The organism is Pseudomonas sp. GV047 (genome assembly GCF_003058245.1).
Classification (GTDB): Bacteria; Pseudomonadota; Gammaproteobacteria; order Pseudomonadales; family Pseudomonadaceae; genus Aquipseudomonas; species Aquipseudomonas marginalis.
The window spans coordinates 448,794-564,136 of the sequence record NZ_QCWA01000002.1 but is presented as its reverse complement, the minus strand read 5'-3'; the positions used below and the strand labels follow the sequence as shown (position 1 = coordinate 564,136).

Sequence of the window (115,343 nt, the reverse complement as noted above, 5' to 3'; positions counted from 1 at the left end):
ACCGTGCTGGCGGCCATGGCGTCACTGGATAGCAAAACACCGGCTGTGGCTGCTGTGCCGAGCAGTAGGCTGCACGTCATACCGTGGTAGGAAAGTCGCTGGCGGAGCTTGGTGCGAAGGCGCATAGGTGGGTAAGCCCTGAAGGTGGCGTCGTGATTACCTTTAGGGCCGTGCCAGGTAAAAAAAAGATAACCCCTTGTGAGGATATTTTTTCCGATCAAGCGATTCGCTTCACCGAAACCCAATAGCGAGTGAAGTATTTCACCTGAATGGGCAAGGTTGCCTGCAGATTCGCCAGCACCGCATCGGTGGAGTCGAGGCGGAAAGTCCCGGAAACACGCAGGCGTGCACTAGCCAAGTCGCATTTCAGGACGCCCGGACGGTAGCGGGCAAGGTCTTCGATCACATCCCCGAGGCGAGCATCCAATACGATCAGCTGGCCATCGACCCAGGCAGCCTGGGACCCGCTATACGTGTGGCCAAGCCCTACGTTTTGACGATCAAAGTCAGCGCTTTCACCGGCACCGAGCAGTCGAGCATGGTTGGGCCGGTCACCAGGGGCCACACTTACGCGATCCTCCAGAACACCGACACGCGTGGAATCTGGCAACTGGCGCACTGTAAACCGAGTACCCAATGCCTGGACTCGGCCCTGGCGGGTTTCGACATAAAAGGGCGTGTGCCCGCCCAACTTGCCGGTGTGGATAAGTACTTCACCTTCACGCAGCCGGATCAAACGTTGGCGCCCGTCGAAGATTACGTCAATCGCCGTGCTGGTATTCAGATCAATCCGTGTGCCGTCAGCCAATGCGATACGCCGGCGTTCCCCCACAGAGGTCCGGTAGTCGGCCCAAACATTGCCCAGGGAGGTGTGTTGCTGGACATTCCAGCCCAGGCACCCGGTACCGCCCATTACCAGCATCCACTTCAATACCTGGCGACGTTGTTGCGTGGTCGACAATGCCCGGCGGGTGAAATCCTGGGGCAGGGCGCCGAGACTGCGCTGCAATTGCTCCATCTGGTTCCACGCCGCCTGATGGGACGGATCGCCGTTGAGCCATTGTTGCCAGGCAAGGCGTTCAGCAGCCGTAGGCGTTTGGGATTGAAACTGTACATACCAGTGAGCAGCGGCCTCGAAGGTCTTGCGATCGGGGGCGGCCATTACAGGCTGGCCATGATCAGCGAGCATTCAGTCAATGCACGGATCATGTGCTTCTTCACCGTGGTCAGCGACACCTGCAGTTGATCGGCGATCTGTTGATAAGTCAGCCCCTCGATCTGCGACAACAGGAAGATCCGTCGCGTTCGCTCGCCGAGTCCGGACAGGGCTTTATCCACAGCCACCAGCGTCTCGATGATGATGGCTTTGTCTTCCTCACTGATGGCCGTGGCTTCAGGCCGTTCGGCCAAGGTCTGCTTGTAGGCCTGCTCGATGGCATGCCGGCGATAACGATCAATCACCAGGCCCCTGGCGATGGTTGCCAGGTAGTCACGCGGTTCAACGATCTGCGCCGCATGCCGCCCAACCAGAATGCGCACGAACGTATCGTGCGCCACATCGGCTGCATCGCAGGCGTTATGCAACTTACCTTTGAGCCACCCGTGCAACCAGGAGTGGTGCTGCTCGTAGATGTTCTGAACCGCAGCCGTGTGTGAAGAAGGGGACATAGGGCATGACAAGCTAGGTTAATGATAATCGCTATTATTAACTGCCTGGCTGTTTTCTCACAATAGATCTCTTTTTGACGTGCTCACCCCCGAATAGAAAGATTCGGTTGGCGTCGTCGTGGGCGAAATTCACACGATTGCACGGATTTCTGTGGATTAAGCCCTGTGAATAACCGCCCCTGTGCCCAGTTGATAACAGGGCTCGAAACCTGAGTAAAAACCCCTCTGTGGATAACCACCTGTTTAATCCACAGGCTTAAAGCACTTATCCAAGGGCCTCATTGGCACATGACCACAGACTTTTGAATCGCTGTACACATTGTAAATAAAGGCCTGTAGAGATCTATCCACAGAAAAGGTGCCCAGTAGAAATAAACATAAAAACAAAGATTTAATAAATTTCTCTCTTTTAATTTCTATTGTCTGTGATTCATCCACAGCTGGTTAAATTTTGTGCAAAGGGTTCTTTAGGAAGGGCGAAGTCCCTATACTTGCCGCCAAAGCTCCAAAACCCTTTCAACAAACAATTCCTGATTACCTACATAAGCAGGCACGAGGTGCGTGGTGGATTTCCCTTCCCGTTTTGAAGTGATCGTCATCGGCGGCGGTCATGCCGGTACCGAGGCAGCACTGGCATCAGCACGCATGGGCGTAAAAACCCTGTTGCTGACGCATAACGTGGAAACCCTCGGCGCCATGAGTTGCAACCCTGCCATTGGTGGGATCGGCAAAAGCCATCTGGTCAAGGAAATCGACGCCCTTGGTGGCGTGATGGCCGAGGCTACCGACAAGGGTGGTATTCAATTTCGCGTGCTCAACAGCCGCAAAGGCCCGGCCGTGCGTGCCACTCGGGCCCAGGCAGACCGCATCCTGTACAAAGCCGCGGTCCGCGAAACCCTGGAAAACCAGCCCAACCTGTGGATATTTCAACAAGCCGCCGATGACTTGATCGTCGAACAGGACGTGGTTCGCGGTGTTGTCACCCAAATGGGCCTGCGTTTCTTCGCAGAATCCGTGGTGTTGACCACCGGTACGTTCCTCGGCGGACTTATCCACATCGGCATGCAGAACTATTCGGGTGGCCGCGCCGGTGATCCGCCGTCGATTGCCCTGGCAAAACGCCTGCGCGAATTGCCGCTGCGCGTCGGTCGCCTGAAAACCGGGACCCCACCGCGTATCGACGGGCGTTCCGTGGATTTCTCGGTGATGACCGAACAAGCGGGCGATACTCCGATTCCGGTAATGTCGTTCATGGGTTCCAAGGAGCAACACCCCAAACAGGTGAGCTGCTGGATTACCCATACCAATGCGCGCACTCACGAAATCATTGCCGCGAACCTCGACCGTTCGCCGATGTACTCCGGGGTGATCGAAGGTATTGGCCCGCGTTACTGCCCGTCGATCGAAGACAAGATCCACCGCTTTGCCGACAAGGAAAGCCATCAGGTCTTCATCGAGCCGGAAGGCCTGACTACCCATGAGCTGTACCCGAACGGGATTTCCACTTCCCTGCCGTTCGATGTGCAAATCCAGATCGTGCAATCGATTCGCGGCATGGAAAACGCACACATCGTGCGTCCGGGCTACGCCATCGAATACGACTACTTCGACCCGCGTGACCTGAAGTACAGCCTGGAAACCAAGGTTATCGGCGGTCTGTTCTTCGCCGGGCAAATCAACGGCACCACCGGCTACGAAGAAGCCGGCGCCCAGGGTTTGCTGGCCGGTACCAACGCCGCGTTGCGTGCACAGGGCAAAGACAGCTGGTGCCCGCGTCGCGATGAAGCGTATATCGGCGTGTTGGTCGACGACCTGATTACCCTGGGAACCCAGGAACCGTATCGGATGTTCACTTCCCGGGCGGAATACCGCCTGATTCTGCGGGAAGACAACGCCGACCTGCGCCTGACCGAAAAAGGTCGTGAACTGGGGCTGGTCGACGATGCGCGCTGGGCGGCCTTCTGCAAAAAACGCGAAAGCATCGAGCTTGAAGAGCAGCGCCTGAAAAGTACCTGGGTTCGCCCCGGGACCGAGCAGGGCGACGCGATTGCGGAAAAATTCGGCACGCCGCTGACTCATGAATACAACCTGCTGAACCTGCTGTCCCGTCCGGAAATCGACTACGCCGGTCTGGTCGAAGTGACCGGCGGCGGCGCCGATGATCCACAGGTTGCCGAGCAGGTCGAAATCAAGACCAAGTACGCCGGTTACATTGACCGCCAGCAGGACGAGATCGCTCGTCTGCGCGCCAGTGAAGACACCAAGCTGCCTGTGGATATCGACTACACCGGTATTTCCGGATTGTCGAAAGAAATCCAAAGCAAGCTGGGGATAACTCGCCCCGAGACCCTCGGGCAGGCTTCACGTATCCCGGGCGTCACCCCTGCAGCTATTTCGCTGTTGATGATTCATTTGAAAAAACGCGGCGCGGGCCGTCAGTTGGAGCAAAGCGCTTGAGTTCGTTGGTCACCTCGCAACACGCCGAAGAGTTATCCACAGGTGCGCGCCAATTGGGCGTGGACTTGACCGAAGCCCAGCACGATTTGCTGCTGGGTTACCTGGCCCTGTTGATCAAATGGAACAAGGCTTACAACCTGACGGCTGTGCGTGATCCCGACGAAATGGTTTCCCGTCACTTGCTCGACAGTCTGAGCGTGATGCCGTTTATCGAAAACGGTCGTTGGCTCGATGTCGGCAGTGGTGGCGGTATGCCTGGCATCCCGCTGGCTATCCTGTTTCCCGAGTCGCAAGTGACCTGCCTGGACAGCAACGGCAAGAAAACCCGCTTCCTGACCCAGGTCAAACTCGAACTCAAGCTGGATAACCTGCACGTTATCCACAGTCGCGTCGAAGCCTTCACGCCTGAGTTGCCCTTCAACGGAATTGTTTCCCGGGCGTTCAGCAGCATGGAGAACTTCAGCAACTGGACTCGTCACCTGGGCGACCGCGACACCCGCTGGCTGGCAATGAAGGGCGTCCATCCAAGCGATGAGCTGTTAGCATTGCCGGCAGACTTCCACCTCGATAGCGAACACGCCTTGGCCGTACCCGGTTGCCAAGGCCAACGCCATCTGCTGATACTGCGCCGCACGGCATGATTGGGAACACAAGCAAGAATGGCTAAGGTATTCGCGATAGCGAACCAGAAAGGTGGCGTGGGCAAAACCACCACCTGCATCAACCTCGCAGCATCCCTGGTCGCCACTAAGCGCCGGGTGCTGTTGATCGATCTCGATCCACAGGGCAACGCCACCATGGGTAGCGGTGTGGATAAACACGGCCTGGAAAACTCGGTCTATGACTTGCTGATTGGCGAGTGCGACCTGGCCCAGGCCATGCACTACTCCGAGCATGGCGGTTATCAACTGCTGCCGGCCAACCGCGATTTGACCGCGGCGGAAGTGGTGCTGCTGGAAATGCAGATGAAGGAAAGCCGTCTGCGCAGTGCGTTGGCACCGATCCGCGAGAACTACGACTACATTTTGATCGACTGCCCACCGTCGCTGTCGATGCTCACGCTTAACGCATTGGTGGCTGCCGATGGGGTGATTATCCCCATGCAGTGCGAGTACTACGCGCTGGAAGGGTTGAGCGACCTTGTGGATAACATCAAGCGTATCGCCGAGCTGCTCAACCCGAACCTGCAGATCGAAGGCCTGCTGCGAACCATGTTCGATCCGCGCCTGAGCCTGATGAACGATGTGTCGGCTCAGCTCAAGGAACACTTTGGCGACCAGCTGTACGACACCGTGATTCCACGCAACATCCGCCTGGCCGAAGCGCCAAGCTATGGCATGCCCGCGCTGGCGTACGACAAATCATCCCGTGGCGCCATTGCCTACCTGGCATTGGCCGGCGAGATGGTTCGTCGTCAACGCCGCAACTCACGCACCGCTGCAGCCCAGCCAACTTAAGGAATCCCCATGGCCGTCAAGAAACGAGGTCTCGGACGTGGACTGGATGCACTGCTGAGTGGTCCGACCGTCACATCGCTTGAAGAACAAGCGGTGCAGGCTGACGAACGCGAGCTGCAGCACCTGCCCCTGGACCTGATCCAGCGCGGCAAATACCAGCCACGCCGGGACATGGACCCCCAGGCGCTGGAGGAACTGGCCAATTCGATCAAGGCCCAGGGCGTGATGCAGCCGATTGTGGTGCGCCCGATTGGCGGTGGCCGCTTTGAAATCATCGCCGGTGAACGCCGCTGGCGCGCCAGCCAGCAGGCAGGCAAGGACACCATCCCGGCGATGGTGCGCGATGTACCGGATGAAACCGCCATCGCCATGGCGTTGATCGAGAATATCCAGCGTGAAGACCTCAATCCGATCGAGGAAGCGATCGCCTTGCAGCGTTTGCAGCAGGAATTCCAGCTGACCCAGCAACAGGTCGCCGAGGCCGTGGGTAAATCCCGTGTCACCGTGTCCAACTTGCTGCGCCTGATCGCGCTGCCGGAAGTCATCAAGACCATGTTGTCCCATGGCGACCTCGAGATGGGCCACGCCCGTGCTTTGCTCGGTCTGCCGGAAAATCAACAGGTTGAAGGGGCGCGACACGTTGTCGCACGAGGGCTCACCGTTCGTCAGACCGAGGCCCTGGTTCGCCAGTGGCTCAGCGGCAAACCTGCACCGGTCGAAACAGCCAAACCTGATCCGGATATTGCGCGTCTCGAGCAGCGCCTGGCCGAGCGCCTGGGCTCTGCGGTACAAATTCGCCACGGTAAGAAAGGCAAAGGGCAATTGGTCATCGGATATAACTCCCTTGATGAGCTTCAGGGCGTCCTTGCCCACATCCGCTGAAACATTTGCTTATGTAGCGCGTGATCGGAAATCACTACCCGGCAGTTGAATAGGGGCAGAACCGCCCCTATACTCTGCGCGCATTTTGTCGGCACAAATTATGCCAAGTTATTGATTTCCGGCAGCCGACTATTGAGGAGCAAGAGTGATGGAAACCCGCACGCCAAACACGTTGCCCTTCCATCGCTTGGCTGTTTTTCCGGTTTTATTGGCTCAATTTGTCATCTTGCTGATCGCCGCATTGGCGCTTTGGTACTGGCATGGAGTCGTAGCCGGATATTCAGGACTCTGCGGAGGCCTGATAGCCTTGCTGCCCAATATGTATTTTGCTCACAGGGCCTTTCGGTTTTCCGGCGCCCGAGCAGCCCAGGCTATCGTCCGGTCTTTTTATGCCGGCGAGGCGGGGAAACTGATTTTGACGGCAGTGCTGTTTGCACTGACCTTTGCAGGTGTGAAGCCATTGGCGCCGCTGGCTGTATTCGGCGTCTTCGTGTTGACCCAACTGGTCAGCTGGTTCGCTCCCCTGCTGATGAAAACAAGACTTTCGAAACCTTAGGGCGTTTGAGGCAACCATGGCAGAAACAACCGCTTCGGGCTATATCCAGCACCACTTGCAGAACCTGACCTTCGGTCAGCTTCCCAACGGCGGCTGGGGCTTTGCCCACTCCGCAGCAGAAGCCAAAGAAATGGGCTTCTGGGCTTTCCACCTGGATACTCTGGGCTGGTCGGTCGCTTTGGGTCTGATCTTCGTCCTGATTTTCCGCATGGCGGCAAAGAAGGCGACTTCCGGTCAGCCAGGTGCTTTGCAGAACTTCGTTGAAGTACTGGTCGAATTCGTCGATGGCAGCGTGAAAGACAGCTTCCATGGCCGTAGCCCGGTGATTGCACCGTTGGCACTGACCATCTTCGTCTGGGTGTTCCTGATGAACGCCGTCGACCTGATCCCGGTTGACTGGATCCCTCAGTTGGCCATGGCGATTTCCGGCGACCCGCACATTCCATTCCGTGCCGTATCGACCACTGACCCGAACGCTACCCTGGGCATGGCCCTGTCGGTATTTGCGTTGATCATTTTCTACAGCATCAAGATCAAGGGCATCGGCGGCTTCATCGGCGAACTGACCCTGCACCCGTTCGGCAGCAAGAACATCTTCGTTCAAGCCCTGCTGATCCCGGTGAACTTCCTGCTGGAATTCGTCACCCTGATCGCCAAGCCGATCTCCCTGGCCCTGCGACTGTTCGGCAACATGTATGCCGGCGAGCTGGTGTTCATTCTGATCGCTGTGATGTTCGGCAGCGGCCTGCTCTGGCTTAGCGGCCTGGGCATTGTTCTGCAGTGGGCGTGGGCTGTGTTCCACATCCTGATCATCACCCTGCAGGCCTTCATCTTCATGATGCTGACCATCGTCTACCTGTCGATGGCGCACGAAGAGAACCATTAAGGCCAGTCTCGACTAGCCTGATGTCCTTCCCGGTGAAACGGGAAGGTGGCCCACCAGGGCTATGAAACGATTTGTTTTACCGCTTTAAAATCTAAAAAACCTAAACCATACGACGTAAAAGTCGGGAGGAAAGATGGAAACTGTAGTTGGTCTAACCGCTATCGCTGTTGCACTGTTGATCGGCCTGGGCGCCCTGGGTACTGCCATTGGTTTCGGCCTGCTGGGCGGCAAGTTCCTGGAAGGCGCAGCGCGTCAGCCAGAAATGGTTCCAATGCTGCAAGTTAAAATGTTCATCGTTGCCGGCCTGCTCGACGCCGTGACCATGATCGGCGTTGGTATCGCTCTGTTCTTCACCTTCGCGAACCCCTTCGTTGGTCAACTCGCCGGTTAATCACTCGTTTTTCGAGTGATTGGTGTGTTGTGCAACGAATGAGCGAGGTATTGGCGTGAACATTAATGCAACCATTATTGGTCAGTCCTTAGCGTTCTTGATTTTTGTCGTTTTCTGCATGAAGTTCGTATGGCCTCCGGTCATCGCGGCTTTGCACGAACGTCAAAAGAAGATCGCGGATGGACTGGACGCTGCCGCACGAGCAGCTCGCGACCTGGAGTTGGCCCAAGATAAAGCGGGTCAGCAACTGCGCGAAGCGAAAGCTCAAGCAGCCGAAATCATTGAGCAAGCCAAGAAACGCGGTAACCAGATTGTTGAAGAGGCTGTTGAAAAAGCCCGTATCGACGCTGACCGTGTGAAGGTTCAGGCTCAAGCCGAGATCGAGCAGGAACTGAACGGTGTCAAAGATGCGCTGCGTGCCCAACTGGGTGCTCTGGCCGTCGGCGGTGCTGAGAAGATCCTGGGTGCCACAATTGATCAAAACGCGCACGCGGAGCTGGTTAACAAACTGGCTGCTGAAATTTAAGCGAGGGCGATCATGGCAGAATTGACCACGTTGGCCCGACCTTACGCTAAGGCAGCCTTCGAGCACGCCCAGGCCCACCAGCAGCTGGCCTCTTGGTCAGCCATGCTCGGCCTGGCTGCAGCAGTGTCGCAAGACGGCACCATGCAGCGCGTGCTCAAGGCCCCGCGACTGACGAGCGCAGACAAGGCCGCCACTTTTATTGAAGTGTGCGGCGACAAGTTTGATGTGAAAGTGCAGAACTTCATCAATGTCATCGCCGAAAACGACCGTCTCCTGCTTTTGCCGGAGATTGCCGCTCTGTTCGACCTGTACAAGGCCGAGCAAGAGAAATCGGTAGACGTTGAAGTGACCAGTGCTTTTGCATTGAACCAAGAACAGCAAGACAAACTCGCCAAGGTTCTCAGTGCACGACTCGACCGGGAAGTGCGCCTGCAAGTTGCGGAAGACCCATCCCTTATTGGGGGTGTTGTCATTCGCGCCGGCGACCTGGTTATCGATGGCTCGATTCGCGGCAAACTCGCGAATCTTGCCGAAGCATTGAAATCTTGAGTTTGAAGGGGCAGCAGAGCAATGCAGCAACTCAATCCTTCCGAAATAAGTGAAATTATCAAGGGCCGCATCGACAAGCTCGATGTGACCTCCCAAGCCCGTAACGAAGGCACTGTCGTCAGCGTATCTGACGGCATCGTGCGGATTCACGGTCTGGCCGACGTTATGTACGGCGAGATGATCGAGTTTCCGGGCGGCGTCTACGGTATGGCCCTCAACCTGGAGCAAGACTCCGTAGGTGCCGTGGTATTGGGCGCGTACACCAGTCTGGCTGAAGGCATGAGCGCCAAGTGCACTGGCCGCATCCTGGAGGTTCCGGTTGGTAAGGAATTGCTGGGTCGCGTAGTCGACGCACTGGGTAACCCTGTTGACGGTAAAGGTCCACTGGGCAACACCGAGACCGACGCGGTCGAGAAAGTTGCTCCAGGCGTGATCTGGCGTAAGTCGGTAGACCAGCCTGTACAGACTGGCTACAAGGCTGTCGATGCCATGATCCCAGTCGGCCGTGGCCAGCGTGAGCTGATCATCGGTGACCGTCAGATCGGTAAAACCGCTCTGGCGATCGACGCGATCATCAACCAGAAGAACAGCGGCATTTTCTGCGTCTACGTAGCGATCGGTCAGAAGCAATCGACCATCGCCAACGTGGTTCGCAAGCTGGAAGAAAACGGCGCCCTGGCCAACACGATCATCGTGGCTGCCAGTGCTTCGGAATCTCCTGCGCTGCAATTCCTGGCACCGTACTCCGGTTGCACCATGGGTGAATTCTTCCGCGACCGCGGTGAAGACGCGCTGATCGTTTATGACGATCTGTCCAAGCAAGCAGTGGCTTACCGCCAGATTTCCCTGCTGCTGCGCCGTCCACCAGGCCGTGAAGCCTACCCAGGCGACGTGTTCTATCTCCACTCCCGTCTGCTGGAGCGCGCATCCCGCGTTTCGGAAGAGTACGTAGAGAAGTTCACCAACGGCGCAGTGACCGGCAAAACCGGTTCCCTGACCGCACTGCCGATCATCGAAACCCAGGCTGGCGACGTTTCCGCGTTCGTTCCGACCAACGTGATTTCCATCACCGACGGTCAGATCTTCCTGGAATCGGCCATGTTCAACTCGGGCATCCGCCCTGCAGTGAACGCCGGTGTTTCGGTATCCCGTGTGGGTGGTGCCGCTCAGACCAAGATCATCAAGAAGCTCTCCGGTGGTATCCGTACCGCTCTGGCTCAGTACCGTGAACTGGCCGCATTCGCCCAGTTCGCTTCTGACCTGGACGAAGCGACCCGTAAGCAACTTGAGCATGGTCAGCGCGTTACCGAGCTGATGAAGCAGAAGCAATACGCCCCAATGTCGATCGCTGACATGGCGTTGTCGCTGTATGCCGCTGAGCGTGGGTTCCTGACCGACGTTGAAATCGCCAAGGTCGGCAGCTTTGAACAAGCGCTGATTGCTTACTTCAACCGCGATCACGCCGAATTGATGGCGAAGATCAACGTGAAGGGTGACTTCAATGACGATATCGACGCTGGCATGAAAGCCGGTATCGAGAAGTTCAAGGCCACCCAAACCTGGTAAGCCGCAGCGGGAGCCGCAAGGCTCCCGCTTGCTAACCTGATAGGTGTTACATGGCAGGCGCAAAAGAGATTCGCAGTAAGATTGCGAGCATCAAAAGCACGCAAAAAATTACCAGCGCCATGGAAAAAGTGGCGGTCAGCAAAATGCGCAAGGCACAAATGCGCATGGCTGCTAGCCGTCCTTATGCGGAGCGTATCCGCCAGGTAATTGGGCATCTGGCCAACGCCAACCCGGAATACCGCCACCCGTTCATGATCGAGCGCGCCGTCAAGCGTGTGGGTTATGTGGTAGTGAGCAGTGACCGTGGTTTGTGCGGTGGTTTGAATACCAACCTGTTCAAGGCCCTGGTCAAGGACATGGCGGTAAACCGCGAAAACGGCGTCGAGATCGATCTGTGTGTTGTTGGTAGCAAGGGTGCGGCCTTTTTCCGCAACTTCGGCGGTAACGTCGTTGCAGCTATCAGCCACCTGGGTGAAGAGCCGTCGATCAATGATTTGATCGGCAGTGTGAAGGTGATGCTGGATGCTTACCTGGAAGGCCGGATCGACCGCCTCTCCGTGGTATCCAACAAGTTCATCAACACCATGACCCAGCAGCCAACCGTGGAGCAATTGATTCCACTGGTGGCGACTCCGGATCAGGAACTCAAGCACCACTGGGACTACCTCTACGAACCAGACGCCAAAGAGCTGCTTGACGGCTTGATGGTGCGCTACGTGGAGTCGCAGGTGTACCAGGCGGTGGTCGAGAACAACGCAGCTGAACAAGCGGCGCGGATGATCGCGATGAAAAACGCTACCGATAACGCCGGTGATCTGATCAGCGATTTGCAGCTGATCTACAACAAGGCGCGTCAGGCTGCGATCACCCAAGAGATCTCGGAAATCGTCGGCGGCGCTGCCGCGGTTTAACGGTTCAAATATTCAGAGGATCCAGCTATGAGTAGCGGACGTATCGTTCAAATCATCGGCGCCGTTATCGACGTGGAATTTCCACGCGACAGCGTACCGAGCATCTACAACGCGCTGAAAGTACAAGGCGCGGAAACTACTCTGGAAGTTCAGCAGCAGCTGGGCGACGGCGTAGTTCGTACCATTGCGATGGGTTCCACCGAAGGCTTGAAGCGCGGTCTGGACGTTATCGACTCTGGCGCTGCCATCTCCGTACCGGTCGGTAAAGCGACCCTGGGCCGGATCATGGACGTACTGGGCAACCCGATTGACGAAGCTGGCCCGATCGACACCGAAGAGCGCTGGGGCATTCACCGTCCAGCACCTTCGTTCGCGGAACAGGCTGGCGGCAACGACCTGCTGGAAACCGGCATCAAGGTTATCGACCTGGTTTGCCCGTTCGCCAAGGGCGGTAAAGTCGGTCTGTTCGGTGGTGCCGGTGTAGGCAAGACCGTAAACATGATGGAACTGATCCGTAACATCGCCATCGAGCACAGCGGTTATTCCGTGTTCGCCGGTGTGGGTGAGCGTACTCGTGAGGGTAACGACTTCTACCACGAGATGAAGGACTCCAACGTTCTGGACAAAGTGGCACTGGTCTACGGTCAGATGAACGAGCCGCCGGGAAACCGTCTGCGCGTAGCACTGACTGGCCTGACCATGGCCGAGAAGTTCCGTGACGAAGGTAACGACGTTCTGCTGTTCGTCGACAACATCTACCGTTACACCCTGGCCGGTACTGAAGTATCCGCACTGCTGGGCCGTATGCCTTCCGCAGTAGGTTACCAGCCGACCCTGGCTGAAGAGATGGGCGTTCTGCAGGAACGTATCACTTCGACCAAGGAAGGTTCGATCACTTCGATCCAAGCGGTATACGTACCTGCGGATGACTTGACCGACCCATCGCCTGCGACCACCTTCGCCCACTTGGACGCCACCGTCGTTCTGTCCCGTGACATCGCTTCCCTGGGTATCTACCCAGCGGTCGATCCACTCGACTCGACTTCGCGCCAGCTGGACCCGAACGTGATCGGCCAGGAGCACTACGACACCGCTCGCGGCGTTCAGTACGTGCTGCAGCGTTACAAAGAACTGAAGGACATCATTGCGATCCTGGGTATGGACGAGCTGTCGGAAGCCGACAAGCAGTTGGTAAACCGTGCTCGTAAGATCCAGCGCTTCTTGTCGCAGCCGTTCTTCGTGGCTGAAGTCTTCACCGGTGCTTCGGGTAAATACGTTTCCCTGAAAGACACCATTGCTGGCTTCAAAGGCATCCTCAACGGTGACTACGACCACCTGCCAGAACAAGCGTTCTACATGGTCGGCGGCATCGAAGAAGCGATCGAGAAAGCCAAGAAACTGTAATCCAGGCGCCCGGAAACGGGCGCTCATCAGGTTGAGGCAATCAGATGGCTATGACAGTCCATTGCGATATCGTCAGCGCGGAAGGGGAAATCTTCTCCGGTCTGGTAGAAATGGTGATTGCACACGGCGAACTCGGTGACCTGGGTATTGCCATGGGCCACGCGCCATTGATCACCAGCTTGAAGCCAGGTCCGATCACTCTGACCAAGCAAGGCGGGGAAAAGGAGGTGTTTTACATCTCCGGTGGTTTCCTTGAGGTTCAGCCGAACATGGTCAAGGTACTTGCCGACACCGTGCAACGTGCTGGCGACCTGGATGAAGCCTCCGCTCAGGAAGCCGTCAAGGCTGCCGAGAAGGCCCTGAACGAAAAGGGTGCGGACTTCGACTACAGCGCTGCTGCTGTACGTCTGGCCGAGGCTGCAGCTCAGCTGCGCACGCTCCAGCAGATCCGCAAGAAGTAAGCGGCGACGCCGTGATGCTTATGCGCGATTGATTAAAAAGGGTAGCCTCGGCTACCCTTTTTCTTTTTTAGCAAAACACATCTTTGGTCTGAAGCCGGACCGCCCAGGATTGGTAGCCATTCATGTCTCTTGAAATCGTCATTCTCGCCGCAGGCCAGGGCACCCGCATGCGTTCGGCCCTGCCCAAGGTGCTGCACCCGGTCGCGGGCAATTCCATGCTTGGGCATGTTATCCACAGCGCTCGTCAACTGGACCCGCAACGTATCCACGTGGTGATCGGCCACGGTGCTGATGTGGTGCGCGAGCGCCTGGCGGCGGATGACCTGAATTTCGTATTACAGGACAAACAACTGGGCACCGGCCACGCCACCGCGCAAGCTGTGCCGTTCATTACCGCCGACACCGTGCTGATCCTCTACGGTGACGTGCCGCTGATCGAAGTGGAAACCCTGCAACGCCTGCTCAAGCATGTGGTGCCCGGCCAGATGGGCCTGCTCACCGTTGAGCTGGATGACCCCACCGGTTACGGGCGCATCGTGCGCGGTGCCGACGGCAAGGTCGCGGCGATCGTCGAGCACAAGGACGCCAGTGAAGCCCAGCGGGCTATCACCGAAGGCAACACCGGCATCCTTGCGGTGCCTGCCAATAAGCTCGCCGACTGGATGAGCCGCCTGTCCAACAACAACGCCCAGGGCGAGTACTACCTCACCGACGTGATCGAGATGGCCGTGAGTGATGGCCTGCTGGTCGCCACCGAGCAGCCCCACGACCCGATGGAAGTACAGGGCGCCAATGATCGCAAGCAGCTTGCAGAGCTCGAGCGTCACTACCAACTGCGTGAAGGCCGCCGCCTGATGGCCCAGGGCGTGACCCTGCGCGACCCTGCGCGTTTTGACGTACGCGGTGAGGTCACCGTCGGCCGCGATGTGCTGATCGACATCAACGTGATCCTCGAAGGCCGCGTGATCATCGAAGACAACGTGGTCATCGGCCCGAACTGCGTGATCAAGGACAGCACCCTGCGCAAGGGCGTGGTGGTCAAGGCCAACAGCCATATCGACGGCGCCGTAATGGGCGAGGGCAGCGATGCCGGGCCTTTTGCGCGGTTGCGTCCGGGCACTGTGATGGGCGCCAGGGCGCACGTCGGCAATTTCGTCGAACTGAAAAACGCACGCATGGGCGATGATGCAAAGGCCGGCCACCTGGCTTACCTGGGGGATGCGGTGATCGGTGCGCGCAGCAACATCGGCGCAGGCGCGATCACCTGCAACTACGACGGTGCCAATAAGTACCAGACCACTATTGGTGAGGACGTCTTCATCGGCTCGAATAACTCGCTGATTGCACCTGTGACGATAGGTGATGGTTCGAACACTGCTGCGGGCTCAACCATCAACCAGGATGTGGATAAGTCCCAACTGGCCGTGGCCCGTGCACGCCAACGTAACATCGACGGCTGGAAACGCCCGGTCAAAATCAAGAAGACCTGAGTTATCCACAGCCTTATCAGCAGCGTTATCCAGATGTGGGAGGGGGCTTGCCCCCGATGGCGGATTTTCAGTCAATGTTTCAGTCGACTGATCTACTGCAATCGGGGGCAAGCCTCCTCCCACATTTGTGTGTGTTGCTTGAAAAATCTGGTTCCGACGCTTGACGATATCTTCTCAATAGGTTTTGATTGCCTTCGTTATCTTTCGAAACGAAACTTATAATTACCATGTCGAAACGAAATACACCCCAACGACGCCACAACATCCTGACCTTGCTCAACGAACAGGGCGAAGTCAGCGTGGACGAACTGGCCAAGCGTTTCGAAACCTCGGAAGTCACTATCCGCAAGGACTTGGCCGCGCTCGAAAGTAACGGCCTGTTGCTGCGTCGCTACGGTGGCGCGATCACCATGCCTCAGGAACTGGTGGGCGACCCCGCCCAACCGGTCTCGGCCTACAAACGTGCGATCGCCCGTGCTGCGGTGATGCGTTTGCGTGAACACGCCCGCATCATCATCGACAGCGGCAGCACTACCGCCGCCATGATCCCGGAACTGGGCCACCAGCCCGGCCTGGTGGTCATGACCAACTCCCTGCACGTGGCCAGCGCCTTGAGCGAACTGGAGCACGAACCGGTGCTGTTGATGACCGGCGGCACCTGGGACCCGCATTCGGACTCGTTCCAGGGCCAGGTCGCCGAGCAGGTGTTGCGTTCCTACGACTTTGATCAACTGTTCATCGGCGCCGACGGCATCGATCTGCAACGTGGCACCACCACCTTCAACGAATTACTGGGCTTGAGCCGTGTGATGGCCGAGGTCGCCCGTGAAGTGGTGGTGATGGTCGAATCCGACAAGATCGGCCGCAAGATTCCCAACCTGGAACTGCCCTGGAGCAGCGTCCATACCCTTATTACCGATGATCGCCTGCCGCTTGAGGCCCGCGACCAGATCCAAGCCCGCGGCATTACGCTGATATGCGCGGCAATCATCTAGGAGAAGCACCATGTGTGGAATTGTTGGCGCAGTCGCCGAACGTAACGTTACTGCCATCCTGCTCGAAGGTCTCAAGCGCCTGGAATACCGGGGCTACGACAGCGCGGGTGTGGCCGTCTTCACCAACGCCGGCAAGCTTGAGCGCATGCGCCGCCCAGGCAAGGTCAGCGAGTTGGAGCAGGCGTTGGCCGGCGAGCCGCTGGTGGGTCGCCTGGGGATTGCCCACACCCGCTGGGCCACCCACGGCGCACCGTGCGAGCGCAACGCCCACCCGCACTTCTCCGGTGACTTGGCCGTGGTGCACAACGGCATCATCGAAAACCACGAAGTGCTGCGCGAACAGCTCAAGAGCATGGGCTACGTGTTCACCTCGGATACCGACACCGAAGTCATCGCCCACCTGCTCAACCACAAGCTCAAGGACCACAGTGACCTGACCGCCGCCCTCAAGGCCACGGTCAAGGAGCTGCACGGCGCCTATGGTCTGGCCGTGGTCAGCGCCAGCCAACCTGACCGCGTGGTCGCCGCCCGCAGTGGCAGCCCGCTGGTGATCGGCCTGGGCCTGGGCGAGAACTTCCTCGCCTCCGACCAACTGGCCCTGCGCCAGGTGACCGACCGCTTCATGTACCTGGAGGAGGGCGATATTGCTGACATTCGCCGTGAAAGCGTGGCGATCTGGGACGTGAACGGTAATTCCGTCGAACGCGAAGCCGTGCAATACCGCGACGGTGCCGAGGCTGCCGACAAAGGCGAGTTCCGCCACTTCATGCTCAAGGAAATCCACGAACAACCGGCCGTGGTGCAGCGCACCCTGGAAGGCCGCCTTGGTGACAAGCAAGTGCTGGTCAACGCCTTCGGCCCGCAAGCCGCCGAGCTGTTCGCCAAAGTGCGCAATGTGCAGATCGTGGCCTGTGGCACCAGCTACCACGCCGGTATGGTTGCTCGTTACTGGCTGGAAGAACTGGCCGGCATCCCGTGCCAGGTCGAAGTCGCCAGTGAGTTCCGCTACCGCAAGGTGGTGGTGCAGCCCGACACGCTGTTCGTGACCATTTCCCAGTCCGGCGAAACCGCCGACACCCTGGCCGCGCTGCGCAATGCCAAAGAGCTGGGCTTCCTCGCCAGCCTGGCGATCTGCAACGTCAGCATCAGCTCCCTGGTGCGTGAGTCCGACCTGACCCTGCTGACCCAGGCCGGTCGCGAAATCGGCGTGGCCTCCACCAAAGCCTTCACCACCCAGTTGGTCGGCCTGTTGCTGCTGACCCTGTCCCTGGGCCAGGTTCGCGGCACCTTGGCTGCCGGCGTCGAAGCCACTCTGGTGGAAGAACTGCGCCGCCTGCCGACCCGCCTGGGCGAAGCCTTGGCCATGGACAGCACCGTGGAAAAAGTCGCCGAGCTGTTCGCCGACAAGAACCACACCCTGTTCCTCGGCCGTGGCGCGCAGTACCCGGTGGCGATGGAAGGATCCCTGAAGCTCAAGGAAATTTCGTACATCCACGCCGAAGCCTACCCGGCCGGTGAGCTCAAGCACGGCCCGTTGGCCCTGGTGGACGACGACATGCCGGTGGTCACCGTCGCGCCGAACAACGAACTGCTGGAGAAGCTCAAGTCCAACCTGCAGGAAGTCCGCGCCCGTGGCGGCCAACTGATCGTGTTCGCCGACGAAAAAGCCGGCATGACCAACGGCGAAGGCACCCACGTCATCAACATGCCGCACATCCACGACACCCTGTCGCCGATCCTCTACACCATCCCGCTGCAACTGCTGTCGTACTACGTCGCCGTGCTCAAAGGCACCGACGTCGACCAGCCGCGCAACCTGGCGAAGTCGGTGACGGTGGAGTAACCCGCTCCACCCTGGAGGCCCGCCTGGTTTTGAACAATATAGATTGACACTAATCAATATAATTTGACACGCGGAAACATAGATTGACACAAGGCTTAAACCCCCGTATCCACGGGGGTTTCTTCTTTCCAGGCTTTCCTTTGGTCTGGATTCATCGCTTCAGTTTTCAGCGGGTGTAGTCTAGAAATGCTTTAAATACGGTCGCTACGGTGGTCATGTTCTTCTACGACTTTTTCTCGGCAAGAGGTGAAGCGGTCCACATCGACTGAGGAGGCGTGGGTTGCGAGGTCGTAAGTTTGCATCACAGCAGGACATTGATCGGCACATTGCAAATGGATTTGGCGGAGGCGCCGGGGCGAGCTACGTGCCTTGGCTGCGGGTACAGGACGTTCCTTCGATCGGTCGTTCGCACAAGATTCAAGGCGTCAAGATCGACAGGATCCATCACTTGCTGTCAGATCTCGAGCGTTCTTACTTCCTTGTGTGTGAATTTTCAGAAGACGTCGTGGATATTCGTGAACAATACCCATTGCTCCCCTCAGAGCGGGCGCAAGCAATAGCAACGTCTATAGATGTACGCTTCCCCCGGTACCCTAGAACAACGCTGCCTTATGTGATGACGACCGACTTTCTACTAACTGTTAAGGACCAGAATGGAAATTTCAAGTCGGTAGCTAGAACTGTGAAGTATCGTTCTGATTTAGTAGGCAAAGGAAGTAAACGCACGCTTGAAAAACTTGAGATTGAAAAGCGCTTTTGGCAGAGTCAAGGTGTCGATTGGAAAATTGTCACAGACGAGTTTTTCACACGAGATCTGATTAAAAACCTTGGGCTAATCAGAAAATACTCAAAACTCCCTCGTGATTTAATGAAAGTATCGCTGCATTATAATTTTATTGATTGCTTGGCAAACAGCCGGGAATATCCGTGGACTTTGGCCACCTGTTTAAGAAAAATTGCATCCCTTCTGTCCATCTCCTATATCGACGCCCAAGCAATATTCTTCCATCTGGTTTGGAATAAGGTACTGAAAATCGACTTGGTTAGCTCTCCTCTACATCTTACTGGGCTAGTTCCTGACTTCGAAGTTATCCAGAACTCTATCGATATTTCGTTGAAGGAGAAAAGGACTTGATCGTTCTACAGCCTCACTTCACTATATGTTCTTGTAAGGTGCGTTCGCCGCATATGGATAGGGTTTAAAGGGATTTTGTATGAGACTGCCCCTCACCCCCCCCCTACAGATGTAGGGTTATCTCAATACTTGCGCAACGTTATTGTAAAATTTACAATTATGTTAAGATACCGCCAATAGGGAAATGAAGATGCGTAAATTGACGCCTGATGAAATTGAAAAAGTTGCAGGAGCTGTTGGGCCATGGGGGGCTGCCGCAGGTGCAGTTGCAGGAGGGATGGCATACGTAGGGACCCAAGCTGGCGCTGGGCAGTCTGCGACGTTGAGCGGTGCTGCTGCTGCAATGACCACAGGTGCAGTTGCAGGGTTTTATACGCCGACTACAACTGCCCAGTCGGTAGGAATTGCTATAGGCAGTTTGTACGCAGGATTAGCCGGTGGGCTTGTCACTAGAGGCACAAGCCCAAGCAGCGCAGCCTGACATTGGGATTGGGGCTGCCCGTTCGCGATAAGCCCCATACTAGCGAGACATTCATTGGTTGGGATTTTCAACTCTACTTTAGGATCTACGATGGGAAGTTTTTCGGCTGGAGAGTTCTTAAATATTCTTTGTTGGGGCCTTATTGTTGTAGGAGTATCATGGGTGCTGATAATTGGGTTTGAGAAAATTAAACAAAGTAAGATTCCCGATGCATTAAAGGCGGCCATTCTGATTCCTGTCGCGTTGTCTATCGCATTTTCATGCGCCGCTAACTTTCCAATCCCGATTTAAGCTTGGCTCCTGATAAATTCGACATCCATGTGTGTTTCCGATGTTTAATATTTAAAATATCCAGAATAATAATTATCTACGAGAGAAGATGATTCGCAGGCTCATAAGCTACATAAGTAGATTGTGTATTGTACTTTCTGTTTTTCTTTCATGTCAGCGCCAACTTGAGCATGCCAATGACCGCGGTGATATGCGCCTTGAATACAATTGTCTAAGCGAACGGCTCTTAGGCCTCTTGACACAGAGCCGTGCGTGATTGCCTCCCGCCAAACAAATATTGATCACAGATCCGATGCACGTAATCAATACAATTCTCGCGCGCCAATGCGTCAAGCTGTCACGCGAGAACGGAGGCGTTACAGCGTCTGCACAATGACTTGACTTTTCAGGTCATTGACCATGCCATCAATCGCCGGCTGCATGGCCACGAAATCCTCAGGGGTGCAGAGGATGTCTGGCTTGGTAAACATGTAGTGACGGGTGATCAGCACCGTGTTGCCCTTCTTCACATAGGTCGACTGGTAGTCGAAGCCCGCTTGTTTCAACGATACCGACTTGGGTATCGCGAGGATCTTCACCTTGCCGGGAAACTCTAGGTGCGCCACCTCGGAGATTTCACCCGAGAGACAAGTGAAGGTCTGGGTACGTTCCTTTTCAGCGATCAAGGAAAATACACTCTGGGCGATGCCGCCGGCTAGGCTGGAGAGAGTGGGTGTACCGGTCGGGCCGGGCAGATTCACCAAATTGTTAGTGCGACCATTGATGGTGGACTTGAAGGTATCGCTAGTGCCTTCGAGTGAGTCGGTTTCGATCACGCCACTGCCCGATTGCCCGTACATACTCAGAATTTTCTGTACCAATTGGTTACGGTCGGCCGGCTGCATGGCCTTGAATATGAAGCGATTGATTTCCGCGCCCCAGCCTTGGGCGATGGAGTCATGGGTAAAGTCGGCAGCGCCTTTGGCGTTGACTTTGAACGTCAGCGTTGTGCCAATCTTGCCCTGTTGGCTGAACGGAGTGTGTGCTCGCTCCCCTGCCTGGGTCAGCAGTACCGGTTTGCCTAGTTCGGGGATGGGCAGGTAGCCTGCAGCGATGGGGGTGGCAGTGGAGTCTAGGTACAGATCGAGGCTTGGTACATAAGTGATCACATGATTGAGCAGACCTAGGGTCGGCACTTTGGGCAGTACGTAGGCATTGCCGGAATTGATCAGCGCGGGCGAGCTTTCAATGGCGACGGCCTTGAGGAGCGCTTCCAGCAGGGCGACATGATCCTTGCAGTCGCCATAGCGGTTATCCAGCACGGTCTGTGCCGAATGCGGCACCACGCCGCCAGCGCCGATATACACGGCCACATAGCGAATGTTCTTACGTACCCAATCACTCAGCACCAGGGCCTTGCTACGTGGGGTGTCGAGGTTGGCGGTGAGTTCCTTGGCCAGCTTGGTCATGGCCGGGGTAACGTCTACCTGAGCCCTGGCGGCGTATGCCTGGGCAAATTGTTTATAGTCGCTGAACGTCGATACCGCTAGGAACTGCCCGTAATCGGTGTAGGCGACGGAGCCATCTTCCACACGATTTTTCTCAGTTTTTTCCAAGTCCCAACGGTATACCGTTCGCCCATTGGCGGTGGTCGGCGTGGACGCGTTGAAACCCCGAGAGTCGGCGTGCAACTGCATATTGGCGGGCATATCGTAGATGAGGCGCACCTGCTCGTTCTGGTAGAAATCCGGTGAGGAAAGGTCTTCGAATTGCCCAGGGAGCAGGGGCGTGTTGCGATGGCGTTGATAGCGCATGACCATCCGGTCACCCACTTGCAGTTCCGGGAATATCACCACCTTGACCCGCGAGTCCTGGAACATTGGTGCTTCTGCCGAAACCTGCTCCTGCTGTTCCTTGATCTGGTCGGCCGATACGACGACTTTGCGGCCATCGGGTTTCAAGGTATAGGCCTCGACAATATCCAGGGTTTCCAGGGTGCGGTTATAGCTTACCGAGCGCTGGGCATTAGGCTTGAGCGCACGCTCCTCATTGATCCGCATAACTCGTTCGACATCCAGTACGAAGCTGCCATCGGCATTCACCACGTAGGATTGGATATCTCTTTCGTGAGTCAGAGAAAGGTCGGTGTAATCGGCACGGGCTTTCGCCGCAAACAGCACGCAGTTCATGATTGTCAGCACACCGAACAGGCGTAAAGCTGAAAATGTGAGGCCTTGCATAGAGATCCTTCTGGGCTAGGGATGCCGTTTAACGAGGCATATGTTTATTTTTTAATCTGATGGATGAGAAGGACGTATGTTTCATTAGATGACCACATACTAATCCACAGAGAGTCGAAATGAGCCAATGACATATCTAGATCATATTGAACATCTAACGACTTTCCGAACAGAGTAATCTGAGTTTCTACGTACCCAGGAAATTCTAGTGGTGTCATGTTCTCTAAAATATTGTTTGAGCGCGTCTAACGCGTATGCTGCACCTCTGAACGGAAAGCAGCAATCTATAATCCAGGTTGCCGCCCCCTCATCCCACTCAGACTCATGCAAAAGGAAATTAGTATCGTTGAGTAAGCGCTGCTCGCTGTCAGGAGCTAGATTTGCCCACGTTATATAACCAACGGGATCGCCACAACCATCATAAAAGAATAGTATTTGTTTGTGGTTAATTGCGGGCATGAGCCATGCCCTAATATCTATTAGCCTAAGTGAAAAATAAAGCTGACACTCCATTGCTATTGAACATGCAGTTCCTATCATACCAGCTCTTTTTAGGAAGCTATCATTTCGACAATGAGTAATGAAGTTGAGCTTTTTGTTACTCATGGAAAACTCCAATAATTTTTTGATAAAAACAGCACACGGTTTCTACACCTAAAATTTTATCTCTCACTTCAGAGAACTTGCCTGAGATATTTACATTGCGTTTTTTGTCTTCAGCCATAAACAGGCCAGTTAATGCATCAAACTGTATGACGGTCGACTCATCATCCCAAACATGCTGGATAAATCCTTCATTATATTCAAAGGCCAGAGTAGTAGCGAGATTTGATCTTTTAAATAATAGGTCATAGCTTGCTTTATCCTCCTCCCACCCTCGATTATTCCGAATAACATCAGTGATCTCATCATATAGATCAACTAGTACTGAATTGCATCTGTTTAGTCTAGTTAAGTTTATTGCAATACAAGTAGCGATATTTTTACGACTGACGCCTATAGCGCTCGCCTCTGAAACGACCAAGTCGAAGAAATTTCCATAGCTCGTGATCATCTGACTTAAGAGGGTGTCATCGCCAGAGAACCACGACAAATCTATAACTTCGTTATCATTCTTTCCTTTGAAAAGTTCCAAATATAGTCGAGAGATCCAGTGCTCGTACCCTATCCAGGAACCAGCGCTAATGGGAGTGATTATATATTTATCTTTAGTTAAAATTTTCTTTAATTTTTCTGAAAAGTCTAAGAAACAAGCGTTATCGGCAAGGTGCCTTACCATGAACAAAGGAAACCCAGCCTGTACCGCATTACATTCGGATGAGTTTTTTTCAAACTCAATATTGAATGCGTGAAGAGATTTTTCAAATATCTCGCTAGAGGCCTCTAGCGAGATAACGCCGTACTTGTTTAAATAAAAGCACATGTCGTTTATGCTATTGATTGCAGGTGCATATTCCGCTTTAAACTTATCGATGTTGAATCCATTCCACCATAGTCGCTCTGAAAATACTGCTGAGCCTGCCAAGTCCATCCAGGCGCCATCAGTTGTTATATTCGAAGCGCTGACATTTGCATGGTAAATTCGTTTAGATCTAGCCGCAGAAAATTGCTTAGCATAACGAGTTGCTAATTCAACCATACCCAAGCTTAAAGATTCGGGTAGTGCATTTGCATCTTGATTAGTACTATTTTGTGGAAGAAACGAAACGAGTCTTTGTATTGCTAAAGCCACACGCTTGGCATCTTCACTTAAAGCGCCATGTTTTTTTTCTTTAAAATATAATGCTCTTATAAAGTGGGCCGGTCGCACAGCGGGTAGCCTAATTAAAAGAGCTCGTGCATGATGCGTATTTGATTCCTCAAATTCGACATCCAAATCTATAATCGCAACTGTTCTTACCGCACCATACGGTAGTGCACGCTGAACAACCTCCGCCCAAATTGACTCATGGATAGCAATACTTAGAGATAGGAATCCATTTGCATGAGTATATCCCTGGGGATTTGGAGGTCTAACGCTGACTAGCTTATTGGCACCTATCCCTTTTAGTTGAAAAGAACCGTCAAAACCACATCGAGCGCCGCCTCCATTTGTTAAGATTCCATCCCCGCCATAGCGTTCAGCAAAGAATTTTTTTTTATCATAGGGACGTTTCGCACAAATTTCCTGATATACGATAGTATAGCTGTATCTGGATAGTAACTCTGCCTCCCCCAAGCCTCTATCGAGAAGTGAATTACAATATACAATTTTTCCTTTGTTAGCCTTTACTGTTTCAAATGGTACGAAGACTTCTGGTAAATCATTCAGTGTTAGTTGTGCCACGCCCGACTTCCTCATTTTGAGAAATCACTGAGTATTTTATATATGCCTATCTCGCCAGAATACTGTGACAGCGCACTATCAAATGATATCAATCGGTCAGCTGTTGCTTTCCATTCAGCGATATTATGATACGCGTTAATAAACCAACTCAAATTTTCGCACAAATTCCCAAATGCTGAGTTTATCTGCATGACTTCACCAAACATAATGGAACCAGAAAAAAATCGCGGAACTGCCAACAAGCTGCTAAGCATCAAGGAAAATTGGCCATAACTTTCCGTAAACAGTGATAGCCGCACCTTTACGCGAATAGTTCGTCGCATATTGGCGAGGCTTAACTCAAGCTTATCGCCGATATGGCTCCTGTCACAACTTCGCGTAATTTTAGAAGGTCCCAACTTTTTTTGATCGCGAAATTTTACCAGTGAATACCTGAGGTCAGCCTCTGACTTTTGCTGGTTATTATTCAATGATACAAGCTTAAATCCAATTTTTTGACTAATATACATACCCATAAACGTATATAAAATCGCGCTCCAAAACATATAAGCTGGAACTGTTATCCCCCACAACGATGCATTACCTGAGATAGCGATCAGGACCACACTGAACGAGACCACACTCGCTAATGTATAAATGAGCCCGCAGGCCAAATAAAGCGTAGAAAAAGTAAATTTATTGATATCTTCAGCGATGCGTTGATCAGGATTGTCGACGCGACGTCCGACTTGTTCAGGCCGAGGGTATCGAATTATCCAAACTGAAAGATAATGTTCAGTTAACCATCGGCGCCACTTTAGCGCTAAAATATCCACTAAATAGGTAGTGAGCACCGAACGCCCTACGGAAAAACATACAATTCCAAAGAATATCAATACGAGCGTATAAAACTTATGCGCATTGAGCTCTTGAATGGAATTGTAAAAGTGCTTGTACCACTCGTTAAGCGATAATGCAGTTACTACCCCAAGAAGAGAGAGCATCACCAGCGCAATCAGTGCGCACCATGCAAAACTCTTCTCGCTCGACTTCCAATATAATGAAATCAATAAATATGTATTATGCGCAAAGCTATTTTCGTTAAACTTTTCCGTGCCTGTACGCGCTTCGTCGACATCCATCATGGCTTCTCGGTTTGTTTTAAACATATATTTTAAGTTTACGGGCCGACTATCAAACATGATTGCCTATAAGGCCCAGAACCCTAAGCGGCCCAAACTTGCCGCTAATTTTAAACGCGCCATTTGCCAGCTATTTAGTGCATTGATGTGTTGCTGCTCTGCAGTAGCGTACGCGTTCAATGCGTTAAGTAATTCAATCATGCTGCCAACACCGGATCGGTAACGGCCTTGTACCACGTCGAGAGCCTGGTTGGATTGATCAACCCACTCGGCCGTTCTTTCCAGTGACCGAGTTTCAGTTATTAATGCTTGATAATTACCCCACAAGTCTATTGAGATACGCTGCTCAACATCTGTAACCTCGGCTTCCCGCGCTTCAAGTTGCGCCTGAGCGCCTCGTACCTGATACGTGCGTTCGAATCCTTCAAACAACGGAATATTCAACTGCAGCCCGATACTGTTCTCACGTGCCCGGCTATCGCCATTGAACGCCATTGATTGGTTCAGCTGCATATCTGAGGCGCTGGCGATAAATGACAGCGTAGGGCGGCCTTCTGCCTTACTCTCTTCGATTGCAGCTTTCGCTGCATCCAGCCTAGCCTTGGCTGCGACGAGTGAGGGGTGATCCTGTTTGGCTTGCTCAAGCAACTCATCAATGCTTGTGACAAATCTAGTATCGGGACGCCGAGTCAAGCTTCCCACTAACTCCAACGGTGTTTGCGGCGCCAGCCCCATCCGCAGGGCAATAAGGCCCTTTGCATTGACTAAGGTCCCATTGCTGCGGACTTCATTGAGCGCTGCTTGCGAATACGCCGCTTGGGCTTGAAGGCGGTCCGACAGCGCGGCTGCGCCAGCGTCATATTTGGCACTGGCAGCCTTGAGATTTTCGGCCGCCAACACTGCCACTTGAGCGGCGGCAACCTGACTGTTTTGTGCGGCCAGTGTGTCGTAGTACAGCTGTGCGGCCAGTAGAAAGGTTTGCTGTAGTTGCTCATCTTGATTAGCGTTTGTCGCAATCAACAACTGGCGAGCATTGCTCAACGCTGCGTCGCGCCGTCCAAAATCAAACAACACCCAGCTCAACGCCAATCGATGATCGACTTGGCTTTTATGACCGTGGCTGGAGTATTCCTCTCGCTGATCATAATTCGTATCATTGCGCCCCGTGTTGATACCCGAACTGGCATTGAGTTTCGGAAGGTACGCCGACTGTCGTAATCCGACATTAGCTGCCAAGGCCTTGGCATTTGCCCAGTTCAAGCGTGCTTGAGGATCGTGACAGAGCACCCGCTCTATCATGTCCTCAAGCGTTAAGCGCGCGGATATCGGGCTGGCCTTACATGCGCCGGGAACGCTGTCGATATGTTGGGTTGCTGTGCTCGAGGCCAAGCGTTCGGTCGCGAAGATATCCAGACCTGCTGCCAGCGCGCACTGAGAATGAGCACAAAGACAAGCGATTAGCGTTGCGACGCACGCGGCCCTCGTCACGAGCTGACCGTGCCAATGCCATAAATGCATGGAGCCTGAGCAAACGGGGCCGGCACAATCCTCCCATGCTCCAGCATCACCACACGATCTGCTGACGCAATTGTCTCAGCACGATGAGCGATGATAATCCGGGTCACATCAAGTGCTCGTACCGACTCATTGACCTGTTGCTCGCAGGCCATATCCAGATGACTGGTAGCTTCGTCGAGAATCAGTATGTCGGGTTTTTTGTAAAGCGCCCTAGCTAACAGCACTCGCTGTTTCTGGCCACCCGACAACACCGTCCCCATATCACCCACCAGCGTGTTGTAACCCATCGGCATAGCCAGAATGTCGGTATGAATGGAGGCCATGCGTGCGCACTCCATCGCCCAATTCAAGTCAGGGTTTGATTCAAAAAATACGATGTTGTCTGACAGTGAACCGGCGAACAGGCAGTCATCCTGCAAGACTGTCCCGATCTTGCTGCGGTACGTCTCGGCCCCCAGTTGCTGTAGATCACTTCCGGCAATGTAGATCCGGCCTTCAGTGGGTTGAAATATACCCAAAAGCAAACTGACAAGGGTGCTCTTACCACTGCCAGAGACGCCCGTGATAGCAACCGACTCACCTTGCGCGATATAAAGATCGAGTCCATCAAGCACAAACGGTTCTTGATCTGAATATCGATACTTCACGCCCTTGAGCTCAATGTCCATCGAGCATGAAGGCCAAGCCGTGCCCGTTGGTGTGCCACGGCTATCTTCCGGTGGGTGCATAACAATGTCAGCTAGTCGCTCACCTTGAAGGCGTAACATGTATAGCTCAAACAAATGATCAATTAGGTTTGCAACACGACTTACAAACTGACCTTTGTACGCCATAAACGCAATTAAAACGCCGATAGTAAACTGGTTATTCATTACCATCGATGCACCAAGCCAGATGGTAAGTAGGTTTTCCAACCCGAATATCAAACCGTTCAGTTGCGTATAGATCAGCTGCAACTTCTGTGTTCTCAAACCAGCGTTGATCTGTTCTACCAACAAGCCAAGCCAGGCAAGCCGCCTTTCATTCTGGCGTTGGAATAGCTTGATTGGCCGCATGCCGCGAACAGTTTCCAGGAAGTGACTTTCCTGCCGCGCGGCATGAACAATCTGTTCTTCACTGGCCCGACGCAAGGGGTAGTACCACGCCCATCGAACCACCACGTAGAAGACCATCGCCGTCGCGGCAATGGCTGCCAGCAACGGGCTGTAGATAAACATGAGTATGAAGGTAGCGACGGTAGTCAAACCATCCAGGACAGCAGAAAAGAACGCGGCAGTCAGTGTCCCCTGTATCACGTCGACAGCACCGAATCGTGAGACAACATCCCCCAGATGTCGCTTTTCAAAATAGTGGACCGGTAGGCGTAGCAAATGACTAAAGACATTGGCTCGCCACTGCACGCTCAAGAGCGTGCTCATATGCATCATGACCCAGGCCCGTATTGCACTCACTACTTGCTGCATCAGCAACAGCAAACCAAAACCAATAATTAAGGTTGTCAGCAAGTCGCGATCTTGGGTGACCAGCACGTTGTCGAGCGTCCACTGCAGTAAAAATGGACTGACCAGCGAGAACACCTCCAGCGCTAGTGCCAAGATCAGCACCTGCCCAAGGGAGCGGTAGAGACCGCTCACTCTTCCCAACATACTCATCAATTTGACCTGAGGCTTGGGCTCCTGTTTTTCAAATTCGCCGCTCGGCCAGACCTCGAGTGCTACACCCGTAAAAGATTTACTGGCCTCGGTCATGCTCAGATGACGGATGCCACAAGCAGGGTCATGCACAACAAGACGATGGTTCTCTAAGGCCTTGAGGACAACAAAGTGGTTAAAGTTCCAATGCAAAACACAAGGCAACTTGAGCTTGCTCAGATCCTCAAGTTCCAACCTGACAGCCCTAGTACCGAGATTCAGTTGATCGGCGGTCTGGATCAGTTGCTTGAGCGTGCTTCCTTTGAGCGAGACATTGAATTGACGGCGCAGGTCCATTAGCGATGCATGACGGCCATGGAACCCCGTTATCATCGCCAGGCAGGCCAGGCCACACTCCGTCGCTTCGGTTTGCAGGATTAGGGGTAGACGTCGGCCCACTCGTAGGGAGATTGCATCGAGATAGTTCATGCAGTCTCTCCTAAAATTTGCCGGTCAGGCTGTAAAGCGGTTCAAGCACCCACTCATAGAGATGGCGGGTTTCCTGCAGAATGTCTGCCTCAACCAACATGCCGGTTTGCAGCGGCCGCGCTTTGCCGTAAGCCATGACGGATTGCGATTCGACATCAACGCGAATGCGGTAGATCTGCTCACCCTCCAATCCCAGCCCTGGCACACTGCCCGTCATCGTTGCCAGCTCATTAGCCGACAATGTTGCCTTGGAGATAGAGATAACACTGCCACCGTGTTGGCCGAACTTTTGGTACGGATACGCCTGGTAACGCACTTTTACCGGGTCGCCGGCATGAATGAAGCCGATGGATTTACTCGGCGCATACAACTCGGCTTGCAGGTGAGAGTTTGCGGGTACGATACTCATCAAGACGCGCGAGCTATCAACCGTCTGGCCCGGCTCAACGAGAATCGCAGTGGCCACGCCGTCCTGGGGAGCCGTTATGACCAAAGCACGCTTGGCTTCGCTTTCAATCAATTCCTGCTGTATGCCAGACAGTGAGCGCTCAATGCTGGCGAGCTGGTTTTGATGCAGTGCCGAAAGCCCTGCAAACTCATGTTGAGTTTCCACCAACTGCTGGTTAAGCACTGTAGTTTCGCGAACCAGTCCCTGAAGGGTCTGATGCTGGCCTAACAATTCGGACTGTCGCTGTTGAAGCTGATCCATTGAGATGTAGCCCTTATCCATCAATCCTTGATAACGATCAGCAGCATTGGTCGCCAGCTTTACAAGCTTCTCCTGACTCTCCGTCTGCTGTGCCAGGGTCCGCAACTGCCGTCTTAAGCTTTCCAGCTTGCTTTGTAAGCTTTGCCGCTCTTCAGTTTGAAGTTGCCGTGTCTTCGCCAACTCGTCGCCTAAGGAGCGTTGCCGTATGGTCAATTGATCGTTTACGTCTGCTTGAACGGGTTGCGAATCTCCTGCGTAGCGCTCGCTGGAAATTCGGAACAATGGTGCTCCCAGCTTGACCGGCTGGCCTTCATCGACAAATCTTTCGAGTACTAAGCCGTACTGAGGTGCGTGTATTTTCAGTTGCCCTGAGAAGGGCACCAATTGACCTGGGACTGTAATCCGCTTTGTGTAACTTCCCCAGAGAAAAAAAGTCACTACCATGGCCGCGAAACCCCCGGCAATTAGCGTCAGCACCGCGAATGAAAACGGCCTGACGAGCACGACTTCCCCCAGCCAGTTACTTTGCCTAGAAGTCAAAGCTTCAAGCCGGAACAACGGAGTTTCTGGTGCCACAACTCATCCTTGGTAGTTTTTTCAGGTTCAACCCGGAGAAATACGCTTCCTCTCAGACGGCCGTAGGCCCGACTGAACAGTGATTGGCGTCACGCCGAAAAAATTAGTTACCGGGGTAAATTTCCTGCCGCCTCATTCGTAAGCTATCCGTAGACGCATAGCGCCTAGACAGCTATCGAAGATTGCTTTCTGCGCTGTGCAAATCACCGATGACTAAGCGCAGGGAGAAGCGTATTGAAAATTACCAATCGAGAGTCCGCGGTATTGGATTTTCTAGTTCAGGGGTTATCGAACAAGGAAATTGGTCGGGAATTAAGCATCAGCAATCACACTGTGAGGGACCACATATCATCAATCATGAGAAAGACCAATACGACCAATCGCGTGGAGTTAGCGATTTTAACCAGTACAATGAATAAAGCCAGATAGCACTAGCCTCAAAACTATTTGGCCTTCTACTATCTCAATCTTAAAAGATTTAGTCACCCCCTACAGCCGTAGGGTGCGCACAGATTTAGACATCGCACTGAGCTTGTGCTGAAGACAGCAGCTTATGGGCTCTCCCTTCATGACTGCTTACTTCTAGCTCTTCGTGTCAAACTATGTTGTGAGCAATCGGTCCCTGTATTTCAAGCGCAGCCCATCTGGGTCAATCTATGTTGCTGTTGTCTTTAGCCCGAATCATCCTACAGACCCCGATTTATGCGAGGGGGTGTGTCAAACTATGTTGTTGGTACCCACCGCCCGGGTCTCCAGGTCCCCGCGAAAGGACGCGCCTTCGATGAACACCCCCTCGCAAATCCACGAGCGTTTGCACAACCGCCGATTCACCGTCGCCAATAACACCCACGGGCTATCCGGCGCGGGAACGGTGTTTCATTACCTTGTTGAGGGAGATGCCATTTCCAGTACCTACCAAGGCGGTCGCATCCGCCTGGGTACGCAGGTCGGCCGCGTCACAGGCCCAGACGCTATCGAGCTGCTGTATCAGTGCCTGACACTGGAAGGTGAGCTGCTGGCCGGCTGGTCGCGGGGCATCATCGGTGTCGATGCTGCCGGGCGTACCACGCTGAGTTTCGTGTGGGGTTGGTTGTCGGGGGCGACGGGAGGCGGGGAGTCGAACTACGTGGAGCTGGTTGTATAGGCCAAAAAGAATCAGAAAAAAAATCAGAAAAATGTTTAGCAGATAGTTGTATAAAATCTTGGATTTATCCCGTTATTATTGGACCTTAAAGGAAAACAGATTCGAAAAAAAATCGGAAAATGGTGAGAAAAATGACGCAGAAGTTCATGTCCGGTAATCACTGGTTGGAACCTGTCTGGCCATCGCCAGGTTTTCCTGCGTCGATTTTACGTACGGCAGAGACGCTATCGTTTCGTGCCGGAAAACTCACGGGTTTGCTCCCCGAAAACACCGCTATTCGCATCGGCGGCCTGATGCGGATCACCAATAGTTACTACAGCAACCTGATTGAAGGCCAATTCACCGAGCCTGCTACGTTATCTACACGAGTACCCAGGCGCGACTCCAAAGAACTGCGTGAGCTGGCCGAAAGTCACATCGGCGTTCAGGCGTTACTGGAGCGAACAGTACGTCGGCCGAAATCAATTGACGCGCCTTGGAGCGTGTTCTTTGCCCCTGAATTCATTTCTGTCATTCATCGCCGCCTTTTTACAGGTGCCAGCGACGACGACTTGCGGCTGAGTGATGGGCGCTTAATGGTGCCGGGTCAATTGCGTGATAGTGCACAACGCAATGTCTTGGTGGGTGATCATGCAGCGCCTGCCTGGGAATCCGTCGCCCCCATGCTCACCCGCCTTCAACAGGTATATGGGGGGCAACCTGATCTGACGTCGCGAATTCTCAGCGCTCTTGCTTATCACCATCGTCTTGCGTTTATTCACCCATTTGAAGATGGCAATGGCCGAGTCGTGCGCATGATTACGCACTTGCAGTTGATGCGCCTTGGGCTAGCGTCCCCGCTTTGGTCACTTTCTCGGGGGCTGGCACGAAAACAGGATGAGTACTATGGACGCTTGCGTGCAGCGGACCAGCCGCGTCGCGGTGATCTCGACGGTCGTGGTCAGCTGACTCAAAGTGGGTTGTTCGAATTTGTAGAGTTCATGCTGCAAGTCTGCATTGATCAGATGGAGTATGTAGAACAAGCGATGGGCCTGGTAAGTCTGCGTCAACGGCTTGAGAGAGTGATTGGGCTTGAGGAGCGATTCATTGGGGCTGGAGTGAAGCCGGAAATGGCCAAGGCCATCCATATCCTGCTAACTCAAGGTGAGATTGCCCGAGCGGACTTCAAAATCTTTTCTGGGCTGCATGATCGCGTAGCAAGTGATCAGCTTAAAAAGTTAATTGATTTGGGCGTAGTTGAAGCGCCGTCTGCCAAGTCACGCTCGATTTTTCCCGGCCTACCCGTATGGTTCGCGCAGATGATATTCCCTGATCTTCATCGGCGCTTTTACTGAGCCAGGGGTCAGAGGCGGCTTATCACGGCACAAACTCCACCCTCAACCCCCGACTCGCACTGCGCCCCTGATCATCACTGACCCGCAGCCGATACTCCCCCGACTTAACCGGCCGCCAGTTCAATGTGGCTTGCGGCGGGCCCTGGCCGATCAAGGTTTGATCAGCAAACCAGTACAGCGTCGCCGCATCGCTGGCCGCATTCGCGTTCAGCGGGATGCTTTCCTGGGGTTGGGACAGGCGCAACTGATAACTCACTTGAGTCAGCGGCGAGCGAATCTGCGGGGCTTCGCTCTGGTCGCTGATGCGGTTGGGCTGGCAGTTTTTCATCACGTTGGGTGGCGTGCGGCGGGGCAGGCCGGCGGCGCGGTACAGGCGTTGTATGTCGCTGGGCCAGAATTCGAAGACTTCCTCGCGGGTGTATTGCGCCTCGAACGGCGGGCATGCGGCCTTGCCGGTACGGGTGTCGATCAGTACCGGGCGGTGCAGGTTGGACACGCGAATCGGTGACACGCCGGGGATGTACCAGGTCTTGCGGGTTTGCGGGCACCAGCGGTTGGGCAATTCGCCCGAGGCGGCGCAGACGTCGATGCGCACCAGGCCGGCGGGTGGTTTGTCGGCCTTGATCACGACGTTGGGCAAGGCCAGGGGCAGGGCGTCGGCGATACGGAAGAACAGCGGCGCGGCGGTCTTGGCACCGATAAACGCCGGGTTGGGGCGACCATCGAAGTTGCCCACCCACACCACCAGCACGTAGGGGCCGACCAGGCCTGCGCTCCACGCATCATGGAACCCCCAGGACGTGCCGGTTTTCCAGGCGGTGCGCCAGTGCCGCGCGGGCAGGCCATCCGGGCGTGGGTTACGGCGCAGCATGTCACGCACCATAAAGGCCGCCTGCGGGGTGAGGAGCTGCGGGCCGGTAGCCTGGGGCTGCTCCTGCAGATAGCGCAACGGCCGCAGATGGCCGTCGCCCGCCAGCATCACGTACAGCCTCGCCAGTTCCTCGGGGGTCATCTCACCGCCACCGAGGGCCAGGGCCAAGCCGTAATGGCTTTCACCGCGCAGGCCCTTGACCCCGGCGCGTTGCAGCAACCCATACAACGACGGCGACTTCACCTGGCTGGCCAGCCACACCGCCGGGATATTCCGGCTACGGATCAATGCATCCCGTGCGGTCAGCGGCCCGACAAAACTGCCGTCGAAATTTTCCGGCTGGAAGTAGCCGAAGTTACTGGGCAAATCCTTGAGGATACTCATGGGGTGGATCACCCCTTGATCCAGCGCCAGCCCGTAGAGAAACGGCTTGAGGGTCGACCCCGGCGAGCGGCGTGATAACACGCCGTTGACCTGGCCGTGGATGCCTGTGGATAAGTAATCCGCCGAGCCCACCAGCGCCTTGACGCTCTGGTCGCGGCTGTCGATCAGGATGGCCGTGGCATTTTCCACACCGGTGCTGCGCCGCTCGGCGATAAAGCCGCTGATCAGGCGTTCGAGCAGTTGCTGCAAGGGCAGGTTGAGGGTGCTGTTGAGTTCGTTGCCGGGCTGGGATGCCAACAGCTGCTCGCTCAGATGCGGCGCCAGGAAGGGGATCTGCTGGCGATTGCGGGCTTCCAGGGGCAGCTCGAGCAAACTGGCGTTACGCGGGTCTTGTGGATATGTTTCGCGCCAGTCATTCATCAAGCGCAGTCGCGCGTTTTGCAGTGACGGCCCGAAGCGTGCGCGCCGCCCCGGCTGCTGGGGAATCACCGCCAGCGCCAAGGCTTCGGACAACGACAACTGCGCCGCTGCCTTGCCGAAGTAGATGCGACTGGCCGCTTCGGCGCCTTCGATATTGCCGCCCATGGGCGCCAGGTTCAGGTACGCCTCAAGAATGTCGTGCTTGCTGTAGCGCGCCTCCAGCCACAGGGCCAAGGCCATCTGCTGCAATTTGCCGGGTACCTGGCGGGTGTTGAGATCCCACAGGCGCCGCGCCAATTGCATGCTCAAGGTCGAGCCGCCCTGGCGTTGGCCGCCGCTGTAGGTGGCCAGGGCCGCGCGCAGCAACGCCGGGGGATTGATCCCCGGGTGCCAATGGAAATTGCGGTCTTCCTTGAGCAGCAAGGCCTCCACCAGTGACGGCGAGATGCGCTCCAGCGGCAGCCATAAGCGGTATTGGCCGTCATCCGCCAGGGTCATGCGCAGCAGCGAACCGTCATCGGCCAGCACCACCCGTGACGACGTCACAGCCTGTTCCAGCGGAGCGTGGGGCCATAGCCGCAGCCCCGCCAGCACCAGCGCCGCTGCCAGCAGCGGCGCCAGGTGTTTAAGGCTTGGTAATTTCAAGCTGGCCTACTTTGCCGCGCCCTTGCAGGGTGGGTTCGTACATGCCTTCGGCGTAGGCCGGTGGCGTATTGAACGTGCCGGCGTTGGTGGCGCGCACGCGATAGACGAAGGTGCCTACGTCGCGCAGTGCCGTGCCGTACAACACCACCCGATCATCACGCACATCCACGTAGTCCGGCTGCCAGTTGCTCAGCTCGGTTTCGCCGATGGGCGCTTGCCAGGCATCGGCTTCTTGTTCGCTTTCTTCTACGTATTCGGACGCTTCGCCTTCACTTTCCTCGCTGCTGGCGGCTTCCGGCTCCGGCGGCAAGTTATACACAGGCTCGACGCCACCGGGCAGCAGGTCGACCACCGCCACTTGCTGCACCTGGTCACGGTCGGTGGCACGCAGGCGCAAGCGCACCAGGAACTCATCGCCCACCGCCACTGTGCTCACTGGGTCGCCTTTGAGGTCGAGGTATTCGTGGATGATCTCCAGCCCGTTGTTGATCGGCTTGAGCTTGGCACCCTTGTCGAAACCGGCTTCGCTGAGCATGTAGAACGCCGCCGGGCCGTCGGATTTTTCCATCAGCAGTTTTTGCGTGGCGCCCGGTACCGCCGCGCGCGGTGGCTGGCCGGCCATTTCCAGCAGTTGTTGCTGCTTGTCGCCCAGCCAGGCAGTGGCCTTGAGGGTCATATCGCTTTGCGCGCGCTGGCCGTAGTTGTCCAAGGCCCGCAGTAACAGCGCCGCCGACAGCGAGTTGTAGCGCTGTTCGTTGAGGCGCTTGCCGAGTTTATCCAGCAGGGCGGTAGGAACATCGTCCAGCAACTCGGGGAAATGGCGAGCGAGCAGATGCAGGTGCTCGGCATCGTGGACCAGCGGGTCGTAATACAGGCCGTCGCTGTCCCACTTATCCACAAGCGAACGCCAAGGGATCTTGCGGAACACGGTGTCGGCCTGGCGATCCTGCTTGAGCAGTTTGTAGCTGGCCGCCAGGTAGGCGGCGCCCAGGTCGTTCTGCCAGCTGTCCTTGAAGTAGCTTTCGTAGCGTTCGCGGATATCGCTCAATGCGCCGCTCACCAGAATCCCCTGACGACTCAACAGGTAACTGGCGTAGGCACGGTTGCGCAATTCAGACAGGCCTTCGCTCGGGCCGTTGGCCAGGTCGGTCAGATAGCTGTTGGCGCGCACCAGCAGGTCTTCCGGCACCGGCAGCCCGCGTTCCTTGGCTTCGATCAGGAAATCGGTGGCGTACAGGCTGGCGTAGGGCGCCACATCCGGGTTGGCGGCCCACAAACCAAAGCCGCCCGCCTGGTTCTGGCGCTGGCGCAACATACGCACCGCGCTGCTGAAGGCCTGTTCTGCCTCGGGTGCGGTACCGCCCCAGATCAACGCCGGCATGGCCTTGGACACCAGTTGCTCGGTGCAGGCATAACCGTAGTCATCCAGGTAATGCTTGAGGCCGTTGGCCCAGACCAGCGGCGAGGCCGCCACACCCAGTTGTACGTCACGCAACTGGCTGAACAGTTCACGGGTGGGCTTGAGCTCTTTGCTGGCGCTGTCGAAGCGACCCAGGCTCAGGGCTACGCGATGCTCGCTCAGGGGACGGATCGAGGTGGTTTCCGCCACCTGGATCCGCTTGCCATCCGGCAACACGGCGACAAAGCGCAAATCCGCCGAACCGAGGGTTTCGCCGACCTTGATCTTGAACTCGGCGGTGCCCTCTTTGCGCGGTTGCAGGGACAAGGTGCTGGCTTTGTCGCCCTGCACCACCAGGCCGGCGCTGGTCTGCACTTCAAACTTCACGTCCGCTGCCGCCTCGAGGTTGCTGAATACTCCGGCGCTGACGTTGAACACATCACCCGGCGCCACGAAGGCTGGCACGTTCGGCGTGATGACGATCGGGCCACGGACCTCGGTATTGGCCTCGCTGACGCCCACGCTGTCGGCGTCCACAGCCACCGCGAACAGGTGCAGCTTGCCGTTGAAGCTGTCCGGCACCTGGTAATGCAGCACGGTTTCACCGGCGGGCAAGTCCACCAGCCCGGACCACCAGGCCACTGGCGGCTGGTGTTTACGCTTGAACGGGTTGAGGTGATTGGCCAGGGCGCCTTCCGTATCGCCACCGGGCGCCGCCCCACTGAGCAGGCGGCTGAATTCCGGCAGGATCAGGTCAAGGATCTGACTGGTGCCGACTTCCAGCGCACGTTTCTGGAAGAAGAAGCCCAGCGGGTCCGGCGTCTGGTAGCGCGCTACCTGCAAGATGCCTTCGTCCACTGCATACACCACAGCACGGCCGGGGCGGTCGGCGTTGACCTTGATGTCCAGCGTCTGCCCCGGTTCGATTTTCGCCGGGCCCTCGACCTTCAACGCCATGCGCCGCGCATCGAGGTTGATGCTGAACGGCACCACCCCGTAGGACAGCGGGCTCATGTAGACCTCGGACGAGCCGATGTCGCGCACAAACTGCACGTTGACGTAGGCATTGCCCTCAAGCCCCGCAGGCACGCGGATATGTTGCACGCTGTTGGTACTGTCGGCCTTGAACCACTGCTGGACGTAGACCTTGTCCCGCTCGATGGTGATCAGGCCCGCACCGGTGTAAGGCGCGCGGATGCTGATCGCGATCTCATCGCCGGTGGCGTAGCTGCGTTTATCCAGGCGCAGTTGCAGCTCGGCGTTGCGTTCCAGGGAGCGCGAGGTATTCCCGCGTCCGGCCACGCTGTAGTCGATCTGGTTGAGCAGGTTGCCGTTGGCGTCCTTCACTTGCAGGGTGAAATCCCCTGGGGTGGCGGTGTTCAGGGCCTGCCTGGCGCCGTCCTTGGTCATCACCAGCGGCGAGGCCGGTTGGCTGATGTTCTTGATACGCGACTCGTACTTGTAGGTGCCGTTGGACTGTTTCACCAGTACCGACACGTAGCGGTGCTCGACCACTTCGCTGGTCAGGCCATCCACCGCCAGCGGGGTGAGGTCTGGCGCGACGGCCAGCCAGTGCACCTGGCGCGGGGCGTCCTTGGCGACGTACGACAGCGAGTCCTGACTTTTCACACCCACAAGGTAGGGCGCGGACGACACCAGCAAGGCACTTTGCGCCGCCACGTTACGGCCCCCTTCGGCCTCGAACACCTGGGTCATCACTTGCAAGCGATAGGTGCTGTTGGCGAAGCGTTGCAGGTTGAGGTCGAGTACGGCCTGGCCGTTGTCGTCGACGGTGGTTTCGGCCAGGTCTTCGGTGCTGGCCTCTTCCAGGGAATCGTTGAGGCGGAAACGGTAGTCGGGGTAACGCTCGAATGCCGCGAGCGTCGGGCTCAGGGACATCTTCGCGGTGACGCGACGGCCGGCCGCCGGGGCGCCGAACAGGTGCATCGCGGTGACCTTGGCCATAACCTGGTCCGGTGGAATCCAGCCCTGTACCGGGGTGTCGTGCAGGCTCAGGCTGACCTTCATGCGGTCCGGTTCGAAATCGCGGACCTTGAAGCTGACACTGCCGAGGTCGGTGCGGGTCTGTTTCTGGCCAATCAACTGCAAGGTCGCGGTGTAGTCACCGGCGGGGGCGACTTCGCTGCTGGGGAAATCAAAGGTTTCAAAACCGCTGGCAGACAGCTTCAGCGGCTGGCGAATCACTTCCAGGCCGCGCGGGTCGGTGATCTGCAGCTCCACGGGCAGGCCTTGCAGGGCACCTTTCCAGTTGCCGCTGCGCACGATCATGCCCAGGTGCGCGGTCTCGCCAGGGCGGTAGAGGCCACGGTCGGTGAACAGGTAGGCACTGAGGCGATCAATCGCGCCGTCTTCTTCCAAACCGCCTACGTCGAAGCGCGACAAATCCAGCTGCTGGGATTGACGGGCGATCGGCAGGAACGACTGGTCATTGCCGCGGGTGACCACATACATCAGCGGCGTTTTCTCACGGCGCAGTTCATCCAGCTTGGCGAAATGCACGTGGCCTTCACCGTCGGTGTGGCCGCTGCTTACCGGCAGACCGTTGCGGCCAATGATGTCGACCTGGGCGTCGGACACCGGCGAACCGTTGCCGATGGACTGCACATACACGTCATGGCTGCCATCGCTGGAGCGCTTGGCGATGATGCCGAGGTCGGTGACCACGATAAAGCGCAGGTCAGAGGTGGTGCTGCGCGAATAGTCGAACGTGCGCTCCGCCGGCTCATCCTGAGGGCTGAGCTTGAGCACGAAAATGCCGCGACGGCCTCCGTTGGCGGTGAGGTAGTGGCTCAGATCGACGTTGTCATACACGGTTTTCGCCGGGTCCGAGGACGACAGTGCAATATCCAGGGACTGGCGTTCAACCATGCGGTCGAAATACTCGTTGCCGAAATTGGGCCGGGCAAAGCTGCCGCTGCTCTGGTCCACCAGGTGCTGCAATTGGTTGGGCAGCAAGCGCGCGATTTCCAAATGGGCGCCAGGTACACCACGGGCCATGAAACCCAGGCGTTTTTCGCCATTGAGGCTGAGCAACGCGCCGTCGGAGAGGAACTGCAAGGTGCGCGGATAAGCCGGCATGCTGATCAGCGAGGCTGTCGGGTTTTTCGCCAGGTAGCCACCGATGGCTTCCAGGTTGGCGGGCACGCGCACATACAGCGCACGGCCGGCCGGGGCCTTGAACTTGAAGGCGTGCAGGGTGTTCAGCGGTTCGACGCTGGGCACGTGGGTCAGCGTGACCTTGGTACTGCGGGCCAGCAGGGCATCGTCGATGTCGTTGCTGTTATAGGGACGGGTGTCGTCCTGGGCTTTTTCCGGCAACAGCCAGGCCTGGACCTTACCGGCAATGGTGTCATCGGCCACGGCACTGGAGCTGCTGAACATCAGCACCGGCTCAGGCTCGCCGCGTTCGTTATCCACAAAGCTCACTTCGGCGCCGGTAAAGGTCAGGCGATAGCGGCCGGGCACGGTGACTTCCGCGACCAGCGGCGCGGTGCTGGCGTTGCCGCCGTCGCGGGCCTTGATGCCTTCATCCAACTTGGCGCTGACCGGCGTGCTTTCCAGCGGTGTGGCCAGGGCGGCGGAGCGCACGTAGGCGTTCAGCCTAGTCTCGTCGAAGCTGATGTCCGGGCGGTTGGGCAACTGGGCGTCGCGGTAGGCCAGGCCTTTGCCGAGAGTGACCGAAACGCGCTTGCGCAGGCTGTCTTCATCGACCGGGTGGGAAAAATGGAAGGTCGCCACCAGTTGTTTCAGCGTCGGGTTCGACGGGTCTTGATACAACTCGTTGTGTGCCAGGGTGGCGCGGAACGGCTGGGTGGAGAACTGGCTGCTGTACTGGCTGAGCAGTACGCCATCGGCCAGCAAACCTTTCCTGGCCAGATCAAGGGTGTAACCCGCTTCGATAGGCCAGTCTTTCTCCGGCACGAACAGCAGCGTGCGGTCATCGGACCAACGCCAGCTCCCGGCCACATTGGGTTTGAGGGTGATGCCTTCGGTGACCGGCTTGCCAATGGCGGCCAGCGGGGCCACCGATTCGGCAAAACGCACTTGCAAGTTATCCACAACCGGCGGTTGCTGGGTGTAGTCCGTCAGGTTGGGTTTGTGCAGCGAATAGCCCACGGTGTGGGGTTGCGGCAGGTTGGAGTACCAGTGCCAGCCATAGAAGCCAGCGGCCGCCAGCAGCACCAGGCCCAATATGCCGGCACCGGCCTGGCGCGGATAAGCGCGGGCTTTGTTACCCAGGTTCGCCAGGCCACGGCCGATGGCGCGCAGCCACAGCGGCGGATGCCATTGGCCGAAAACGGCCCCCACCACAGTCAGAAACACACCGACAACACGACGGCTGATGGCTTTGAGCGAATCGAACATGGTGAGCATCCCTGGCTAAGTGCGGCGTATCTTACAGGGTCTTTGATACAAAAGATGACGCCGATACGCCGCACGGCGGGGATGTTTACCGAGTCAGCTGCGCACGAATGCCGACAGCAGCGCGTAATCATTGGCGTCGGCAGCGCGAAGCGACTGGATGTAGCGGTGGCGAACTTCGTTCACGATTACCAGGTTACCGCGCCCCCAGGAGAAGGGAGCAAGACCACATTGCCTCAGCAGGCAATCGGTCATGAGGCGAGCATGTCTACCGTTGCCATTGGGGAAAGCGTGTAGCCACACAAGTCGATGATGAAAGCGCACGGCAATCTCTTCTGGCGGGAATACGTTGTGCTCCAGCCAGTAAGCCACGTTGTCGAGCAATTGACGCAAGTTGACGGCAATCTGCGTCCAGTCACAGCCAATGTTTTTATCGGATTTGCGGAAAGTGCCGGCCCACTTCCAAGTGTCGTCGAACATTTTCACGTGCAGTTCGCGGCAGAAATGATCATTCAGCACATCCAGCTTTTTTTGCCGAGCTACCCAACGCGAGGCTTTGAGGATGTTTTGCGCCTCCCATTCATCCAGTTCGCCTTGGGTGGCGATGTGTCTCGGTTTCAGCCCAGCGACTTCGTCCGGATCGAGCGGGGTTTGACCGGGTTTAAGTTCCAGTTCTATTGCCATAGGCGTGTCCATGGACCGTCGAGCAATTCTTTGCGACGTTCATCAATCTGACGTTCGATGAAGGCATCAGAAGGACGTTGATCTTCGAGGCTCATGGAATGAGCGACGCCTAGGATTTCTTGCTTGGCCATGAGTTCGGCGCGGTCTTGGATGACTTCATGCAGGGGCTTTTTGGGGACAAGGCCGTACACGAGTTCACAGTCCAGTGCTGCCGCGAGCTTTCTTAGCTGTGCAAGCGAAATGCGATCCTCAGCTTCGGAACGCTCGGACTTGGTCAACGTCACTGAAGACACGCCCGCCATTTCGGCCTGGGCTCTTAATGAGCGACCCAACGATTCTCTGATAGAACGCAACCATCCGCCTGGCGGAACGGGTGCGCCTTTAACGGTGTTAAAGGGTTCAATAGCGCGTTCTACTTGAGAAAGGCGCAGCTTGTAGAGGTTGGAAGTACCCATGGTGAAAGACCTTTGTAAGCCTATAGGCTATCAATATTGAAATAAATATTAGCCTATATGTATACATTAATCACAAAAAATAAGCCTATAAGCTAACAAAATACAGGATTCTGTTTGCCTATAGGCTTACAAAGCAATTCAATTTGTTAGCTTTCAAGAAGTTCAGGTCCACCAGTAGCGCACGAGGTGGAAGAAAATCGGCGCCGCAAAACACACCGAATCCAGCCGATCCAGCATCCCGCCGTGGCCTTCGATCATATGCCCCCAATCCTTCACCCCCCGGTCGCGCTTGATCGCCGACATGACGATGCCGCCGGCGAAGCCGAGCAGGTTGATCAGCAAGGCGATCAGGAACGACTGCCACGGGTTGAACGGCGTGGTCCACCACAGCGCCGCACCGATCAGGGATGACAGCAAAATCCCGCCGACAAAGCCTTCCACGGTTTTGGATGGCGACAGGTTGGGCGCGATCTTGTGTTTGCCGAACAGCTTGCCGCACACGTACTGCAGCACGTCCGAGAGTTGCACCACGATCACCAGGTAGGCGATCAGCAGCAGGTTGCGGCCTTCGTAGCCGGGGATGTCGAGGGTCAGCAGGGCGGGCACGAACGACACGCAGAACACTGCGATCATCAGCCCCCATTGCACTTTGGAGGCGCGTTCCAGGAAGTGCGTGCTGTCGCCGCCGAGGGAGGCCAGGATCGGCAGCAGCAGGAACACGTACACCGGGATAAAGATCGAGAACAGCCCGTACCAGTCCGAGTAGATCAGCAGGTATTGCAACGGCAATGCCAGGTAGAACGCGGCCACCAGGGCCGGGTAGTCGCTGCGCCGGGTCGGCGTGAGGGTGAGGAATTCGCGCAGGGCGTAGAACGACACTGCATAGAACAGCAGGATCACCGCACCGGTACCGAGCCAGAAGGCGATACCGATGACCACCACCATCACCCACCAGGCGTTGATGCGGGCGTTGAGGTTGTCGATCACCGCATTGGGCGTGCCACGGGTGCGCAGTTTGAGGATCAGGCCGATCAGCGAGGCGAGCACCAGGATCGCGCCGATGCCGCCGAATAACATCAGGGTTTGGCTATCCATCTCAGGAATGCTCCGGGGCGAGGGCGAGCAGGGCGTCGCGGGTTCGGGCAAGGAACGCGGCTTTGTCTTCGCCTTCTTCCAATTGCAAGGGGGCGCCGAAGCTGGTGGTGCACAGCAAAGGCAGCGGCAGCACGCGGCCCTTGGGCATGACCCGGTTGAGGTTGGCGATCCACACCGGGATCAACTCGGCCTGTGGGTAACTTTTGGCCAGATGGTAGATGCCGCTTTTGAACGGCAGCAAGCCGTCCTCCAGATTGCGTGTGCCTTCGGGAAAGATGATCAGCGAGTCGCCGCCTTCCAGCGCGGCGAGCATGGGCTGCAGGGGGTTATCCACAGGGTCCTTGCGCTCGCGGTCGATCAGCACGCCATTGAACACGCGGTTGATGATGTAGCGGCGTAGGGCGCTTTTGTTCCAGTAATCGCTGCCGGCCACCGGGCGCGTGAATTTGCGCAGGTTCTGCGGCAGCGAGGCCCACAGCAGCACGAAGTCGCCGTGGCTGCTGTGGTTGGCGAAATAGATACGTTGCACCGGCACTGGCGCGCAACCCAGCCACAGGCTGCGGGCGCCGGTGACGGTGCGGGCCATGGAGGTAATCAGCGTGGCGACCACGGGTTCGAACATGGGGATTCCTTATGCGGCGAAAGGCAGCCAGGGGCTGGCGAGGATCACGGCGAGGGTCAGCAGCGCTTGCGCGCCCAGCAGCCAGGCTTGTTTGCGCAGCAATTTGAGGGCGCCGCGACGGCGCTCGGTCCAGGGCCGGCCGGCCCGCTTGGGCGATTGCAGGCCAAGGGTCTGCAGGGCTTGATCGAGGTCCGCCGTGCGCTCGATGTCGCGGGCCAGCAGGGCGAACAGGTCGGCGTCAAAGGCCACCCGCAGCGCCCAGTACTTTTGCAGCAGCCCCAGGATAATCATCCACAGGCTGAGCAGCAGGCAGATGGTTGAAACACTCGCCATCAGCAACTGGGCCAGGCCGAATAACACCCCGGCCACGGTCAGGCCTGTGGATAACTGATCCAGCGAACGGCCACGGCGCAGCAGGCTGGCGACCACCTGGAGTTCCATATCAGCGGGCATGGGGCAAACCCTCCAATGCTTGACGATGAGCAGGATGCAGGACCACATGGGCCCGCGCTGTACGAATAATAGCCAGCGCTTGGTCCACCGTGGCAGCGCGCCCACTGTGCAGCAGCCAGGCGGCGATGGCGGTGGCGCTGCGTGAGTAGCCAAGGGCGCAGCACACCAGCACCGGGCCGCTTGCACGCAGGCGCTCGATGGCCTCGGCGGCTTGCTGGCAGTCGGCGGGTGTCGGGGCGATCAGGTCCAGCACCGGGATGCTTTGATACGCACGGCCTTGTGGATTAATCGGCAATTCGGCACAGAGGTCGACGATGGCGCTGAATGAATTTTGCTCTTTCGCACTGGGAATTCGCCCCAGCCAGACGTTATCCACAATCAGGTCCGGCTGTGGGTGTTTGCGTGTCCACAGGCGCGAGTTTATCCACGCCGCGGCCAGGTAGGGTGCGTACAGCCAACGCGCAGCAGGTGTAAGCCGGCCATCGCTGCGTTTTTGAAAGCCCGCAGCGCCGAGCACCAGGTAATTCGCCTTGATCAGGCCCAGGGACACCGCGGGCCAGAGCAGCCATAACCAGCCGCCGCCCAGGGAAAACGCCAGAATCGCCAGTGCCAAGGCTCCCAGGCCGTAGCGCAGGCCCACGCGCCAGCGCTTCGAATCCCGGGTCAGCCGTGCATTCAGCAAGGGGCTTGGGTGTTCCACCGGCCACAGCCACACGCATAGCCAGCCGGCGAGGGCGCCTGTGGGTAAGTCGATAAAGTGATGTTGATAAGTGGTCAGCACCGAAATACCGATCAAGGCGAACCAGCCATGCACCAGCCAGCGCCATAACCCTTGGGTGTGGCGCTGATACATGACCCACAGGATCACCAGCAGCGCGATATGCAGCGAGGGCGCCTGGTTGAAGGGTTTGTCGAACCCCGCCAATACGGCAAACAGCCAGCCGAACACACCATCCAGCTCCGGCCGCTCGAAGGTGAAGCGCAGCGGCCAGATCAGGAAGCAACTTACGGCGATGACCTGCGCGCTGAGCAGGCGCAGCGCGTGTTGCTTCAGCTCATGGCGGCTGTTGGGCAGCAGCAGGGAGAAACCGTAAAGCAGGTCGATGGACCAATAGGGCACGATGGTCCATGCCCAGAACGGCATATGGGTTTCCCAGCCGAACACCAGGGTGCCGACATCGCTGCGCTGGCTTGTAACCCACGTGGCGAAGCCGTAGGTGCTGAAAAACAGCGGCGCCAACAGCAGCAGCCACAGCACCGCTGGTTTCAATAGACCGGGTTCGCGCATGGTCAGATCTTCTGGGCCAGGGACACGGTAAAGATGCCCCACTCATCCACACGCTGGGTGATCTTGCGAAAGCCCGCGGCTTCTACCAACTGATCCATTTCTGCCTGGCTGCGACGGCGCATCACCCAGGCCTGGCCCTGGCGATGGCTGGTCAGTGCGCGGGCGATCAGTTCCAGTTGCGGGTGCCATGGCTGGCCGGTGTAGACCAAGTAACCGCCGGGCTCCACGGCTTCAGCCAGGCCGGCCAACGAACCACCGACCATGGCGTTATCGGCAAACAATTCATACAACCCGGACACCACCGCCAGCGTCGGCTTGGGTTGCAGTGCCGCCAAATCCAAGCGGTCAAACGCATCGCCTTTGACGAACTGCGCGATGTCTCCCAGGCCCTTCTCACGAATCAGCGCGCCACCGTCACGCACGTTGATGTCGCTGTAGTCGCGCAGCAGGATCGATTCCGGCAGCGGCGACACGCCCTGCAAGGCTTCAAGAATGTAGCGCCCGTGGCCGGCGGCGATGTCGACGATGCGCACTTCGCGCTGTTCATCCCTCAGCTTGGCCATGGCCAGGCGCAGCAGTTCCTCGACGTTCAACTTGCGCTGGCGAATACCGCGCCAGCCGATGGAGTTGAGGTAGTTGGTGTCGATCATGCGGCCCAGCCCGCCTTTGCCGGTGGGCGTGTTGCGGTACACGTAGTCCAGGGTGCTGCCGGAGTCGAAGCCGGTGTCGAAGCCCAGCTTGACGCCGTCCGACAGGTTCTTGCCCAGGCCCATGCTGGCGCGGGTCAGGCGCCAGTACAGGTCGCGCAGGGAATTGCGCGGCAAGGGCGCTGCGAGGGATTCGGATTCGGCGCAGGTGGCGCCCAGTTTGTCGGCGTCCAGCAGGGACGCACGGTCCAGCGGGTGTGCGAAGTTCTGCAGGATAAAGCGCCTGGCGCTGCTCACGGCCACCGCGCGGTCACGCTCGCCGAGGGTGTCGTGGAAAAAACCGGGGAGGATATGCAGTTCTTTTTTCAGGCTGCCAAGGCGGTCGAAAAATTGCTGCTGGGGTTTGCGGTGCACCACAAAGTCGGCGCCCGAGACCAGCACTTGGGTCGGCACCTGGATCGCCTGGGCATCGGCGACAACCCGGTCGGCGGCTTCGTACAGGCCCAGCAGCACGTTCACCGAGATGGCCTTGGTGATCAGCGGGTCGCTGTCGTAGGACGCCACGCGCTCCGGGTCATGGCTGAGGAACTTGGCCTTGACGTAGCTGTTGACGAAGAAGTTGCCGCGAAACCTGCGCATGAGCGCCAGGCCCGGCCGGGCAAAGGGCACGTACAGCTTGACCTTGAACGCCGGGGACGCGAGCACCAGGGCGCGGATTTTCGGCGCGTAGTCATGCACCCAGGTGGCTGCGATCACCGCGCCGACACTTTGGGCAATCACGGCACAGTCTTCTTCCTCGATGCCATAGGTGGCGCCGATATGGTCGCGGAAAGTTTGCACATCACGGGCGCTGGTGGCGAAGCTCGGGCTGTCGCCGCGTTCGCCAGGCGATTGGCCGTGACCCCGTGCGTCCCAGGCGAAGAAGTCGAACTGCGGCAAGTCCAGTTCATCCACCAGGTGCGCGATACGCCCCGAGTGCTCATGGCCGCGATGGAACAGCAGGATCGCCTTGCGCGGCTCGCCGTCCGCCGGCGCGCTGGCCGGCCAATGACGGTAGAAAAGCTCGACGCCGTCATGGGTACTGAAGGTGTGCTCTTGCTGTTCGCGCATTGCAAAATCCTTATGCAGAAGGGGAGATAGGTTGTTCTTCTTTCAAACCCTGGCGCACCCGGTTGACCAGGGTGTAGGCGAGCAGGGCGGCGACCAGCCACATCACAGTGTCGACCCAGCCAGCGCCGAGCCAGCCCAGCGCTACACCGGTGGCCAGCACGCCGAGGACAAACGCGCGGTCACTCTTGCCCATCGGCCCGTCATAGCGCCGTGACGCGCCGACCATCGGCCCCAGCACCCCGGCGTATTCGCTGAACACCGCCAGCAGCGCCACCAGCAGCACCGGCACCAGGCTCACGCCGGGGATCAGCGCGAAGGGCAGGATCAACGCACTGTCGGCAATCACGTCGCACAATTCATTGAGGTAGGCGCCCAGGCGCGACTGCTGGCCGAATTCCCGGGCGAGCATGCCGTCGATGGCGTTGAGGGCCATGCGCAGGATCATCCACAGCGGGATCAGCGCAAACAGCCACAGGTGCTGGGCGAAGCTGGCGATCAACAGGCCGACCAGCAGGGAAATGACCCCGGCGAGCACGGTGATCTGGTTGGCCGTGGTGCCATTGTCATAGAGGCGCTGCACGAGGGGACGCAGCAGGTTCTGAAACCGCGGTTTGAGCTGATAGATCGAAATCATGGGGGTGACGCTTCCTTGTCCGAGAGCCCGCGAAAAACTGCCTGGAGTGTGCCGATTATTCATGGCCTATACCAGTGATGGCGCGTGTTTATGGGGGTTTAGTCACGATCTGGAAAGCACTGAAGGACAAATGTGGGAGGGGGCTTGCCCCCGATGGCGGTCTACCGGTTGATGCATGTGCCGGCTGACCCATCGCCATCGGGAGCAAGCCCCCTCCCACAGGAGATTTCTGCCATGTTCAAAAACCCTGTTTAACGAACAAAAATTTCACGCCGCGTGTTATATCGTAACGAATTGTGTACAAGCGGGCGTGAGTGGATGCAAGTGGATCTAGAGGCGGACGGCGCTTCGGTGGAAGGCCTGCCGCGTTTTCAGCAAGGGCTGTTCCATGCCCGCCGATTGCGGCAAGCCGGTATCAGTCTGACAGTACTGGCCGTAGTCGGTTGGGTGCTGGCGTTGTTTGTCGCGCTGTTTGCACCGTTGTCGATCTGGCCGGTGGTGTTGATCAACTGCGCATCGGCCCTGCTGGTGCTGGTGGCAGGGCTGCAGTCGGCGTGGTGGGTGGCCGATTGGCGGGCCCAGGCGCTGGAGGCGCCGGCGGCCGAATTGCCCGTTGAAGAAACGGGTCGCTACGCGCGCCTTGTGGAACGCTTTGGCCGGCAGATCGGCGCCCCGGTCTTGTGGCTGGGCGGCTGGTCGCTGCTGGCGCTGGTCAGCATCATCGAGTTCTGGAACCTGGCCTTGCCCTCGGCGCCTGTCGGCCAAGCGGCCAGCGTGGGGGCGGCATTGGCCTTGGCGCTGGCGTTCGGCTTGTTGGTGTTCGAACGGCGCCTGGCTCAGGAAACCACGGCCCAGTGGCCGGAAGCCGCGCAACTGGCGCAGTTGAGTCGGGTGGCGATTATCTGCCTGGTGGTCAGTGCCATTTGCCTGCTGTTTGCCGGGGCTGAGTCGGTCTGGCCGTTGCGCCTGGCGGTGCTGGTCGGGCTGTTGCCGGCGCTGGTAGCGCTGGAGTTTCTATTAAGAGGCCTGCTGTCGCTGTTCAGCCCGCGCCAGCCGCGCCTTGAACCACGCCTGATGGCGCAGAGTTTCATCGCCGGGTTGCTGCGCTGGCCGCCACAACCGTTGCTGGCGTTGCAGCACGAATTACACAACCGTTTCGGCATCGACCTGCGCCAGATCTGGGCGTTTACCTACATGCGCCGGGCGTTTTTGCCGGTGCTGCTGGTGGTGCTGGCGGTCGGCTGGGCGCTGACCGGCGTGCATGAAGTGCCCCTGCAAGGCCGTGGGATTTATGAGCGCTTTGGCAAGCCCGTCGAGGTGTTCGGCCCGGGCCTGCATACCGGCTTGCCCTGGCCCCTGGGCCGCGTGATCAACGTGGAGAACGGCGTGGTGCATGAGTTGGCCACCAGCGTCAGCGAGGCCGCCGCACCGGAGCTGGCGTCAGCCGAAGGCCCGGCACCGCTGGTTGCCAATCGGCTGTGGGACGCCAGCCATGTGAATGACAAATCCCAGGTGATCGCCAGCAGCAGCGGCGACAAGCAGAGCTTCCAGATCGTCAATATGGATGTGCGCTTCGTTTACCGCATCGGCCTCACCGACCAGGCCGCACTCGCCGCCACTTATAACAGCGCGGATGTGCCGACCCTGATCCGCAGCACCGCCAGCCGCATCCTGGTGCACGATTTTGCCTCGCGTACCCTCGACGAATTGCTCGGCGAACAACGCACCCGCCTGGCCGACGAAATCGGCCGCGCCGTGCAGGCGGATTTGCAGAAACTCGACAGCGGCGTGGAAATCCTCGCCACTGTCGTGGAAGCCATCCACCCACCGGCCGGCGCGGCCAATGCCTACCACGGCGTGCAAGCCGCGCAGATCGGCGCCCAGGCCCTGATCTCCCGCGAGCGCGGCGCCGCCAGCGAACACACCAACCAGGCCTTGCTGCAAGCCAGCACCGCCCGCGACCAGGCCTTGGCCACCGCCCGCGAAGTGAATGCCGGTGCCCAAGCCGCCGACCTGCGCTTTACCGCCGAACAAAAGGCCTACGCCGCGGCCGGTCGGGCCTTTGTGCTGGAACAGTACCTGGGCCAACTCAGCCTGGGCCTGGCCCACGCCAAGCTGCTTATTCTGGATCACCGCCTGGGCGCCGAAGGTGCACCGACGATTGATCTGCGTTCTTTTACTTTGCCGGCCGACCCTTCGCTGCCGCGTAAAGCCGTTCAATAAGGAGTCTGTCTGTTGAGCGCTCATTCTCACGATCATGGTCACCACCACGGCCACCATCACCCTCATCACGGTGATGAACAGGCGGCGGGTCCTTTCCCTTGGCGGCGTATGGCCTGGGCGGTGTTGCTGGTGCTGTTCGCGGTGGCGGCGGCGAGCCTGGTGCAGGTGCGCTCCGGCGAAGCCACGGTGATTACCCGCTTCGGCAACCCGTCGCGGGTGTTGTTGGAACCGGGCCTGGGCTGGCGCTGGCCGGCGCCGTTCGAAGCGGCGATCCCGGTGGACTTGCGCCTGCGCACCACCTCCAGCGGCTTGCAGGATGTGGGCACACGCGACGGCCTGCGGATTATCGTGCAGGCCTATGTGGCGTGGCAGGTGCAGGGCGATGCCGACAATGTGCAGCGCTTTATGCGCGCGGTGCAGAACCAGCCGGATGAGGCGGCGCGGCAGATTCGCACCTTTGTCGGCTCGGCGCTGGAAACCACGGCGGCCAGCTTTGACCTGTCGAGCTTGATCAACACTGACGCCAGCCAGGTGCGCATTGCCGATTTCGAGGCGCAGCTGCGCCAGCAGATTGATCAACAATTGCTCACCACCTATGGCGTGCGCGTGGCGCAGGTGGGGATCGAGCGGCTGACGTTGCCGTCGGTCACGCTCACCGCCACCGTCGACCGCATGCGTGCCGAGCGTGAAACCATCGCCACCGAACGCACGGCCGTGGGCAAGCGCGAGGCCGCGCAGATTCGCTCCGCGGCTGAGCGTGATGCGCGCATCGTGCAGGCCGATGCCACGGTGAAAGCCGCCGACATCGAAGCCCAGTCGCGGGTCGAAGCCGCGCAGATTTATGGGCGTGCCTACGCCGGCAATCCGCAGCTGTATAACCTGCTGCGCTCCCTGGATACCCTGGGCACGGTCGTGACCCCCGGCACCAAAATCATCCTGCGCACCGACGCCGCGCCCTTTCGCGCGTTGGTGGACGGGCCCAAGGACGTTCAGCCATGACCGAGCGTGACAGCCCGGACAGCCCCTGGATCCAGGCCGGGCGCCTGACGTTCCTGGCGTTGTACGCGGTGACGGTGTTGGCGGCATTGGCGTGGGCGTTTTCCAATGTGCGGCAGATCGACCCGCAGAACCGTGCGGTGGTGCTGCACTTCGGCGCCCTCGACCGCATCCAGAATGCCGGGCTGCTGCTGGCCTGGCCGCAGCCGTTCGAGCAGGTGGTGTTATTGCCGGCGGCCGACCGGGTGATCGAGCGTCGGGTGGAGAACCTGTTGCGTTCCGATGCGGCGGTGCAGGCTGATCGTGTGGCCAGTTTCGCCACGCCCTTGAGCGATGCACTGGCCGGCTCCGGCTACCTGCTGACCGGCGATGCCGGAGTGGTGCAGCTGGATGTGCGGGTGTTCTACAAGGTCACCGAACCCTACGCCTTTGTGTGGCAGGGCGCGCATGTGCTGCCGGCCCTGGATCGCCTGGTGACCCGCAGCGCCGTGGCCCTGACGGCGGCGCGCGATCTGGACACGATCCTGGTGGCGCGCCCCGAATTGATCGGTACCGACAACGGCGCCGCCGAGCGTCGCGAGCGGCTGCGGGGTGACTTGGTGCAAGGCATCAACAAGCGCCTGGCCGAGTTGGCCGCCACCGGTCTGGGGCTGGGCATCGAGGTGACGCGGGTCGATGTGCAATCGAGCCTGCCGGGCCCGGCGGTGAACGCATTCAACGCCGTACTCACCGCCAGTCAACAAGCCGACAAAGCCGTGGCAAACGCCCGGACCGAAGCGGAAAAACTCACCCAGACCGCCAACCAGCAGGCCGACCGCCTGGTGCAGGTTGCCCACGCCCAGGCCAGTGAACGCCTGGCCAATGCCCAGGCGCAAACGGCCACGGTCGCCAGCCTGGCCCAGGTCAAAGACCCGGGCTTGCTGTTGCGCCTGTACCGCGAGCGTATGCCGAAGATTCTCGGCCAGGCCGGTTCGGTGACCACGGTCGATCCTGAAGACGACTCCCGCTTGATCATCCAGGGAGCCGAACAATGAGCGCACCCATGCTGACCTCCGCCGAACAGCGCAGCGCTGCCCGACAATTGACCCTGGCCATGCTCGCCCTGGGCTTGCTGACGCTGGGCCTGGTATGGCGCTGGCTGGCGCCGGACCAGACGGGCGTCAGCCAGTTGCTGCTCGGTGTCGCCTCGTTGCTGGTGGCGGTGCCGGTGATGCGCTCGGCCTGGTACAGCCTGCGTTTTCCCAGCCTGCATGGCATTACCGACCAACTGATCGCCCTGGCGATGCTCGGCGCCTGGGCCACCGGCGATCTGCTCACCGCCGCGCTGCTGCCGATCATCATGATCTTCGGCCACGTTTTGGAAGAGCGCAGCGTGATCGGCTCCCAGGAGGCGATTCATGCCCTGGGCAAACTGACCCGCAGCCATGCGCGGCGGGTGCAGGCCGACGGCAGCATCATCGAAGTGGATAACGGCACCCTGAGCACCGGCGATATCGTCGAGGTGCGCGCCGGTGATCGGGTGCCCGCCGATGGCGTGGTGCTGTCGGGCCAGGCGAGCCTGGACACGGCGCCGATCACCGGTGAGTCGGTGCCGTTGGAAGCCAGTGTGGGTGTGCAGGTGTTTGGCGGGGCGATCAACCTCGATGGCCTGTTGCGCCTGCAAGTGACACGTACCGGCAATGAGTCGACCCTGGGCAAAGTCATCGCGCTGATGCAGAACGCCGAACGTTCCAAGCCGCCGATCACGCGGCTGCTGGAGCGTTACGCGGGCAGCTATATGGTGTTGGTATTGCTGCTGGCGGCAGTAACCTGGTTTGTGACCAATGACGCCCAGGCGATGCTCGCGGTGCTGGTGGCGGCGTGCCCCTGCGCCCTGGTGCTGTCGGCACCGGCGACGGCGATTGCCGGAATCGCCGTGGCGGCCCGGCATGGGATCCTGATTCGCAACTCGGCGTTCCTCGAAGAGTTGGCGGACCTGACCTCGCTGGTGGTGGACAAGACCGGCACCCTGACTTTTGGCACCCTGCGTTTGCAGTCCATCGAGACCTCGTCGACCGATCGCCAGGCGCTGCTCAACCTTGCGGCCAGCCTCGGTTCGGCCAGTAGCCACCCGGTCAGCCGTGCGTTGGCGGGGTTGGCGACTCAGGCGCAACTGCTGGCGCTCACGGATATTCGCGAGCGCCAGGGCTTAGGCGTTGTGGCACAGACCGAGCAGGGCGAAGCGGCGTTGGGCCGTCCCGAGTTGTTCGAGCAATTGGGTATTGTCACGACGACGGTGCCGAACCATGACGGCCCGATTGCCGGGCTGGCCTTGAACGGGCAGTTTCTGGCCTGGCTGCTGCTGGCCGACAGTGTCAAGCCGGAGGCGCGCCAGGCCCTGCAAGAGTTGCGGGATTTGGGCCTGGGTCGTCAACTGCTGCTGACTGGAGACCGTCAAAGCGTGGCCGACAGCCTGGCGCTGGACGTGGGCATCAGCGATGTCGCAGCCCAGGCGTTGCCCGAAGACAAGCTCAACCGTGTGCTGGGGGAAATCGGCAGCGGCTTCCGGCCCATGGTGGTCGGTGATGGGATCAACGATTCCCTGGCGCTCAAGGCTGGCGTGGTCGGCGTGGCCATGGGCGCGGGCGGGGCGGACATTGCGCTGGCCTCGGCGGATGTGGTGTTGATCGGCAGCGACCTGCGGCGCCTGGGCACCTGTGTGCGCTTGAGTCGCCAGTGCCGGCGTACGTTGCAGGTCAACGTGGTCATCGGCCTGGGCTGGACCTTGGCTATCGTGGTGTTTGCCGCCTTTGGCTGGTTGGGTGCTGCGGGGGCGATGATTGCGGCGGTGCTGCATAACCTCAGCACCTTGCTGGTACTGGGCAATGCCGGGCGTTTGCTGCGGTTTCAGGAGCCGCTGTCGAAGCTTGAGGATTAATTTCAGAAATATTTGCACACGGCTGTAACGCCGATAAGGGGCCTCACTCTAGTGCTGGGTCGAGACTGGGCAATCCGTTCAGACCGACGCCACTACCGATCATGAGGAATACGAGAATGAAGATTAAATCCGCTGCTGCTGGTGCTGCCCTGGCGATGGCCGCCGCCACCATGTTTGCTGGTGTTGCGACCCAGGTACAAGCCGCCGATGCGCAAGTGCATTGCTACGGCGTGACGTCCTGCAAAGGCATGAACGACTGCAAAACCGCTGAAAACGCCTGCAAAGGCCAGGCGGTGTGCAAGGGCCACGGCTTCAAGGCCATGACCAAGGCCGCCTGTGACGCAGCGGGCGGCAAAGTCGGCGAATAACCGGCAAACGAGTGCAACCGCAGCGGCAGCCCCCACCGCTGCGGACACTTTGCCCAGGAGCGAGTCATGTCCGCGTCCCTTCCAAGTCTGGGTTACGGCCTGGGTTTACGCAGTGAGTACTACCAGCAGATCCTTGAACAAGCGCCGGCCGTGGATTGGTTCGAAGTGATCTCCGAGAACTATCTGGTGCAGGGCGGTAAAGCCTTGTACTACCTGGATGCGATAGCCGAGCGTTACCCGTTGGTGATGCACGGTGTGTCCCTGTCCATCGGCGGCCCCCACCCCGTCGACATGGACTACCTGAAACACCTCAAGCAGCTCGCGGAGCGCATCCAGCCCGCGTGGATTTCCGATCATTTGTGCTGGAGTCGTGGCAGCGCGCACCAGTTGCATGACCTGCTGCCCCTGCCTTACACCGAAGAAAGCCTCTACTACGTAGCTGCTCGCGTTCGCCAAGTGCAGGATGTGTTGCAGCGCCCGCTGGTGCTGGAAAACGTCTCCAGTTATGTGCGTGCCAAGGCGGATGAATTCACCGAATGGGAATTCCTCAATGCCCTGGCCCACCTGTCGGGCTGCCAGTTGCTGCTTGACGTTAACAATGTGTATGTCAGTGCGCGCAACCATGGCTTCGATGCCTGGACCTTTATCCGCAACCTGCCGCCCGACAGCATCCGCCAGCTGCATCTGGCAGGGCATATGGATTACGGCGACTACGTGGTCGATACCCACGACCATCCGGTGTGCGATCCGGTGTGGGCGTTGTATCAACAGACCCTGGAGCATTTCGGGCCGGTCTCGACGCTGTTGGAGCGCGATGACCATTTCCCGCCGTTCGAAGCGCTGCTCACCGAACTGGAAAAGGCCCGGGAGTTGGGCGCCACAGCCTTGGCCCGGAGGTCGTTATGCGCCTGATCGACTGGCAGTTGGCCTTTGAACAGCACCTGTCAGCGCAGACGCCAGATACCACCAATGGCTTTGCCGCCACGTTATTGGGTGGGCCGACGCTGGACGTGGACACCGGCCTGGCGATCTACCACAACGCTTATCTGGCACGGCTGCAGGAGGTGTTGCGGCACGACTTCAGCGCCATCCGGTATTGGCTGGGGGATGATGAGTTTGCGCTGCTGACGCAAGCCTATGTGCGTCGTTATCCCTCGGCTCACTACAGCCTGCGCTGGCTGGGCGAACGGTTTCCGGCGTTTATCCACGAGCACCTGGTGGCCGAGCAAAGTGCGCCGCTGGTTGAACTGGCCCAGTTGGAGTGGGCCTTCACCCTGGCGTTCGATGCGCCGCAGGGTGAGCCGCTGACCCAGGATGATATGGCGGTGCTGCCGCCCGAGGATTGGCCCGGTTTGCAGGTCTTCCTGACACCATCCGTACAGCAGCGGCTTTGCCACTTCAACACCGTGGCCATCTGGCGTGCCAGCAAGGATGGCGCGGATTTCCCCGACAGCCACACCTTGGACTTCGCACAGATCTGCCTGGTATGGCGCGATCAGAATGTGTGCCGTTATCGCAGCCTGGGACCGGCCGAGGCGTTTGCGCTGGCGGGGATGGTGACGACCGGTTGGCGCTTCGCAGAACTGTGTGCGCAACTGGCAGTCACTTATGGAGAGGGTGCACCACTGCAAGCGGTGACATGGCTGAAACAGTGGATCCAGGACGGTTTGCTCCAGCGCCGGGCCCCATAGAAGAACGCTATCAAATCGATAGCCTCCTACTTTTTATCGGGATGGTCTACCCTCATTCCAGACGTCTGAAACAAGGGGGGACTACTCATGCTCGCGCAACTTCCACCGGCCTTACAGAATCTACAGCTGCCGCTGCGTCTTCGACTCTGGGATGGCCATGAATTCAACTTGGGCCCCGAGCCCAGTGTGACCATCGTGGTGAAGGACCCCACGGTCGTACCCAAACTGTCCCACCCCACGCTCGACTCGTTGGGCGAAGCCTTCGTCGAGGGCAAACTGGAGCTGGAAGGCTCCATCAGTGAAGTGATCCGGGTCTGTGATGAGCTGAGTCATGCCTTGGTCGAGGATGAGGGCGGGAGTCTGCCGGTGCGCTCGATTCACGACAAGGTCACCGACGCCGCGGCTATTTCCTACCATTACGACCTGTCCAACGCGTTCTACCAGCTCTGGCTGGACCAGGACATGGCGTACTCCTGCGGGTATTTCGAAACCGGCAGCGAATCCATCGACCAGGCCCAGCAAGACAAATTCCGCCACCTGTGTCGCAAGTTGCGCTTGCAGCCCGGCGAGTACCTGCTCGACGTAGGCTGTGGCTGGGGCGGGCTGGCACGTTTTGCGGCGCGTGAGTTCGGGGTGAAAGTGTTTGGTATCACCCTGAGCAAGGAACAGCTGGCATTGGCCAAGGAGCGGGTGAAAGCCGAGGGCCTGGAAGACCAGATCGACCTGCAACTGCTCGACTACCGCGATCTGCCCCAGGATGGTCGTTTCGACAAAGTGGTGAGCGTGGGCATGTTCGAGCACGTCGGCCACGCCAACCTGGCGCAATACTGCAAGACCCTGTTTGGTGCCGTACGCGAAGGCGGCCTGGTGATGAACCACGGCATTACCGCCAAGCACACCGACGGCCGGCCCGTAGGCCGTGGCGCCGGGGAGTTTATCGAGCGTTATGTGTTCCCCAACGGCGAGCTGCCGCACCTGGCGATGATGACTGCCGAGATCAGCGAAGTCGGGCTGGAAGTGGTCGATGTCGAAAGCCTGCGCCTGCATTACGCGCGCACCCTGGACCATTGGAGCGAGCGCCTGGAAGACAACCTGGAAGCGGCGGCGAAGCTGGTGCCGGAGCAGGCGTTGCGCATCTGGCGGCTGTACCTGGCCGGGTGTGCCTATGCGTTTGCGCGGGGCTGGATCAACCTGCACCAGATCCTCGCGGTGAAGCCTCACGCGGATGGCAGCCATGAACTGCCGTGGACGCGGGAAGACATTTATCGCTGAAAGTGAATGATTACTGTAGGAGCGAGGGGGACGCCTCGCTCCTACAGAATCGGTGAGATCAAGCGCGCCACCCGCATGCCCAGTTGCTGCAGGCGGCGGGTCTCGCGGCTTTCTTCCTGGCTCACTTCATGGGCCTGGGCGAAGTCGTCCAGCAGCATCTGTTCAACCTGCTTGGCGAAGGCTTCGTCGACCGTCAGCAACATCACTTCGAAATTCAGCCGGAATGAACGGTTGTCCATGTTCGCACTGCCGATGGCGCTGATCTCGTTGTCCACCAGCACCACCTTCTGATGCAAAAAACCCGGCGTATAGCGGAACACCCGGACACCGGCGCGCACCGCCTCGATCGCATACAGGCTGGACGCGGCGTACACGATGCGGTGGTCGGGCCGCGATGGCAACAGCAGGCGCACGTCCACGCCCCGCAGGACCGCCAGGCGCAGGGCGGCGAACACCGCTTCGTCGGGGATGAAATACGGGCTGGTGATCCACACGCGCTCGGTGGCCGCATGGATGGCCTCGACGAAAAACAGCGAGCAGGTTTCATAGGGATCGGCTGGGCCGCTGGCGAGCAATTGGCAGAGCACGCCGTCTTCGGGGTAGGCGTCCGGCAGGATCAGCGGCGGCAGCTCGCGCGCGGCCCAGAACCAGTCCTCGGCAAACGACTCCTGCAGGCAGGCCACTACCGGGCCGGTAACTTGCACATGGGTATCGCGCCACGGCGCCAGCGGCGGTTTTTTGCCCAGGTATTCATCGCCCACATTGTGCCCACCGACAAACCCGGTGACACCGTCCACCACCACGATCTTGCGATGGTTGCGGAAGTTGACCTGGAAACGGTTGAGCCAACCGCTGCGGGTGGCGAATGCCTTGACCTGCACCCCGGCGTCGCGCAGCGATTGCACGTACTGATGGGGCAGGGCGTGGCTGCCGATTCGGTCGTACATGACGTAGATGCCCACGCCTTGGGCAGCCTTTTCCTTCAACAGCGCCTGTAACTGACGACCGAGTTCATCGTCATGAATGATGAAGAACTGGAACAGCACGGCGGTTTTGGCATTGCGAATGGCGTCGAAGATTGCACTGAAAGTGGCCTCGCCGTTGATCAGCAAGTGCACTTCATTGTTTGCCAGGCACGGCATGCGGCCCAGCTTGGGCATGGCGCGCAACGACGCGTAGGCACTGGAGTTGCGCGCAGCGAGAGCCTCCTCGACCCACGGGCGCCAGTTCAGCTCGGTGATCGCGGTGTGCATTTCCTGGTTGGCCTGGCGACGGGCCTGGATATACGCGTCGAAGGTGCTGCGGCCAAAGATCAGGTAGGGGATCAAGGTGAGATAGGGCATGAACATCAGTGACAGGGCCCAGGCGATCGAGCCTTGGGCGGTCCTGACGGTCAGCACCGCGTGGATCGCGGCGAGAGTCCCGAGCAAGTGCAGCGTGGCGATGAAGTAGGCGAGCAGGTGCGGGCCAAAGAAATCCATGGACGACGGTACTCCAGACAATCCAATGCCTAACAGACCATGAACGGCTGCGAATGTCGCTATTTTATTTGCCGTGCAACACTGGCACTTTTGCGGCGTCTAACGCCCACAATTGCCCAGGAGTTACCCGATGAATGCTCGTCTGCTTGGTTTGGCCATGGTTGTAGGTTTGTCGTTGCCGCTGGCAGCGCAGGCGCAGATGCTGGCGCCGGGCTTGTGGGAATTGACCACCAGCAATATGAAAGTCGATAACCAGGACCTGCCGGACCTGTCGCTGATCCTCGGTCAGCTCAAGCAACAGATGACCCCCGAACAGCGCGCCATGCTGGAAAAACAAGGCATCACCATGGCCGGCAAAGGCGTGCAGGTGTGCCTCACCCCGGCACAAGTCGCCTCTGATTCGATCCCCCTGACCGACCCGCAATCGGGCTGCAAACAGGAAGTGACCGACAAGACCGGTAACCAGTGGAAATTCCGTTTCAGTTGCCCGAAAGCCCAGGGCACCGGCGTCGCTACCTTCCAGAGCCAGAAAGAATTCACCACCACCGTCAACGGCACCTTCAATGCCACCGGCGTTCAACAGAAGGGCAGCCTGGATACCCACGCCCAATGGCTGGGCACCGATTGCGGCACGGTCAAGCCTCGCGCTTAACGCAGAAAGTACAGCGGTAAACCCTGGCAGCTATCGACCACCTGGCCGTTGTGCCAGGCCAGGTGGCCGGAGACCAGGGTGGTGCTCACGCTGTGGCGAAAGCTGCGTTCGGCGAACGGCGTCCAGCCGCAGCGGGCAAGAATCGGCTCGTCCCTGACCGGTTTTCCTTCGGGCTCCGGTTTGATCAGCACCAGGTCGGCCCAATACCCTTCGCGCAGGTAACCCCGGTCCGGGATGGCAAACAGGTCGGCGACACGGTGGCTGGTCTTGGCCACCAGGGTGGTCAGGGGCAGCAGCCCATCGGCCACCAATTCCAACAACGCTGGCAGCGCGTGTTGCACCAGGGGCAGACCCGCGGGCGCTTCACGATACCCCAGCTGTTTTTGCGCCCAGGTATGCGGCGCATGGTCAGTACCTATTACATCCAGACGATCACTCAGCAAGGCCAGGCGCAGGGCGTCGCGGTCGGCGCGGGTCTTGATCGCCGGGTTGCATTTGATCTGGTGGCCGAGGCGGTGATAGTCACGGTCATCGAACAGCAGGTGGTGCACGCAGACTTCAGCGGTAATGCGTTTTTGCGCCAGGGGTTTGTCTTCGAACAATGCCAACTCGCGTGCGCTGGTCAGGTGCAGTACATGCAGGCGCGTGCCGTGACGCTTGGCCAGTTCCACCGCGAAGGAGGATGAGCGATAGCAGGCTTCGGCATCGCGGATCAGCGGGTGGGCGACGGCGGGGATCCTGTCACCAAAGCGCTCACGCATGCGCTGCTCGTTGGCTTGGATGCTCGGCGTGTGTTCGCAGTGGGCCAGCAGAATGGTCGGCACTTCGGCAAACAGCCGTTCCAGGATCCGTGGGTGGTCCACCAGCATATTGCCGGTAGAGGCGCCCATGAATACTTTGACCCCGGCCACTTCGCGCGGGTCGAGGGCGGCGACGGTGTCGAGGTTGTCGTTGCTGACCCCGAAGTGAAAGCCGTAGTTGGCCACCGAGTGCAGGGCCGCGCGGCGCTTTTTATCGGCCAGGGCTTCCAGGTTCAGCGTGGCCGGGTTGGTGTTGGGCATGTCCATGACGCTGGTGATGCCGCCGGCTACCGCTGCGCGGGACTCGCTGTAGAAGCTGCCCTTGTCCGGCGCGCCGGGGTCGCGAAAGTGCACCTGGTCGTCAATCATGCCCGGCAGCAGCCACTGCCCGTGGGCGTCGATGGACACGGGCGCGGCATTCCCGCCGATGCTGCTGGCGATCTTTTCGATACGGCCATGGGCGACCAGCACGTCGGCGTCGAATTCCTCGCCTTCGTTCACCAGGCGGGCGTTGCGGATCAGCAGGCGGCTCATGGCTCAGAACTCGTTTTGCAGGGCTTTGTAACCGCGCACCAGGTCGACGTTGGTACGTGCCACGTCTTCGGAAAACTCTGAGGCGCTGACACTCACCGGCGGGAATTGCGACAGGTCGGTATTCGGCCCGATGCGGGTGGTGGAGGGTACGTAGAAGGCGGCGGGCAAATCACGGCCGTCGACCACCGAGTTGTGGCGTACCACGCAGCCATCGCCGACGGCGCAGTTGAACAGCACGCTGTTGAAACCGATGAACACCCGGTCGCCGACGGTGCAGGGGCCGTGGACGATGGAGCGGTGGGCGATGGATGTGAATTCGCCGATGGTCACGGCGGCGCCGGACTTGGAGTGGATGACCACGCCGTCCTGGATGTTGGAATTGGCGCCGATGGTGATCGGGTCCATGGCGCCGCCGGCGTCGACTTCGTCGGCGCGGATCACGGCGTAGGGGCCGACAAACACGTTCTCGCCGATGATGACTTTGCCGCAGATGATCGCGGTCTTGTCGACGTAGGCCGATTCGGCAATCAGCGGCAGATCGCCGGAAGGATTCTTGCGGATCATGCAACTGGCTCCGTCATGATGTGAACGTAGGCGCCGTCGATGGCGTTGTAGAAACAGGTGGGGCGGCCGGTGTGGCAGGCCGGGCCTTGCTGGTCGACGATCAGCAGTACTGCGTCGCCGTCACAATCCAGGCGCGCTTCCACCAACTGTTGCCAGTGGCCGGAGCTTTCGCCTTTGCGCCACAGCTGTCGGCGCGAGCGCGACCAATAGCAGACCTGCCCGGTAGCCAGTGTTTCGTTGAGGGCCTGGCGATTCATCCAGGCCAGCATCAGCACTTCGCCGCTGCCGTGTTGCTGGGCGATGGCGGTGATCAGACCGTCGCTGTTCCACGGCAGGGCGTCGAGCACGGCGGCGAGTGGAAAGCGGCTGCCGACGGCAGCCCCTTCCAGTTCGAGCATGCTCAGGGTCACGGCTTGCTCAACGCTGCGCACAGGGTGTTGAGGTTGTACTCGAACAGCCCGGTGAAGGTGCTCGCCGGCCCTTCTGCGGCCAGGGCGTCGGAGTACAGCGTGCCGCCAATCTGCGCACCGCTTTCATCGGCGATCTGTTTGAGCAGGCGCGAGTCCTTGATGTTTTCCATGAACACGGCCTTGACCTTGTCCTTGCGAATCTGGGTGATCAGCGCTGCGACTTCGGCGGCCGAAGGTTCACGTTCGGTGGACAGGCCTTGCGGCGCCAGGAACTGGATGCCATAGGCCTGGCCCAGGTAACCGAAGGCGTCATGGGAGGTGACGATGCGACGGTTACCCGGTGGCAGCGCGCCGAACTTGGTCTTGGCTTCGGCCAGCAGGCGGTAGATTTCTTTCAGGTAGGCCTGGCTGTTGCGCAGGTAGTCGGCCTTGTTGGCCGGGTCGGCAGCCACCAGCGCCTTGGTGATGTTGTTCACATAGATTTCGGCGTTGGCCAGGTTGTGCCAGGCGTGTGGGTCGGGGATGGTTTCGCCGTCTTCCTCCATGGTGTGGGAAATCACACCTTTGCTGGCGGTGACCACCGTGGCCTTGGTTTCGGTGCTGGTGACCAGGCGGTCCAGCCACGGCTCGAAGCCCAGGCCGTTCTTGATGATCAGCTTGGCCTTGAGCAGCGCCTTGGCGTCGTCCGGGGTTGGCTCGTAGGTATGGGCATCGGCGTCGGGGCCGACCATGTTGCTGATCTGGATGTGATCGCCACCGATCTGGTGGGTGATGTCATCGAGAATACTGAAGCTGGTAACCACCTGGAGTTTGTCGGCGGCCTGGGCCATCGACAACGGCAGCAGCAGACTGAACAGCACGAGTAGAGCGCGCATCGGGAAACACCTCATTGGGATGTAAGCAAAGGCGGGCGGCGCAGCAAGCCGTGCACCGGACCGAAGACCACGGACAGCAGGTACCCACCGCCAGCCACCAGCACAATCGCCGGGCCGCTGGGCAGCGAGAAGTAGAACGACAGCAACAAACCCAACCACACCGACAGGCATCCCAGCACCGCCGATACCGCGATCAACACCGGCAGGCGCCGGCTCCAGAAGCGTGAAGCGATGGCCGGCAGCATCATCAAACCCACCACCATCAAGGCGCCGATGGCCTGGAAGCCAATCACCAGGTTCAGGACCACCAGGGTCAGGAACAAGCCGTGGGCCAGGGGGCCAAGGCGGCTGACGGTTTGCAGGAACAGCGGGTCGAGGGTGTCCAGCAGCAGCGGTTTGTAGATCAGCGCCATGGCGATCAGGCTGAACCCGGAAACCCAGAGCATGCCGGTCAGGGTGGTTTCGTCGACGGCCAGGGCCGAGCCGAACAGCAGGTGCAGCAGGTCCAGGCGCTTGCCGGCCAGACCCAGGATCAACACGCCGGCGGCGAGGGAGATGGGGTAGATAGCCGCCAGGCTGGCATCTTCGCGCAGGCCGGTGCGGCGGGTGATCCACGCCGACAGGCCGGCCATGCCCAGGCCAGCGCCCAGGCCGCCGATGGTCAGCGCGGGGAGGCTCAAGCCCGCGAACCAGAAGCCCAGTGCGGCGCCGGGCAATATGCCGTGGGCGACGGCGTCACCGATCAGGCTCATGCGGCGCAGGATCAGAAATACGCCGAGCGGAGCGGTGCTGCAGGCGAGCACCAGCCCGCCGATCAGGGCGCGACGCATGAAGACGAAGTCGAGGAAAGGCATCCACAGGTGGGCGGCGAAGTGCATCAGGCCACCTGCATGTGCGGCTGCGGGCGGATCAACTCTTTGCTGGAACCGAACACGCAGCCGCTGCTTTTGATCTGCACCACTTGTTGGGTGTGTTGGCGTACGGAAGCCAGGTCATGGCACACCACCACCAACGTCCGGCCTTCGGCGTGCCAGGCGTGGATATGGCTCCAGCACAGCGCCTGGCCTTCTTCGTCCAGAGCGGCATGGGGCTCGTCAAGCAGTAACACTGGCGACTCGGCAAGGCTCATGCGAGCGAGCAATGCGCGTTGTAGTTGGCCGCCTGACAACGCCATCAGCGGGCGCTGTTCCAGGCCACTGAGGCACCAGTCTTCCAACACTTTTTGCAGGCGCTCGCTTCTTTGCTGCGGGGTGAGGCGCGTGCCCCAGAAGCCGGCGGCGACCAGTTCTTGCAGGCTGATGGGGAACTGGCGGTCAAGGTGCTGTTGCTGCGGCAGGAACGACAGGCCACCTCGGCGTGGAACATCCACGGTCACTTTGCCCGCCAACGGTTTTTGCAGGCCGGCGATGACTTTGAGCAGGCTGCTTTTGCCGCAGCCGTTGGGGCCGATCACGCCGGTGAGGCTGCCTTTTTCCAGGGTGAAATCCACGGCGGGAGTGAGCGGTTGGCCAGGGGCGCCCCAGCGTAAAGCGGTGCAGGTGATCATGCAGGGTTTCTCGTCCAGCGGCTTTCAGCCACGGCATCGTGCGCGTGCAGGCTTTCGGCGTGGATCACTTTGAGGTGGAAGGCTTTGACCGCATCCGAGCGTTTCAAGGCGAGGTTAAGGCGGCGGGCGGCGTCTTCGCAGAACATCAGGTTCTGCCCGTTGGCCAGGGCGAAGGCTTGTTCGTCCGCGCGTTTTACGGCGGTTTGTACGGCGGTGCCGAGGGCGGCTTCGGCAGCGTTGATCAGCTCGGTCAGCGCCAGATGCTCGCCTTGCAGGTGCACGTGCAACTGCGCGCTGCTGCGCTGGCTGTGGGGCGTGGCGACGATACCGTTGGCGCTGCCGAGCCAGGACAGCACGTCTTCATGCTGCAACGGCGTGTTACCGAAGTCTTGGAGAAATTGCTGCTGAATCAACTGCCTGGCGAGGGCGGCGGAACAGGGGCAGGTTGAAGAATAGGTAACGTCAATTTTTAGTTCCACGTGGAACATCTGGTTTTCCAGGCGCGCTTCGATGCTCACCGGGTAGCCCTTCCAGCCGGCCAATGGGCTGACCAGTGCTGGGCGTTTCAGCAGTAAATTCGTGTGCAGACGCAGGTAGGCGTTCTTAGATAAATCTTCATGACTGTCGAGAAACCGCTGCAGTACATTGCGCAGAAGTGCAGGCGTAACGGGCTGCTGTTCGAGCATCTCCAGTGCCAGGTACAGGCGTGACATATGAATGCCACGGGCGGCGCCATCGTCCAGGCTGACGCCGGCATCGGCGCTGGCGCTCAGGCGTTGGCCGTCAATGAGGATCGGCAGGGCGATGCCGCACATGCCCACCCAGTCGAGTGGCAAGGCTTGGCGTGAAGCCTGCGCGGCAATATCCGGCAGAGTCAGCGCATTCATAAGCAGGTCCATCGTTGGAAATAATTCGACATGTTATAGTATAACAATAGAGTCGACGATGAATTTTCTGCCCCGGCCTTTTTTCACTCATGTGGAGTACGGACGCTCCTCCATTTGCGGTATTTGTCATGCACAGACGTCAGCTCCTCAACCTGCTCCTGGCCAGCCCTTTATTTGCTTTGCCGTTCGCCGCCCACGCGACCCAGATCCGCAATGCACGCCTGTGGCGTTCGGACGACAAGCTGCGCCTGGTGTTCGACCTTAGCGGCCCAGTGCAATACAAGACCTTCTCCCTGACTGCTCCGGAACGCGTGATCATCGACCTGAGCGGCGCGGGTCTCAGTGGTGACTTTTCTCAACTTGAGCTGAAGAACAGCGGGATCACCTCGATTCGCTCGGGGCATTTCGGCAAGGCGGATACGCGCATCGTGCTCGACCTGGCCGCGCCGATGCAGCTCAACAGCTTTGTATTGCCGCCTCAGGACGGGCAGGGGCATCGCCTGGTGCTGGACCTGACCAGCGCCACCCGTGCACCGCGTCAAATCGCGGCTGAGGCGGTGCCCTTGGTGGCCGCGGTGAACAAGGCGCACCCCAAGCGCGACATTATCGTGGTGGTCGACCCCGGCCACGGCGGCAAAGACCCCGGCGCTGTCGGGTCCAAGGGCCAGCGCGAAAAAGACGTGGTGCTGTCTATCGCCCAACTGCTGGCCAAGCGCTTGAAGCGCGAAAAGGGTTTTGACGTGAAACTGGTACGTAACGACGACTTCTTTGTGCCGCTGCGCAAGCGTGTGGACATCGCCCGTCAGCACAAGGCCGATATGTTCATCTCGGTGCATGCCGATGCCGCGCCACGGCTCACGGCCTCGGGCGCCTCGGTGTATGCGCTGTCGGAGGGCGGCGCGACCTCGGCCACGGCGCGCTTTATGGCCCAGCGTGAAAACGGCGCGGATTTGCTGGGCGCCACCACGTTGCTCAATCTCAAGGATAAGGACCCGATGCTGGCCGGGGTGATTCTTGATATGTCGATGAACGCCACCATCGCTTCCAGCCTGCAACTGGGCAGCTCGGTGCTGGGGAGTCTGCAAAGCATCACCAGCCTGCATCAGAAGCGTGTGGAACAGGCGGGGTTCGCGGTGCTCAAGTCACCGGATGTGCCGTCGATCCTGGTGGAGACCGGCTTTATCTCCAATGCCCAGGACGCCCAGCGCCTGGTGACGGCGCGTCATCAACAAGCGGTTGCGGATGGCTTGTTCGAAGGCCTGAAAAATTACTTCCAGAAGAACCCGCCGATGAACAGCTATATGGCCTGGGTTCAGGAACAGAAGAATGCTCAGGCCTAACAGCCGGTAATTCGGCTGCACGTGAATTTGGCAGTGGCGCCTCCGGAGCTGGAAAACCGGTTGAACGTGGTCCAGCCCACCCGCCGCGTGTAGCCGACCCATGCCTCTCCATCCGACGCCAAACCGGTAAAGAACGTCAGTTGCCCGTAGCGGCTGTTGGTTTGTGCCCAATAACGTTTCCCGATCACCTCGAAACCGCGCAGATACGTGGTGGTGCCCACCGTAGCCACGCTGTAGGCATTGCCCAGCGGGTCCACACAGGCCAACAGATTGGCGCTGCGCGTGCACTTGGCCAGCAAGCTTGGCGCTTGGGCGCAGGCAGGCCCCGCGACGGCCAGTAACAGGGCGCACACCAGGTATTTCATAAGGCGTCTCGGGGCTGGGAAGTGCTCAAGCATTGCGCCCTTCGTCGTAACGAGCAAGGGGGATTGGCTTATTTGTATTGTTATACTATAACATAAAAGTACAGCCTGACCCGTGAACCGCTCCCCATGACCGAACAAGACCTGCTGGCCCAACCGCCCGCCGACTACATGAATGAAGCCCAGCAGGGCTTTTTCCGCGAACTGCTGCTGACTCAGCGCCATGAACTGCAAGCGCGCATCGAGGGCGAATTCCTGGTGCTGCGCGAGCAGGAGCCCAACAGCGACCCGGCCGATGTGGGCAGCGCCGAAGAACAGCGCCAGTGGCAACTGCGCTTGCTGGAGCGGGAAAAGAAGCTGCTCGACAAAATCGACGACGCCCTCGAACTGCTCGCCCGCGGCGAATACGGCTGGTGCCGCGAAACGGGCGAGCCCATCGGCCTGCAACGCCTGCTGCTGCGCCCCACCGCCACCCTGTGTATCGAAGCCAAAGAACGTGAAGAGCTGCGCGAACGCCATAAACGGGCGATTTGACCGGCCAACCCTGATGAGGATTACCTGATGCCCAATCGTCTCCCCGTTACCGTGTTGTCCGGCTTTCTCGGCGCCGGTAAAAGCACGCTGCTCAACTACGTCCTGCGCAACCGCGAAAACCTGCGCGTGGCGGTGATCGTCAACGACATGAGCGAAATCAACATCGACGGCAGCGAGGTGCAGCGCGACGTTACCCTCAACCGTTCCGAAGAAAAACTGGTGGAGATGAGCAACGGCTGTATCTGCTGCACCTTGCGTGAAGACTTGCTCGAAGAAGTCGGAAAACTCGCCAAGGAAGGTCGCTTCGATTACCTGCTGATCGAATCCACCGGTATCTCCGAGCCGTTGCCGGTGGCTGAAACCTTCACCTTCCGTGATGAAAACGAGCAAAGCCTGGCCGACATCGCGCGCCTGGACACCATGGTCACCGTGGTCGACGGCATGAACTTCCTGATCGACTACCAGGCTGCCGAAAGCCTAGCCTCACGGGGCGAAACCCTCGGTGAGGAAGACGAACGCTCGATCACCGACCTGTTGATCGAGCAGATCGAATTCGCCGATGTGATCCTGATCAGCAAGATCGACCTGATCAGCAGCCATGAGCGCGAGGAACTGATGGCGATCCTTGAACGTCTCAACGCCCAGGCGGAAATCATCCCGATGGTCATGGGCGAGGTGCCGCTGCACAAGATCCTCAACACCGGCCGCTTCGACTTCGAACGTGCCGCGCAGGCGCCGGGCTGGTTGCAGGAGTTGCGGGGTGAACATGTACCGGAAACCGAAGAGTACGGCATCGCCTCCACGGCCTACCGCGCACGTCGGCCCTTCCACCCGCAACGCTTCTTCGACTTTATCGACCGGCCTTGGGTCAACGGCAAATTGCTGCGTTCCAAGGGCTTTTTCTGGCTGGCCAGCAAGCACCAGGATGCGGGCAGCTGGTCCCAGGCCGGTGGCTTGATGCGCCATGGCTTTGCCGGACGCTGGTGGCGCTTTGTGCCGAAAAGCCAATGGCCCCAGGACGAAGAAAGCGTCGCCGCCATCATGGGCAACTGGCAGCTCAGTACTGGCGACTGCCGTCAGGAACTGGTGTTTATCGGACAAAACATCGACTTCGCGCGGATGCGTGCCGAGTTGGACGCGTGCTTGCTCACCGATGAAGAACTGGCCCTGGGTGTCGAAGGTTGGCGCCTGCTGGCTGATCCGTTTGGTCCCTGGTATGAAGAGGCCGCCTGATGCTGGCACCGCTTATCCCCTTGCGCCCGGTGGTTCGCCAGACCTGTGGTGAAACCCCGCTGGCGCTGTCCGATATTCTCGAAGACGGCGTGAACCTGGCGCTGTGGCAGCGCCAATTGCCGTTGCATATTGCCGAGTTCGGCGCCTTGCTGGTGGCGCTCAATGAGCCGTTGGCCGAGTCCTTGGTGATCGAACTCAACAACGAAGACGCCGAGCCGAACCTGTGCGGTCTGGCATCCAGTTGCCGCGATCTTGAAGGCTACGAAGGTTTTGTCGCCGATGTGTCGTGGCTGGTCAGCGCCTTTGCGTGCCTGCTCGGCGCCAAGCGCATCGGTGTGCGCCTGCGGCTGCTGGATAAAGCCATGTGCCCGCGTTTTCACGTTGACCATGTGCCGGTACGGCTGATCACCACCTATGCCGGCATCGGCAGCCAGTGGTTGCGCGAAGGGGTGATGGACCGCCGCAAGCTCAGCCAACCGGACGCCGAACCGAGTGAGCGCATCGAACAGATCCAGTGCGGTGAAGTGGCCCTGCTCAAAGGCAGCAAATGGCATGGCAACGAAGATCACGGCCTGATCCATCGCTCCCCCGCGCTGAAAGCGGATGAGCGCCGATTGATTCTGACGCTGGATTGGCTCGCGTAACCGCGTAGGATCAAACCCTCTACACGGTCCGAAAGATGGCACCCATGCTGCAGAACATTCCCACCCACGTGATTGCCGGGCCCTTGGGCGCCGGCAAGACCAGCCTGATCAAGCACCTGCTTGCCCAACGCCCGGCCAACGAGCGCTGGGCGGTGTTGATCAACGAGTTCGGCCAGATCGGCCTGGACGCGGCATTGCTGAGCCTGGGTGACGATGGCATTGCCCTGGGTGAAGTCGCCGGTGGCTGCCTTTGTTGTGTGAATGGCGCACCGTTCCAGGTCGGCCTGGGCCGGTTGCTGCGTAAGGCCAAGCCGGATCGGTTGTTTATCGAACCCTCGGGCCTGGGCCATCCTGCACAGTTGCTCAAGCAGTTGCGCGAAGCGCCGTGGCAGCAGGTGCTGGCGGTTCAGCCCTGTGTGTTGGTACTGGATGCCCAGGCGCTGGCAGCGGGCAAACCCTTGCCGCCAGCGCAGCAGGAAGCGCTGGCCAGTGCCGGGCTGTTGGTGTTGAACAAGGATGAAGGGTTGGATGCTGCGCAACGCGAGGCCGTCGAACGACAGCTACCCGACCGCGATATTTATTGGACGCGCCAGGCGCACGTGCCGCTCGGCAAACTGCCAGGCTTGAATGCGCAGGCTGAAGCGGCTGTGGATAACTTTGCCGTGCCTAAGGGGCTGGCTCAATTGCCGGCTATCTGGAGCGATCCAGCAGTGCCGATCTGCCTGAGCCAGGCCCAGGAGGGCGGTTGGAGTATCGGTTGGCGTTGGCACCCGAGCCAGCAATTCGATTCCGAGCGTCTGCACCTGTGGCTGACATCCCTTGAGTGGCGCCGCGCCAAACTGGTTATCCACAGCCGTGATGGATGGATCTCGGCCAACGCGGTGGATAACAGCCCGCTTGCCTGGCAACCCAGCGAATGGCGTCGCGACTCACGTATCGAACTGATCTTCAGTGCACCCCAGGACGTAGCCGCATTGCAGGCCGCACTGGCTGCCTGTCGTTACTGACGGTTCTTGGTGGCGTGGTCCTGGCGCCATTGGCTCAGCTCGATCACATTGGCGCTGGGCAGTGCTTCCTTGACCTCGAACGGGTAGGGCGCCAGTTCGATCTGCGCACTGTGGGCGCCGAATTGCGTGATGGTCCCGCTGTGACGGGTCTCGCCCGTGACGGTGAACTCGAAATTGTAGATACGCGCCAGACGTCGCCGACCGTTGGCATCCTTCACAAAACCGATGCGCTTCAACGCCACGGCGCCGTCGAGCAATTCGATATCGAGCTTGGCGCAATGCTGCTTGACCCGCGCCAACGCCCGCTCTCGCAGGCCGTGGTTGTGCCATACCCAGGCGGCGCCGGTCGCCAGCAGCATCAACACGAAGATGTTTCCCAGGGTCAGCATGCGAAAAACTCCAACAAAGTGAGAGCAGCTTAACTGTGTCGTCGGTCTGTCGTACAGGCTGCGTTTAGTCGCATACTGCGCGGCCAGAATTTCAATGGCTTTACGGAAATCTCCTGCATGAAACGCACACCTCATCTGCTTGCGATCCAGTCTCATGTGGTCTTTGGCCACGCCGGAAACAGCGCCGCCGTGTTCCCCATGCAGCGGGTCGGGGTGAACGTCTGGCCGCTGAACACGGTGCAGTTCTCCAACCATACCCAGTATGGTCAGTGGGCGGGCGAAGTGCTGGCGCCGCAGCAGATTCCTGCGTTGGTGGAAGGCATTGCCGCCATCGGCGAGCTGGGCAACTGCGATGCGATCCTGTCTGGCTACCTGGGCAGTGCGGATCAGGGCCGCGCGATTCTTACCGGTGTGGCGCGCATCAAGGCCATCAACCCCAAGGCCCTGTACCTGTGCGACCCGGTGATGGGCCATCCGGAAAAGGGCTGCATCGTGCCGCAGGACGTCAGCGATTTCCTGCTGGATGAAGCGGCGGCCATGGCCGACTTCCTGTGCCCCAACCAACTGGAACTGGACAGCTTTGCCGGGCGCAAGCCGCAATCGCTGTTCGACTGCCTGGGCATGGCCAAGGCATTGCTGGCCCGTGGCCCGAAGGCGGTGCTGGTCAAGCACCTGGATTACCCGGGCAAGTTGCCGGATGGTTTCGAGATGCTGCTGGTAACCGCTGAGGGCAGCTGGCACCTGCGTCGGCCGCTGCTGGCGTTCCCGCGCCAGCCGGTGGGCGTGGGCGACCTGACGTCGGGGCTGTTCCTGGCGCGGGTGTTGCTGGGCGACAGTCTGTTGGCGGCTTTTGAGTTCACGGCCGCGGCGGTGCACGAAGTACTGCTGGAAACCCAGGCCTGCGCCAGTTACGAGCTGGAACTGGTCCGCGCCCAGGACCGCATCGCCCATCCTCGCGTACGTTTCGAGGCGACGCCGATCAGCCTGTAAGTACACAGAACCCAATGTGGGAGGGGGGCAAACCTCCCCCATTTTTGGTTGGACTTACAGCGCGTCAGCCTTGATTTCCTGGTAGCGCTTCTCGAGTTCCTGGCGGATCTGCCGGCGCTGCTGGGCCTGCACGAACCGGCGCTTGTCTTCACTGTTATGGGGTTGCAGCGGTGGCACGGCAGCGGGTTTGCGCTGGTCGTCCACGGCCACCATGGTGAAGAAGCAGCTGTTGGTATGACGCACCGAGCGCTCGCGGATGTTCTCGGTCACCACCTTGATGCCCACTTCCATCGACGTATTGCCGGTGTAGTTGACCGATGCAAGGAATGTCACCAGCTCGCCGACATGGATCGGCTCGCGAAAAATCACCTGATCCACCGACAGCGTCACCACATAGCGACCGGCATAACGGCTCGCGCAGGCGTAGGCCACTTCGTCGAGGTACTTGAGCAAGGTGCCGCCGTGGACATTGCCTGAGAAGTTGGCCATGTCAGGGGTCATCAATACCGTCATCGACAGCTGGGCGTTTCCGGGTTCCATAGCACACTCACGGGTTGTAGGCATTGGTTGGGGGGCACCTCTGCGGGTGCTGGGATCTTTGCAGCGCCATCCCTTACGGGACGCCGGTGGGCGGCTTGCCGTCACGCGTTCACCGATCTGTTTCCATATATTGCACCGGCTTTCCGGCGGAAGTCGCGGTGTTAACCTTCAAAAGCCCATCTCAGGGCATTTCTTACGATCAAGGCAGACTTTTCCTTCCGCACTTTGCGATTTTTCAAAGGCGCGTGCGGAAGTGGGAAAAGCGCCAGTACCCTCAAGGAGCCCCTCGCCATGCACGCCATCAGCTTTATCCAGGACTTGGCCGTGATCATGCTGGTGGCAGGGGTGGTCACCGTCCTGTTTCACCGCCTCAAGCAACCCGTAGTGCTGGGGTACATCGTCGCCGGCTTCATCATTGGTCCGCACACCCCGCCGTTCGGCCTGATCCACGACGAAGACACCATCAAGACCCTCGCCGAGCTGGGGGTGATCTTCCTGATGTTCTGCCTGGGCCTGGAGTTCAGCCTGCGCAAGCTGTTCAAGGTGGGGGCCACGGCGTTTATCGCAGCCTTCCTGGAAATCATCCTGATGATCTGGATCGGCTACGAGATTGGCCGCTGGTTCGACTGGAACACCATGGACTCGCTGTTCCTCGGCGCGATCCTGGCGATTTCCTCCACCACCATCATCGTGAAGGCACTCAATGACCTGAAGATGAAAAACCAGCGCTTCGCCCAACTTATTTTTGGCGTGCTGATTGTGGAAGACATCCTCGGCATCGGCATCATCGCCTTGCTCTCGAGCATCGCCGTCAGCGGTACGGTGAGTTCCGGCGAGGTGTTCTCCACGGTCGGCAAGCTCTCGCTGTTCATGATCGTCGCGTTGGTCATCGGTATTTTGCTGGTGCCGCGCCTGCTGGCCTACGTGGCCAAGTTCGAAAGCAACGAAATGCTGCTGATCACCGTGCTGGGCCTGTGTTTCGGTTTCTGCCTGCTGGTGGTCAAACTGGAGTACAGCATGGTGCTGGGGGCGTTTCTGATCGGTGCGATCATGGCCGAGTCCCGGCAATTGGTTAAGATCGAGCGCCTGATCGAGCCGGTTCGCGACATGTTCAGCGCGATCTTCTTCGTGGCGATCGGCTTGATGATCGACCCGCAGATCCTCCTGCAATACGCCTGGCCGATCGCGGTGATCACCGTGGCCGTGGTGCTGGGCAAGATGCTGTCCTGCGGCCTGGGTGCCTTTATCGCCGGCAATGACGGCCGTACCTCACTGCGCGTAGGCATGGGGCTGTCACAAATTGGCGAGTTTTCCTTCATCATCGCCGCGCTGGGTATGACCTTGCAGGTCACCAGCGACTTCCTGTATCCGGTGGCGGTGGCCGTTTCGGCGATCACTACGCTGCTCACGCCGTACCTGATTCGCGGCGCCGACCCCTTGTCATTGAAGATCGCCGCCGTGATGCCCAAGCGTATGAGCCGGGTGTTTGGCATGTACGGCGAATGGTTGCGCAGTATTCAGCCGCAAGGCGAGGGCGCAATGCTGGCGTCGATGATCCGCAAGATCATCCTGCAGGTGGGCGTGAACCTGGCGCTGGTGATCGCGATTTTCTTCGCCGGAAGCTTTTTCGCGGTGCGCATTGGTGGGTATCTGGAGGGTTGGATCAGTGATCCAAGCTGGCAGAAGGCGTTGATCTGGGGTGGGGCATTGCTGTTGTCGCTGCCGTTCCTGATTGCGGCGTACCGCAAGCTCAAGGCGCTGTCGATGTTGCTGGCGGAGATGAGCGTGAAACCGGAGATGGCCGGGCGACATACCCAGCGGGTGCGCCGGGTGATTGCGGAGCTGATCCCGATTTTGTCGCTGCTGGTGATCTTTGTGCTATTGGCAGCCTTGTCGGCCAGTATTCTGCCGACCAACAAGTTGCTGGTGCTGATTGCCGTGGTCACGGCAGCGGTGGCGGCGGTGCTCTGGCGATGGTTCATCCGCGTGCATACGCGGATGCAGGTCGCCTTGCTGGAGACGCTGGATAACCATAAGGATACGCCGGAGCACTAGTGGGGGCCGCTGCGCGGCCCGGCGCGGGACAAGCCCGCTCACCACAGCAAGCCCGTTCGCCAGGGGGATCAGGTGTCAGCTTTCCAGCCAGACGTCCCGCGCCCAGTGCCACACCGACTCCCAGGTTTCTTCGGTGACGAGTTCTTCTTCGCCGGACCACAGCACCACGGTGCCGTCTTCTTCGACGCAGTAGTAATCGTCACCGTCCTGGCAGATCGGGATCATGCTGCGGTCAACACCGGCATCCCAGGCGTTGGCAGCCACGTCCGGCAGGTAGGTGTGGGATTGCGGGTCGGTGACAGTCACCGGCTCCAGGCTGCCGTACACCACGTCGCTGACGGTCAGCAGGAATTCACGGAAGACAAACGGGATGTCGATGAACAGCTGTTCCTCGATTTCCACCAGTTGATCTTCGTCAGGCAACTCCAGAGGAACCGGAACCGGTTCATTGGCTTCACGCAATTGTTCGATGATTTCTTCCACGGCCGGGATCCTCTTGCTGATGGCGCGGTTTATAGGGGCGTTTTATACAGTAGCTCGCCATAAGTGCAACCGTGAAATAGAAAACCCCGGACAGGTCCGGGGTTTTGTTACGGCTTGCTCAAGCGCGTGGGTATCAGCCGTTCTGGCGGATACCGGCGACCAGCCATGGCTGGTTGTCGCCTTGGGCACGTTCCATGTTCCAGCTTTCGCTGAACACTTCACCCTGGTCGAAACGCGAAGTCTTCGACACGCCACTGAAGGTCAAAGTTGCGATGGTCTTGTCGGCGCGATCATCCACACCTTCCAGTTGCACGTGCAGGTCGTCGATATAGGTCGACTGGAAGCCGTCGCCCAGGTCGGCGCGTTCGCGCTTGAGGAACTCCAGCAGTTGCGGGGTCACGAACTCGGAGATCTTGTCCATTTCGTTGGCGTCCCAGTGCTGCTGCAGGGACTGGAAGTGGCTGCGGGCCGCTTCGACGAAACGCTCTTCGTTGAACCACGCCGGTGCGTTGATCACCGGGCGGGCTGCGGCAGGCGCTGCCGAACCACCGAAGATCGAACCCATGGCTGGCTTCTGCTCGAACACTTCACGCTGCATCGGCGCGCCGGCCGGAGCCATGTGCTCCTGCTGCTTGCGGCGACGGGCGGCGATGAAACGGAAGACCAGGAAGGCGATGACCGCCATGATCAGGATGTCGAAGATCTGCATGCCCTGGAAGCCGCCGCCCATGAACATGGAAGCGAGCAGGCCACCGGCCGCGATACCGGCCAGCGGGCCCAACCAGCGCGAAGCACCGCCGGCCTTGGCAGCGGCGCCGGCAGCACCGGCTGCGCCTGCGGTAGCGGCAGCACCGCCGGCACCGGCGGATGGAGCCATTTGGCTGGTCTGGTGAGTCGGCGCCGCGCCCGAGCTTTTGCCGCCACCGAAGCGTTTGGCGTTGGCGTCGAGGCTCATCGTCAGGCCGATGCACAACGCCATGGCGATGCTAAGAAAACGTTTCATAAAGGGAATTCCCATTTGTGGATTGCACGCGCGCCATGTTGCACAGGTGTAGTGACAGTGGCTAGCGACATAATGTTTCGGGCTTTTGCGTAAGACCGAAACAGAATGGTCTGTAGGACGTATTACAGATATTGGCCCGCGCTCATTAAAAACAAGGGCGGGCCAATAACCTTCATGTAGGCAAATGTTTCAGACCGCTTCGAGCTTCGCGTAGCCCATCATCAGCCATTTGCTGCCTTCGGCGAAGTTCACCTGTACCCGAGCCTGGGCACCGGCGCCTTCGAAGTTGAGGATCACGCCTTCGCCGAAGATCGCATGCCTGACCTGCTGGCCCAGGCTGAATGGGGTTTCCGGAATCTCGGAACCGGCGAACATGCTGCTGGAGTTCTGCTGCTGGCCCCCGCCGAACGGACGGCTGACGCTGTTGGACAGGCGCACTTCCTGGATCAGTCCCTTCGGCACTTCACGTACGAAGCGCGACACCTTGTTGTAGGTCTCGCTACCGTACAGGCGTCGGGTCTCGGCGTAGGTCATCACCAGGTTCTGCATTGCGCGGGTGATGCCCACATAGGCCAGGCGGCGTTCCTCTTCAAGACGGCCGGGCTCTTCCAGGCTCATCTTGTGGGGGAACAGGCCTTCTTCCATGCCCACCAGGAACACATACGGAAACTCCAGGCCCTTGGCGCTATGCAAGGTCATCAACTGGATGCTGTCTTCATGCTCATCGGCCTGGGTGTCGCCGGCTTCCAGGGATGCATGGCCGAGGAAGGCGGCGAGCGGGGTCAGCTCTTCGTCTTCCTCGGTGTTTTCGAACGCGCGGGCGGCGCTGACCAGTTCCTCGAGGTTTTCTACCCGGGCCTGGCCTTTCTCGCCTTTTTCCGCTTCGTGATAGGCAATCAGCCCGGATTGCTCGATCACCGTCTGGGTCATCAGGTGCAGGGGCATTTCCGAACACTTGGCCGCGAGGTTCTCGATCAACTCGACAAACACCCCCAGCGCCCCGGCAGCACGGCCGGTCAGGCCTTTATTGGCGATGAGCAGGCGCATGGACTCCCACATCGACACATCGGCATGGCGCGCGTGGTCGCGAATCGCCTCGACGGTTTTCTCGCCGATGCCACGGGCCGGGATATTGATCACCCGCTCCAGTGCCGCGTCGTTGCCACGGCCTTCGAGCAAACGCAGGTAAGCCATGGCGTTCTTGATTTCCGCACGCTCGAAGAAGCGTTGGCCGCCATAAATGCGGTACGGGATGCGCTCGCGCAGCAAGGCTTCTTCCAGCACCCGCGATTGGGCGTTGGAACGGTACAGAATCGCAATATCGCTACGGGCAAGCCCGGTTTTCAGCGCGCTTTCGATGGTTTCCACCACGTAGCGCGCTTCATCGTGCTCGTTGAACGCGGCATACAGGTTGATCGCCTCGCCTTCGCCGCCGTCGGTCCACAGCTCTTTGCCCAGGCGCCCGGTGTTGTTGGCGATCAAGGCGTTGGCGGCCTTGAGGATGCCGGCGGTGGAGCGGTAGTTCTGCTCCAGGCGGATGGTGACCGCGTCCGGGAAGTCCTCGGAATACTGGTAGATGTTCTCGATTTTCGCGCCACGCCAGCCGTAGATCGACTGGTCGTCGTCGCCCACCACCATCAGGCTGTCGCCGCCCTTGGCCAGCAGACGCAACCAGGCGTACTGCACGGCGTTGGTGTCCTGGAACTCGTCCACCAGAATGTGACGGAAGCGTTTCTGGTAATGGGCCAGTAAACCCGGATTGTCGCGCCACAGGTCGAGGGCGCGCAGCAGCAGCTCGGAGAAGTCGATGACGCCGGCGCGGGCGCAGGCGGCCTCGTAGGCTTCATAAATGCTGCGCATGGTGGCCAGGAACAAATCGCCGCTGGCCTGGATGTGCTGCGGGCGCAGGCCTTCGTCTTTCTGGCCGTTGATAAACCACTGGGCCTGGCGCGCCGGCCAGCGCTGCTCGTCGAGACCCAGCTCGCGGATCACGCGCTTGACCAGGCGTTGCTGGTCATCGCTGTCGAGGATCTGGAAGGTCTGGGCCAGGCCCGCTTCCTGCCAGTGTGCCCGCAACAGGCGGTGCGCCAGGCCGTGGAAGGTGCCCACCCACATGCCGGCCGGGCTGATGCCCATCAACTGCTCGATGCGGTGGCGCATCTCGGCAGCGGCCTTGTTGGTGAAAGTCACCGACAGGATCGAATGCGGGGACGCGTTCTCGACCTGGATCAACCAGGCGATACGGTGCACCAGCACTCGGGTTTTACCGGAGCCGGCACCGGCCAGGACCAACTGACGGCCAACGGGGGCCGCTACGGCCTGGCGTTGGGCATCGTTGAGGGAGTTCAGCAAAAGAGAGAGATCATCGCGCATCGACGCATTCTATGGGCCTAAGGGGGCTCGGGCAAATCCCAATGCCGGGTGGTCGACGCAAAACGTCTCGCGTGGTCCCGGCCGGGCAAACATTCTGGCAGGGCTGATGACCGGTAAGTCATGGGCCACAGCCCGCGCCGGGCCTCGCTCAAGGGGTCTGGCCCCAAGGTTTGCGGCTGTTCACAGGGTGACTTTTATGATCTGGAGCAGTTTGGCCCAAGCGCTTGCTTGTGTATGCTCCGTCGACGTTTCGGGCTCACCATTATAAGAACACTGCCTATGACTCTCAGCACCGACCTGCTCGGCCCCTCGGCGGCGCCCGCGCAGGTTATCCGCAAACATTACGCTACCGAGATGGCGGTCGAGCGCACACGCCTGCTCTATCAGGGCTCGTTGCTGCCCACCTTATTAATGCTGGTCAACGGCCTGGTCTGCGCCTGGCTGCTGTGGAACCCCAGGCAATACCTGCTCGACAGCGTCTGGCTGGTGTGGCTGCTGGCCCTGGTGGCCATGCGCGTGATCCAGGTGGCGGCCTTTGATTCGGCCATGCCCAGCCTCCAGGCCCAACCGATCTGGCGGCGCATGTTCATGCTCGGCTCGGCGGTCAGTGGCCTGACCCTGGCCACCGCGGCCATTGCCCTGGTGCCGGTGGACAGCTTTATCCAACAGGCCTGGGTGTTCGGCCTGATCGGGGCGGCGACGCTGTCAGCCAGTGTCGCCTACGCCGTGAGCCTGCCGGCGTTCCTGTCCTTTGCCTTGCCGTGCCTGGTGCCGGCCATTGCCTATCTGTTCTGGAATGGCGCCCCGCAGCAACAGGGCTGGGGTGTGCTCGGCCTGATCCTGCTGGCCTCCCTGAGCGTGGTAGCGTGGCAGGTCAACCGCCTGATCCAGCGTGGGCTGTTGCGGCGCTTCCAGAACCAGGCATTGATCGAGCATCTGCAGCAGGCGCAGCAACGCAGCGAGCAACTGAATCAGGATCTGGTGCGCGAAGTCGAGCAGCGGCGTCAGGTCGAGCAGGAGCTGCGGGATGCGCAAATCGGCCTGCGGGACCGCGTGGCGCAACGCAGCCAGGAACTGGACGCCGCCAGCCTGGCCCTGAATAAAAGCGAGGCGCGCCTGGCCATGGCCCTGCAAGCCAGTGAGCTGGGCCTGTGGGACTGGAACCTGCAAACCGATGAGGTTCACCACACCCAGCTCAAAGAGCTGTTCGGCCTCGAGCCCGAGTACGTCACGGCCATGCTCGGCCACCTAAAGCCGCGCCTGCATCCCGACGACCTGCCGCTGCTCAAGCGGGCACTGGTGGAGCACCTCAAGGGGCGCACTGAGGATTACCAGGTGGAATACCGCGTGCGCCATGGCGATGGCCACTGGGTGTGGATCGAAGACCGCGGGCGCGCCGTGGAGCGTGCACCCAGCGGGCGAGTGATTCGAATGCTCGGCACCCGCCGCGACATCAGCGCCGGCAAGGCCCTGGAAGAGCAGCAGCGGTTGGCCTCGACCGTATTCGAGGCAGCCAGCGAAGGCATCGTCATCCTTGACCCGGACTACGCGCTGATCGCGGTCAACCAGGCTTTCAGTCGCGTCACCGGCTTTGACATTGATGACATGCTCGGCCGCAACGTCGTGGAGCTGCCCAGCAGCCGTGATGCCCGGCGCCACTTCCCGGTCATCCGCCAAGCCTTGCTCAGCCATGGCACCTGGCAGGGTGAGCTGGTGGAAACACGCAAGAACGGCGAGTTGTACCCGCAGTGGCTGCAACTGAATGTAGTGCGTGATGTTCGGGGAAAGGTCAGCCATATCGTGGGCTTCTTCGCCGATCTGTCAGCGCGGCGCGAATCCGAGGAGCGCATGCGCTACCTCACCCACTACGATGAGTTGACCGGCCTGGCCAACCGCTCGCTGTTCCGCGAACGGCTGCGCGAGGCCCATCAGCGTGTACGCCAAGGCGGGCGCAGCCTGGCGTTGCTGCATATCAACCTCGACCGCTTCAAGTTGCTCAATGACAGCCTGGGCCATGAAGTGGCCGACCAGTTGCTGCAAAAGATGGCCCGTCGGTTGATCAATGCCTTGCCCGAGGCCGACACCATCGCGCGTTTGTCCGGCGATGAGTTCGCCGTGCTGTTCGACGCCTACGGCAACCTGTCGAGCCTGGCACGGGTGGCCACGCGGCTGCTGGCCAAGCTGCGGGTACCGGTGACGGTAGAAGGGCATGAGTTGGTGGTGAGTGCGTCGATGGGGATCAGCCTGTTGCCGGATAACGCGCGGGAAATTTCCGCGCTGGTCAGTCAATCGAACATGGCCATGCAGCACGCCAAGCACCTGGGCGGCAATAACTTCCAGTTCTACACCGACAGCCTGCAAGCCAGCACCCTGGAGCGTTTGCAGCTGGAAAACCATCTGCGCAAAGCCATCGATGAGCGTCAGCTCACGGTGTTCTACCAGCCGAAACTGTGCCTGGCCACCGGCAAGCTTGACGCTGCCGAAGCGCTGATCCGCTGGGAGCATCCGCAGTGGGGCATGGTGCCGCCAGGCGATTTTATCGGCCTGGCCGAAGAAACGGGCCTGATCGTACCGCTGGGCGAATTCGTGCTGCGCCAGGCGTGCTGGCAGGCCTGTGAGTGGCAGCGCCAGGGGCTGCCACCGATCCGCGTGTCGGTGAATCTCTCGGTGCACCAGTTGCGCCAGGGCAAGCTGGTCAGCCTGGTGCGCCAGGTATTGGAAGAGACCGGCCTGGACCCGCAATACCTCGAACTGGAACTGACCGAGAGCCAGTTGCTCGACAGTGTTGAACACATCATTGCGACCTTCCAGCAACTGCGCGACCTGGGCGTGAAGCTGGCGATCGACGACTTTGGCACCGGCTATTCATCCCTCAGTTACCTCAAGCGTATCCCTGTGGATTACGTAAAGATCGACCAGACCTTTATTCGCGGCCTCGGCCAGGGACGGGAAGACGCCGCCATTACCCGAGCGATCATTGCGATGGCTCACGGTCTGGCGCTCAAGGTGGTGGCCGAAGGCGTGGAAGATCAGCAGCAGCTGGATTTCCTGCGTACAGAACGATGCGATGAGGTGCAGGGCTACCTGATCAGTCGGCCGATGGAGGCCGAAGGGCTGGCAGATTTGTTACGCAACAATGCAGATTTTCCCTGAAGACAGTCCGCACGCCCATATGGCTACAAGGCAGCTGCCCGCTGATTCAAAGGGCATCAGGGCGATTTAGTGATGCATCGGGCGGGCAAAACGGCAATTCTTGTAGTATAACTACAAGCTTGCTACATCCCTGGCCCTGCCAATAACAAGAGTCCTGCCCTTTGAACCTGTTGCAACATATCGCCCAGTCGCGCCACCTGTTACGCAAATCGGAACTCAAGGTTGCCGATCACGTGCTGCTTGACCCTGCGGCCGTGATGCACAGTTCCATGGCCGACCTGGCCCACAGCGTGGGCATCAGCGAGCCGACCATCGTGCGCTTCTGCCGCGCCATCGGTTGCTCCGGGTTCCAGGACTTGAAGCTCAAGCTGGCCCAGAGCCTGGCCGCCGGCGCGAGCTTCGGCCAGTTTGCGATCCACGAAGACGATTCCGTCGCCGACTACAGCCTGAAAATCTTCGACACCACCTTGCACACGCTCATGGAGGTGCGCGAGAAGCTTGACCCGGTAGAGCTGCAAAAGGCCGTGACCGCCATGTCCCAGGCCCAGCGCGTCGAGTTCTACGGGTTCGGTGCTTCCGGTGCCGTGGCTGCCGATGCCCAGCACAAGTTCTTCCGCCTGCTGCTCACCGCCGCGGCCTACAGCGACCCGCACATGCAGGCGATGTCGGCGGTGACCTTGAAGCCGACCGACGTGGCGATCTGCATTTCCCAGTCGGGCCGCTCCAAAGACCTGCTGATCACGGCCAACCTGGTGCGTGAAAGCGGCGCGACATTGATTACCTTGTGCCCGAGCCAGACGCCGTTGGCGGAACTGTCCACGGTCAACCTGGCGATCGATGTGCACGAAGACACCGAGATCTACACCCCGCTGACGTCGCGTATCGCGCACCTGGTGGTGATCGACGTGCTGGCCATGGGCGTTGCCATGGCGCGGGGCCCGAGCCTGGTCAACCACCTCAAGAGCGTGAAGCGCAGCTTGCGCAGCCTGCGGTTGTCGCCCAAGTCCGTCAAAGCCCTCGACGACTGATCCAGGGCCATACACGCTCAAAATGTGGGAGGGGGCTTGCTCCCGATAGCAGTGGGTCAGTCAAAGAGAAATCTGCTGATGTACCGTAATCGGGAGCAAGCCCCCTCCCACATTTGGTTTGTCTACCTATCCGGAAGATTCATCGTCCTGTAACCCCCGCGCCGTTAAACCGTCATCGCTACAACCCATCCTGTACTCCCCGTACTCGCATTGGGAGACTCCAAATGGCCCGGCCCTACGAAGACAGCAACAGCTCCGTCAAGACCCGTCGTCAACAGGAAGACCAGCGCCGCATGGCGTTCCGTCGCGCAATCGAAGACCGCTGCGACCAGCGCCAGCTGCAGCAGAGCATCAGTGACTACCCGGAACTCCACTGGCAGGCACCCGCGGCTGCCCAGCGAAACGTTCAGCCAACGCGCTGATCTGCACCCGTTCGCTGCGGATAAAGCCCAGGAACGCATGGGCCACCGGTGACAGGCGCTTGGCCTTGGCCTGTACCAGGCACCAGCTGCGGTACAGCGGCAGTTCTTCCACCGGCAGCTCCTTGAGTCCGCCGGTGGCCAGTTCCATATTGACCGCATGGCGCGTCAGCAAGGCCACGCCCAGCCCGGCGCATACGCATTCACGTTGCGCCTCGGCGGAGGCCACTTCCACCGTTTGGGTGAAGTGCACGCGTTTCTCCTTGAAATACTCCTCGCAGGCCAGTCGCGTGCCGGAGCCTGGTTCGCGCAGCAATAGCGTGTAGGGTTCCAGGTCCTGCAAACGCAACGGCCCTTGCAGGCTCAAAGGATGATCGGGGGGCGCCACGGCCACGATCGGGTTGTTGAGGAATGGCAGGAATTCCAGGCCCATGTCCTGGGGCACCATGGACATGATCACCAGGTCGTCGCGGTTGTCGGAGAGGCGGCGGATCACCTGGGCGCGGTTGACCACCGTCAAGTGCAGTTGCACCTCGGGATGCTGGCGTTTGAACGCCGCAAACAGGTGCGGCACGAAGTACTTGGCGCTGGATTCAATCGCGAGCTTCAACTGGCCCTGCAACGAGCCTTGCATGTCCGACAGCTGCATATCGAGGTTTTCCAGGCGCCCGAAAATATCCCGGCTGGCCCGTTGCAGGGCTTCGGCAGCCTCGGTCATGTAGAGCTTCTTGCCGACATAATCGAACAGCGGCTGGCCGACCAGCTCTTCGAGCTGGCGAATTTGCAGGCTCACGGCCGGTTGGGTGAGAGACATTTCCTCGGCCGCGCGGCTGTAAGAGCGCAAATCGCACACTTCATTGAAGATCTGCAATTGACGCAATGTCATACGCATCAGTGACTTACGCATTAATCAAATCCTCTCGCCCCAGGTCGACCGGCCAACTATAAGTCTTTACTTATGAGCGACCCAATAATTATTGATTTTTGTTAATCCCTCCACGGGCTTAGTGTGTGGCTGCGACTGGCTTGAAACATTTAGTCACGCGCCGACCCGGCTCCAGCGGGTCGAAGAACGCAGCAATCGGCTCAAGGGAATTTCCAAGTGATAAAAAAGATCCTGATCGCCAACCGTGGTGAAATTGCCGTACGAATCGTGCGTGCCTGCGCCGAGATGGGCATTCGCTCGGTCGCGGTTTACTCGGACGCCGACCGCCATGCGTTGCACGTCAAGCGTGCCGACGAAGCCCACAGCATTGGTGCCGAGCCGCTGGCCGGCTACCTGAACCCGCGCAAGCTGGTGAACCTGGCGGTGGAAACCGGTTGCGATGCGCTGCACCCCGGCTACGGCTTCCTGTCGGAAAACGCCGAGCTGGCAGACATCTGCGCCGAACGTGGAATCAAATTCATCGGCCCTTCGGCTGAAGTGATTCGCCGCATGGGCGACAAGACCGAAGCCCGCCGCAGCATGATCAAGGCCGGTGTGCCGGTCACGCCCGGCACCGAAGGCAACGTCGCCGACATCACCGAGGCCCTCACCGAAGGCGACCGCATTGGTTACCCGGTGATGCTCAAGGCCACCTCTGGTGGTGGCGGTCGCGGTATCCGCCGTTGCAACAGCCGCGAAGAACTCGAGCAAGCCTTCCCCCGCGTGATCTCCGAAGCCACCAAGGCGTTCGGTTCGGCGGAAGTGTTCCTGGAAAAATGCATCGTCAATCCCAAGCATATCGAGGCGCAGATCCTCGGTGACAGCTTCGGCAACGTGGTGCATCTGTTCGAGCGCGATTGTTCGATCCAGCGCCGTAACCAGAAGCTCATCGAAATCGCCCCGAGCCCGCAGCTCACCCCGGAACAGCGCGCCTACATCGGCGACCTTTCGGTGCGTGCGGCCAAGGCCGTGGGCTACGAGAACGCCGGCACCGTGGAGTTCCTGCTCGCCGAGGGCGAGGTGTACTTCATGGAGATGAACACCCGGGTGCAGGTGGAGCACACCATCACCGAAGAAATCACCGGGATCGACATTGTCCGCGAGCAGATCCGCATCGCCTCGGGCCTGCCGTTGTCGGTGAAACAGGAAGACATCCAGCACCGTGGTTTTGCGTTGCAGTTCCGCATCAACGCCGAAGACCCGAAGAACAACTTCCTCCCAAGCTTCGGCAAGATCACCCGTTACTACGCGCCCGGCGGCCCCGGCGTGCGTACCGACACGGCGATCTACACCGGCTACACCATCCCGCCGTTCTACGACTCCATGTGCCTGAAGCTGGTGGTCTGGGCGTTGACCTGGGAAGAAGCCATGGACCGCGGCCTGCGTGCCCTGGACGACATGCGCCTGCAAGGCGTGAAGACCACGGCCGCCTACTACCAGGAAATCCTGCGTAACCCGGAATTCCGCAGCGGCCAGTTCAACACCAGTTTTGTGGAAAGCCACCCTGAGCTGACCAACTACTCGATCAAGCGCAAACCCGAAGAGCTGGCCCTGGCCATCGCCGCCGCCATCGCCGCCCACGCAGGCCTGTGAGGAACATTCCAATGACTAAAAAAATCTTCGTAACCGACACCATCCTGCGCGACGCCCACCAATCGTTGCTGGCGACCCGCATGCGCACCGACGACATGCTGCCGATCTGCGACAAGCTCGACAAAGTCGGCTACTGGTCCCTGGAAGTCTGGGGCGGCGCCACCTTCGACGCCTGCGTACGCTTCCTCAAGGAAGACCCGTGGGAGCGCCTGCGCAAACTGCGCGCCGCGTTGCCTAACACGCGCCTGCAAATGCTCCTGCGCGGCCAGAACCTGCTGGGCTACCGCCATTACAGCGACGATGTGGTCAAGGCCTTCGTGGCCAAGGCTGCCGTCAACGGTATCGACGTATTCCGCATCTTCGACGCCATGAACGACGTGCGTAACCTGCGTGTGGCCATCGAAGCGGTCAAAGCCGCCGGCAAACATGCCCAGGGCACCATCGCCTACACCACCAGCCCGGTGCACACCGTCGAGGCCTTCGTGGCCCAGGCCAAGCAGCTGGAATCCATGGGGTGCGACTCGATCGCGATCAAGGACATGGCCGGCCTGCTGACGCCGTACGCCACCGGTGAACTGGTCAAGGCGCTGAAAGCCGAGCAGAGCCTGCCGATCTTTATCCACTCCCACGACACCGCCGGCTTGGCCGCGATGTGCCAACTCAAGGCGATCGAAAACGGTGCCGACCATATCGACACCGCGATCTCCAGCTTCGCCTGGGGCACCAGCCACCCGGGCACCGAGTCTATGGTCGCCGCCCTTAAAGGCAGCGAATTCGATACCGGTCTCGACCTGGAGCTGCTGCAAGAGATCGGCCTGTACTTCTATGCCGTGCGCAAGAAGTACCACCAGTTCGAAAGCGAATTCACCGCCGTCGACACCCGTGTGCAAGTCAACCAGGTGCCGGGCGGGATGATTTCCAACCTGGCCAACCAGTTGAAAGAGCAGGGCGCTCTGAACCGCATGAGCGAAGTGCTGGCTGAAATTCCACGGGTGCGTGAAGACCTCGGCTTCCCGCCGCTGGTGACCCCGACTTCGCAGATCGTCGGCACCCAGGCGTTCTTCAACGTGCTGGCCGGTGAGCGCTACAAGACCATCACCAACGAAGTGAAGCTGTACCTGCAAGGCGGCTATGGCAAGGCGCCGGGCACGGTGAACGAGAAGTTGCGTCGCCAGGCCATCGGCAGCGAAGAAGTGATCGACGTGCGCCCGGCCGACCTGCTCAAGCCGGAGATGACCAAGCTGCGCGGCGAAATCGGCGCACTGGCCAAGTCCGAAGAAGACGTGCTGACCTACGCCATGTTCCCGGACATCGGGCGCAAGTTCCTCGAGGAACGCGACGCCGGCACCCTGACGCCTGAGGTGCTGCTGCCTATCCCTGAAGCCGGCGGCGTGGCCCGTGCCGGTGGCGAAGGCGTGCCGACCGAGTTCGTCATCGACGTGCACGGCGAAAGCTACCGCGTGGACATCACCGGTGTCGGTGTGAAAGCCGAAGGCAAGCGCCATTTCTACCTGTCCATCGACGGCATGCCGGAAGAAGTGGTGTTCGAACCGCTCAACGAATTCGTCGGCGGCGGCAGCAGCAAGCGCAAGCAGGCCAGTGAGCCGGGGCATGTCAGCACGGCGATGCCGGGCAATATCGTCGATGTGCTGGTCAAGGAAGGCGACGTGGTCAAGGCCGGCCAGGCCGTGCTGATCACCGAAGCGATGAAGATGGAAACCGAAGTGCAGGCTGCGATTGCCGGCAAGGTGACCGCCGTTCACGTGGCCAAGGGCGACCGGGTGAACCCTGGCGAAATCCTGATTGAAATCGAAGGCTGATCCAGCCTTCGACACGACCGTTTAATCCTCGGGGGGGCAGGTGCCCCCCTTTTTTTTGCCGATTTTTTAATGGTCAACGGAGGGTGCGGCGCTCTGCTTGCGCTTGAAGCCGACAAAAATACCTTCAGGTTTGTAGAGCAGTTCAGGTTCCAGGGTGGTCAGGTTGCTGGTAACGGCGCTGAATGTTCCCTTGATGGATGCCGCATCCGCGATACGTAGCTGGCGCGTGAGCAGTGCTTCACTTTCCGGCTGTACATCAAGTTTCAGGGTGGCGTTATCCAGCGTTAACGTATTGCCGACTTTCAGCGTGGAGTGGGCTTGGTCCGCGCCCACTTTGAACGCCATGGTCGATCCTGGTTTGAGGTGCAGATCCTTCCTGATCCGGGTCCGTGGTGTATTTTCAGGATCGAGCAGCAGGGTACCCGCGACATTAAGGGAGTCGACGGTGCCGCCGGAATAGCTGCCGCCCGCATCAATATCCAGGGTCCCCTTGATAACGCTGCGGTTGGTCAAGGCAGCATCGCCGTACACCTTGCCGTGCCGATTGTCGTGCAGTGCACCGGTCAGTTCCCAGGCGCCCTTGCCGACCCACAGGTGTTGCATTCGGGTCGCACCTTCGAACGTGCCGCCTTTGGTGTCTTCGAGAACCACCTGGTTGGTACCGCTGCCGCCATCGACTTCGCCTTTGAAGCGGCTGCCATTTTTGACAACCAACAGGTCGTCACCGCCGCCCATGTCCAGGGCGACTCCATTGCCACCTGCAATCAGGCCATGGTTGATCACCTCATCGGCCTTTTCTCCCTTCAGGGCCACACCTGTGCCGGATTGGGCCGTGATGCTTCCTCGATTCTCCAGCCAGACAGAGGTAAGCCCGGAGCTGCTCAGGCCATGACCCGGTGAATTGATGTGCACGTCCGGGCTGTTGACGATGTCGACGGCTTTGATGATGTGTGACTTCTCAAGGTTGGACGGGGTTTGGGTGAGGCCGGCGATCTCGTCGATATTCATCCCGTCGCGGCGCGGGGAGTTAGGCGTGGTGATGACTTTGACAATATTGGTGTCGAGCTGGCCATTTGAGGCCTGGCGGGCGGCGTGCCCGAACGAGCGCGGAGTGGTTGGAGGCGCGGTGTGTGGCTCGGGTGCTGCGGCGGGCGGAGTGGCAGCCTCGGCGAAGGCGTTGGCGCTTTGTGCGAAGAGTGCACCAAGGGGAGGGAAAAACGAAAGTGTCGATATCATGATTTCCGGCCTCTTTTGTATAGGAGACCGGAGTGTAGCCAGCAAAAAGTGGTGCTTAATGTCAGCCTTCAAGACCTGTGTGAGTGTGAAGGTTCTTCAGTTTCTGTCTTAAAACGCGCTTTGCCATTGGCCCATTAGTCCATGGTTGCGGCTGTTGTCGCCCACTTCGGCGGTGTACGCGATGCTCAGGGTCTGGTGCTCCGAAAGACGCATGTCCAGCCCCGTGCGCAAGGCCAGGTTATCTCGGTCCAGCGAGGTACCGCCGATGCTGAACGCGCTGTTGAAGTCCTCGCGGGTTTCCCTGGCAAAGGATTGGCGTACGCGGCTGTTGGTGTCGCCATACAAGTGTTTCCAATGGACGCTCAGGTGCGGCTTGAGGGTGATCCGGTCGGCCACTGCGATGTCGCGGCTCAAGCGCAGGCCGAAGGTGCTGCTGAGGTTTTGCTGGGTCTGGGTGCCCACGTTCAACGCGCTATGGCCACCTTTCTCGGAGAAGCGGTCACGGTGATACCGCTGGAAGCCGATTCCGGCAAACGGTTCGGCATACAAGCCGTCGGTGACGAACCGATGGCCCAGTTCGGCGAATGCGTTCTGGCTCTGGGCCTTGTACTTGCCCGTGAGGCGTTCGCGGTAATCGATGAAGTCGAAGTCCACACTGCGCGTGTTCTGCCCGGAATGGCTGCTGTACAGCGCGCCCAGGCGTAAAGCCCATGGACCGTCCTGGCGCACCGCATAGGCGCCCAGGTGCCAGCTGTCCACTTCACCGTTGAAATGCCGGGCGCTCAGGTCGCTGCCAGACTTGCCGCCCACCACGCCGACCCGCCAGGCGTCATCGATTGCTCCATCTGCACCCAGCAACAGGCCCTGGCTGCTTTGTTTCAAGCCGGCGCTGCCGTGTTGGGCATCGAGGGCACCGCTGCTGGCCAGGCCTTGGACCCAGACACGCCCGTCCTCACCGGTGTGGTTATCCAATTGGCGTATGGCTGTCAGCAGGCTGGCGTGCCAGCGTTTCATGCTGTTTTGAGTGGCCGTGCCCAGGTTGGCGTTCTGGCTGCCGGCCAATTGCTCCAGCAGCGTACCCAAGCGACCTGGCTCCAGGCTGCTCAAGTACCGCCCGTAGTTTTCACGCTGGTACTTTTCCCAGTCACTCAACTCCTCCGATGCCAGCGCGGCATCCACTGCCGAGTCCAGCACGCGGGCAACGCTCAGGCCGTTACGACTGTTGGCTCGGTCGATGAAATAGAAGTCTTCGGGGGTGGGAGTGGCCGGGTCGAAATGAGTTTTCTGGTGATGTTTGGCAATCTGTTCGAACCACTCGCTGTCGGGTTGCATGTCTTCACGGGCCTGTGCGTACTGAGCACAGGTGGCCCCCAGCGCGAGCGTGATGGCGAGTACGAGTTGTTTCTGAATGAGTGGCATGTAAACCCACCTCCTGATGTATGAGGCGGGGAATTTAGCGGGGCACCCGGGGGATAACTGTCAGGCCAAGCACCGCGTGTTTGCGGGAGATGTCTCTAGTCCGATGCGATAAAAATTCAGCTCGATTGGCGCAGTAAGCCTGAGGGCGATAGTGACTTCAATGACCTCACTCCCGCCTCGCATACCCCTTGCCATAGTGCCGCTCCATGCGTGCCTGGATCAGTTCCAGGCCGAGGGACATCACCCAGTAAATGATCGCAGCGGTGGTGAGCATCTCGATATAACGGTAGCTGGAGCGCCCGTAGGATTGCGCCAGGAACATCACTTCCCACACGCCCATCACCGAGATCAGCGACGAGTCCTTGAGCATGGAGATGAACTGGTTGGTCGCCGGCGGGACGATGGTGCGCATGGCCTGGGGCAGGGTGACGTGCCAGAAGATCGCACTGTCGCGCATGCCCAGGGCCAATGCGGCTTCCCGTTGTCCATGAGGGACGCCCAGGATGCCGGCGCGGAAGATCTCGCTCAGGTACGCGCCGTAGTTCAGCGACAGCGCGATGATCCCCGCGACGATGGCGCCCGGCACCAGGCCCAGCTGCGGCAGGCCCAGATAGATCAGCAGGATCTGGATCAGCAACGGCGTGCCACGGAAAAACGACGCGTAGAAGCTGGCGATACCAAAGGCCACGGCACTTTTGGACAGGCGCCCGAGCGCGGTGATAAAGCCCAGCACCGACGAGGCGGCAATCGCACACAGGCACAGGAACAGCGTCAGCGCTGCGCCTTGCAGGAAGCCATTGGGTGCCAGGTGCAGGCCGACCAGGTTGGGCAGCTTGTCGAGAATGATCGAGAACTTCAGGTCAAAGCTCAGGAAGAAACTGGCAAACAGGGCGAACAGCGCCGCCCAGGTCAGGTAAAGCCGCGTGCGAAAGCCCAGCAGGGCGCGCGCAGGTTTTGGGGGAACACTCATTGGCTGATATCGGCACCGATCCATTTTTGCGACAGTTTGCTCAGGGTGCCGTCCTGTTTCAACTGGGCAAATACCTCACGCACCTTGGCGTCCCACTGGGCGTCGCCTTTTTCGATGGCGACCGAATTGGGTTCGGCGTACAGCGGCGTGCCGGCGAGCTTGAAGCGTTTGTCTTCGTTCAGGCGCGGCTGGGCGGTGACCAGGTTGGTGAGGATTGCATCCAGGCGTACACCGGCGCCCAGGCCAAGGTCCTGGAAGGCGACGTTATCGGTGTCGTACGGGGCGATCTGCACGTTCTCGAACGGGTACTGCAACTGGGTGTCCTCGGCGCCTTCGATCACCAGGTTCTTGTTCAGGTAGCTCTCGTAGCTGGAGGCGCTGGTGAGGCCGACTTTCTTGCCGCTCAGGTCCTTGGCGCCGTGGATGCTGTCATCCTTGGCATTGACCACGATCACGGCAGGGGAGGCGTAATACTCCACCGGGAAGTCGAAGACCTCGGCGCGGGCCTTGCTCGGGGTCATCGAGCAGATGCAGATGTCATAGCGACCGCTCCAGCGGCCGGCGGCGATCACGTCCCACGACGGCGTTTCCAGGCGCAGTTTCACACCGAGCTTTTGCGCGACAGCCTTGGCCACATCGACATCGAAGCCGTCGAGCTGGTTTTGCTCGTTGAGGAACGAGAACGGCGGGTAGCTTTCCATCAGCACGCCCACCAGTTCTTTTTTCTTCTCAACCCGGTCCAGGGTCGCGCCGCCAAAGGCTTGGGTGGAGGCAGCCAGTATCGTCAGGCCCAAGGCCAATAGCGGTTTAAGTTTCAAGGAGGCACCTGAATAAAAAAGAGGTTGTTATGAACCGAACGGAACGTATTAAATAGTTATAAGAACGACTCTCATAGTGAGTTATTTTCATAAGCTTATGAGTAAAAAGCATATGGGCGCAGTAAGCACAGTAATTCTGGACGGCGGCATGGGCCGTGAACTGCAACGCCGCGGTGCGCCGTTCCGGCAGCCGGAGTGGTCGGCGCTGGCATTGAGCGAAGCACCGCAAGCGGTGGAGGCGGTGCATGCGGCCTATATCGACAGTGGTGCCAATGTGATCACCAGCAACAGCTATGCGGTGGTGCCGTTCCATATCGGCGAGGCGCGCTTTGCTGCCGAAGGCCAGGCCCTGGCGGCGCTGGCGGGTGAATTGGCCAGACGGGCGGTGCAGGCTTCGGGCAAGGCCGTGCGTGTGGCCGGCTCGTTGCCGCCGTTGTTTGGTTCGTATCGGCCTGATCTGTTCGAGCCGCAGCGCGTGTCTGAGCTGTTGACGCCACTGGTGCAGGGCCTGGCACCCCATGTCGACCTGTGGCTGGCGGAGACCCAGAGCTCAATCGTCGAAGCGCGGGCGATTCATGCGGACCTGCCGAAGGATGGCAAGCCGTTCTGGCTGTCTTTCACCTTGAAAGACGAAGACACCGACGAAGTACCGCGCCTGCGTTCCGGCGAGCCGGTGGCGGACGCGGCCGAAGCGGCGGCGCAGTTGGGTGTGCAAGTGTTGCTGTTCAATTGCAGCCAGCCGGAAGTGATCGGCGCGGCGATCGATGCCGCACGCCAAACCTTCGAGCGGTTGGGCGTGGCGATTCAGATCGGCGCCTACGCCAACGCCTTCCCGCCCCAGCCCAAGGAAGCCACGGCCAACGACGGCCTGGACCCCTTGCGCGAGGATCTCGACCCACCGGGCTACCTGCAGTGGGCCGCGGACTGGAAAAAGCGCGGTGCCAGCCACTTGGGCGGGTGCTGCGGGATCGGGCCGGAGCATATTGCGGTGCTGGCCCAGAAGCTGGGGTAAGCCTTAAAGCGCCTGGCGGCGACACTCCGCCAGGCCCTTCAACTGCCCGGAACCTGCCTGGTTCGCCTCCGACAACCACGCCTCAAACCCCGCGCCCACCGTCGGCCATTCCGAATCCAAAATCGAATACCACGCCGTATCGCGGTTCTGCCCCTTCACCACCATATGCTGGCGGAACACCCCTTCAAAGCTGAACCCCAACCGCTCCGCCGCATATTTGGAGCGGGCATTGCCGTTGTTGCACTTCCACTCCAGGCGGCGGTAACCCTGTTCGAACGCGTATTTGGCCAGGAGGTACACCGCCTCGGTGCTTTTGGGTGAGCGCTGCATCGGCGCGCCGAAGGTGACATGCCCGATTTCGATACGGCCCTGGGCCGGGACGATGGACATCAGGCTGAGGATGCCCTGCACCTGGCCGGACGCACGGTCGACCACGCTGAAGAAATACGGGTCGCTGTTCGCCGCATGGTTGTTCAACCACGCATCAAACGCGGCGCGTTCGGCGAACGGGCCGTAAGGCAGGTAATCCCACAACTTGGGGTCGGCGCCGGGGCCTTCGAGGGCTTGCCACAGTTGGTCGGCGTGGCGGGCCGGATCGAGTTTTTCCAGGCGGATAAAGCGCCCTTCGAGCAGTTGCGCGGTGGGCGCCGGGGCGCCTTTCCAGTCGGCGAGGGAAGTGGACATGCTGCGCTCCTTAAAGACCTTTGCGAAATTGAATGAAGCCAGGGCGTTCGGCGATGCGCTCGTAGAGCTGGATCGCGGTGGCGTTGGTCTCGTGGGTCAGCCAGTGCACCTTGCAGCAGCCGTCGGCCTTGGCAGTGGCGTAGACGAACTCGATCAGTTTACGGCCGACACCGGTGCCGCGCTGGGCCGGGTCCACCAGCAGATCCTGCAGGTAGCAGGAGTTTTCGATGCTCCAGTTGGAGCGATGGTAGATGAAGTTGACCATGCCCACCGCCTTGCCGTCCTGCCAGGCCAGCGCAGAGTGGGTCGGCTCATGGGCATCGATCAGGCGCTGCCAGGTGCTTTGGCTGACGGCGTCCGGCAGTTCGGTGTTGTAGAACGTCAAGTACGCCTGCCACAGCGGCAGCCAGGCGGCGTGGTCGGTTGCGGTGACCTGGCGGATCTCGATCTGGCTCATTCTGAAACTCCTTGGGGAATAAAGCGCGCGAGGGTCTGGTCGCGTATATCGGCGCTTGCGGCCAGGCCGTCGCGCACGCCGGCGATGTCCGCCGCGCTGCGGTTCTGGCTGAGTTTGCGTTTGCCGATCAGGCGCTCGATCGGCAGGCTGAAGCCGACAATGGCCTTGAGCATGCCGTCAATGTAATCAGCCGGGGCGTCGCTGACCTTCCATGGCTGGGCGCGATTGCCCTCGTGGCGGTCAGTGAGGGCGCTGACCACGCCGAGCAGGCGCTCGGCATCGGTAAACACCTCGGCCTTGCCATAGGCATGCACCGCGATGTAATTCCAGGTGGGCACCACTTTGCCGTGCTCAGCCTTGGCCGGGTAAAACCCCGGGCTGATGTAGGCCTCGGCGCCGGCGAAGATCACCAGGGCTTCGCTGCCGTCTTGCAGGTCTTGCCACTGCCGATTGGCCTTGGCCAGGTGCCCGTACAGCGTGCCGTTGGGGCCTTCATCCGGGTTGAGCAGCAGCGGCAAGTGGCTGGCCTGCAGGCCTTGCTCGCCAAAGGTGACCAACTGCGCCAGGCGTGTGTGCTGGATCAGTTGCTGTATTTCGGGCAAGTCGTCGAGGGCAAAGGCGCGGGGTGTGTACATGAATATTTTCCTTGGCGAATGCCTGCATCCTAGGCAGGCTAATGGTTCGTTGTAAGAGCCATCTTCGGCCAATTTCATAGGTCCAATATGATGTCGCCCATTTCGCCGCCGCTGTCCTTCAACCCTGCCGGTATCGAGCTGGATCGACGCCAAGGCCTGACGCGCCAGCTTTATGAAGCCCTGCGTCAGCGCGTGTTGGATGGGCGCCTGGCCAGCGGTACGCGCCTGCCCGCCAGCCGTGACCTGGCCGCTGCGCTGTTGATTTCCCGCAACAGCGTGGTGCGCGCCTACGATCAGTTGTACGCGGAGGGGTTTATCGAAGGCCGTGTGGGTGACGGCACCTATGTCGCCCAATTACCCACGGCAAAAAAACTATCCACAAAAGTATCCACAGGCTTATCAACAAGCTTATCCCCAGACTTATCCACAAAATGGACGGAATTGCCGAAAAACCTCGATGGCGAAGTTATCCACAGGCCGGCCTTGGGGCGCGTGCAAAATAACCATTTGTCACAGCCGCCGGCGGGTCCGCCCAAGGCATTTCGCGTGGGCGTGCCAGCCTTCGATCTATTCCCTTTCGAGGTCTGGGCCAAGCTCAACGGGGCGTTCTGGCGCAAGCCGGACCTGGCGCAGCTGTGCTATGGCGACCCGGCGGGTGACAGCCGCCTGCGCGGCTTGATCGCCGCTTACCTGCGCAGCTCACGGGGCATGCAATGTACGGCTGAGCAAATAGTGATCACCAGCGGTGCACAACAGGCAATCAGCCTTTGTGCACAGTTGCTGGTAGAGCCTGGTGACGGGGTGGCGGTTGAAAACCCGGGCTATCGGGCCGCCGGTCACGCGTTCGCCCTGGCCGGTGCCAACCTGCAGGGCGTGCCGGTGGACAGCGACGGCATCGATTGCCAGGTCCTGAATACCTTGGGTGATTGCCGCCTGGCCTATGTCACGCCCTCCCACCAATATCCGCTGGGCGTGGTGATGAGCCTGGCGCGGCGCCTGGAGTTGCTGGCCTGGGCCGAGCGCACCGGCGGCTGGATCGTGGAGGACGACTATGACGGCGAATACCGCTACAGCGGCGCCCCCCTGGCGCCGCTGGCGGCTTTGGACCGCAGCGGCCGCGTGCTGTACGTCGGTACCTTCGGCAAAGTCGCATTCCCGGCCTTGCGCCTGGGCTATCTGGTGTTGCCGCCAGGCCTGGTTGATGCTTTCTCACGGCGCCGTGCGGTGGATATGCGCCACTCGGAAGTCAGTACCCAGGCGGTGATGGCCGAGTTTATGGCGGCCGGGCACTTCCAGCGGCATATCCGCCGGATGCGGCGCGCGGCATTGAGCCGGCGCAATGCCTTGCTCGCCGGGTGGCCGCGCGGTCTGCCGGGGGTGGGCGAGTTGCCCGTTATCGCCGCAGGGCTGCACATGACCGTGCGCGTGGACAGCCTGGCCCGCGAACAACAGCTGCTTGAGCAGGCCCGTGCCGTGGGCGTCGAAGTCAATGGTTTAAGCAGTTACTGGCTGGCGCACTCCACCATTCCGGCAGACCAGCGCGCCGGCCTGGTGCTGGGGTTTGCCGCCGTACCCGAGGCGGCCGTTGCCGAGGCCCTGACCGCTTTGCGCAGAGCCTGGCAGCACGATTGACGGTCAGGTCTGGAAAAACAACGAGCGGGCCAGGATCGGGCTGATTTCACTGCGATAAATCGCGATCTGGTCACGGTCGCTCAAGCCCGTGCGGTGCACAGCGCCCCCCAGTTTCTGCTGGTCGCGGGTCTTGAGGTGGCCGGCGGTGTAGTGCTCCAGCGCCGCCTGGGGAGACTCATAGTGAAAGTGCGCATACCAGAGCACCGCATGGGTCTGGTGATCACGCACCTCGTATTCGTCCAGGTAGTTTTTGCCGGGGCCCTTGAGCCGCCGCCGCGTGACCACTTTGGCGATTTTCACCAGGCCTTGGCTGTGCAGCCACTCCACCCGTGCCGCCGTGGGTGGTTGTTGTTTGGTCATGCTGATGCGAGTGTTTGTGCCCATTTCGTATAGCCGTTGTGCGGCGTCATTGAGGCGACGGTTGAGGGCGGCGGCGGGCGGGCGGTCGCTTTCCGTGAGGTTGAGCCGGGTGAGCGCCTCTTCGATCGTGGCCATTGCGTGTTCCAGGCGTGCGGCGTACTGGTGGAACATCTCTTCGATTTCCACCGGAATACGCCCGGCTTTCTTCGCGTGGTCCAGGGTGCGCAGGGTGGCGGCGGGCTCTTCATTCAGCAGGCTCTGGGCGGTGTCGATGCTGGTGCCCAGGTCGATCACCTGGGGCTCTCGGGGGCTTGAGGGCGTGTTCTGGCGTTCGACCCAGACCCCAGGGGTTTTTTCGTGAAAGGTCGCGATGAGCTTGCCCGTCACCGGGGCCTTGACGTCCACCAGGCCGCTTTCGGCTTCACGGGGCTCGCCCACCACCACCCCGTTGAAGCGTGTCTTGATGACTTTGCGCTTGGGTGTCGGGGGGGCTTTTGATGGGCCAGGCTTGGGCTCCAGGGCTTTTCGTTGCCTGATCAACAGCGCCAGCTCATGCACCGCCTGTTGGTTGAATTCATCGATGCGTTGGCGCAGGTTTTCCAGGGGTTCTCGCTGCACCTGTTCCGGGTGTTCGGCGTGCAGGTCCAGCAGGCGTTGGTCGACAATCGCGAACTGGTCGACCAGGCTGTTGAGCACTTCAATACGCTCGTGCAGGTCGCTGATGCTGGTTTCCACCAGGGTCTCGATCCACGTTTGCACCGTGAGATCGGCGTTATCCACGATGTCATTGAGTTGCGCACGGGCGTCGGTGAAGGCCTCCCCGCTGCCTTCGCCAATACACAGGTAGCGGCTGAGGGTGAGTTGCATGGCCTTGAGGTCGTGCAGCTTGAAGTCGGGCAGGGCCTGCACGCTGGTCTGGATGACCTTGGCACCCTCTATGCCCAGGCTTTCCAACTGGCGATAGCGCGACTGCGCATACTCCATGCGGTTGATCATATCCAGGTTCAGCTTCGCCATCGTCTGTGCGATCTCGTTACGCTGTTTGATGTCCAGGGAGGTGAGGGCTTCCATGTCTTCCACCGACACCAGCAACTTGTCGCGAAAGACCGGCAAGCGTTCCGCGATGGCCGAGCGGGTCAGCAGCAGTTGTTTGTTCAGGTAGTCGATCATCGAACTCTGGTAGTTGGGTACCGAATCGATGACATTCAGCGAACGTAACTGGCGAATGGGCACGTCATAGTCGGCCAGGCGGCTGTCGACCTTGTCGAGGAACGCCTGGCGCTGGCGATCGGAGGAGGGCCCGGGCACCGGGTCTATCGCGGCGTGGGCCTGGGCGACTTCAGCTTGCCCGCGCCGTTCGTCAGCATCGAATTGGTTGAGTTTCTGCCGGAGGTCGGTGATCCGCGAAGGTACTTTGCCGCGAGCCGATTGCCGGCGATTCCTGAAACCGGCACCGCGCAGGCGCAGGCGAGTGTCGACAAACCATTGCCCGGCCAGGTTGCTCACCAGCAGCGGGCCGATGTGAGTGGGGCGGCCCGGATCGACGATCATGACATTGTCGTGCTCATCCACCGCCACCTCGAACCAGCGTGCGCCCACCGGCGCGTACCATTTATCGGCAAGCGCATAGAGATGCAGGTGCGGCCCTGTTTCCTTGACGGCTTCCCCCAGCCCGTCGGGCCTGGCCACTTTGAGGCGGTCCAGTGTGGCCCCCAGGCTTGTCGGAGAACGTTGGAGTGCGCCGCTGTTGTACAGCGGGCCTTGATGGCGAGCGGGCGGTTCGGCGTCGGGCAAGTCGGGGCGGCGCATCACGGGGATCCGGTGCTTCGGCGGCAGTCTGGTTTCAGGCGCCTGGGTCGGGGTGGCTTCCTGTTTCGGCAACGTGGCCTTGGGCGTCTTTCGTACCGGCGGATGGCGCAGGGCGACGTGCAGCACCAGGGCCATGCCCAGGTTGAGCAGCAGATCCACCTGGGCTGTCCAGGACACCTGCCCGTCAGGCTCCGGCTCCGCCTGGGCGGTCGCCTGCAGGTCGTCCATGATTTGCCAGATCCAGGCCGCGATGCCCACGGTGCGGCCCATGAATGGCAACGCCGCGCTGAAAATCAGCCAGCCGGCTTCTCGATAGCTTGCCCAACGTTTCTGAGCGTTGGACACCGATTGCCGCGTCGCCAATTCAACCATCGCGTTGGCGTTGTCCCTGAACAGCGTCGCCAGGCTGTCGTTGCCCACCACTTCGTCGCTCAAGGCCAGGGGGCCGCTCATTTGCACCACCACTTGCGGCTCCACCAACCCGCGCACCACGGTCCACGGCGAAGGTAATGCGGCAGGGAAGACATACTGCTCGTAGTTGAAGCGTACATCTTCGGCCAGCCAGGCCAGCACCGAGTCGCGCAGGGTGCGGTGATGCTTGATGGCATACAACAGGTTTTGCCGTGACGGGTACTGGATCAGCACCGGCTCCAGCAGTGGGCGGTACAACAGGCAAGGGCCTTGGGTGTGGTCGCGGGGGCCGATCACAAACATATTCGCCACCCCGTCCTGCGCCTGGCTGGTGCGCAGGGTGGGAATGAACGCCAGGCGCCGGATGACGATCTCTTGCCCCTCGACCTGCCGTTCATGGGCGTGTGCCTGCACCGCGGCAGCGATATAGCGATAACCGCGATCATCGATGCCGTGCAGGCCCTGGATTTTCCACTGCAAGGCCAGCAGTGGCAGTTGCACCCGCAAGTGCGAAGTGTAGAGGGTTTGCCGAAGCCTCGATTGAACGGGGTCGTCGAGCAGGGTGTGTTTGATCAGCGTCGGGTAACGCTCACCGATGTCGAGGGTTTCGATCACGTCCTTGAGGTAGTTGTACGTCAGCCATTGCGGCCCCTCGCCGCCGTTGTAGTGCACGCTGGGCGTACCGGTGGGCAGCCCGGTGAGGTTTTCCAGGGCCAGGTCGATCAGGTTGCGCCGGGTGATGTCACTGGTTCCGGGCAGCACGAAGGTGCCCCAGACCACCGGGCTTTCGATGCTGATCTCTATCTTGTCCAGGTTCAGGCTCGCGCCATTTGCATGGGCCTTGATCCGGTTTTGCAGTTGCTGCCGGGCGTAGTCGCGGATCGGCGGGATACCGTCCTGGAAAGACTGGCCGTGGTTGTGGGTATGCAGTTCGGCCAGCTCGATCACGTAACGGCTGTAGGTCGATACGTCCAGGTCCGAGGCATTGGCAAGCCAGTCGGGAAGTTGCTCGTGGATCTGGTGGATGCTCGACAATGAGTGATCGCTCAAGTCTTCAATCACCGGCAGGATGCGCGCGACGGCCTGGCCAGTGACGGCAGCCGTGGCGGGGGCTTCAAGGTCGGCGGAGCCAATTGACCCGATGGCCTGCAATTGCAGGGCGATCAGGTTGCACGCCAGGCTGTCGAAAAAATCCCCGGCGGGTTCGTACAATCGCCATTGCACGGTTACCTCCCCATCAGCTTGAGTCAGTGCCGCGGGCAAGGCTTCGCCGAGCTTTTGCAGTGACTCGAATTTCTCGTAGCCGTTGATCAGCGAATACGTCAGGACCCGCTGGCGTTGCTCATGTACCCCGATCAGCACCGCGATATCCGACAGGCCGACGTGAGTGGAGCGGTTGTTTTTAAGGCCATCTATATCGATCAGGTAAGCGTGTGTCTGGAATGTGTCGAAGTTCCGACGCTTGGCCCGGTCCGGAAAGTGGAACAACGTCCTGGCCATGGCGCAATCGTGTTCATCCCAGCCGTCCTGCGCGGTGACGTTCCAGACTTTGCGCAGGGAATGGGAGAGCGTTTGCCAGCGTGGGCCCGCCAGGCCGTTGGAAGCGTTCCAGTAATCAAGTTGCTGCTCCTGGAAGGCGGTAAAGATCAGCGCCGCCAGCTCATTGATCAGCCGCGCAATGGCATCGATCTGCACCGGCAGGTGCACGGCGGGCTTGGTCTCGGGTTCCAGGGTGAGGAAGTGTTCGCCGTCGATATAGATCACCGGCTCGGGCGCCAGGGCCTGGTTGGCCAGCACCGAGGTCAGCGATTGCGCGGTGGCGGGTGCGGATTGGATGACATCGCCAACGATGCGCCAGCGCGGCGTGATGACCATGGCCAGGTCAGGGTCGATAGCGAGTGTCGGGTATTGCTCCATGAGGGACGAACGCAACAGGTTGGCGGCGACGTCGCGGATCGACGGGCCGACGCTCAGTTGCGTCAGCAGCTCATAGCTGCTGGGCGGGCGATTGTTGCTAGGGGGTGAATCGTTGGGCATCTGCAGCTCCTTGGCCTGGGTCGGCATGAAGAGCTGCAAGGTAATTGGCGCTGCGGCCGGGCGGTCGGTAGATAAGTCATCGTGGCCGGGAAGCACTTCCCGGTCACGTTTGCTCAGGTCCCGGACTTGATCCTGGACCAGGCGCGGGTCCTGGCGCGTTCGGCGTCGCGTCCCAGGGGTTTCAAGGTATAGAGCGTGGCCATCGCGGCTTCGGTGGGGTACAGGTTGGGGTTGTTGCGGATCGCCGGGTCCACCTGCCCGGTAGCGTCTTTGTTCGGGTTGGGGTAGCCGACAAAATCGCTGATCGGCGCAATGACGTGCGGTTGCAGCAGGTAGTTGATGAAGGTGTAGGCGTCCTGGGGGTTCTTCGCGCCCTTGGGAATGGCCAGCATGTCGAACCAGATCGGCGCGCCTTCCTTGGGCAGGCGCATGTCGACGATCACGCCGTTCCTGGCCTCCTTGGCGCGGTTGGCGGCCTGGGAGAAGCTGCCGGAGTAGCCGACGGCGACGCAGATGTCGCCGTTGGCGATATCGGCCATGTACTTGGAGGAGTGGAAGTAGGTGATGTACGGGCGGATCTTCAGCAGCAAGGCTTCGGCTTTTTCATAGTCCTTGGGGTTGTTGCTGTTGGGGTCCAGGCCCAGGTGCTGCAAGGCCAGGGGCAGGATCTCCGAGGGTGAATCCAGCAGCGCCACGCCGCATTGCTTGAGCTTGCTGATGTTCTCCTCCTTGAAGATCAGGTCCCAGCTGTCCACCGGTGCATTGGCGCCGAGTGCGGCCTTGACCTTGTCGGGGTTGAAGCCGATCAGGATGGTGCCGTACATGTAGGGCACGGCGAATTTGTTGCCCGGGTCGTTGGCCTCGATCAGCTTCATCAACTTGGGATCGAGGTGGTTCCAGTTCGGCAACTGGCTGCGGTCCAGGGCCTGGAACACACCGGCCTCGATCTGTTTGGCCAGGAACACATTGGATGGCACCACCACGTCATAGCCGGAATTGCCGGTGAGCAGCTTGGCTTCCAGGGCTTCGTTGGTGTCGAAGATGTCGTAGACCAACTTGATCGACGGGTTTTGGGCCTTGAAATCTTCCAGGGCCTTGGGGGTGATGTAGTCGAACCAGTTGTAGACCCGCAGGGTTTTTTCTTCAGCGTGGGCGGCGGTGCTTAATACGGCGGCGCAGAGCACAAGCGACTTGAGCATATTCATCAGGCAGTCCCCTCAAAACCTTCGAGCACGTTGACGGCATTGATGCCGATTTCTTCTACCGCGTAGCCGCCTTCCATCACGAACAGCGTCGGCTTGCCCAGGCGGGCGATACGCTTGCCCATGGCCAGGTAGTCGGGGCTGTCGAGCTTGAACTGCGAGATGGGGTCGTCCTTGAACGTATCGACGCCCAGGGACACCACAATGACGTCGGCGCCGTAGCCCTCAATCGCCTGGCAAGCCTGTTCCAGTGCGGCGCACCAGGTGTCCCAGCCCGAACCGGCCGGCAACGGATAGTTGAAGTTGAAACCCTCTCCGGCCCCGTCGCCCAGCTCATCGGCATAGCCGAGAAAAAACGGAAACTCGGCTTCCGGGTGCCCGTGGATCGAGGTGAACAGCACATCGCTACGCCCATAGAAAATCGATTGGGTGCCGTTACCGTGGTGGTAATCCACGTCGAGGATCGCGACTTTCTGGTGGCCCTGGTCGAGAAATGCCTGGGCGGCGATGGCGGCGTTATTGAGGTAGCAGTAACCGCCCATCAAGTCGCCGGCGGCGTGGTGTCCCGGTGGCCGGCACAGCGCGAAGGCACTGTGGGCGCCTTGCTGGATCTCCCGTTGCGCGGTCAGCGCCACCTGCGCCGCACTGTAGGCCGCCTGCCAGGTGCCGGCGGTAATCGGCGCGCCGCCGTCGAAGCTGTAGTAACCCAACTGGCCATGCAGGCTGGTGGGCATGACGGCGCGCAGGGTGCGGGCGGGCCAGGTATAGGGCAGCAGGTCGCCGTCCTGGCCGAACTCGACCCAACGGGCCCAGGCACCTTTGAAAAAATCCAGGTACTCGCGGCTGTGGATGCGTTGCAAGGGGGCCAGGCCAAAGTCCTGCGGCGCTTGCACCGGGCCGAGCTGGCGGTCCTTGACCCGCTGCAGCACATGGTCGGCGCGGGCGGGCATTTCGAAGCAGGGCATCAGTTGCCCGTCCATCAATTCACAACGGCCGTGGTGCAGATGATGATCGTCCGAGTAGATCGTCAGCATTGTTGTTGTTCTCCGCAGGCTGCTTGGGATGCCTTGCAGTGTTGCGGCGTGGGCAGGTTTGGAGAACGGCAGGAGCGGCCAAAAGGGGATAAATATGGCCAAAGCCTGTGTCCGTTATTCGCCCCATGTCGGTGCGCGCGACTCAAGCGCGGAACTGACTCGGTGCCACGCCGCTCCAGCGTACGAAGGCGTGCCTGAAACTTGCGGTTTCACTGAAGCCCAACTGCTCGGCGATGCGATAGATCGGCAGTTGGTCCTCGCCCAGCAACTGCTTGGCCCGCTCGAAGCGTAACTCGTCCAGCAGTTCCTGATAGCTGCAACCCAGGTCATGCAGATGCCGGCGCAAGGTGCGCGGCGAACAGTTCATCTGCCCGGCCAGGCCATCGATGCCGGGGGCGGCGTTCAATTGGGCGGCCAGCAATTGGCGTACCCGGCCGAGCCAGGCCTGGCGCCCGGTGAATTCGGTGTTCTGTTTGCGGCAGCGCTCGCCCATGGCGCGGTGGGTGATGGGGTCGGCCAGCGGCAACGGCTGGTCGAGCCAGTGCCGGTCGAAAGCGAAGGCATTGGCACTGGCGGCAAAGGCAAGAGGGCAATCGAAGTGCTCGGCATAACGTGCGCGATAGTCGGGGGCGCGGTGTTCGAAACGCGCACCGAGCAACGGCAGGGCATGGCCCAGCAGATCGTCACAGATGACCTTCAACGACACCAGGCAGAACTCGACATTGAAGGTGGCCAGCGCCGGGTTTTCCCGATACCCGTCGGCGGTGAACCAGATGCGCTGGCCGTCGTCTTCCAGGCTCAGCTCGAAAAGTGTTCCCAACAGCGCCGGATAGCGCAGGGCCAGGCGCAAAGCGTCACCGAAGGTGGCACTGGTCAGCAGCGCATAGCCGAGCATGCCGTAGGATGACACGTGCATGCGCCGGCCCAACTCCAGGCCGATATCGCGGCGCAGGGCCACGGCATTGGCACATACGCGCATCTCCTGGTTGGTGGTGATGCGCGTGTCGGCGCGGTTCAGGTCGGCGCCGCAGATACCGCTGCCGGCCAGCAGCACGTCGCGGCTCACGCCCTCGTCCCTGAAGGTGTCGAGTACCAGGGAGACGGCGTTGAGCGTAGTCAGGTGCGAGTGCAGCATGGGGGAGTCCTGCCAGGGTTTGCCCAGAGGCAGCAAGGAGTGTGCCGCTTACTTGTGGTCAAAAAATAGCCGTTTGGCCGCCTCCAGGCTGATCTCGCTGCGGTAATAGTCGATTTGCTGCTGCTCGTTCAGGCCTTTGACCGAGTCGGCCGCCGAGCCTTGTCGATATTCATGGGTGGTTTTCAACCGTGCGCTCAGGTAGGCCTTGGCAGGCGTCCAGTCGGTCGAATAATGAAAGTGCGCGTACCAGAGCACTTGATGGGTCGCGCGCTCGGTGATGATGTATTCGTCCAGGTAGTCCGGTGTGCTGCTTTTGAGCCGGCGACGCCTCACGGATTTCTTGATGACGATCTCGTCGCGCTCACTCAGCCATTCGACGCCTTTGGTGGTTGGGGGGTGCTGTTTGATCATGCGCGTCATGCTCTCGGACGCGCGCCGGTACAGGTCCTGTGCCGCGTCGTTGAGCTGCTTGCCAAGGGCGGTTGCCGATTGGGTTTGATCCGCTGTGATGGTGCTGTCGGCCAGGGCCTGCTCGATGTGCCGGCTGGTTTCTTCCAGCAGCAACGCGTGACGGTGGTACAGGTATTCGATGCCGACGGCGGTGCGCCCGGCTTGGCGTGTTTGCTCGATGGCCCGTTGCTTGAACGCGGGCAAACCGTCCAGCAGCGTGCGGCCCTGTCCGAGGCTGGACTGAAGCTCGGGCACCGCCTGCTCGGTGTGTGCAGGGCTCAGCCGTTGCACCCAGACGTTGGGGCTTTTCTCATGGAAGGTGGCAATGACCTGTCGGGTCAGCGGTGACTTGATATCCACCAGATCGGTTTCAAGGCCGACCGCCGTCAGGCGGGGCTCGCCGATCATCACGCCGTTGTAACGGGTATGGATGAATTTCTTCAAGGGCTTGGGGGGCGTCGGTGGAGGGGTGGGCCGATTGCGCAGGATGTCCCGCTCAGCGTGCAGCTGGGACAGATGGGTCAAGGCCTGCCTGGAGAAATCCTTGACCTGTTTGCGCAGGCGTTCCAGCGGGGAGAGGTGGGTCAGGCTGGAAAACTCCTGGGAGAAGTCCTCCAGGCGCTCGTCAAGGACCTTGAATTGTTCGATCAGGCTGCTCAGGGATTCGATGCGTTCGTCCAGCCGCGCCTCGCTGCGTTCGTTGAGGGTGTCGCGCAGGGCCTGGACCGACAGATCGGCGTTGTCGACAATCTCATTGAGGTTGGCCCAGGCCTGGGGTGCACGGGTCGCGCTGTCCTCCGGCAGGCACAACCTGCGCGCCAGGGTTATCTGCAGGGCCTTGAGGTCGATGCTGGTGTAGGCCGGCAGTTTTTTCCTGGCGCTCTGGATCAACTGCACGCCCTCCTTGGCCAGGGCCTTGAGTTGAGTGAAGCGCGCATGGGTGTAGTCCAGGCGCGTGATCATGTCTTCACTCATCTCGGTCATTTGTCGCGCGTCTTCGACGTACCGCGTCGGGTGCCGGGTGTCGGGGTGTTCGAGCTGGTCAAGCACGACCCTGAGCTGGGGGGTGAAGGTGGTCTGGGCCTCCCTGATCGCGGCTTCGGTAAGCTCCAGTTGCGCTCTTATATAACCCAGGGCTTTTTGCTGGTAGTCGGGGACCGGGGTGAACACACTCAGGGTCTTGAGGTGTTGCAGCGCCGCTTCGTAATCCGCGCTCTGCTGGTCGAGGGTGTCCATGTAGTGCTGGCGTTTGACTTCGGCAGCGTTACCGGAGACGTCGGTCATGGCCTGGCGGGCCTGTTGCAGCGCTCTTTGTGCGGTCTTCTTGGCGTTTTCGAAGGCCTCGAGCTTGGCCCGTACTTCGGCGGCCTTGAGGGTCGCTTCCGCTTCGGCTTTGTTGAGCATGCGCTTGGGGCCGCCGCCGCGCAGGCGCAGGCGGGTGTCGACGAACCATTGGCCGGCGGCGTTGTGAATCAGCGGCGGTCCGGTTCGATCCGGCTGCCGAGGGTCGATGATGACCACGTTGCCCTCGTCGTCCGCGCTCACTTCAAACCAGCGCTCGCCGACCTGTGCGTAGAGACGCTCGGCGACGCGGGTCAGGTGGCGGGTCGGCCCCGGGCGGGTGTCGACGCTGCTCGCTGCGCCAGGCTGGCTGACTTTGAAACGGTCCAGCACCCGCCCCAGGGTGGCGGGCGACCGATTGAGCGCGCCGCTGGTATGCAGTAGTGGAGTGTGACCCGGTGGGCTTTCATTGCCGGCGATGGCGCCCAGCTGTTTGATCTCGACCCGCTGCCCTGCCGAGGGCTCGGTCGGCCTGGATTCCCGCTCGGGCCGAGCGCCGCGGGGACGCAGGCGCGTGCTGATATGCAGGGTAATCGCCATCGACAGGTTCAGCAGCACGTCGGTGAAAGTGGTCCATTGGACCGCGGTGTCATCCTGCTCCGTGGCCCCGACAAACTGTTGCAACTGATCGACGACCTGCCAGATCCACAGGCCTGTCGCCACGCTGGGGCTGGTAAAGGGCAGCGCGGCATTGAGGAGCGTCCAGCCTGTTTGCTTGAGGGTCGCCCAGCGGTTCTCGGTATTGGAGGTCGACTGGCGGTCGGCCAGCTTGACCAGGGCCTGGGCGTTGGCTTCAAAAAGGCCGGCGAGCAGGTCACCCTTGAGTGGGTCTTTGCCCAGGCCGATGGGGCCGCTCATGGTTTCCAGTGTCGAGGTGTCCACCAGAAAATCGGCGACGGCCCAGGGAGAAGGTAATTCTCCCGGGAACACATAGTTGGCGTAAGCATCGCGCGCGCTGTCCGGCAACCAGGCCAGCACCGAACGGCGCAGGTCGGGGGACTGGGCAATGGCGTACATCAGGTTGGTCGGGGACGGATATTGCACCAGGGCCGGCGTGAACAGCGGTCGATAGAGCAGGCAGGGACCGGCGGCGGGATCTTGCGGGCCGATGACGTACATGTTTTCGACCTCATCGGCAGTGGCGTCGTCCCGCCGTTGCGGGATGAACGCCAGAGGCCGCATGACGATGGTCTGCCCGTCTACCGTGTGATCCGAGGCCTCGGCTTGCATCAGGGCGGCAACGTATCGATAGCCGCGGTCATCGATGCCGTCCTGCTGCTGAATCTTGCCTTGCAGGGCCAGTAACGGCAGCTGGATGCGCAGGTGCTGGATGTAGAGGTTCTTTCGCGATGAGGCCTCGCGAGGGATTTCCAGCAGCTTGCTTTTGATCAGCGCCGGGTAGTTCCGGCCGATGTCCACCCGGGAAATGAGGCTCTCGATGTACTCGACGGTCAGCCAGTCCGGCAGATTTTGGCCGTTATGCAGCTGCAAGGTCTTGTTGCCGACCGGGATGGCGATCAGGTTGTGCAGCGCCAGTTCGGCGAGGTTGAAGGTGGTGGTCTCGGTCATGCCGGGCACCGTGAAAGTCCCCCACACCACCGGCTGCTGGACTTTCAGGGTGAGCGTATCCAAGGCCAGGGCACCGGCTTGCGGATGGTCCTTGAGGATTTCCGCCTTGAGGTGATTGAGCGCGTACTGCTCGATGGGCGGGATATCGTCCTGATACAACTTGCCGCCGGTGCTGCTGTTCAGGGACGCGAGGTCCTTGAGATGCCGCGCATAGACGTTCAGGTCGGACGTCGACGCCTCCTGCAGCCAGCCCGGCAGCGCCTGCTGGTACCACTCGCGGCCGGGGCCGGGACCGGTGGCCAACTCGGTGGCACCGGGTGGCGGAGCCGTGTCCGGGTGGAGCAGGTCGGAAACGTCCAGGCTGCCGATGGCTTCGACCTGCAAGGCAATCAGGCTGCAGGCCTGGTGATCGAAAATATTGCCGTCAGGTTCGAACAGGCGCCATTGCAGCTGTGTGCGGGGCGCCGAGGTGTCCAGGCGAGCGGGCAGGCTCCGGCCCAGCTGTTCCAGGGACGCGAACTTCTCATAGCCCTTGAGCAGCGAGTGGGTGAGGATGACGTCTCGTCCGGCCTGCTTGCCGATCAGGACCGACAGCGCGAGCCGGTTGAGGTGGGTCACCTGCGCGCCGTCGACCTGATCGATGTCGAGCAGGTAGGCGTGGCTGGCGTAAGGGTCGTTGAGCCGTCGCACATCGTAGGCTGGCGCGTGAAACAACTGGCGCGCCATGGCGCAGTCGCTTTCGTTCCAGCCCGGTGCCTGCCGGACATTCCACACCCCGCGCAATGAGTTGGACAACTGATGCCAATGGGGGCCGCTGCCGTTGCTTTTGTTCCAGAACGCCAGCTGTTGCTCCTGCCAGGCCGCCAGCATGACGGGGGCCAGGGTATTGAGCAGATGGGCGATGTCACCGATGCGCACCGGCAAATGGGTTGGCGGCTCGGTGAGCGGTTGTTGGGTCAGGAAGTGTTCGCCTTCGATGTACAGGGTCGGTTCGCCGAGCACAGCCTGATCGGTCAGGCTGTCGCTCAGTGTGCGGTAAGCGATGGTAGTGGCGCAGGCCTGTTCGTCGATGATCTTCCAGCCGGGGGTGCCGATCAGGCAGATATCGGGGTCGATTGCCAGTGTGGGGTAGCGGGCCTGCAGTGCCTGGCGCAACAACACCGCCGCCACTTCCCTGAACGACGGGCCTGTTAACAGTTGGGTGAGCAATTCCAGTGGCTGTTGTGAAGCGATTGAGATGGGCGTGGTCATGGGGCATCCCTGTCTTGCCGGTTGATGGGAACGGCCCGAGGTGTTCGCTCGGGTGTTCCATGCTAGGGGCCGGCCAGCCAGGGAAGGGGGTGACTATCTACAGTGCGGCGGTGGGGTCAGCTCAGTTCGCCGCACAGGTCCAGCTCTACCAGTCGCCGGACTTCGGCGATGGACAGCCCGGCCCCGAGCAACGCGTTGAGCTTGCCGAATACCGCTTCACGGGTCATGCCGCCACCTGACAACACGCCCACGCCACGCAGGCGGCTGCCGGCTTCATACACATCCAGTTCCACGCCGCCTTCATGGCATTGGGTGATTGCCACGACCACGATGCCGTTTTCTTCGGCGCGCTGGAGGCTGGCAAGAAACTCAGGGTTATCGCTGGGCCCGGTGCCGCTGCCGAAGCATTCCAGCACCAGTGCCTGGATGCCGCTGCCGAGCAATGCGTCCAATGGTGCTGCGGCGATGCCCGGTACCAGCGGCAATACGCCGACATTGGCCAGGGCCTTCGGCTGGCGGTAATCCAGCGCGGCGGGCAGCGCTTCGGCCTTGGCCACACCGCCGTTGCGCTGCAGCGCGGCGAACGGATGGCGACCAAAGCTGCGGATCTTCGCGCAGCGGGTCGGGGCCATCAGCGCGCCGTGGAAGTACAGGTGCACGCCGGGCGCCAGGCCCTCGCCCAACGCCAGCAGGGCTCCGCTGACGTTTTCCCAGGCATCGCTGTCGGGTACGCCGGCAGGCAACATCGAGCCGGTGAACACCACCGGCGCCGGCAAGCCCAACAGCTGGAAGCTCATCGCCGCCGCGCTGTAGGCCAGGGTGTCGGTGCCGTGCAGGATCAGCACGGCATCGCAACCGTCATCCACGGCCTCGACCACGGCGGTGCGCAGGCGCTGCCAGTAGGCGGGGGTCATGTTGGCGCTGTCGATCAGCGGGGACATTTCCCGGAAGCGCCAGGCGGGTACTGACACGTTGGCGAGCTGTTCGCGCATGCGCGCTTCAAAACCGGATGCGGGGGCCAGGCCATTGGCGCTGGCCTGCATGCCGATGGTGCCACCGGTGTAGAGCACCATGAGGTTATTGGCTGGGGACATCGAAGATTCTCCTGAACGAAAAACGCCGCCGGGCCCAGAGCATGCCCAAGGCCGGGCGGCGTGTCATCTGTCTACGCTCAGCGTTGCACTTGAGCGTTCAGTTCCGCCGCTGGGGTCGCTTGCGGTTTTACCGGATTGGCCGGCCAGGCCTTGCGATCCAGGTCCAGGTCTGGGAACTGGCTGGAGTCGAACACCGGGGTCTTGATGCCTGCCGCGCGCTGGTTGTCGTAGTCGTTCAGGATGCGCATGGCGATCTTGAACAGGAACGCCAGGGCGAACAGGTTGACGAAGGCCAGCATGGTCATGGTGATGTCGGCGAAGGCGAACACGGTGCTCAGGTTCTCGATCGAACCCCAGAAAATCAGCACCAGCACCAGCGCGCGATAGCCCATCAGCACCTTGCGGTTGTTGCCCACCAGGAAGCGCAGGTTGCTCTCGCCCAGGTAGTAGTTGTACATGATCGAGGTAAACACGAACAACGCCAGGGCCACCGAGATAAACATGCGGCCCCAGTCACCCACCACAGCGGCCAGGGAGTTCTGGGTCAGGGCAATGCCGTCGCCTTCGAAGCCTGGGGTGTAGAAACCGGAGAGCAGGATCAGCAGCGCGGTGCAGGTGCAGATCACGAAGGTGTCGAGGAACACGCTGAACGCCTGGACCACGCCTTGGGCGATCGGGTGTTCTACCGAAGCGACGGCCGCTACGTTGGGCGCACTGCCCAGGCCGGCTTCGTTGGCGAACACGCCGCGTTTCACACCCATGATGATTGCGCTGCCCACCAGGCCGCCGAAGGCTTGGTCGAGGCCGAAGGCGCTTTTGACGATGGTCGCGAGCATGGCCGGTACGTGGTCGAATTGCAGCACGATCACATACAGGGTCACGGCGATGTAGACCAGGGTCTTGACCGGTACCAGCAGGTCGGCGATCGAGGCGATGCGCTTGATCCCGCCGATGAACACCAGGCCCAGCAATACCGCCAGGGTCAGGCCGGTGTAGGTGGTGTCCAGGCCAAACGCGTTGTTCAGCGAGTGGGTCACGGCGTGGGCTTGCAGGCCGTTGAAGGCAAAGCCGAAGGTCACCAGCAGCAGGAACGCCATGACCATCCCCAGCCAGCGCTTGTGCAGGCCGTGCTGGATGTAATAGGCCGGGCCGCCACGGTAGGTGCCTTCCGCGTCAGTGCGCTTGTACAACTGGCCGAGGGAGCACTCGATAAAGCTCGAAGACATGCCCACCAGCGCGGTGACCCACATCCAGAACACGGCACCCGGGCCGCCCAGGGTCACGGCAATGCCGACACCCGCGATGTTACCGGCACCGACGCGACCGGCCAGGCTGAGCATCAGCGCCTGGAACGAGCTGAGTTGGTCGGAGCTGTTTTTCAGGCTGTCGCGAAACACCGAAAACATGTGGAAAAAGTGACGCAATTGAACGAAACGCGAGCGGATCGTGAAATAACCGCCGAGCCCGACAATGAGCACGATCAGTACTTTCCCTGAGAGGAAGTCGTTGATGACTTCGAGCATGGAGTGTTCCTCGCTGATTTTTCTAATGGCAAACGCAGGACGGTCCTTCCCCTCGCATAGCACCAGGCAGTGCGCGACGGTTCGACCCCAATCCTTTTGCGGGTGTTGTTATTCATGCGCTATCGCGTGTATCCGGGCTCGTTACCGACGGCCGCAGACGCGAAGAGGGGCGGCACTATACCTAGGCGAACGTGATCCGTCTGCTCGGGCTGATTAAAGGTTTCAGCCAAGCTGTTACAGGCAAGGAGGGTTTGCAGGGCGATATTGGATTTTTTATGGGCGTCATTTCACAACCTTGAGGCAAAAAAAAGGGCCTGAAGAACGAGCCTTCAGGCCCTCAAAAGGTGAGAGGTGTCTAGTCCCTCAACCTGGTGAGCGGTGCAACAAACGCTTAGGCCTTCAACGGGACCAGGCGTGGGGCAATCATGTTTTCGGGGCGCAGGATGTCGTCGAGCATGGCGTCGTCGAGCAAGCCTTCTTCGCGCACCAGTTCCAGCACGCCGCGGCCGCTTTCGAGGGCGATACGCGCAATGCGGGTGGCGTTTTCATAGCCGATGTACGGGTTCAGCGCGGTGACCAGGCCGATGGAGTGTTCCACCAGTTCGCGGCAGCGGGCTTCGTTGGCGGTGATGCCGACGATGCAGTGCTCGCGCAGCATGTCCATGGCGCGTTGCAGCAGGCGGATCGAGTCGAAGATCTTGAAGGCGATCAGCGGCTCCATCACGTTCAGTTGCAGCTGGCCGCCTTCGGCCGCCATGGTCAGGGCCAGGTCGTTGCCGATGACTTGGAACGCAACCTGGTTCACGGCTTCCGGGATCACCGGGTTGACCTTGCCGGGCATGATCGAGCTGCCTGGCTGGCGCGCCGGCAGGTTGATCTCGTTGATGCCGGTGCGTGGGCCGCTGGATAGCAGGCGCAGGTCGTTGCAGATCTTCGACAGTTTCACGGCGGTACGCTTGAGCATGCCGGAGAACAGCACGAAGGCGCCCATGTCGGAGGTGGCTTCGATCAGGTCGGCAGCCGGGACCACTGGCTGGCCGCTGATAACGGCCAGGCGTTGTACGGCCAGGGCCTGGTAACGCGGGTCGGCGTTGATGCCGGTACCGATGGCGGTACCGCCCAGGTTCACTTCGGTCAGCAGCTCTGGCGCCAGGGTTTTCAGGCGGGCCAGGTCTTCACCGAGGGTGGTGGCGAACGCGCGGAATTCCTGGCCGAGGGTCATCGGCACGGCGTCCTGCAATTGGGTGCGGCCCATTTTCAGCACGTGGCTGAACTCGACGCCCTTGGCGGCAAACGCCTGGATCAGGCTGTCGAGGCTGGCCAGCAGCGCGTCGTGGCCCAACAGCAGGCCCAGGCGGATCGCGGTCGGGTAGGCGTCGTTGGTCGACTGCGCCATGTTCACGTCGTTGTTGGGGTGCAGGTACTGGTATTCGCCCTTGTTGTGGCCCATGGCCTCCAACGCGATGTTGGCGATGACTTCGTTGGCATTCATGTTGGTTGAAGTGCCGGCGCCGCCTTGAATCATGTCCACCACGAACTCTTCGTGGAAATCGCCGCGAATCAGGCGGGCACAGGCTTCGCTGATGGCCGCGTGCTTGGCTTCGCTGAGCTGGCCCAGCTCGCGGTTGGCATCAGCCGCCGCTTGCTTGACCATTGCCAGGCCGACCACCAATTTCGGGTAATGCGAAATCGGAACGCCCGAGAGGCGGAAGTTATTCACCGCTCGCAGGGTCTGGATGCCGTAATACGCTTGGGCAGGTACTTCGAGTACGCCAAGCAGGTCTTTTTCTGTGCGGAATGATGCAGCGGAGGACATGACGGAAATCATCTCGATATGGACCCGGAACAGGCCGGAACGCTGAGAATGCTAGGCCTGTAGGAAATTTTGGGCCAATGCTGTTAAACACTGGCCTATGCATAAACGGCATAATGTGAGTGTGACCCGGCTATCATGGCGGGCGTGTGTGCCAAAATGGTGCGTACCCGTGGGAGGCAGTGATGAACCTTGAGAGCAAATGGCTGGAAGACTTCAGCGCCCTGGCGGCGACTCGCAGCTTTTCCCAGGCGGCGGAGCGGCGCTTTGTCACCCAGCCGGCGTTCAGCCGACGTATCCGCAGCCTTGAGGCCGCATTGGGCCTGACCCTGGTCAACCGCTCGCGCACGCCGGTTGAGCTGACGGCGGCGGGGCAGTTGTTCCTGGTCACCGCGCGTACCGTGGTCGAGCAGCTCGGCGAAGTGCTGCGCCATTTGCATCACCTGGAAGGCGGGCAGGGCGAAGTCATGCAAGTGGCCGCGGCCCACTCCCTGGCGTTGGGTTTCTTCCCGCGCTGGATCGCACAACTGCGCAACGACGGCCTGAACATCGCCACACGACTGGTGGCCACCAACGTCGGCGATGCGGTGCATGCCCTGCGTGAAGGCGGCTGCGACCTGATGCTGGCGTTCTACGACCCGGATGCGGCGATGCAAATGGACGCCGAAATCTTCCCCTCACTGCACCTGGGCAACACCGAAATGCTCCCGGTATGCGCGGCCGACGCCGACGGCAAGCCGCTGTTCGACCTCGAAGGAGAGGGCAGTGTGCCGCTGCTGGCCTACAGCGCCGGGGCGTTCCTCGGCCGTTCCGTGCACCTGTTGCTGCGCCAGCGCGCGCTGCGCTTTACCACGGTGTACGAAACCGCCATGGCCGACAGCCTCAAAAGCATGGCCCTGGAAGGCCTGGGCATCGCCTGGGTGCCGCAACTGAGCGTGCGTGCCGAACTGGCCCGCGGTGAATTGGTGGTCTGCGGCGGGCCGCAATGGCATGTGCCGCTGGAAATTCGTCTGTATCGCTGCGCGCTGGTGCGCAAGGCGAATGTGCGGTTGTTGTGGCGCAAGTTGGAAGGTGGCGCGGCGCAGAATGCCTGAGCCAATCTCGGGCCGAATGCAGGGCAAATGGGGGAGGGGGCTTGTGGTGATTTGGCTGACTTGAAAGTCAATAAAACCGCCACTTTGCCCCGCTAGACAGATGGTCATCCCAGGGGCTGTTTATCTGGATTATTACGGTATACTGCGCGGCCTTCGGCCGGTCCAACCGGCCACATTTCGTACAACAAGCCACGCCGGATTTCCCGCGTGGCTTGTTGTTTTTTGACGCGCCTGCGGGCGCCCAGAGAGAAGAGGCACGACGATGAGTGCATTGGTTGGCGTGATCATGGGCTCCAAGTCCGATTGGTCCACCCTTAGCCACACCGCCGATATGCTGGAAAAACTCGGCATTCCGTATGAAGTGAAAGTGGTCTCTGCCCACCGCACCCCGGATTTGCTGTTCCAGTATGCCGATGAAGCAGAATCCCGTGGCATCGAGGTGATCATCGCCGGTGCCGGTGGCGCAGCTCACCTGCCGGGCATGTGTGCGGCCAAGACCCACCTGCCAGTGCTTGGCGTACCGGTGCAGTCGGCAATGCTCTCGGGCGTGGATTCGCTGTTGTCCATCGTGCAGATGCCGGCCGGTATCCCGGTGGCCACCCTGGCGATCGGCAAGGCCGGTGCCATCAACGCCGCCTTGCTGTCCGCCAGTATCCTGGGCGCCAAGCACCCGCAGTTCCACGCGGTGCTGAAGAAATTCCGTGCCGAGCAGACAGACAGCGTGCTGGACAATCCAGACCCACGTATCGCCTGAGGGTGTTGACGATGAAAATCGGTGTAATCGGTGGCGGCCAACTGGGCCGCATGCTGGCCCTGGCGGGTACCCCGCTGGGGATGAACTTCGCTTTCCTGGACCCGGCGCCGGACGCCTGTGCGGCAGCCTTGGGTGAACACCTGCGCGCTGACTACAGCGACCCGGACCACCTGCGCCAACTGGCCGACGAAGTCGATTTGGTGACGTTCGAGTTTGAAAGCGTACCGGCCGAAACCGTGGCCTTCCTGTCGCAGTTCGTACCGGTGTACCCGAGCGCCGAAGCCTTGCGTATTGCCCGTGACCGCTGGTTCGAGAAGAGCATGTTCAAGGACCTGGGCATTCCGACCCCAGCCTTCGCCGATATCCAGTCCCAGGCGGACCTGGACGCCG

At 60.1% G+C, this 115,343-nt stretch carries 96 protein-coding genes (2 of these 96 cut by a window edge); 46 read left to right on the top strand and 50 right to left on the bottom strand.

The features are described from left to right. The 3 genes from C8K58_RS07805 to C8K58_RS07795 form a co-directional block, all read right to left on the bottom strand. On the bottom strand, positions 1-125 hold the 5' portion of the coding sequence (locus C8K58_RS07805; RefSeq protein WP_108573524.1) for a TonB-dependent siderophore receptor. 2,314 nt of this gene lie to the left of the window's left edge; 125 of the gene's 2,439 nt are visible here — the first part of the coding sequence; it begins with the start codon at positions 123-125; its stop codon lies beyond the left edge, outside the window. 92 nt (positions 126-217) lie between these two features. Beyond that, on the bottom strand, positions 218-1,162 hold the full coding sequence (locus C8K58_RS07800) for a FecR domain-containing protein (RefSeq protein ID WP_027608170.1): 945 nt from the start codon (positions 1,160-1,162) through the stop codon (positions 218-220). Then, positions 1,162-1,668, bottom strand: coding sequence for a sigma-70 family RNA polymerase sigma factor (locus tag C8K58_RS07795; RefSeq protein WP_027608171.1), 507 nt, complete (start codon positions 1,666-1,668; stop codon positions 1,162-1,164). Before C8K58_RS07795 ends, C8K58_RS07800 begins: the two co-directional genes overlap by 1 nt. A gap of 564 nt (positions 1,669-2,232) precedes the next feature. On the opposite strand from C8K58_RS07795, the gene mnmG reads away from it, so the two are divergent. From mnmG to C8K58_RS07710, 17 genes are all read left to right on the top strand, one after another. Continuing rightward, positions 2,233-4,125 (top strand): tRNA uridine-5-carboxymethylaminomethyl(34) synthesis enzyme MnmG, encoded by a 1,893-nt coding sequence (gene mnmG / locus C8K58_RS07790; protein WP_108573522.1) that lies wholly within the window; start codon positions 2,233-2,235, stop codon positions 4,123-4,125. After that, positions 4,122-4,766 (top strand): 16S rRNA (guanine(527)-N(7))-methyltransferase RsmG, encoded by a 645-nt coding sequence (gene rsmG, locus C8K58_RS07785; protein WP_027608173.1) that lies wholly within the window; start codon positions 4,122-4,124, stop codon positions 4,764-4,766. Before mnmG ends, rsmG begins: the two co-directional genes overlap by 4 nt. A gap of 18 nt (positions 4,767-4,784) precedes the next feature. Next, positions 4,785-5,582, top strand: coding sequence for a ParA family protein (locus C8K58_RS07780; RefSeq protein ID WP_016978715.1), 798 nt, complete (start codon positions 4,785-4,787; stop codon positions 5,580-5,582). 9 nt (positions 5,583-5,591) lie between these two features. Continuing rightward, a complete protein-coding gene (locus tag C8K58_RS07775) occupies positions 5,592-6,464 on the top strand; it encodes a ParB/RepB/Spo0J family partition protein (RefSeq protein WP_015886650.1) in 873 nt (290 codons plus the stop codon). Positions 6,465-6,612: 148 nt separating this feature from the next. After that, complete coding sequence (locus tag C8K58_RS07770) at positions 6,613-7,020, top strand: F0F1 ATP synthase subunit I (RefSeq protein WP_010565865.1); 408 nt, start codon at positions 6,613-6,615, stop codon at positions 7,018-7,020. Between the two features lie 16 nt (positions 7,021-7,036). Continuing rightward, positions 7,037-7,906: a F0F1 ATP synthase subunit A gene (gene atpB, locus C8K58_RS07765; RefSeq protein ID WP_017736231.1), complete on the top strand. Its 870-nt coding sequence runs from the start codon at positions 7,037-7,039 to the stop codon at positions 7,904-7,906. A 133-nt stretch (positions 7,907-8,039) separates the two neighbouring features. Beyond that, the gene (gene atpE / locus C8K58_RS07760) at positions 8,040-8,297 is read left to right on the top strand and encodes a F0F1 ATP synthase subunit C (RefSeq protein ID WP_002555987.1); all 258 of its coding nucleotides are present in this window, start codon (positions 8,040-8,042) and stop codon (positions 8,295-8,297) included. A 55-nt stretch (positions 8,298-8,352) separates the two neighbouring features. After that, positions 8,353-8,823, top strand: coding sequence for a F0F1 ATP synthase subunit B (locus tag C8K58_RS07755; RefSeq protein WP_008439543.1), 471 nt, complete (start codon positions 8,353-8,355; stop codon positions 8,821-8,823). 12 nt (positions 8,824-8,835) lie between these two features. Next, a complete protein-coding gene (locus C8K58_RS07750) occupies positions 8,836-9,372 on the top strand; it encodes a F0F1 ATP synthase subunit delta (protein WP_027608176.1) in 537 nt (178 codons plus the stop codon). A gap of 21 nt (positions 9,373-9,393) precedes the next feature. Further along, positions 9,394-10,938, top strand: a complete 1,545-nt coding sequence (gene atpA / locus C8K58_RS07745; protein ID WP_003177064.1) for a F0F1 ATP synthase subunit alpha — start codon at positions 9,394-9,396, stop codon at positions 10,936-10,938. Between the two features lie 50 nt (positions 10,939-10,988). Further along, complete coding sequence (gene atpG / locus C8K58_RS07740; protein WP_003195829.1) at positions 10,989-11,849, top strand: F0F1 ATP synthase subunit gamma; 861 nt, start codon at positions 10,989-10,991, stop codon at positions 11,847-11,849. A 27-nt stretch (positions 11,850-11,876) separates the two neighbouring features. Next, on the top strand, positions 11,877-13,253 hold the full coding sequence (gene atpD / locus C8K58_RS07735) for a F0F1 ATP synthase subunit beta (protein WP_003177062.1): 1,377 nt from the start codon (positions 11,877-11,879) through the stop codon (positions 13,251-13,253). A gap of 44 nt (positions 13,254-13,297) precedes the next feature. Beyond that, positions 13,298-13,714 carry a F0F1 ATP synthase subunit epsilon gene (locus C8K58_RS07730; protein WP_003177061.1) on the top strand — a complete coding sequence of 139 codons (417 nt, stop codon included), beginning with the start codon at positions 13,298-13,300 and terminating at the stop codon, positions 13,712-13,714. Positions 13,715-13,836: 122 nt separating this feature from the next. After that, positions 13,837-15,204 carry a bifunctional UDP-N-acetylglucosamine diphosphorylase/glucosamine-1-phosphate N-acetyltransferase GlmU gene (gene glmU / locus C8K58_RS07725; RefSeq protein ID WP_027608177.1) on the top strand — a complete coding sequence of 456 codons (1,368 nt, stop codon included), beginning with the start codon at positions 13,837-13,839 and terminating at the stop codon, positions 15,202-15,204. 227 nt (positions 15,205-15,431) lie between these two features. Beyond that, entirely contained in the window at positions 15,432-16,199 is a 768-nt protein-coding gene (locus C8K58_RS07720) for a DeoR/GlpR family DNA-binding transcription regulator (protein ID WP_027608178.1), read from the top strand. A gap of 10 nt (positions 16,200-16,209) precedes the next feature. Continuing rightward, a complete protein-coding gene (gene glmS, locus C8K58_RS07715; RefSeq protein ID WP_027608179.1) occupies positions 16,210-18,042 on the top strand; it encodes a glutamine--fructose-6-phosphate transaminase (isomerizing) in 1,833 nt (610 codons plus the stop codon). Positions 18,043-18,322: 280 nt separating this feature from the next. Continuing rightward, positions 18,323-19,177 carry a TnsA endonuclease N-terminal domain-containing protein gene (locus C8K58_RS07710; protein WP_108573520.1) on the top strand — a complete coding sequence of 285 codons (855 nt, stop codon included), beginning with the start codon at positions 18,323-18,325 and terminating at the stop codon, positions 19,175-19,177. A gap of 1,128 nt (positions 19,178-20,305) precedes the next feature. Here the strand turns inward: C8K58_RS07710 and C8K58_RS07705 are convergent. The 7 genes from C8K58_RS07705 to C8K58_RS07675 form a co-directional block, all read right to left on the bottom strand. Beyond that, positions 20,306-22,168, bottom strand: a complete 1,863-nt coding sequence (locus C8K58_RS07705; protein ID WP_108573518.1) for a DUF3857 and transglutaminase domain-containing protein — start codon at positions 22,166-22,168, stop codon at positions 20,306-20,308. Positions 22,169-22,309: 141 nt separating this feature from the next. Continuing rightward, positions 22,310-22,708, bottom strand: a complete 399-nt coding sequence (locus C8K58_RS33050; protein WP_371921648.1) for a toxin-activating lysine-acyltransferase — start codon at positions 22,706-22,708, stop codon at positions 22,310-22,312. 58 nt (positions 22,709-22,766) lie between these two features. Further along, on the bottom strand, positions 22,767-24,494 hold the full coding sequence (locus C8K58_RS32225) for a hypothetical protein (protein ID WP_133822110.1): 1,728 nt from the start codon (positions 24,492-24,494) through the stop codon (positions 22,767-22,769). Between the two features lie 11 nt (positions 24,495-24,505). Further along, positions 24,506-25,618 carry an SbmA/BacA-like family transporter gene (locus C8K58_RS07690; RefSeq protein ID WP_158277071.1) on the bottom strand — a complete coding sequence of 371 codons (1,113 nt, stop codon included), beginning with the start codon at positions 25,616-25,618 and terminating at the stop codon, positions 24,506-24,508. A gap of 63 nt (positions 25,619-25,681) precedes the next feature. Further along, complete coding sequence (locus tag C8K58_RS07685) at positions 25,682-27,004, bottom strand: TolC family protein (RefSeq protein ID WP_256592521.1); 1,323 nt, start codon at positions 27,002-27,004, stop codon at positions 25,682-25,684. Between the two features lie 95 nt (positions 27,005-27,099). Then, on the bottom strand, positions 27,100-29,253 hold the full coding sequence (locus tag C8K58_RS07680; protein WP_108573507.1) for a peptidase domain-containing ABC transporter: 2,154 nt from the start codon (positions 29,251-29,253) through the stop codon (positions 27,100-27,102). Between the two features lie 10 nt (positions 29,254-29,263). Then, positions 29,264-30,520 carry an HlyD family secretion protein gene (locus C8K58_RS07675; RefSeq protein WP_218279004.1) on the bottom strand — a complete coding sequence of 419 codons (1,257 nt, stop codon included), beginning with the start codon at positions 30,518-30,520 and terminating at the stop codon, positions 29,264-29,266. Between the two features lie 252 nt (positions 30,521-30,772). Here C8K58_RS07675 and C8K58_RS07670 point away from each other — a divergent pair, with 252 nt between their 5' ends. The 3 genes from C8K58_RS07670 (at position 30,773) to C8K58_RS07660 (ending at position 33,016) form a co-directional block, all read left to right on the top strand. Next, positions 30,773-30,967 carry a response regulator transcription factor gene (locus C8K58_RS07670; RefSeq protein WP_108573503.1) on the top strand — a complete coding sequence of 65 codons (195 nt, stop codon included), beginning with the start codon at positions 30,773-30,775 and terminating at the stop codon, positions 30,965-30,967. 352 nt (positions 30,968-31,319) lie between these two features. Beyond that, a complete protein-coding gene (locus C8K58_RS07665; protein ID WP_027608180.1) occupies positions 31,320-31,682 on the top strand; it encodes a hypothetical protein in 363 nt (120 codons plus the stop codon). A 131-nt stretch (positions 31,683-31,813) separates the two neighbouring features. After that, positions 31,814-33,016, top strand: a complete 1,203-nt coding sequence (locus C8K58_RS07660) for a Fic family protein (protein ID WP_256221397.1) — start codon at positions 31,814-31,816, stop codon at positions 33,014-33,016. A gap of 22 nt (positions 33,017-33,038) precedes the next feature. Here the strand turns inward: C8K58_RS07660 and pbpC are convergent, their stop codons facing one another. The 10 genes from pbpC to C8K58_RS07610 all read right to left on the bottom strand — a co-directional run bounded on the left by pbpC (position 33,039) and on the right by C8K58_RS07610 (position 48,106). Next, complete coding sequence (gene pbpC, locus C8K58_RS07655) at positions 33,039-35,336, bottom strand: penicillin-binding protein 1C (protein WP_027608182.1); 2,298 nt, start codon at positions 35,334-35,336, stop codon at positions 33,039-33,041. Next, on the bottom strand, positions 35,317-41,121 hold the full coding sequence (locus tag C8K58_RS07650) for an alpha-2-macroglobulin (RefSeq protein ID WP_108573501.1): 5,805 nt from the start codon (positions 41,119-41,121) through the stop codon (positions 35,317-35,319). The genes pbpC and C8K58_RS07650 overlap by 20 nt, the downstream gene beginning before the upstream one ends. A 93-nt stretch (positions 41,122-41,214) precedes the next feature. Then, positions 41,215-41,802 carry a mobile mystery protein B gene (locus C8K58_RS07645; protein WP_027608184.1) on the bottom strand — a complete coding sequence of 196 codons (588 nt, stop codon included), beginning with the start codon at positions 41,800-41,802 and terminating at the stop codon, positions 41,215-41,217. Next, positions 41,793-42,257 carry a helix-turn-helix domain-containing protein gene (locus C8K58_RS07640; RefSeq protein WP_027608185.1) on the bottom strand — a complete coding sequence of 155 codons (465 nt, stop codon included), beginning with the start codon at positions 42,255-42,257 and terminating at the stop codon, positions 41,793-41,795. The genes C8K58_RS07645 and C8K58_RS07640 overlap by 10 nt, the downstream gene beginning before the upstream one ends. Before the next feature lie 162 nt (positions 42,258-42,419). After that, the gene (locus tag C8K58_RS07635; RefSeq protein ID WP_017528659.1) at positions 42,420-43,352 is read right to left on the bottom strand and encodes a phosphatidate cytidylyltransferase; all 933 of its coding nucleotides are present in this window, start codon (positions 43,350-43,352) and stop codon (positions 42,420-42,422) included. Position 43,353: 1 nt separating this feature from the next. After that, positions 43,354-43,974 (bottom strand): 1-acyl-sn-glycerol-3-phosphate acyltransferase, encoded by a 621-nt coding sequence (locus tag C8K58_RS07630; RefSeq protein ID WP_027608186.1) that lies wholly within the window; start codon positions 43,972-43,974, stop codon positions 43,354-43,356. Between the two features lie 9 nt (positions 43,975-43,983). Then, positions 43,984-44,427, bottom strand: a complete 444-nt coding sequence (locus C8K58_RS07625) for a hypothetical protein (protein ID WP_027608187.1) — start codon at positions 44,425-44,427, stop codon at positions 43,984-43,986. Next, positions 44,417-45,715 carry a phosphatase PAP2/dual specificity phosphatase family protein gene (locus tag C8K58_RS07620; protein ID WP_027608188.1) on the bottom strand — a complete coding sequence of 433 codons (1,299 nt, stop codon included), beginning with the start codon at positions 45,713-45,715 and terminating at the stop codon, positions 44,417-44,419. Before C8K58_RS07620 ends, C8K58_RS07625 begins: the two co-directional genes overlap by 11 nt. A 2-nt stretch (positions 45,716-45,717) precedes the next feature. Then, positions 45,718-47,472: a bifunctional alpha/beta hydrolase/class I SAM-dependent methyltransferase gene (locus C8K58_RS07615; protein WP_027608189.1), complete on the bottom strand. Its 1,755-nt coding sequence runs from the start codon at positions 47,470-47,472 to the stop codon at positions 45,718-45,720. 10 nt (positions 47,473-47,482) lie between these two features. Then, complete coding sequence (locus C8K58_RS07610; protein WP_027608190.1) at positions 47,483-48,106, bottom strand: CDP-alcohol phosphatidyltransferase family protein; 624 nt, start codon at positions 48,104-48,106, stop codon at positions 47,483-47,485. A 318-nt stretch (positions 48,107-48,424) separates the two neighbouring features. Between C8K58_RS07610 and hflK (C8K58_RS07605) the strand changes: the two genes are divergently transcribed. The 8 genes from hflK (C8K58_RS07605) to cfaB all read left to right on the top strand — a co-directional run bounded on the left by hflK (C8K58_RS07605) (position 48,425) and on the right by cfaB (position 57,573). Further along, positions 48,425-50,329 (top strand): protease modulator HflK, encoded by a 1,905-nt coding sequence (gene hflK, locus C8K58_RS07605; RefSeq protein WP_108573499.1) that lies wholly within the window; start codon positions 48,425-48,427, stop codon positions 50,327-50,329. 12 nt (positions 50,330-50,341) lie between these two features. Continuing rightward, positions 50,342-51,328, top strand: a complete 987-nt coding sequence (gene hflC / locus C8K58_RS07600) for a protease modulator HflC (protein ID WP_027608192.1) — start codon at positions 50,342-50,344, stop codon at positions 51,326-51,328. Then, positions 51,325-52,359, top strand: a complete 1,035-nt coding sequence (gene hflK / locus C8K58_RS07595) for a protease modulator HflK (protein ID WP_108573497.1) — start codon at positions 51,325-51,327, stop codon at positions 52,357-52,359. Before hflC ends, hflK (C8K58_RS07595) begins: the two co-directional genes overlap by 4 nt. Then, positions 52,356-54,242: a cation-translocating P-type ATPase gene (locus C8K58_RS07590; RefSeq protein WP_108573495.1), complete on the top strand. Its 1,887-nt coding sequence runs from the start codon at positions 52,356-52,358 to the stop codon at positions 54,240-54,242. Before hflK (C8K58_RS07595) ends, C8K58_RS07590 begins: the two co-directional genes overlap by 4 nt. 116 nt (positions 54,243-54,358) lie before the next feature. Next, positions 54,359-54,610 carry a membrane protein gene (locus tag C8K58_RS07585; protein ID WP_027608195.1) on the top strand — a complete coding sequence of 84 codons (252 nt, stop codon included), beginning with the start codon at positions 54,359-54,361 and terminating at the stop codon, positions 54,608-54,610. 66 nt (positions 54,611-54,676) lie between these two features. Next, positions 54,677-55,522 carry a DUF692 domain-containing protein gene (locus C8K58_RS07580; RefSeq protein ID WP_108573493.1) on the top strand — a complete coding sequence of 282 codons (846 nt, stop codon included), beginning with the start codon at positions 54,677-54,679 and terminating at the stop codon, positions 55,520-55,522. After that, positions 55,513-56,301 (top strand): DNA-binding domain-containing protein, encoded by a 789-nt coding sequence (locus C8K58_RS07575; protein ID WP_027608197.1) that lies wholly within the window; start codon positions 55,513-55,515, stop codon positions 56,299-56,301. The genes C8K58_RS07580 and C8K58_RS07575 overlap by 10 nt, the downstream gene beginning before the upstream one ends. Positions 56,302-56,388: 87 nt before the next feature. Further along, positions 56,389-57,573: a C17 cyclopropane fatty acid synthase CfaB gene (cfaB, locus tag C8K58_RS07570; protein WP_027608198.1), complete on the top strand. Its 1,185-nt coding sequence runs from the start codon at positions 56,389-56,391 to the stop codon at positions 57,571-57,573. 41 nt (positions 57,574-57,614) lie between these two features. On the opposite strand, the gene cls is transcribed toward cfaB, so the two are convergent. Continuing rightward, positions 57,615-59,054 (bottom strand): cardiolipin synthase, encoded by a 1,440-nt coding sequence (cls, locus tag C8K58_RS07565; protein ID WP_108573491.1) that lies wholly within the window; start codon positions 59,052-59,054, stop codon positions 57,615-57,617. A 130-nt stretch (positions 59,055-59,184) separates the two neighbouring features. Here cls and C8K58_RS07560 point away from each other — a divergent pair, with 130 nt between their 5' ends. Beyond that, complete coding sequence (locus C8K58_RS07560) at positions 59,185-59,706, top strand: DUF3617 domain-containing protein (protein WP_027608200.1); 522 nt, start codon at positions 59,185-59,187, stop codon at positions 59,704-59,706. Here the strand turns inward: C8K58_RS07560 and C8K58_RS07555 are convergent. The 7 genes from C8K58_RS07555 to folE2 are packed head-to-tail and all read right to left on the bottom strand — an operon-like array spanning position 59,703 to position 65,322. Further along, complete coding sequence (locus C8K58_RS07555) at positions 59,703-61,040, bottom strand: dihydroorotase (RefSeq protein ID WP_027608201.1); 1,338 nt, start codon at positions 61,038-61,040, stop codon at positions 59,703-59,705. The genes C8K58_RS07560 and C8K58_RS07555 overlap by 4 nt on opposite strands. Before the next feature lie 3 nt (positions 61,041-61,043). Further along, positions 61,044-61,604: a DapH/DapD/GlmU-related protein gene (locus tag C8K58_RS07550; protein WP_108573489.1), complete on the bottom strand. Its 561-nt coding sequence runs from the start codon at positions 61,602-61,604 to the stop codon at positions 61,044-61,046. Then, positions 61,601-62,014, bottom strand: a complete 414-nt coding sequence (gene hisI / locus C8K58_RS07545) for a phosphoribosyl-AMP cyclohydrolase (RefSeq protein ID WP_178087830.1) — start codon at positions 62,012-62,014, stop codon at positions 61,601-61,603. Before hisI ends, C8K58_RS07550 begins: the two co-directional genes overlap by 4 nt. After that, a complete protein-coding gene (locus C8K58_RS07540; RefSeq protein WP_108573487.1) occupies positions 62,011-62,889 on the bottom strand; it encodes a metal ABC transporter substrate-binding protein in 879 nt (292 codons plus the stop codon). The genes hisI and C8K58_RS07540 overlap by 4 nt, the downstream gene beginning before the upstream one ends. A gap of 11 nt (positions 62,890-62,900) precedes the next feature. Next, complete coding sequence (locus tag C8K58_RS07535; protein ID WP_027608205.1) at positions 62,901-63,767, bottom strand: metal ABC transporter permease; 867 nt, start codon at positions 63,765-63,767, stop codon at positions 62,901-62,903. Beyond that, positions 63,767-64,435: a metal ABC transporter ATP-binding protein gene (locus C8K58_RS07530; RefSeq protein WP_027608206.1), complete on the bottom strand. Its 669-nt coding sequence runs from the start codon at positions 64,433-64,435 to the stop codon at positions 63,767-63,769. Before C8K58_RS07530 ends, C8K58_RS07535 begins: the two co-directional genes overlap by 1 nt. Beyond that, positions 64,432-65,322, bottom strand: coding sequence for a GTP cyclohydrolase FolE2 (gene folE2 / locus C8K58_RS07525; protein ID WP_027608207.1), 891 nt, complete (start codon positions 65,320-65,322; stop codon positions 64,432-64,434). Before folE2 ends, C8K58_RS07530 begins: the two co-directional genes overlap by 4 nt. A gap of 128 nt (positions 65,323-65,450) precedes the next feature. On the opposite strand from folE2, the gene C8K58_RS07520 reads away from it, so the two are divergent. After that, a complete protein-coding gene (locus tag C8K58_RS07520; protein WP_092355956.1) occupies positions 65,451-66,662 on the top strand; it encodes an N-acetylmuramoyl-L-alanine amidase in 1,212 nt (403 codons plus the stop codon). Here C8K58_RS07520 and C8K58_RS07515 read toward each other — a convergent pair. Then, positions 66,659-67,027, bottom strand: a complete 369-nt coding sequence (locus C8K58_RS07515) for a glutamine synthetase (protein ID WP_108573485.1) — start codon at positions 67,025-67,027, stop codon at positions 66,659-66,661. The two genes, C8K58_RS07520 and C8K58_RS07515, sit on opposite strands and share 4 nt — an antisense overlap. A gap of 126 nt (positions 67,028-67,153) precedes the next feature. Between C8K58_RS07515 and dksA the strand changes: the two genes are divergently transcribed. The 4 genes from dksA to C8K58_RS07495 are packed head-to-tail and all read left to right on the top strand — an operon-like array spanning position 67,154 to position 70,442. Then, positions 67,154-67,558, top strand: coding sequence for an RNA polymerase-binding protein DksA (gene dksA, locus C8K58_RS07510; protein ID WP_065926776.1), 405 nt, complete (start codon positions 67,154-67,156; stop codon positions 67,556-67,558). A gap of 27 nt (positions 67,559-67,585) precedes the next feature. Further along, positions 67,586-68,791 carry a zinc metallochaperone GTPase ZigA gene (gene zigA, locus C8K58_RS07505; protein WP_027608211.1) on the top strand — a complete coding sequence of 402 codons (1,206 nt, stop codon included), beginning with the start codon at positions 67,586-67,588 and terminating at the stop codon, positions 68,789-68,791. Then, complete coding sequence (locus C8K58_RS07500; RefSeq protein ID WP_108573483.1) at positions 68,791-69,435, top strand: DUF1826 domain-containing protein; 645 nt, start codon at positions 68,791-68,793, stop codon at positions 69,433-69,435. Before zigA ends, C8K58_RS07500 begins: the two co-directional genes overlap by 1 nt. Positions 69,436-69,479: 44 nt before the next feature. After that, complete coding sequence (locus tag C8K58_RS07495; protein ID WP_108573481.1) at positions 69,480-70,442, top strand: GTP-binding protein; 963 nt, start codon at positions 69,480-69,482, stop codon at positions 70,440-70,442. Here the strand turns inward: C8K58_RS07495 and C8K58_RS07490 are convergent. Continuing rightward, positions 70,436-70,831: a DUF3301 domain-containing protein gene (locus C8K58_RS07490; RefSeq protein WP_065926772.1), complete on the bottom strand. Its 396-nt coding sequence runs from the start codon at positions 70,829-70,831 to the stop codon at positions 70,436-70,438. The two genes, C8K58_RS07495 and C8K58_RS07490, sit on opposite strands and share 7 nt — an antisense overlap. 117 nt (positions 70,832-70,948) lie before the next feature. On the opposite strand from C8K58_RS07490, the gene pdxY reads away from it, so the two are divergent. Then, positions 70,949-71,821 (top strand): pyridoxal kinase PdxY, encoded by an 873-nt coding sequence (gene pdxY, locus C8K58_RS07485; protein ID WP_065926771.1) that lies wholly within the window; start codon positions 70,949-70,951, stop codon positions 71,819-71,821. Between the two features lie 54 nt (positions 71,822-71,875). Here the strand turns inward: pdxY and C8K58_RS07480 are convergent, their stop codons facing one another. After that, the gene (locus C8K58_RS07480; RefSeq protein ID WP_003177014.1) at positions 71,876-72,361 is read right to left on the bottom strand and encodes an acyl-CoA thioesterase; all 486 of its coding nucleotides are present in this window, start codon (positions 72,359-72,361) and stop codon (positions 71,876-71,878) included. 291 nt (positions 72,362-72,652) lie between these two features. Here C8K58_RS07480 and C8K58_RS07475 point away from each other — a divergent pair, with 291 nt between their 5' ends. Beyond that, a complete protein-coding gene (locus C8K58_RS07475; RefSeq protein ID WP_053127534.1) occupies positions 72,653-74,416 on the top strand; it encodes a cation:proton antiporter in 1,764 nt (587 codons plus the stop codon). A gap of 75 nt (positions 74,417-74,491) precedes the next feature. Here the strand turns inward: C8K58_RS07475 and C8K58_RS07470 are convergent, their stop codons facing one another. The 3 genes from C8K58_RS07470 to uvrD all read right to left on the bottom strand — a co-directional run bounded on the left by C8K58_RS07470 (position 74,492) and on the right by uvrD (position 78,275). Continuing rightward, positions 74,492-74,899 carry an SMI1/KNR4 family protein gene (locus C8K58_RS07470; RefSeq protein WP_017739032.1) on the bottom strand — a complete coding sequence of 136 codons (408 nt, stop codon included), beginning with the start codon at positions 74,897-74,899 and terminating at the stop codon, positions 74,492-74,494. Between the two features lie 133 nt (positions 74,900-75,032). Further along, positions 75,033-75,902 carry a Tim44 domain-containing protein gene (locus C8K58_RS07465; protein ID WP_092488165.1) on the bottom strand — a complete coding sequence of 290 codons (870 nt, stop codon included), beginning with the start codon at positions 75,900-75,902 and terminating at the stop codon, positions 75,033-75,035. Between the two features lie 189 nt (positions 75,903-76,091). Further along, positions 76,092-78,275, bottom strand: coding sequence for a DNA helicase II (uvrD, locus tag C8K58_RS07460; RefSeq protein WP_027608218.1), 2,184 nt, complete (start codon positions 78,273-78,275; stop codon positions 76,092-76,094). Positions 78,276-78,554: 279 nt separating this feature from the next. Between uvrD and C8K58_RS07455 the strand changes: the two genes are divergently transcribed. The 3 genes from C8K58_RS07455 (at position 78,555) to C8K58_RS32665 (ending at position 82,878) form a co-directional block, all read left to right on the top strand. After that, positions 78,555-81,428, top strand: a complete 2,874-nt coding sequence (locus C8K58_RS07455; RefSeq protein WP_108573479.1) for an EAL domain-containing protein — start codon at positions 78,555-78,557, stop codon at positions 81,426-81,428. A gap of 161 nt (positions 81,429-81,589) precedes the next feature. Continuing rightward, positions 81,590-82,456 carry a transcriptional regulator HexR gene (gene hexR, locus C8K58_RS07450; RefSeq protein ID WP_010168370.1) on the top strand — a complete coding sequence of 289 codons (867 nt, stop codon included), beginning with the start codon at positions 81,590-81,592 and terminating at the stop codon, positions 82,454-82,456. Positions 82,457-82,680: 224 nt separating this feature from the next. Continuing rightward, entirely contained in the window at positions 82,681-82,878 is a 198-nt protein-coding gene (locus C8K58_RS32665; protein WP_074848013.1) for a PA3496 family putative envelope integrity protein, read from the top strand. On the opposite strand, the gene C8K58_RS07440 is transcribed toward C8K58_RS32665, so the two are convergent. Next, the gene (locus C8K58_RS07440; protein ID WP_027608220.1) at positions 82,808-83,782 is read right to left on the bottom strand and encodes a LysR family transcriptional regulator; all 975 of its coding nucleotides are present in this window, start codon (positions 83,780-83,782) and stop codon (positions 82,808-82,810) included. The two genes, C8K58_RS32665 and C8K58_RS07440, sit on opposite strands and share 71 nt — an antisense overlap. Before the next feature lie 195 nt (positions 83,783-83,977). Between C8K58_RS07440 and C8K58_RS07435 the strand changes: the two genes are divergently transcribed. Together C8K58_RS07435 and oadA are read left to right on the top strand one after the other, a co-directional pair. Continuing rightward, on the top strand, positions 83,978-85,393 hold the full coding sequence (locus C8K58_RS07435) for an acetyl-CoA carboxylase biotin carboxylase subunit (RefSeq protein ID WP_027608221.1): 1,416 nt from the start codon (positions 83,978-83,980) through the stop codon (positions 85,391-85,393). An 11-nt stretch (positions 85,394-85,404) separates the two neighbouring features. After that, the gene (gene oadA, locus C8K58_RS07430; RefSeq protein ID WP_027608222.1) at positions 85,405-87,213 is read left to right on the top strand and encodes a sodium-extruding oxaloacetate decarboxylase subunit alpha; all 1,809 of its coding nucleotides are present in this window, start codon (positions 85,405-85,407) and stop codon (positions 87,211-87,213) included. A gap of 66 nt (positions 87,214-87,279) precedes the next feature. Here the strand turns inward: oadA and C8K58_RS07425 are convergent, their stop codons facing one another. The 4 genes from C8K58_RS07425 to C8K58_RS07410 form a co-directional block, all read right to left on the bottom strand. After that, positions 87,280-88,449, bottom strand: coding sequence for a hypothetical protein (locus tag C8K58_RS07425; protein WP_027608223.1), 1,170 nt, complete (start codon positions 88,447-88,449; stop codon positions 87,280-87,282). 108 nt (positions 88,450-88,557) lie between these two features. Further along, positions 88,558-89,868 (bottom strand): autotransporter domain-containing protein, encoded by a 1,311-nt coding sequence (locus C8K58_RS07420; RefSeq protein ID WP_108573477.1) that lies wholly within the window; start codon positions 89,866-89,868, stop codon positions 88,558-88,560. Between the two features lie 166 nt (positions 89,869-90,034). Beyond that, positions 90,035-90,805 carry an amino acid ABC transporter permease gene (locus tag C8K58_RS07415; RefSeq protein WP_027608225.1) on the bottom strand — a complete coding sequence of 257 codons (771 nt, stop codon included), beginning with the start codon at positions 90,803-90,805 and terminating at the stop codon, positions 90,035-90,037. A gap of 29 nt (positions 90,806-90,834) precedes the next feature. Next, on the bottom strand, positions 90,835-91,656 hold the full coding sequence (locus C8K58_RS07410; protein WP_027608226.1) for an ABC transporter substrate-binding protein: 822 nt from the start codon (positions 91,654-91,656) through the stop codon (positions 90,835-90,837). Between the two features lie 112 nt (positions 91,657-91,768). Between C8K58_RS07410 and C8K58_RS07405 the strand changes: the two genes are divergently transcribed. After that, positions 91,769-92,668: a homocysteine S-methyltransferase family protein gene (locus C8K58_RS07405; RefSeq protein WP_098480695.1), complete on the top strand. Its 900-nt coding sequence runs from the start codon at positions 91,769-91,771 to the stop codon at positions 92,666-92,668. 3 nt (positions 92,669-92,671) lie between these two features. Here C8K58_RS07405 and C8K58_RS07400 read toward each other — a convergent pair whose 3' ends face one another. Genes C8K58_RS07400 through C8K58_RS07390 form a run of 3 tightly spaced genes read right to left on the bottom strand, consistent with a single transcriptional unit; the run spans position 92,672 to position 94,444 of the window. After that, positions 92,672-93,352 carry a GNAT family N-acetyltransferase gene (locus C8K58_RS07400; protein WP_027608228.1) on the bottom strand — a complete coding sequence of 227 codons (681 nt, stop codon included), beginning with the start codon at positions 93,350-93,352 and terminating at the stop codon, positions 92,672-92,674. Between the two features lie 10 nt (positions 93,353-93,362). Then, positions 93,363-93,809, bottom strand: a complete 447-nt coding sequence (locus tag C8K58_RS07395; protein ID WP_027608229.1) for a GNAT family N-acetyltransferase — start codon at positions 93,807-93,809, stop codon at positions 93,363-93,365. Then, on the bottom strand, positions 93,806-94,444 hold the full coding sequence (locus C8K58_RS07390) for an FMN-binding negative transcriptional regulator (RefSeq protein WP_092355938.1): 639 nt from the start codon (positions 94,442-94,444) through the stop codon (positions 93,806-93,808). The genes C8K58_RS07395 and C8K58_RS07390 overlap by 4 nt, the downstream gene beginning before the upstream one ends. 90 nt (positions 94,445-94,534) lie before the next feature. On the opposite strand from C8K58_RS07390, the gene C8K58_RS07385 reads away from it, so the two are divergent. Further along, positions 94,535-96,076, top strand: coding sequence for a PLP-dependent aminotransferase family protein (locus C8K58_RS07385; protein ID WP_108573589.1), 1,542 nt, complete (start codon positions 94,535-94,537; stop codon positions 96,074-96,076). A gap of 3 nt (positions 96,077-96,079) precedes the next feature. On the opposite strand, the gene C8K58_RS07380 is transcribed toward C8K58_RS07385, so the two are convergent. The 8 genes from C8K58_RS07380 to aspA all read right to left on the bottom strand — a co-directional run bounded on the left by C8K58_RS07380 (position 96,080) and on the right by aspA (position 113,108). Next, a complete protein-coding gene (locus C8K58_RS07380; RefSeq protein ID WP_256592520.1) occupies positions 96,080-100,789 on the bottom strand; it encodes a dermonecrotic toxin domain-containing protein in 4,710 nt (1,569 codons plus the stop codon). Positions 100,790-100,806: 17 nt separating this feature from the next. Then, positions 100,807-101,898 carry a polyamine ABC transporter substrate-binding protein gene (locus C8K58_RS07375; RefSeq protein ID WP_027608233.1) on the bottom strand — a complete coding sequence of 364 codons (1,092 nt, stop codon included), beginning with the start codon at positions 101,896-101,898 and terminating at the stop codon, positions 100,807-100,809. Then, positions 101,898-102,929 carry a histone deacetylase family protein gene (locus tag C8K58_RS07370; RefSeq protein ID WP_108573475.1) on the bottom strand — a complete coding sequence of 344 codons (1,032 nt, stop codon included), beginning with the start codon at positions 102,927-102,929 and terminating at the stop codon, positions 101,898-101,900. The genes C8K58_RS07375 and C8K58_RS07370 overlap by 1 nt, the downstream gene beginning before the upstream one ends. A 142-nt stretch (positions 102,930-103,071) precedes the next feature. Next, positions 103,072-104,064: an AraC family transcriptional regulator gene (locus C8K58_RS07365; protein ID WP_092355932.1), complete on the bottom strand. Its 993-nt coding sequence runs from the start codon at positions 104,062-104,064 to the stop codon at positions 103,072-103,074. A 48-nt stretch (positions 104,065-104,112) separates the two neighbouring features. Continuing rightward, positions 104,113-108,675 (bottom strand): hypothetical protein, encoded by a 4,563-nt coding sequence (locus C8K58_RS07360; RefSeq protein ID WP_108573472.1) that lies wholly within the window; start codon positions 108,673-108,675, stop codon positions 104,113-104,115. A 116-nt stretch (positions 108,676-108,791) separates the two neighbouring features. After that, entirely contained in the window at positions 108,792-109,769 is a 978-nt protein-coding gene (locus C8K58_RS07355) for an asparaginase (protein WP_092355926.1), read from the bottom strand. Between the two features lie 77 nt (positions 109,770-109,846). Continuing rightward, entirely contained in the window at positions 109,847-111,292 is a 1,446-nt protein-coding gene (locus C8K58_RS07350; RefSeq protein WP_108573470.1) for a sodium:alanine symporter family protein, read from the bottom strand. 391 nt (positions 111,293-111,683) lie between these two features. Further along, positions 111,684-113,108, bottom strand: coding sequence for an aspartate ammonia-lyase (gene aspA / locus C8K58_RS07345; protein WP_025854459.1), 1,425 nt, complete (start codon positions 113,106-113,108; stop codon positions 111,684-111,686). A gap of 182 nt (positions 113,109-113,290) precedes the next feature. Here aspA and C8K58_RS07340 point away from each other — a divergent pair, with 182 nt between their 5' ends. From C8K58_RS07340 to C8K58_RS07330, 3 genes are all read left to right on the top strand, one after another. Further along, positions 113,291-114,199: a LysR substrate-binding domain-containing protein gene (locus C8K58_RS07340; protein WP_027608239.1), complete on the top strand. Its 909-nt coding sequence runs from the start codon at positions 113,291-113,293 to the stop codon at positions 114,197-114,199. A 262-nt stretch (positions 114,200-114,461) separates the two neighbouring features. Next, positions 114,462-114,953 carry a 5-(carboxyamino)imidazole ribonucleotide mutase gene (gene purE / locus C8K58_RS07335; protein WP_003176980.1) on the top strand — a complete coding sequence of 164 codons (492 nt, stop codon included), beginning with the start codon at positions 114,462-114,464 and terminating at the stop codon, positions 114,951-114,953. A gap of 11 nt (positions 114,954-114,964) precedes the next feature. Continuing rightward, positions 114,965-115,343, top strand: partial view of a 5-(carboxyamino)imidazole ribonucleotide synthase gene (locus C8K58_RS07330; RefSeq protein ID WP_027608240.1) — the beginning only. The gene runs 707 nt beyond the window's last position; the window shows 379 of its 1,086 coding nt (coding positions 1-379); it begins with the start codon at positions 114,965-114,967; its stop codon lies beyond the right edge, outside the window.

Excerpts from the sequence above, each read along its gene's own strand:
- C8K58_RS07375 (WP_027608233.1), bottom strand. The coding sequence starts at position 101,898 with ATGAATATGCTCAAGTCGCTTGTGCTCTGCGCCGCCGTATTAAGCACC.
- C8K58_RS07520 (WP_092355956.1), top strand. The coding sequence starts at position 65,451 with ATGCACAGACGTCAGCTCCTCAACCTGCTCCTGGCCAGCCCTTTATTT.
- C8K58_RS07585 (WP_027608195.1), top strand. The coding sequence starts at position 54,359 with ATGAAGATTAAATCCGCTGCTGCTGGTGCTGCCCTGGCGATGGCCGCC.
- C8K58_RS07550 (WP_108573489.1), bottom strand. The coding sequence starts at position 61,604 with ATGATCCGCAAGAATCCTTCCGGCGATCTGCCGCTGATTGCCGAATCG.
- C8K58_RS07610 (WP_027608190.1), bottom strand. The coding sequence starts at position 48,106 with ATGATTTCGATCTATCAGCTCAAACCGCGGTTTCAGAACCTGCTGCGT.
- C8K58_RS07475 (WP_053127534.1), top strand. The coding sequence starts at position 72,653 with ATGCACGCCATCAGCTTTATCCAGGACTTGGCCGTGATCATGCTGGTG.
- C8K58_RS07560 (WP_027608200.1), top strand. The coding sequence starts at position 59,185 with ATGAATGCTCGTCTGCTTGGTTTGGCCATGGTTGTAGGTTTGTCGTTG.
- C8K58_RS07350 (WP_108573470.1), bottom strand. The coding sequence starts at position 111,292 with ATGCTCGAAGTCATCAACGACTTCCTCTCAGGGAAAGTACTGATCGTG.
- glmU (WP_027608177.1), top strand. The coding sequence starts at position 13,837 with ATGTCTCTTGAAATCGTCATTCTCGCCGCAGGCCAGGGCACCCGCATG.
- C8K58_RS07580 (WP_108573493.1), top strand. The coding sequence starts at position 54,677 with ATGTCCGCGTCCCTTCCAAGTCTGGGTTACGGCCTGGGTTTACGCAGT.
- C8K58_RS07690 (WP_158277071.1), bottom strand. The coding sequence starts at position 25,618 with ATGATGGATGTCGACGAAGCGCGTACAGGCACGGAAAAGTTTAACGAA.
- hflK (WP_108573499.1), top strand. The coding sequence starts at position 48,425 with ATGCAAGTGGATCTAGAGGCGGACGGCGCTTCGGTGGAAGGCCTGCCG.
- C8K58_RS07365 (WP_092355932.1), bottom strand. The coding sequence starts at position 104,064 with ATGCTGCACTCGCACCTGACTACGCTCAACGCCGTCTCCCTGGTACTC.
- oadA (WP_027608222.1), top strand. The coding sequence starts at position 85,405 with ATGACTAAAAAAATCTTCGTAACCGACACCATCCTGCGCGACGCCCAC.
- C8K58_RS07420 (WP_108573477.1), bottom strand. The coding sequence starts at position 89,868 with ATGCCACTCATTCAGAAACAACTCGTACTCGCCATCACGCTCGCGCTG.
- C8K58_RS07780 (WP_016978715.1), top strand. The coding sequence starts at position 4,785 with ATGGCTAAGGTATTCGCGATAGCGAACCAGAAAGGTGGCGTGGGCAAA.
- C8K58_RS07515 (WP_108573485.1), bottom strand. The coding sequence starts at position 67,027 with ATGAAATACCTGGTGTGCGCCCTGTTACTGGCCGTCGCGGGGCCTGCC.
- C8K58_RS07370 (WP_108573475.1), bottom strand. The coding sequence starts at position 102,929 with ATGCTGACGATCTACTCGGACGATCATCATCTGCACCACGGCCGTTGT.
- C8K58_RS32665 (WP_074848013.1), top strand. The coding sequence starts at position 82,681 with ATGGCCCGGCCCTACGAAGACAGCAACAGCTCCGTCAAGACCCGTCGT.
- C8K58_RS07535 (WP_027608205.1), bottom strand. The coding sequence starts at position 63,767 with ATGCACTTCGCCGCCCACCTGTGGATGCCTTTCCTCGACTTCGTCTTC.
- C8K58_RS07640 (WP_027608185.1), bottom strand. The coding sequence starts at position 42,257 with ATGGGTACTTCCAACCTCTACAAGCTGCGCCTTTCTCAAGTAGAACGC.
- C8K58_RS07645 (WP_027608184.1), bottom strand. The coding sequence starts at position 41,802 with ATGGCAATAGAACTGGAACTTAAACCCGGTCAAACCCCGCTCGATCCG.
- C8K58_RS07490 (WP_065926772.1), bottom strand. The coding sequence starts at position 70,831 with ATGCTGACCCTGGGAAACATCTTCGTGTTGATGCTGCTGGCGACCGGC.
- C8K58_RS07665 (WP_027608180.1), top strand. The coding sequence starts at position 31,320 with ATGAACACCCCCTCGCAAATCCACGAGCGTTTGCACAACCGCCGATTC.
- C8K58_RS07440 (WP_027608220.1), bottom strand. The coding sequence starts at position 83,782 with ATGCGTAAGTCACTGATGCGTATGACATTGCGTCAATTGCAGATCTTC.
- C8K58_RS07340 (WP_027608239.1), top strand. The coding sequence starts at position 113,291 with ATGAACCTTGAGAGCAAATGGCTGGAAGACTTCAGCGCCCTGGCGGCG.
- C8K58_RS07750 (WP_027608176.1), top strand. The coding sequence starts at position 8,836 with ATGGCAGAATTGACCACGTTGGCCCGACCTTACGCTAAGGCAGCCTTC.
- zigA (WP_027608211.1), top strand. The coding sequence starts at position 67,586 with ATGCCCAATCGTCTCCCCGTTACCGTGTTGTCCGGCTTTCTCGGCGCC.
- C8K58_RS07405 (WP_098480695.1), top strand. The coding sequence starts at position 91,769 with ATGGGCGCAGTAAGCACAGTAATTCTGGACGGCGGCATGGGCCGTGAA.
- atpE (WP_002555987.1), top strand. The coding sequence starts at position 8,040 with ATGGAAACTGTAGTTGGTCTAACCGCTATCGCTGTTGCACTGTTGATC.
- dksA (WP_065926776.1), top strand. The coding sequence starts at position 67,154 with ATGACCGAACAAGACCTGCTGGCCCAACCGCCCGCCGACTACATGAAT.
- C8K58_RS07720 (WP_027608178.1), top strand. The coding sequence starts at position 15,432 with ATGTCGAAACGAAATACACCCCAACGACGCCACAACATCCTGACCTTG.
- C8K58_RS07730 (WP_003177061.1), top strand. The coding sequence starts at position 13,298 with ATGGCTATGACAGTCCATTGCGATATCGTCAGCGCGGAAGGGGAAATC.
- C8K58_RS07770 (WP_010565865.1), top strand. The coding sequence starts at position 6,613 with ATGGAAACCCGCACGCCAAACACGTTGCCCTTCCATCGCTTGGCTGTT.
- C8K58_RS07795 (WP_027608171.1), bottom strand. The coding sequence starts at position 1,668 with ATGTCCCCTTCTTCACACACGGCTGCGGTTCAGAACATCTACGAGCAG.
- C8K58_RS07660 (WP_256221397.1), top strand. The coding sequence starts at position 31,814 with ATGACGCAGAAGTTCATGTCCGGTAATCACTGGTTGGAACCTGTCTGG.
- C8K58_RS07495 (WP_108573481.1), top strand. The coding sequence starts at position 69,480 with ATGCTGCAGAACATTCCCACCCACGTGATTGCCGGGCCCTTGGGCGCC.
- C8K58_RS07425 (WP_027608223.1), bottom strand. The coding sequence starts at position 88,449 with ATGATATCGACACTTTCGTTTTTCCCTCCCCTTGGTGCACTCTTCGCA.
- aspA (WP_025854459.1), bottom strand. The coding sequence starts at position 113,108 with ATGTCCTCCGCTGCATCATTCCGCACAGAAAAAGACCTGCTTGGCGTA.
- C8K58_RS07705 (WP_108573518.1), bottom strand. The coding sequence starts at position 22,168 with ATGCAAGGCCTCACATTTTCAGCTTTACGCCTGTTCGGTGTGCTGACA.
- C8K58_RS07555 (WP_027608201.1), bottom strand. The coding sequence starts at position 61,040 with ATGAGCCGCCTGCTGATCCGCAACGCCCGCCTGGTGAACGAAGGCGAG.
- C8K58_RS07390 (WP_092355938.1), bottom strand. The coding sequence starts at position 94,444 with ATGTACACACCCCGCGCCTTTGCCCTCGACGACTTGCCCGAAATACAG.
- cls (WP_108573491.1), bottom strand. The coding sequence starts at position 59,054 with ATGGATTTCTTTGGCCCGCACCTGCTCGCCTACTTCATCGCCACGCTG.
- C8K58_RS07400 (WP_027608228.1), bottom strand. The coding sequence starts at position 93,352 with ATGTCCACTTCCCTCGCCGACTGGAAAGGCGCCCCGGCGCCCACCGCG.
- hflK (WP_108573497.1), top strand. The coding sequence starts at position 51,325 with ATGACCGAGCGTGACAGCCCGGACAGCCCCTGGATCCAGGCCGGGCGC.
- atpB (WP_017736231.1), top strand. The coding sequence starts at position 7,037 with ATGGCAGAAACAACCGCTTCGGGCTATATCCAGCACCACTTGCAGAAC.
- C8K58_RS07500 (WP_108573483.1), top strand. The coding sequence starts at position 68,791 with ATGCTGGCACCGCTTATCCCCTTGCGCCCGGTGGTTCGCCAGACCTGT.
- C8K58_RS07590 (WP_108573495.1), top strand. The coding sequence starts at position 52,356 with ATGAGCGCACCCATGCTGACCTCCGCCGAACAGCGCAGCGCTGCCCGA.
- purE (WP_003176980.1), top strand. The coding sequence starts at position 114,462 with ATGAGTGCATTGGTTGGCGTGATCATGGGCTCCAAGTCCGATTGGTCC.
- cfaB (WP_027608198.1), top strand. The coding sequence starts at position 56,389 with ATGCTCGCGCAACTTCCACCGGCCTTACAGAATCTACAGCTGCCGCTG.
- atpA (WP_003177064.1), top strand. The coding sequence starts at position 9,394 with ATGCAGCAACTCAATCCTTCCGAAATAAGTGAAATTATCAAGGGCCGC.
- C8K58_RS07680 (WP_108573507.1), bottom strand. The coding sequence starts at position 29,253 with ATGAACTATCTCGATGCAATCTCCCTACGAGTGGGCCGACGTCTACCC.
- C8K58_RS07620 (WP_027608188.1), bottom strand. The coding sequence starts at position 45,715 with ATGCGCGAACCCGGTCTATTGAAACCAGCGGTGCTGTGGCTGCTGCTG.
- C8K58_RS07530 (WP_027608206.1), bottom strand. The coding sequence starts at position 64,435 with ATGATCACCTGCACCGCTTTACGCTGGGGCGCCCCTGGCCAACCGCTC.
- C8K58_RS07800 (WP_027608170.1), bottom strand. The coding sequence starts at position 1,162 with ATGGCCGCCCCCGATCGCAAGACCTTCGAGGCCGCTGCTCACTGGTAT.
- C8K58_RS07540 (WP_108573487.1), bottom strand. The coding sequence starts at position 62,889 with ATGCGCGCTCTACTCGTGCTGTTCAGTCTGCTGCTGCCGTTGTCGATG.
- C8K58_RS07635 (WP_017528659.1), bottom strand. The coding sequence starts at position 43,352 with ATGGATAGCCAAACCCTGATGTTATTCGGCGGCATCGGCGCGATCCTG.
- pdxY (WP_065926771.1), top strand. The coding sequence starts at position 70,949 with ATGAAACGCACACCTCATCTGCTTGCGATCCAGTCTCATGTGGTCTTT.
- C8K58_RS07625 (WP_027608187.1), bottom strand. The coding sequence starts at position 44,427 with ATGCCCGCTGATATGGAACTCCAGGTGGTCGCCAGCCTGCTGCGCCGT.
- C8K58_RS07615 (WP_027608189.1), bottom strand. The coding sequence starts at position 47,472 with ATGCGCGAACAGCAAGAGCACACCTTCAGTACCCATGACGGCGTCGAG.
- glmS (WP_027608179.1), top strand. The coding sequence starts at position 16,210 with ATGTGTGGAATTGTTGGCGCAGTCGCCGAACGTAACGTTACTGCCATC.
- C8K58_RS07360 (WP_108573472.1), bottom strand. The coding sequence starts at position 108,675 with ATGACCACGCCCATCTCAATCGCTTCACAACAGCCACTGGAATTGCTC.
- C8K58_RS07480 (WP_003177014.1), bottom strand. The coding sequence starts at position 72,361 with ATGGAACCCGGAAACGCCCAGCTGTCGATGACGGTATTGATGACCCCT.
- C8K58_RS07395 (WP_027608229.1), bottom strand. The coding sequence starts at position 93,809 with ATGAGCCAGATCGAGATCCGCCAGGTCACCGCAACCGACCACGCCGCC.
- C8K58_RS07650 (WP_108573501.1), bottom strand. The coding sequence starts at position 41,121 with ATGTTCGATTCGCTCAAAGCCATCAGCCGTCGTGTTGTCGGTGTGTTT.
- C8K58_RS07385 (WP_108573589.1), top strand. The coding sequence starts at position 94,535 with ATGTCGCCCATTTCGCCGCCGCTGTCCTTCAACCCTGCCGGTATCGAG.
- C8K58_RS07575 (WP_027608197.1), top strand. The coding sequence starts at position 55,513 with ATGCGCCTGATCGACTGGCAGTTGGCCTTTGAACAGCACCTGTCAGCG.
- atpD (WP_003177062.1), top strand. The coding sequence starts at position 11,877 with ATGAGTAGCGGACGTATCGTTCAAATCATCGGCGCCGTTATCGACGTG.
- uvrD (WP_027608218.1), bottom strand. The coding sequence starts at position 78,275 with ATGCGCGATGATCTCTCTCTTTTGCTGAACTCCCTCAACGATGCCCAA.
- C8K58_RS07775 (WP_015886650.1), top strand. The coding sequence starts at position 5,592 with ATGGCCGTCAAGAAACGAGGTCTCGGACGTGGACTGGATGCACTGCTG.
- C8K58_RS33050 (WP_371921648.1), bottom strand. The coding sequence starts at position 22,708 with ATGATAGGAACTGCATGTTCAATAGCAATGGAGTGTCAGCTTTATTTT.
- atpG (WP_003195829.1), top strand. The coding sequence starts at position 10,989 with ATGGCAGGCGCAAAAGAGATTCGCAGTAAGATTGCGAGCATCAAAAGC.
- C8K58_RS07630 (WP_027608186.1), bottom strand. The coding sequence starts at position 43,974 with ATGTTCGAACCCGTGGTCGCCACGCTGATTACCTCCATGGCCCGCACC.
- folE2 (WP_027608207.1), bottom strand. The coding sequence starts at position 65,322 with ATGAATGCGCTGACTCTGCCGGATATTGCCGCGCAGGCTTCACGCCAA.
- C8K58_RS07455 (WP_108573479.1), top strand. The coding sequence starts at position 78,555 with ATGACTCTCAGCACCGACCTGCTCGGCCCCTCGGCGGCGCCCGCGCAG.
- C8K58_RS07465 (WP_092488165.1), bottom strand. The coding sequence starts at position 75,902 with ATGAAACGTTTTCTTAGCATCGCCATGGCGTTGTGCATCGGCCTGACG.
- C8K58_RS07355 (WP_092355926.1), bottom strand. The coding sequence starts at position 109,769 with ATGTCCCCAGCCAATAACCTCATGGTGCTCTACACCGGTGGCACCATC.